This window comes from Candidatus Thermoplasmatota archaeon, assembly GCA_035540375.1.
Lineage (GTDB): Archaea > Thermoplasmatota > SW-10-69-26 > JACQPN01 > JAJPHT01 > DATLGO01.
The window spans coordinates 1-86,306 of the sequence record DATLGO010000101.1 but is presented as its reverse complement, the minus strand read 5'-3'; the positions used below and the strand labels follow the sequence as shown (position 1 = coordinate 86,306).

79 protein-coding genes and 1 tRNA gene are annotated in these 86,306 nt (G+C 70.0%); 28 read left to right on the top strand and 52 right to left on the bottom strand.

Annotated elements, in window-relative coordinates; genetic code table 11:
* Window positions 1–90: 90 nt before the first annotated feature.
* On the top strand, window positions 91–657 hold the full coding sequence (locus VM889_12665) for a hypothetical protein (GenBank protein HVL49405.1): 567 nt from the start codon (window positions 91–93) through the stop codon (window positions 655–657).
* Window positions 642–1,574 carry a hypothetical protein gene (locus VM889_12660; protein HVL49404.1) on the top strand — a complete coding sequence of 311 codons (933 nt, stop codon included), beginning with the start codon at window positions 642–644 and terminating at the stop codon, window positions 1,572–1,574. Before VM889_12665 ends, VM889_12660 begins: the two co-directional genes overlap by 16 nt.
* Here VM889_12660 and VM889_12655 read toward each other — a convergent pair.
* Genes VM889_12655 through VM889_12645 form a run of 3 tightly spaced genes read right to left on the bottom strand, consistent with a single transcriptional unit; the run spans window position 1,558 to window position 3,744 of the window.
* Window positions 1,558–1,965 (bottom strand): hypothetical protein, encoded by a 408-nt coding sequence (locus VM889_12655; protein ID HVL49403.1) that lies wholly within the window; start codon window positions 1,963–1,965, stop codon window positions 1,558–1,560. The two genes, VM889_12660 and VM889_12655, sit on opposite strands and share 17 nt — an antisense overlap.
* Window positions 1,962–2,624, bottom strand: a complete 663-nt coding sequence (locus tag VM889_12650; GenBank protein HVL49402.1) for a pyridoxamine 5'-phosphate oxidase family protein — start codon at window positions 2,622–2,624, stop codon at window positions 1,962–1,964. The genes VM889_12655 and VM889_12650 overlap by 4 nt, the downstream gene beginning before the upstream one ends.
* Before the next feature lie 46 nt (window positions 2,625–2,670).
* The gene (locus tag VM889_12645; protein HVL49401.1) at window positions 2,671–3,744 is read right to left on the bottom strand and encodes a bifunctional phosphoglucose/phosphomannose isomerase; all 1,074 of its coding nucleotides are present in this window, start codon (window positions 3,742–3,744) and stop codon (window positions 2,671–2,673) included.
* 126 nt (window positions 3,745–3,870) lie between these two features.
* Between VM889_12645 and VM889_12640 the strand changes: the two genes are divergently transcribed.
* Window positions 3,871–4,470 (top strand): DUF531 family protein, encoded by a 600-nt coding sequence (locus VM889_12640; protein ID HVL49400.1) that lies wholly within the window; start codon window positions 3,871–3,873, stop codon window positions 4,468–4,470.
* Here VM889_12640 and VM889_12635 read toward each other — a convergent pair.
* From VM889_12635 to VM889_12620, 4 genes are all read right to left on the bottom strand, one after another.
* Window positions 4,462–5,439, bottom strand: coding sequence for a hypothetical protein (locus tag VM889_12635; GenBank protein ID HVL49399.1), 978 nt, complete (start codon window positions 5,437–5,439; stop codon window positions 4,462–4,464). The genes VM889_12640 and VM889_12635 overlap by 9 nt on opposite strands.
* Before the next feature lie 72 nt (window positions 5,440–5,511).
* Window positions 5,512–6,417: a hypothetical protein gene (locus VM889_12630; protein ID HVL49398.1), complete on the bottom strand. Its 906-nt coding sequence runs from the start codon at window positions 6,415–6,417 to the stop codon at window positions 5,512–5,514.
* A 201-nt stretch (window positions 6,418–6,618) separates the two neighbouring features.
* On the bottom strand, window positions 6,619–7,521 hold the full coding sequence (locus VM889_12625; GenBank protein ID HVL49397.1) for a thiamine pyrophosphate-dependent enzyme: 903 nt from the start codon (window positions 7,519–7,521) through the stop codon (window positions 6,619–6,621).
* A complete protein-coding gene (locus tag VM889_12620) occupies window positions 7,521–9,305 on the bottom strand; it encodes a 2-oxoacid:acceptor oxidoreductase subunit alpha (GenBank protein HVL49396.1) in 1,785 nt (594 codons plus the stop codon). The genes VM889_12625 and VM889_12620 overlap by 1 nt, the downstream gene beginning before the upstream one ends.
* 162 nt (window positions 9,306–9,467) lie before the next feature.
* Between VM889_12620 and VM889_12615 the strand changes: the two genes are divergently transcribed.
* Both VM889_12615 and VM889_12610 read left to right on the top strand, forming a co-directional pair.
* Window positions 9,468–9,851, top strand: coding sequence for a hypothetical protein (locus VM889_12615; protein HVL49395.1), 384 nt, complete (start codon window positions 9,468–9,470; stop codon window positions 9,849–9,851).
* Window positions 9,848–10,150, top strand: a complete 303-nt coding sequence (locus VM889_12610) for a hypothetical protein (protein HVL49394.1) — start codon at window positions 9,848–9,850, stop codon at window positions 10,148–10,150. Before VM889_12615 ends, VM889_12610 begins: the two co-directional genes overlap by 4 nt.
* Here VM889_12610 and VM889_12605 read toward each other — a convergent pair.
* The gene (locus VM889_12605) at window positions 10,147–10,938 is read right to left on the bottom strand and encodes a hypothetical protein (GenBank protein ID HVL49393.1); all 792 of its coding nucleotides are present in this window, start codon (window positions 10,936–10,938) and stop codon (window positions 10,147–10,149) included. The genes VM889_12610 and VM889_12605 overlap by 4 nt on opposite strands.
* A gap of 566 nt (window positions 10,939–11,504) precedes the next feature.
* Window positions 11,505–12,299: an enoyl-CoA hydratase-related protein gene (locus VM889_12600; GenBank protein ID HVL49392.1), complete on the bottom strand. Its 795-nt coding sequence runs from the start codon at window positions 12,297–12,299 to the stop codon at window positions 11,505–11,507.
* Between the two features lie 172 nt (window positions 12,300–12,471).
* On the opposite strand from VM889_12600, the gene VM889_12595 reads away from it, so the two are divergent.
* The gene (locus VM889_12595) at window positions 12,472–13,464 is read left to right on the top strand and encodes a hypothetical protein (GenBank protein ID HVL49391.1); all 993 of its coding nucleotides are present in this window, start codon (window positions 12,472–12,474) and stop codon (window positions 13,462–13,464) included.
* Window positions 13,465–13,799: 335 nt separating this feature from the next.
* Here the strand turns inward: VM889_12595 and VM889_12590 are convergent, their stop codons facing one another.
* From VM889_12590 to VM889_12570, 5 genes are all read right to left on the bottom strand, one after another.
* Entirely contained in the window at window positions 13,800–14,249 is a 450-nt protein-coding gene (locus tag VM889_12590) for a hypothetical protein (GenBank protein HVL49390.1), read from the bottom strand.
* A gap of 13 nt (window positions 14,250–14,262) precedes the next feature.
* On the bottom strand, window positions 14,263–15,537 hold the full coding sequence (locus VM889_12585) for a hypothetical protein (protein HVL49389.1): 1,275 nt from the start codon (window positions 15,535–15,537) through the stop codon (window positions 14,263–14,265).
* A gap of 224 nt (window positions 15,538–15,761) precedes the next feature.
* The gene (locus tag VM889_12580) at window positions 15,762–17,180 is read right to left on the bottom strand and encodes a tubulin-like doman-containing protein (GenBank protein HVL49388.1); all 1,419 of its coding nucleotides are present in this window, start codon (window positions 17,178–17,180) and stop codon (window positions 15,762–15,764) included.
* The gene (locus VM889_12575) at window positions 17,177–19,210 is read right to left on the bottom strand and encodes a hypothetical protein (GenBank protein ID HVL49387.1); all 2,034 of its coding nucleotides are present in this window, start codon (window positions 19,208–19,210) and stop codon (window positions 17,177–17,179) included. Before VM889_12575 ends, VM889_12580 begins: the two co-directional genes overlap by 4 nt.
* A complete protein-coding gene (locus VM889_12570; protein ID HVL49386.1) occupies window positions 19,207–19,995 on the bottom strand; it encodes a hypothetical protein in 789 nt (262 codons plus the stop codon). The genes VM889_12575 and VM889_12570 overlap by 4 nt, the downstream gene beginning before the upstream one ends.
* Window positions 19,996–20,231: 236 nt before the next feature.
* Between VM889_12570 and VM889_12565 the strand changes: the two genes are divergently transcribed.
* From VM889_12565 to VM889_12555, 3 genes are read left to right on the top strand one after another with little or no spacing between them, the layout of a single operon-like run.
* Window positions 20,232–21,032: a hypothetical protein gene (locus VM889_12565; protein ID HVL49385.1), complete on the top strand. Its 801-nt coding sequence runs from the start codon at window positions 20,232–20,234 to the stop codon at window positions 21,030–21,032.
* Complete coding sequence (locus tag VM889_12560) at window positions 21,029–21,790, top strand: hypothetical protein (protein ID HVL49384.1); 762 nt, start codon at window positions 21,029–21,031, stop codon at window positions 21,788–21,790. The genes VM889_12565 and VM889_12560 overlap by 4 nt, the downstream gene beginning before the upstream one ends.
* Window positions 21,787–22,962, top strand: a complete 1,176-nt coding sequence (locus tag VM889_12555; protein ID HVL49383.1) for a hypothetical protein — start codon at window positions 21,787–21,789, stop codon at window positions 22,960–22,962. The genes VM889_12560 and VM889_12555 overlap by 4 nt, the downstream gene beginning before the upstream one ends.
* Window positions 22,963–24,594: 1,632 nt before the next feature.
* Here VM889_12555 and VM889_12550 read toward each other — a convergent pair.
* The 4 genes from VM889_12550 to VM889_12535 form a co-directional block, all read right to left on the bottom strand.
* Window positions 24,595–25,572, bottom strand: a complete 978-nt coding sequence (locus tag VM889_12550; GenBank protein ID HVL49382.1) for a 3-hydroxyacyl-CoA dehydrogenase family protein — start codon at window positions 25,570–25,572, stop codon at window positions 24,595–24,597.
* Window positions 25,573–25,642: 70 nt separating this feature from the next.
* On the bottom strand, window positions 25,643–25,846 hold the full coding sequence (locus VM889_12545; GenBank protein HVL49381.1) for a hypothetical protein: 204 nt from the start codon (window positions 25,844–25,846) through the stop codon (window positions 25,643–25,645).
* Between the two features lie 65 nt (window positions 25,847–25,911).
* Window positions 25,912–27,066, bottom strand: coding sequence for a helix-turn-helix domain-containing protein (locus VM889_12540; GenBank protein ID HVL49380.1), 1,155 nt, complete (start codon window positions 27,064–27,066; stop codon window positions 25,912–25,914).
* Window positions 27,063–28,733 carry a helix-turn-helix domain-containing protein gene (locus VM889_12535; protein ID HVL49379.1) on the bottom strand — a complete coding sequence of 557 codons (1,671 nt, stop codon included), beginning with the start codon at window positions 28,731–28,733 and terminating at the stop codon, window positions 27,063–27,065. Before VM889_12535 ends, VM889_12540 begins: the two co-directional genes overlap by 4 nt.
* A 184-nt stretch (window positions 28,734–28,917) precedes the next feature.
* Here VM889_12535 and VM889_12530 point away from each other — a divergent pair, with 184 nt between their 5' ends.
* On the top strand, window positions 28,918–31,884 hold the full coding sequence (locus VM889_12530; protein ID HVL49378.1) for a PKD domain-containing protein: 2,967 nt from the start codon (window positions 28,918–28,920) through the stop codon (window positions 31,882–31,884).
* On the opposite strand, the gene VM889_12525 is transcribed toward VM889_12530, so the two are convergent.
* A complete protein-coding gene (locus VM889_12525; protein HVL49377.1) occupies window positions 31,881–33,152 on the bottom strand; it encodes a PQQ-dependent sugar dehydrogenase in 1,272 nt (423 codons plus the stop codon). The two genes, VM889_12530 and VM889_12525, sit on opposite strands and share 4 nt — an antisense overlap.
* Window positions 33,153–33,402: 250 nt before the next feature.
* Between VM889_12525 and VM889_12520 the strand changes: the two genes are divergently transcribed.
* From VM889_12520 to VM889_12510, 3 genes are read left to right on the top strand one after another with little or no spacing between them, the layout of a single operon-like run.
* Window positions 33,403–35,286: a carbohydrate-binding domain-containing protein gene (locus tag VM889_12520; GenBank protein ID HVL49376.1), complete on the top strand. Its 1,884-nt coding sequence runs from the start codon at window positions 33,403–33,405 to the stop codon at window positions 35,284–35,286.
* A gap of 39 nt (window positions 35,287–35,325) precedes the next feature.
* Window positions 35,326–35,550: a hypothetical protein gene (locus VM889_12515; GenBank protein ID HVL49375.1), complete on the top strand. Its 225-nt coding sequence runs from the start codon at window positions 35,326–35,328 to the stop codon at window positions 35,548–35,550.
* A 40-nt stretch (window positions 35,551–35,590) separates the two neighbouring features.
* Window positions 35,591–37,225, top strand: coding sequence for a thiamine pyrophosphate-binding protein (locus VM889_12510; protein ID HVL49374.1), 1,635 nt, complete (start codon window positions 35,591–35,593; stop codon window positions 37,223–37,225).
* Between the two features lie 309 nt (window positions 37,226–37,534).
* Here the strand turns inward: VM889_12510 and VM889_12505 are convergent, their stop codons facing one another.
* From VM889_12505 to VM889_12490, 4 genes are all read right to left on the bottom strand, one after another.
* On the bottom strand, window positions 37,535–38,074 hold the full coding sequence (locus VM889_12505; GenBank protein HVL49373.1) for an NUDIX hydrolase: 540 nt from the start codon (window positions 38,072–38,074) through the stop codon (window positions 37,535–37,537).
* Between the two features lie 40 nt (window positions 38,075–38,114).
* The gene (locus tag VM889_12500; GenBank protein ID HVL49372.1) at window positions 38,115–38,699 is read right to left on the bottom strand and encodes a 5-formyltetrahydrofolate cyclo-ligase; all 585 of its coding nucleotides are present in this window, start codon (window positions 38,697–38,699) and stop codon (window positions 38,115–38,117) included.
* On the bottom strand, window positions 38,699–40,915 hold the full coding sequence (locus VM889_12495; GenBank protein ID HVL49371.1) for a tetratricopeptide repeat protein: 2,217 nt from the start codon (window positions 40,913–40,915) through the stop codon (window positions 38,699–38,701). Before VM889_12495 ends, VM889_12500 begins: the two co-directional genes overlap by 1 nt.
* A 258-nt stretch (window positions 40,916–41,173) precedes the next feature.
* On the bottom strand, window positions 41,174–41,584 hold the full coding sequence (locus VM889_12490; protein HVL49370.1) for a hotdog domain-containing protein: 411 nt from the start codon (window positions 41,582–41,584) through the stop codon (window positions 41,174–41,176).
* A gap of 218 nt (window positions 41,585–41,802) precedes the next feature.
* Between VM889_12490 and VM889_12485 the strand changes: the two genes are divergently transcribed.
* Both VM889_12485 and VM889_12480 read left to right on the top strand, forming a co-directional pair.
* Window positions 41,803–42,258, top strand: a complete 456-nt coding sequence (locus VM889_12485) for a hypothetical protein (GenBank protein HVL49369.1) — start codon at window positions 41,803–41,805, stop codon at window positions 42,256–42,258.
* Window positions 42,259–42,598: 340 nt separating this feature from the next.
* Window positions 42,599–43,183 carry a SprT-like domain-containing protein gene (locus tag VM889_12480; protein ID HVL49368.1) on the top strand — a complete coding sequence of 195 codons (585 nt, stop codon included), beginning with the start codon at window positions 42,599–42,601 and terminating at the stop codon, window positions 43,181–43,183.
* On the opposite strand, the gene VM889_12475 is transcribed toward VM889_12480, so the two are convergent.
* Window positions 43,143–45,323, bottom strand: a complete 2,181-nt coding sequence (locus tag VM889_12475) for an N-6 DNA methylase (protein ID HVL49367.1) — start codon at window positions 45,321–45,323, stop codon at window positions 43,143–43,145. The genes VM889_12480 and VM889_12475 overlap by 41 nt on opposite strands.
* A 94-nt stretch (window positions 45,324–45,417) precedes the next feature.
* Between VM889_12475 and VM889_12470 the strand changes: the two genes are divergently transcribed.
* On the top strand, window positions 45,418–46,578 hold the full coding sequence (locus VM889_12470; protein HVL49366.1) for a PD-(D/E)XK nuclease family protein: 1,161 nt from the start codon (window positions 45,418–45,420) through the stop codon (window positions 46,576–46,578).
* Here VM889_12470 and VM889_12465 read toward each other — a convergent pair.
* Both VM889_12465 and VM889_12460 read right to left on the bottom strand, forming a co-directional pair.
* Complete coding sequence (locus VM889_12465; protein HVL49365.1) at window positions 46,562–47,113, bottom strand: thioredoxin family protein; 552 nt, start codon at window positions 47,111–47,113, stop codon at window positions 46,562–46,564. The genes VM889_12470 and VM889_12465 overlap by 17 nt on opposite strands.
* A 39-nt stretch (window positions 47,114–47,152) precedes the next feature.
* Window positions 47,153–48,811 (bottom strand): PAS domain-containing sensor histidine kinase, encoded by a 1,659-nt coding sequence (locus tag VM889_12460; protein HVL49364.1) that lies wholly within the window; start codon window positions 48,809–48,811, stop codon window positions 47,153–47,155.
* Window positions 48,812–48,930: 119 nt separating this feature from the next.
* On the opposite strand from VM889_12460, the gene VM889_12455 reads away from it, so the two are divergent.
* The 3 genes from VM889_12455 to VM889_12445 all read left to right on the top strand — a co-directional run bounded on the left by VM889_12455 (window position 48,931) and on the right by VM889_12445 (window position 50,101).
* Window positions 48,931–49,236 (top strand): hypothetical protein, encoded by a 306-nt coding sequence (locus tag VM889_12455; GenBank protein HVL49363.1) that lies wholly within the window; start codon window positions 48,931–48,933, stop codon window positions 49,234–49,236.
* Between the two features lie 145 nt (window positions 49,237–49,381).
* Window positions 49,382–49,678, top strand: coding sequence for a hypothetical protein (locus VM889_12450; protein ID HVL49362.1), 297 nt, complete (start codon window positions 49,382–49,384; stop codon window positions 49,676–49,678).
* A gap of 45 nt (window positions 49,679–49,723) precedes the next feature.
* On the top strand, window positions 49,724–50,101 hold the full coding sequence (locus tag VM889_12445) for a hypothetical protein (protein ID HVL49361.1): 378 nt from the start codon (window positions 49,724–49,726) through the stop codon (window positions 50,099–50,101).
* Between the two features lie 170 nt (window positions 50,102–50,271).
* Here the strand turns inward: VM889_12445 and VM889_12440 are convergent, their stop codons facing one another.
* Window positions 50,272–52,362 carry a phospholipase D-like domain-containing protein gene (locus tag VM889_12440; protein HVL49360.1) on the bottom strand — a complete coding sequence of 697 codons (2,091 nt, stop codon included), beginning with the start codon at window positions 52,360–52,362 and terminating at the stop codon, window positions 50,272–50,274.
* Window positions 52,363–52,404: 42 nt separating this feature from the next.
* Window positions 52,405–53,022 carry a hypothetical protein gene (locus tag VM889_12435; protein ID HVL49359.1) on the bottom strand — a complete coding sequence of 206 codons (618 nt, stop codon included), beginning with the start codon at window positions 53,020–53,022 and terminating at the stop codon, window positions 52,405–52,407.
* A gap of 71 nt (window positions 53,023–53,093) precedes the next feature.
* On the opposite strand from VM889_12435, the gene VM889_12430 reads away from it, so the two are divergent.
* Window positions 53,094–53,717, top strand: a complete 624-nt coding sequence (locus VM889_12430) for a hypothetical protein (GenBank protein ID HVL49358.1) — start codon at window positions 53,094–53,096, stop codon at window positions 53,715–53,717.
* 1 nt (window position 53,718) lies between these two features.
* Here VM889_12430 and trxB read toward each other — a convergent pair whose 3' ends face one another.
* The 8 genes from trxB to pyk all read right to left on the bottom strand — a co-directional run bounded on the left by trxB (window position 53,719) and on the right by pyk (window position 62,738).
* The gene (gene trxB / locus VM889_12425; GenBank protein ID HVL49357.1) at window positions 53,719–54,684 is read right to left on the bottom strand and encodes a thioredoxin-disulfide reductase; all 966 of its coding nucleotides are present in this window, start codon (window positions 54,682–54,684) and stop codon (window positions 53,719–53,721) included.
* A gap of 68 nt (window positions 54,685–54,752) precedes the next feature.
* Window positions 54,753–56,171 (bottom strand): metallophosphoesterase family protein, encoded by a 1,419-nt coding sequence (locus tag VM889_12420; protein ID HVL49356.1) that lies wholly within the window; start codon window positions 56,169–56,171, stop codon window positions 54,753–54,755.
* Window positions 56,168–56,977, bottom strand: coding sequence for a hypothetical protein (locus VM889_12415; protein HVL49355.1), 810 nt, complete (start codon window positions 56,975–56,977; stop codon window positions 56,168–56,170). The genes VM889_12420 and VM889_12415 overlap by 4 nt, the downstream gene beginning before the upstream one ends.
* 63 nt (window positions 56,978–57,040) lie before the next feature.
* Window positions 57,041–57,877, bottom strand: a complete 837-nt coding sequence (locus VM889_12410; protein HVL49354.1) for a hypothetical protein — start codon at window positions 57,875–57,877, stop codon at window positions 57,041–57,043.
* A gap of 56 nt (window positions 57,878–57,933) precedes the next feature.
* Complete coding sequence (locus VM889_12405; GenBank protein ID HVL49353.1) at window positions 57,934–58,227, bottom strand: twin-arginine translocase TatA/TatE family subunit; 294 nt, start codon at window positions 58,225–58,227, stop codon at window positions 57,934–57,936.
* Between the two features lie 43 nt (window positions 58,228–58,270).
* Window positions 58,271–59,650, bottom strand: a complete 1,380-nt coding sequence (locus tag VM889_12400; GenBank protein HVL49352.1) for a hypothetical protein — start codon at window positions 59,648–59,650, stop codon at window positions 58,271–58,273.
* 66 nt (window positions 59,651–59,716) lie between these two features.
* A complete protein-coding gene (locus tag VM889_12395; GenBank protein HVL49351.1) occupies window positions 59,717–61,240 on the bottom strand; it encodes a metallophosphoesterase in 1,524 nt (507 codons plus the stop codon).
* A 58-nt stretch (window positions 61,241–61,298) separates the two neighbouring features.
* Window positions 61,299–62,738: a pyruvate kinase gene (gene pyk / locus VM889_12390; protein ID HVL49350.1), complete on the bottom strand. Its 1,440-nt coding sequence runs from the start codon at window positions 62,736–62,738 to the stop codon at window positions 61,299–61,301.
* Between the two features lie 103 nt (window positions 62,739–62,841).
* On the opposite strand from pyk, the gene VM889_12385 reads away from it, so the two are divergent.
* Window positions 62,842–63,060 carry a hypothetical protein gene (locus VM889_12385; protein ID HVL49349.1) on the top strand — a complete coding sequence of 73 codons (219 nt, stop codon included), beginning with the start codon at window positions 62,842–62,844 and terminating at the stop codon, window positions 63,058–63,060.
* Window positions 63,057–63,479, top strand: coding sequence for a type II toxin-antitoxin system VapC family toxin (locus VM889_12380; GenBank protein HVL49348.1), 423 nt, complete (start codon window positions 63,057–63,059; stop codon window positions 63,477–63,479). Before VM889_12385 ends, VM889_12380 begins: the two co-directional genes overlap by 4 nt.
* 225 nt (window positions 63,480–63,704) lie before the next feature.
* On the opposite strand, the gene VM889_12375 is transcribed toward VM889_12380, so the two are convergent.
* Window positions 63,705–63,777: transfer RNA gene (locus VM889_12375), tRNA-Thr, on the bottom strand.
* 67 nt (window positions 63,778–63,844) lie between these two features.
* Window positions 63,845–64,867 (bottom strand): class I SAM-dependent methyltransferase family protein, encoded by a 1,023-nt coding sequence (locus VM889_12370; GenBank protein ID HVL49347.1) that lies wholly within the window; start codon window positions 64,865–64,867, stop codon window positions 63,845–63,847.
* A 57-nt stretch (window positions 64,868–64,924) separates the two neighbouring features.
* On the opposite strand from VM889_12370, the gene dph5 reads away from it, so the two are divergent.
* Together dph5 and VM889_12360 are read left to right on the top strand one after the other, a co-directional pair.
* Window positions 64,925–65,695, top strand: coding sequence for a diphthine synthase (gene dph5, locus VM889_12365; GenBank protein ID HVL49346.1), 771 nt, complete (start codon window positions 64,925–64,927; stop codon window positions 65,693–65,695).
* Between the two features lie 49 nt (window positions 65,696–65,744).
* Window positions 65,745–66,560, top strand: a complete 816-nt coding sequence (locus tag VM889_12360) for a methyltransferase domain-containing protein (GenBank protein HVL49345.1) — start codon at window positions 65,745–65,747, stop codon at window positions 66,558–66,560.
* Here VM889_12360 and VM889_12355 read toward each other — a convergent pair.
* Entirely contained in the window at window positions 66,553–68,355 is a 1,803-nt protein-coding gene (locus VM889_12355; GenBank protein HVL49344.1) for a cation:proton antiporter, read from the bottom strand. The genes VM889_12360 and VM889_12355 overlap by 8 nt on opposite strands.
* 39 nt (window positions 68,356–68,394) lie before the next feature.
* Window positions 68,395–69,192: a succinate dehydrogenase gene (locus VM889_12350; protein HVL49343.1), complete on the bottom strand. Its 798-nt coding sequence runs from the start codon at window positions 69,190–69,192 to the stop codon at window positions 68,395–68,397.
* A gap of 247 nt (window positions 69,193–69,439) precedes the next feature.
* Here VM889_12350 and VM889_12345 point away from each other — a divergent pair, with 247 nt between their 5' ends.
* The gene (locus VM889_12345; GenBank protein ID HVL49342.1) at window positions 69,440–71,098 is read left to right on the top strand and encodes a DEAD/DEAH box helicase; all 1,659 of its coding nucleotides are present in this window, start codon (window positions 69,440–69,442) and stop codon (window positions 71,096–71,098) included.
* Between the two features lie 52 nt (window positions 71,099–71,150).
* Here VM889_12345 and VM889_12340 read toward each other — a convergent pair whose 3' ends face one another.
* Entirely contained in the window at window positions 71,151–72,416 is a 1,266-nt protein-coding gene (locus tag VM889_12340) for a redox-regulated ATPase YchF (protein HVL49341.1), read from the bottom strand.
* A gap of 68 nt (window positions 72,417–72,484) precedes the next feature.
* Between VM889_12340 and VM889_12335 the strand changes: the two genes are divergently transcribed.
* The gene (locus VM889_12335; protein HVL49340.1) at window positions 72,485–75,607 is read left to right on the top strand and encodes an MMPL family transporter; all 3,123 of its coding nucleotides are present in this window, start codon (window positions 72,485–72,487) and stop codon (window positions 75,605–75,607) included.
* Here the strand turns inward: VM889_12335 and gpmI are convergent.
* From gpmI to VM889_12300, 7 genes are all read right to left on the bottom strand, one after another.
* Window positions 75,604–77,127, bottom strand: a complete 1,524-nt coding sequence (gene gpmI / locus VM889_12330; protein HVL49339.1) for a 2,3-bisphosphoglycerate-independent phosphoglycerate mutase — start codon at window positions 77,125–77,127, stop codon at window positions 75,604–75,606. The two genes, VM889_12335 and gpmI, sit on opposite strands and share 4 nt — an antisense overlap.
* A gap of 43 nt (window positions 77,128–77,170) precedes the next feature.
* On the bottom strand, window positions 77,171–77,968 hold the full coding sequence (locus VM889_12325; protein ID HVL49338.1) for a DUF92 domain-containing protein: 798 nt from the start codon (window positions 77,966–77,968) through the stop codon (window positions 77,171–77,173).
* A gap of 50 nt (window positions 77,969–78,018) precedes the next feature.
* Window positions 78,019–78,807 (bottom strand): 30S ribosomal protein S3ae, encoded by a 789-nt coding sequence (locus VM889_12320; protein HVL49337.1) that lies wholly within the window; start codon window positions 78,805–78,807, stop codon window positions 78,019–78,021.
* A 231-nt stretch (window positions 78,808–79,038) separates the two neighbouring features.
* On the bottom strand, window positions 79,039–79,299 hold the full coding sequence (locus VM889_12315; GenBank protein ID HVL49336.1) for a hypothetical protein: 261 nt from the start codon (window positions 79,297–79,299) through the stop codon (window positions 79,039–79,041).
* A gap of 54 nt (window positions 79,300–79,353) precedes the next feature.
* Window positions 79,354–79,689, bottom strand: coding sequence for an MscL family protein (locus VM889_12310; GenBank protein ID HVL49335.1), 336 nt, complete (start codon window positions 79,687–79,689; stop codon window positions 79,354–79,356).
* A 39-nt stretch (window positions 79,690–79,728) separates the two neighbouring features.
* Complete coding sequence (locus VM889_12305; protein ID HVL49334.1) at window positions 79,729–80,568, bottom strand: mechanosensitive ion channel domain-containing protein; 840 nt, start codon at window positions 80,566–80,568, stop codon at window positions 79,729–79,731.
* A gap of 38 nt (window positions 80,569–80,606) precedes the next feature.
* Window positions 80,607–81,206, bottom strand: coding sequence for a hypothetical protein (locus tag VM889_12300; GenBank protein HVL49333.1), 600 nt, complete (start codon window positions 81,204–81,206; stop codon window positions 80,607–80,609).
* Window positions 81,207–81,259: 53 nt separating this feature from the next.
* On the opposite strand from VM889_12300, the gene VM889_12295 reads away from it, so the two are divergent.
* The gene (locus tag VM889_12295; GenBank protein HVL49332.1) at window positions 81,260–82,108 is read left to right on the top strand and encodes an alpha/beta fold hydrolase; all 849 of its coding nucleotides are present in this window, start codon (window positions 81,260–81,262) and stop codon (window positions 82,106–82,108) included.
* Window positions 82,109–82,257: 149 nt separating this feature from the next.
* Complete coding sequence (locus VM889_12290) at window positions 82,258–82,578, top strand: hypothetical protein (GenBank protein ID HVL49331.1); 321 nt, start codon at window positions 82,258–82,260, stop codon at window positions 82,576–82,578.
* Between the two features lie 45 nt (window positions 82,579–82,623).
* Here the strand turns inward: VM889_12290 and VM889_12285 are convergent, their stop codons facing one another.
* The 4 genes from VM889_12285 to VM889_12270 form a co-directional block, all read right to left on the bottom strand.
* On the bottom strand, window positions 82,624–84,150 hold the full coding sequence (locus VM889_12285) for a serine--tRNA ligase (GenBank protein ID HVL49330.1): 1,527 nt from the start codon (window positions 84,148–84,150) through the stop codon (window positions 82,624–82,626).
* 66 nt (window positions 84,151–84,216) lie between these two features.
* Window positions 84,217–84,450: a KEOPS complex subunit Pcc1 gene (locus VM889_12280; GenBank protein ID HVL49329.1), complete on the bottom strand. Its 234-nt coding sequence runs from the start codon at window positions 84,448–84,450 to the stop codon at window positions 84,217–84,219.
* Window positions 84,447–85,670: a hypothetical protein gene (locus tag VM889_12275; protein HVL49328.1), complete on the bottom strand. Its 1,224-nt coding sequence runs from the start codon at window positions 85,668–85,670 to the stop codon at window positions 84,447–84,449. The genes VM889_12280 and VM889_12275 overlap by 4 nt, the downstream gene beginning before the upstream one ends.
* A 70-nt stretch (window positions 85,671–85,740) precedes the next feature.
* Window positions 85,741–86,196 carry a 30S ribosomal protein S15 gene (locus tag VM889_12270; GenBank protein HVL49327.1) on the bottom strand — a complete coding sequence of 152 codons (456 nt, stop codon included), beginning with the start codon at window positions 86,194–86,196 and terminating at the stop codon, window positions 85,741–85,743.
* Window positions 86,197–86,306: the final 110 nt, after the last annotated feature.

The following is an 86,306-nucleotide window of genomic DNA, read 5'->3' as shown; positions in this document are numbered from 1 at the left end:
GGCGGATGGGGGCGGGGGCGGAAAGGCTCGTCGGCCCCCGAGCGACGGGACATGGAAACGCTGATATGATCAGCAACGTCTACGGGTTCGATGCGACACGTTCTCGTGCTTGCGGTTCTGGGCCTGGTTGTCGCGATCGCCCCCCCCGTAGCGGCTGACGAGACGCTGAGCTGCGGGGAGCCCACGAATCCGTGCGTGGACGTCAATCCCTGGGTGGAGTACGTTCTCATGCAGGAATGGGATCAGTTCGTGAAGCCTGCGTGGACCCTCGTGGATGAGTACCACGACGCGTGCGCGGCGGCAGGCTGTCGTCTCGGGATTCTGCTCGGGGTCAAACAGGTCCCGCGATACGACACGGGCGGCCCGATGTGTGACGAACTGGAGTGCCGTGTTGCGGTCGATGGCATCGGCTGGCTTACGGGCGGAGCCTCACCTTTTACCATCCAGTGCGATCCAGGGAGCATGCGGGCCGGCGTGACAACGGAAATGTGCACCCGCGCGCAGACCGGCCCGAGGACCTACCACATCATTGTGGTGGGGCCTGGCACGTGTGGCCCAGTCACGTATCACCAAGACGTCATCGTCAGTTTCCTTGCCACGGGGGAGACGATCGTCGGTCGGGCGAGCGCGACGGTGAGCGTGTGCAACCCCGGGTGAATACGCTCGTTTGGGCACTTGCCATCCTCTCCGCGTCGGGATTGCCCGCCGTCGAGGGATCCGTCACAGTCGATCACTTCTCCGGCGGAGTTGCCGAACTCGAGCGGATCCGGGTTCACTCCCGAATGGTCGAGCACTCCTTCACCATCGTCCCCGTGGCGGGCGCCCAGGAGGTCGGGATCGCCTTCCTCACGTTCCAAGTACAAGAACTCGGCGGGGTCCCGACGCTCGTCCACCCTGACGGCGCATCTTTCCTGGTCGAACTGAATCACGGGTCGCTGATCGACGGCGGAATCGATCTCGCTGGTGGGGAAGGCGGGATCAATCGTCGAGTGAAGTTGGTCGAGAGGGAGTATTTCTCATTTTGGCTCTCGTGGTCGATGTGGGCTGACCAGCCTCGCTGGTGGGATCTCGTCCACGTTTTGGCGCTTCACAACGCGGAATTAGTGGATCGTGATCGGGTCGTAACACCCGCATCGGCAGTGCACAATCTCTGGAGCGCCAACTCGACGAGCGTACACTTCCTGAATCCGACTCAATTCGCTAAGCCCGCGGCTCAATTGCATCTAGCGAGCGCGGCGGACTGTTGCGGCAAGGCTATTGTCATCGGTGGCGAGCAGAATCTAACGGCGGTTCGGGGAATCTATGGGCGATTCTCGGATGTCACGACCGGTGTGGCTATCCGCGGCGTCGAGGGCAACGGCGACGATCGCTCCGTCGCATGTCCCCTTTATTGGTCCCCATACCTGAGGCCATGTCAGGAATCGGCCACCGACTGGTCGCCCGAAGTTTTTGTGGGTCGATCGGGTGATTACCGTCTCTGGAATTATGCCTCGGTGACATCCGCGAAGTTGACGCAACTCCACGCCTTCTGGGTCGACGCCCCGCTCCCGCCCGGCGTCACGGTCCCGCCGTGACGCGCGCCGCCGCGCGCGCCGCGCGGTCGGCCTCCGCGTTCGCCTCGCGGGCGACGCGCGCGACGGCGACGCGCACGCCGCGCGCGGCGAGGCGCGCGAGCGCCTGCCGGCATCGGGCGCGGATCTCGCCCGCTTCGCCCGAAATTTCGGGCCGGCGCGCGGCGAGGCCCTTCGCGACGAGCGCGCTGTCCGTCTGGAGCGCGAGTTCGCCGGGCGGCGCTTCGGCCTCGGCCCACAGGAGGGCGCGCTCAATCGCGATCCATTCCGCAAGATGGCTCGCGACGCCCGCGAGCGCGCCGCTTTCGACGAGCCTTCCTTCCGGGCGATCGACCACGAAGGCCCACCCGCCGAGGCCGTCGGGGCCGACGTAGCCGTCGGTCGCGATTCTCACGACCGTTCGGGCGTCCTCCGCGGGACGCGCGGAAGCGGCTTCTTCGGCGGAGCCGTCTTCGGGAGGTGCGGCGCGAAGACGGGCGCGCGCTTCCAGCCCGGAACCGGCGGCACGTGGCCCTCCCGCGGCGCGAACGGCGAGGGCTCCTCGAGAGTCATGCGGTGGATGTAGCGCGGGCAGTTCGGGAAGACGCGGTCGACGGCCACCCTCACGATGAGTTGCGCGCCCTCGAACTCGCTCATGAGGGGGTCTTCGTTCGAGAGCGTCGCGCGACCGTGCACGCGGAGCCTCCCGGGGTCGGCGAAGTCGATGAAGAGCATCGCGACCTCGGGATTGACGAGGACATTCCCGAGGGTGCGGAACATGCCATTGCCGTCGTAGCTCGGGAACACGACGGTCTTTGCGTCGAGCGATCGCACGAAGCCGGGAAGCCCCCCTTTATAGGACACATCGGGTCGGCCGTCCGCGTCGGCGGTCGCGAGGAAGAAGAAGGCGCAGGACTCGATGAAGCCCGCGTCGTCCTCCGAGAGGTCGTCGTGGAAGGTGACCTCCTCGAGGCGGTCCGCGATCCTGCGGCTGTCGAAGTGATCCTGCAGCGCCCGCGCGCCCTCGTGGTAGAGCTTGGAGGATGCCGCGTCGCCGTGTCCGTGGTCGTCCATGGTTTCCTGTAGAGGGGATGGGCTGGGGGTTGCTTAGACTCGACGATCACTTCGCGACCGTGTCCACGAAGCCCGTTTCGCCGAGCTTGTTCTTGAGGCGCGTGATGATCTCGACCGGAGAGGGGTCCTTTCCGCGAAGGACCGCGAGGTAGCCGCTCACCATGTCGCCGACGTACGTCGCCGTGAGCATCGCGGTCACGAAGCCCTTGCCCTTCGCCTGGATCTGCACGAGGCGCCCCCCGCGCTCCTGGATGAGGTGGCCCGTGAAGTCGTAGCGTTCCTTGATCTGCGGGTGCTCCTGCTCGCGGCGCAGGAAGATCGCGGTGAATCGATCGAGGTCGTCGTCGCCCGCCCAGCCCACGAGTTCATTGTGGTTCATCTCGGGCATCGCGCCCCAGAAACCGAGGATCTTCGAGTTCTCGTTCAGCTCGTTCGCGAAGCGGCGCGCCGCGGGGACGAGCTCATCGGCGCCGTAGACGATCGGCACCGAGTCCTGGAGCGCGAGCGCGATGCGCTTCGCTTCGTTGCGCGCGGTGCCCGCCTCGGGCGCGAGGTCCGCGGCGAGGGCGCGCAGATCCGGGAGCGCCTCGGTGAGGGCGGCGCGGGCCTTGATCACGCCGTAGGCTTCGAGGACAAGCGCGCTCGTCGCGAGGAGGATCGGGAGCGCGGCGCGGGGCTGATGGCCGCCTTCAATGCGCACGAAGGGCGCGCCGTGCTTCTTCGCGAGAGCTTCGAGCTTATTGCCCGTCGCGATGGCGGCGACCATCGCGCCGCGGCGGTGCGCCTCGGCGAAGGCGGCGAGCGTCTCCTCGGTGTTGCCCGAGTACGAGATGGCGAGGACGAGCGTGTCGGCGTCGACGTAGGCGGGAAGCGCGTACGTGCGGACGACCTCGACCGGCGCCGTGCCTTCGAGCGCGGCCCACGCGGCGAGGTAGTCGCCGCCCATGGCGGAGCCGCCCATGCCCACGATCACGACGCGGCGCACCTTGCGCGCGGGGCGGATGGCCTTGCCGTCGAACGCCGCGAGCGCGCGCTCGAGCATCTCGGGCGAGCCGTGGATGGTGCCCAGCATGTTCGACGCGTCGACGGCGCGGATCTTGTCCTCGGGCAGGTCCAGCATGGCTCTCGCAGGCGGGAACGAGGGAAGTGGTGGATAAGCATTGCCGGTAGGGGCTCTGGAGGCGCGCTCCTCCCGTCCGGGCGAGGGGACCAAACGTTGATGGGACAACGACCGCGTGGCCGGCGCGTGCCGGGCCGCCTCACGATCGGGCTCTACAATTCGTACGACCCCCGGCGGCTCACGGAGGCGCACCGCCGCGCCCTCGCGCGCGCCGCGCCGCTCGCGCTCGCCTTCGACGCGAACCTCGTCGCGTTCGGCTTCCCGTGGGACGCCGCCGCGGGCGACCTCTCGACGGGCCGCGGCGGCGCGAAGGGCGGGCCGCTTGAACTCTCGACGCCGCTCGACATCGCGCGCTTCGTCGCCTCGACGACGAGCGTCGGCGAAGGCGGCGACTATTTCGTCCGCCTCGCGGAGGATGGGCGGTTCCAGACGTTCGACCTCCCGAGGAAGGGCTTCCCGCCCCAGCTCGGCGAGGTCGTGCTCACGACGGAGCACGCGACGGGCCCGAAGTCGACGACGCCGCGCGACGTCGCGGCCGCGCTCGTGGCGGGGCGCAGCCAGCTTCTCGTCTTCGGGCTCGGCCCGCACGGCGTCCCCAAGGACGTGCACGCGATGGCCGCCCGCGAGCTGGACGTGACGGGCCGCAACCTCAGCTTCGAGACGGCGACCGCGCTCGGCGCCGTCGTCGCGGCCATCGACGCGCACCGCGACGCGATGTCAAGGTAGGTGGTCGTAACGGTCGTCCAAGAAATCAGCGAGGGGTCCGGGCGTCGCGACGCCGTTCGAACCTCCGCCGATGGGCATTCCGCCTGCCGCGAGCGCAACCATCAGGACGAGGTCGTCCCCGGAGGCGTTCGTGCACGCTTCGCCGCCGGATGAACTTCCTTCGCAAGATTCGCGCGTCCACGTGTGGCGCCCCGCGGCCACGTTCGCTGCGGTGCCGTCCGCGGCCGTCCCCGTTCCGTCGAGGCCGGCCGATCCCATGACGCCTTCGTAACACGCGTGGGTCGTGTGGCGTGAGGTCGACGACCAGGCGTCACGGCTTTCGAAGGCGGATTGGCCATGAGAACCGCAGCGGTCCTTCGTGATGGCGGCCCTCGCGGGGCTTTCCACGATGATGCCGGACGAGCAGGACGATCCGACTTCCTGGCTCCCTTCGTTTCCGGTGGTGACGCGTCCATCCTCGTCGCGACTCTGGTCGGATGAGGTTTGCCGGTTGTCGTAGGATTCGCATTTCGACGTCGCGACGGTGACGGGGCCCGTGATTCCACTTTCAGCGTGGGCGCCCTGCGTGGTTTGGGCTCGGCTCTCGTACGTCCCTTCCGAACGGTAGGTGTACGGGCAGGGGGGTCGTGGCCATCCGCAATCGCGCCGCGACGCGTTGTACTCGTATTGGTCATTCCCGGCTTCGCGCGACGCTTCCTTGGAACCGAGGTCGGCCGACGCCGTTTCCTCGCCTGCCGTGAAGGTCAGGCCCGCGTCGGAATCCGTCGATTCGCACGTCTGCCCGTATGTGCTGTCGATATTCGTCCACGCGCGACTGTCATCCTCGCCCGAGTCTCTCTCGAACGAATATGATTCGCTGCACGAAGTCCGCTCCTCGTCAATCCGGATTTCGAGCGCGACTCCCGCGCTCGTCGGTGAGAGGAGGACGAGCGCTGCGACGGCTGCGACGAACGGGAGGGATCTTGTCATGGGATGACGGCCATGAGGTCAACGGTGATGACTTAAGGCTTCCGAGGGTCTGCCGGGTTCGCGGCGAGCCGCTCAGGGCAGAACCACATTGACATCGCGGCTCTCGTGGACCATCAGCGTGTCGATGATCCAAATCACGTTGATCCCGTATGACGTTCTTGCGTCGGGGTCATCGCAGCGAGAGCATGATCGGACGATCTCCGCCCACGCGCCCACCGTCGTCTCGTCCTCCGGGACCTCGACGGCGTGGCCTGCCCGGAGGCGGCAGGTCGATTCTCGCGTCTGGGTGTCCCAGGTTTCCCCGGCCTGCCCGCCCACGTGGTCGTTGCGATACGAGCCCGCGGAATGCTCGCGTCGCTCGCGGCATTGTTCCACCTCGCGATGCGCAAGCCCTGGAATCATGACGCCGGTCGAGCACGTAGCGTCCTCGTCGCCCCACGAGGCATTCATGACAAAGTCTTCCCGCGGAGGTCTTCGTTCGTAGGACTCCAACTCGCCTGTGTAGCGGTTGGAGGTGGCCTGGCACCAAGAGGTCAAAACGGAAGCGTCGCCCGCGGCGCTCTCCAGGAAGAGGCCTTCATGGCTCTCGCGGGTCGTGGCGTTGTGGGAATCCTTGGAGCGGATATCGTAGCACGTCGACTCGGGGCCTTCGCACGGCTTGGATTTCTCGTGGATCTCGGTCGTCGAGTTCCGACTGTGGCTCGTGGATCGCTCGCCCTTGGATGCGCTCACGAGCCTTGTCTCGTCTTGGGTGATGTCCACGCGAACGTCGTCGCGGCGCGCGCTGCACTGCGTTTCGACGTCGAGCTCACTGCCCGAGGAAGACCTGCCGTCCCGGGAGTCGTTCCACGAATTCCCGTTCGAGGTCGATGTGCAGGATTCCGACTTTTCGTCGCGCCTCACGTCCACGTCGAACGTCGCCGCAGTGGATGCGGGCAAGGCCGCGAGGAACAGGACAAGGATGGCGAGGGCGCGCATGGGAGATCATCCCTGCAGGCCGTTCCCCGGGATTATCGTTTCCTCACGTGAGCATGTTGTCACCACGGGTTGCACGATCGCGCGGATCGCCTGCCGGGTGTGGCAGAGCGGTTGCCGATCGCCTGCCTCGCCCTCCGCGCTCGTGGGCGTCATGCCGGCTTTCGCTCGGGCGCGGCGGCAGCGGCGCCGACTTCAGTTCCCTCAGAGCAGCTCAGCGAGCATCCTCTCGGCGGCCTCGCGCTTGATCTTGATGTCGCGTTGGAGGGCGGGCGCCTCGAAGCGCGAGAGCGCGGGGTCCTGCTCCTCGTACGTGGGCTTGCCCTCGGCCTTGTAGAAGACCCCGATCGGGACCTTGCCGTGGGGGTCGCGCGTCGGCCACTCGGAGGCGCGGTCCGCCGCGGCGCCGAAGTCGGCCGGGTTGTGCCCGGATTCCTCGAGCTTGTAGACGCGCTCGCGGAACCAGTCGTACGTGTTGAGCTTGTTGTACGTGACGCACGGGCTCTGCACGTCGACGAGCGAGAAGCCCTTGTGCTCGATGCCCTGCTGGATGATGTCCGCGAGGTGCTTCGCGTCGCCCGAGAACGCTCGCGCGACGAACGTCGCGCCCGCGAAGAGCGCGAGGCCGAGCGGGTTCACGGGGTTCTCGATGTTGCCCGTGGGCGTCGATTTCGAGTTCATGCCGACGAGCGACGTGGGCGAGGTCTGGCCCGTCGTGAGGCCGTAGATCTCGTTGTTCATGACCACGTACGTCACGTCGAGGTTGCGGCGCATCGCGTGGATCATGTGCCCGATGCCGATGCCGTAGCCGTCGCCGTCGCCGCCCGTGATCACGACCTTGAGATTCGGGTTCGCGAGCTTGACGCCGGTCGCGACCGGGATCGAGCGGCCGTGGAGCGTGTGCATGCCGTACGCCTTGAGGAAGTGCGGCAGGTTCGACGAGCAGCCGATGCCCGAGACGACGACGAGGTCCTTCGGGTCGGTGCCGGTCGTCGCGCACGCGCGCGTCACGCCCGTGAGCACGGCGTAGTCGCCGCATCCGGGGCACCAGGTGGGCTTCGTGTCGACCTTGTAGGCGGTGACGGGAATCGGATTGATCGCGGCCATCAGTGCATCCCTCCCTTGACGGGGATCTTCTCGTGCGCGACGATCTCCTTGACCTTCGCGACGATGTTCTCGGGCCAGAACGGCTCGCCGTCGTACTTGCGGAGCGACGCGTGGGCGACGATGCCCGTCTCGGTGCGCAGGAGCCGCTCGAACTGGCCCGTGAAGTTGCCTTCGCAGACGAGGATGTGGCGCGCCTTCGAGAGGATCGCCGTGACTTCCTTCGTCTGGAAAGGCCAGACGTTCTTGACTTCGAGGGCGTTCACGTGGATGCCCTCCGCGGCGAGCGTCGCCATCGCCTCGCGCGCCGCGCCCTGGGTCGAGCCCCAGGTGACGAGCGTGACGGGCGCGTCCTTCGGGCCCAAGAGCTCCGGCTTGTCGAAGTCGGCAAGCGCGCCCTCGAGCTTGCGGCCGCGCTTGTCCATCTGCTTGATGCGGACCTCGATCGCGTCCGCGAGGCCGGCGCGCACGTCCGAGACGAGCGTGCCGTCCTCGTCGTGCTCGTCCGAGCCCGCGATGTGCTCCGCGCCGGCCATGCCCGGGATCGCGCGGGGCGAGACGCCGTTCTCCGTGAGTTCGTAGCGGAGGTAGGGCGTCGGGACCGAGCCGTTCGTGATGAGCGCGCCGCGGTCGATCGCGACCGACTCGAGGTCGAGGCCGTCGACCGTCTCGAAGTGCTCCGAGAGGAGGAGGTCCGAGAGGACGAAGACGGGCGTCTGCCAGCGCTCGGCGAGGTTGAAGGCCTCGGCGGTCGCGTGGAACGCCTCCTCGACGTTGCGGGGCGCGAGGATGATGCGGGGCCAGTCGCCCTGGCCCGCGCCCATGATGAGGTTGAGGTCGCCCTGCTCGGTCTTCGTGGGAAGGCCGGTCGAGGGGCCCGAGCGCTGCGAGTTCACGACGACGATCGGCGTCTCCGTGATGCCCGCGAAGCCCGTGGCCTCGACCATGAGCGAGAAGCCGCCGCCCGACGTGCCGCACATCGACCGCGCGCCCGCGTAGGCCGCGCCGATCGTCATGTTGATGACCGCGATCTCGTCCTCGGCCTGCTTCACGACCATCCCGTTGTCGGGGCCGTGGTCCGCGAGGAAGTGGCCGATCGACGACGCGGGCGTCATCGGGTAGAAGGCGTAGAACTTGCAGCCCGCGGCGAGCGCGCCGAGCGCGATCGCCTGGTTGCCGGTCATGAAGAGGCGGCGCTTGTCGCTCCACCCGAGGACGTAGTCGAGGCGACCCCAGTGTTCCTTGGCGTAGTCCCAGCCGGCCTGAGCGGCCTCGAGGTTCTGGGAGATGATCTCCTGCTTCTTGTGGCCGAACTGGTCCTCGATGACGCTCTTGAACTTCGCGATGGGCGCGGCGATGAACTGCATCGCGGCGCCGAGCATCACGGTGTTCGCCATGATCGGGTTCTTCGAGTACTTCGCCGCGATTTCGAGCGCGGGCATCGGGAAGGCGCGCACGCCCTTCGGAAGCTTCGTCTCGTCCGCCTTGACCTTCTTCGGGTCGAAGATGACGCCGCCGCCGGACTCGATCGAGCCGACGTGGGCGTCGTAGGTCTGCTGGTTGAGGGCAATGAGGATGCCGACGTTCTGGCCGACGGAAAGCACGCGATCGGCGCCCGCGCGGATCTGGAACCACACGTGGCCCCCGCGGATGACCGACTGGTAGCTGTTGTACGCGTACACGTGCAGGCCGGAGCGGGCGCACGTCTTGCCGAAGATCTCACCGGTCGACGCGACGCCGTCGCCGGCTGCGCCGCCGATGCGGATGGAGACTTCCTTGCGGGACAAAGTGGAACCTCCGAGAGGCTGGAAAGGGGGCTTTTCCGAACCGGGAACCCGGCCCCACCCTTCATATAACTTTGCCACCCGGGGTCCCCTTCCGACAGGCGGCCGGCCGGCATCGACGACCCGGCGCAAACGTCCTTGTCGGCGGGGACCCGAGCCCCCCGCATGAAGCGCAGCAAGGTCGACCTCCCCCTCGCCGAGCGGACGGGCTACCGCACGCCCTACGTTGCGGGGGGGTCCGGCGGAACGCTGCCCCCCGAGGCCATGCGGGAGCGCGAAGGCGACCCCATCCATTTCGCGGGTTTCGGGGCCGCGGCGCTCGCGTCCGCGTTGCCCGTCGAGGCCTTCCCGCTCACGACAGGCGAGATCCTCGCCCGCTGGGGCGTCGCCCGGCTCGCCTCCCCCGGCGACACGTTCCTCGCCTTCGCCTGGTTCCTGATGCGCATGCCCGACGAGCGGTGGCCCACCAAACGGGCATTCCTCGACGCGTTCCTCCTGGCGTTCCCCGCGATGGCGCCCCGCGTCCCCACGGAAGGGGGTCCGGCATGACCGCGAAGGACGCGCAGGGATTCCCGCTCGAGGCGGCCCCCCTCCCCTGGGGCGACGATGCGGGGGTCGAGGCGATCGCGATCATGTTGCAGGATCTCGAGTTCCCGCGCACGCTCGCGAGCCTCCGCGCGCAGGCGGGGCATTGGCGCGTGCCGGTGCCGGGGGACGCCGCAATCCCGCTCGATGAGGTCCTGAAGCGGCTCCCCGACAAGCTCTACAGGGACTCGAACGACGTCGCCGTCACGGCCGCGAAGAAGCTCCCCGTCCTGAGGTATCCCCACAACGCGCTCGCGGATTAGGTCCAGCAGTCCGCCGCGAGGCCGGCGAGGCTCACGGCCGCGTGGGGGAAGAGCGCGGAGCGGGGCTCGCCGAGGGGGACGACGCGCGCGCGGAACGACCCGAGGTCGGCCCACGGATAGGGGGCCCCGGGCGCGCCCCAGGTGCGCGAAAGGACGAACGCCGAGTAGTCGAGGCCCGCGGCGCCGAGGAGCGCCCGGCGGTTCCCGGCGAGGTCGGACACCGCCGCGTAGGCGAGCTCGCCGAGGGCGACGAGCGTCGTGGGACGCAGCGCCCGGAGGACGCGCGCGAGCTCGGCGAGGCCGGCCTCGTACGCTCGCGGAAGCTCCACGGGGAGCGCGCGCGGCAGCGGCGCGGGCCGACGGTCCGCGCTCGTGAAAGCGTATGGGCAAACGTCAAGCACCTGGGCCGTCGCGAAGAACGGCTCCCACGGCGCCGCAACGCGGGCGCGCACGTCGGTGAGCACGGACCAGAAGCGCTGCGCCGAGACGTCCAGGGTGTCGCCCGACACCTTCGAGAGGTCGAGCACGTCGCGCGCCACGCGCGCGTCGACGAGCGGGAGCCCGGTGGACTCGGCGGCGCGCAGGCCCGGCGTTCCCGCGAGGAACACGACCCCTCCGGGGGACGCGCGCGCGCCGTAGCGGACGAGGAACTCCTCGACGACCGCCTCGTTGGCGGCGGCCGGGCTCCACGCGACGAGGCCGTTTGTGCGCGCCTCCTCGACGACGTCCTCGGGGACGCTCGCGACGCGGCGGAAATGCTCCGCCAGCGTGGACAGTGGTCCGCTCACGCGCCCCTCAACGTCTCTAGAGGTTTTGTACTCTCTCGCTACTTCATATCGTCCGAGCATCGCCCTGTGCGGCCGATGGAACGAGTGCGCCGCGTGACGCGCGCGGCCCCGCGTCCGTGACCCTTCAACCTCGCCCTGGAACAAACGCCGGAGCAGCGCACGCCCGCGGCGCGGCGCGCGCGACGACTGCGATCGCGCGACGCGGCCGTGGTATCAAGGGCGCCTCGTGACATCGGGGCTCGGGTGTCGGGACCGGGTGCGGGACCGCAGCCGGTGATCGCGCCCGGGTTTCACAATTTCACTGTCGCGAGAGGCAGCCCTGAGGGCCCCCGCACCGCACGCGAAGGGCGCGCGTAAGGTAGGTAACGTGGTTCGAGAATCAAACGCGGGTCTGGATGGGGGTCCAGGGGGCGGCAGCCCCCTGGCGCTGGGGGAGGAGTCCAGAGGAGGGGCGCGCGAAGCGCCCCTCCTCTGGCACGGAGTGGCGCGCGCCGAAGGTCCCGCCGCAGCGGGACCTTCGGTGTGAAACGCGCGCCACGGAGTGCACCGCTGTAAGGCCCCGAACTTCACTGCCCCTTGAAGCTCGGCTGGCGCTTCTCCGTGAACGCCTTGATGCCTTCGCGCAGATCCTCGCTCGTCATGACCTCGCCCATCTCCTTCTCGCTCGCGGCGAGGGCGACGTCGATCGTCTCCCCCATGCCCGCGTTGATCGCGCGCTTCGCGGCGGCGACCGCGACCGGGCTCGACTTGACGCTGATGCGCTTCGCGATGTCCATCGCGGCGCGCAGCTCGTCGCCGTCCGGGACGACCTTGTTGAGGATGCCGAGTGTCTTCGCCTCCTGGGCGTTCACGAGCTGGCCGGTGAAGATGAGCTCCTTCGCGCGGCCCACGCCGATGAGGCGCGGAAGGCGCGCGATGCCGCCCCAGGCGGGGATGAGGCCGAGGCTCACTTCGGGGAGGCCGAAGCGCGCGCGGTCGGAGGAGATGCGGACGTCGCATGCGAGCGCGAGCTCAAGGCCGCCGCCGAGCGTCAGGTTGTTGATGGCCGCGATGACGGGGGCGTTGAAGTTCTCGATCTTGTTGAAGACCTCGTTGCCGAGGCCGAGGAACTCGCCGGCCTTCGCGGGGTCCTTCTCGAGCGAGGCCATCTCCTTCACGTCCGCGCCGGCGCAGAAGGCGTTGTTGCCCGCGGCCGTGACGACGACCGCGCGGACCTTGGCCTTCTGGAACTCGTCGAGGGCGGCCTGGATCTCCTTGAGGAGCGTGATCGAGAGCGCATTCACGGGGGGCGCGTTGAGCGTGAGGACGCCGATGGCGTTGTTGTCCTCGAGCTTCGTCTTGATGAGCTTGAAGTCGGCCATGGGGCGGATGAGGCGCCCGCGGGTACATAACCACTTTCGCTTCGGGACGCCTCCCGGGAGTAAAAACCCGGAGCGGTCGCGACGACGGGACGACGAAAACGTCGACGGGTCGCGAAAGACCCTGTCCCGGCAAAGCTCATCCGCGCCCTTCGCCGTGGATGGGCGGGGTTGCATGCTCCGACTCGCCGCGGTCCTCGTGCTCGTCGCGCCCGCCTTCATGCCGGTCGGAGGCGCGAGCCCCGAGACGCTCTCGGTGTGCCGGTTGGACTACGTCGAGGGCGCGAACGGTCCGTTCCTCGGGCTTCCGCCGTCGGACGGCCAGATCTGCGTGGGCGCCTTCGCGGCGACCGCGGTGTCCGTCGGGTCCCACAGCACCTGCGTCCTCCTCGCAAGCGGCGACGTGGACTGCTATGGTTACAGCGCCTATGGGCAGACGCAGGATCGTTCCGAAGGGGATGCCGTCGCCGTGAGCGCGGGCGCGCATTACGCGTGCATCCTGCTTCGAAGCGGCCACGTCGACTGCTTCGGGGCGTGGCGTCAGGGCGCCTCGGAGGATGACGTCGGAGGCGACGCGGTCGCCATCGATGCGGCGAGCAACCACACGTGCGTTCTCACGGATGCGGGCAACGTGCGCTGCTGGGGACACAATCACGATGGCAAGTCCGAACCCTACCAAGGGGGCGACGCGGTCGCCGTGAGCCTCGGCGCGTCGCACACGTGCGCGCTCCTCGCCTCGGGAAACGTCGATTGCTGGGGCTCGAACCGCTGGGGCGAGGGCGACGATTACCTGGGCGGCGACGCCGTGGCCATCAGCGCGGCGAACGCCTACACCTGCATCCTCCTTCGGTCCGGCAACGTCGACTGCCGCGGGTCGGGCCCGTACGGACAGGTCGGGGACTACCTCGGCGGCGATGCGATCGCGGTGAGCGCCGGCGGTCTCCATACGTGCGTGCTCGTCGCCTCCGGCCGGATCCACTGTTATGGCGCCCACGACCCCGCCGAGGACTACGCCGGCTCCGACGCGGTCGCCGTGAGCGCGGGCGGGGGCGGTACGTGCGTTCTCCTGCGATGGGGTTCGGTCGAGTGCACCGGGAACCGCGGCGGCGCATACGGTCAGAGCCAGGATTACGTGGGCGTCGTTCCGGCCTTCGGGAAAACCGGGTAAAGGGTTCAAGGGTCGTGAGATCCGCCTCGGAATCGAGATTCTGCAGCGACACGGCAATCGTACGCGCACCGGAGCCTCGATCGCGCACGAGGCGACCGTCGGCTCGCGCTATCCCGCCCCCGGTGCGAACGTCCGCGTCGATCTTCCGACCCGTCCCGGAGCCATGGGTCCCGCGACGAAATGGCGCGCCGCGTGGGGAGACGGTGAGGCGACGTCCTGGCAGGCCTCGCCCACCTTCGAGCACGTCTATCGCTCGGCGGGCGAGGTGACGGCCACCTTCGAAGCCGGCAACGAGGCGGGTCAGACTTCGATCGCGACCGTGCGCTTCGACGTGGTTAGATCTTCGCTCGGAGCTCAGCCAGCGCCGCTTCGAGCGCCCCGACGCGGGGGGCAAGGGGCGAAATCTCCGCTGGCCGGTCGGGACGTTGATGACGGGCGGCTTCGAGTTCCTTCATGGCCTGTTGGAAGGCGGACAAAGCCTCTTGGACTCGGATCGTCGCTTCCTTCTGCTGTAGTCGGAGGAGTTCCGCGTCAGCCCACACGCGCCGGAACCGATTTGCGAGGTAGTAGAAGCCGATACAGCCGGCGATAAATACGATGATTTCGAAGAACATCAGGAAGCGAAGCGCCGCATTGACGTCCGTGAACCAGTTACCAAAGATATTCGGGATGACGAGGAGGCCAGTCGCCGCGCCGATGAGGAGTACGATCGCGACACCCGCCATGATCAGGACTCCGCGTCCAAGTGTTTTCGATGCGTCTCTTGATGTGTTCTGTGCTGCCATGTCCGTTCCCTCCTTACCCTAGCCCTCGTCGGGCGTATTTCTGGACGCTTGGAAGCGCGAGGAGCGCGAGCTCGACGCGTGCAAGGGCGCCAGCAGTGCGTTGCCCAGCCGCGCTGGTCATTTCGACCTTCTCGATCTCCGCAAGCCACGCGTCAAAGAAGTCTGAAATTCCCGCCATTCGCAGTTCCGTGCACGCACGTTCCACTTCTTTCACGCTGCCCGGCCTGCCCAATGCTGCGACGGCAATAGCATCAGTGGTAAATCCCCATTCCTCGGGGGGGCGGCCGCCCAGAAATTGCGTGCTATCGGCCTCGATGTTCGCGAACTGTGCCGCGGTCGCCCGGACGGTCTCAATTAATGCGGCGTCGTTACTCTTCATTGCTTCATCCAGCAAGAGTAGGAGAACGCGTGCGAATGGAGCGAACAAGGCATACTGGCGCCGGCCATGTTGAACGTCGCGATCGAGCCATAACGAAAGATCCGAGCGTAAGAGCTGAAGGTCCGCGTTGGTGGCGGAGGCGTGAAAGGCGATGAACGGACGGATAGACGCAGCGAGATCCGTTGGCGCCCACCCGCGAGCCTGTCGCGCCTCCGATGCCACGCGCATCAATTCTGCGTTAATCGCCTCGATACCTTGTTCGGCATTCGGAACGCGGATGTTGACTTCCGCGAGTGCACGTGCCGCAGCGCGCGCCGCATCCTCCTTACGACGGAGGTCTTCCTCGAGACGTTGGCGCTTCAGATCCGTTTCCGAAAGGCGGATTCGCGTGCTTTGCAACTCGCTTGTCGTCGTTTCGAGATCGCTGCGCACTTGGCGCGCGGCGTCTGGGAGGTCGTTCGGGTCTTGCCATGGACCGCCCGGAGCAAGGGCTCGAAGCGCATCCGCAGTCACCCTGCACAATGCGTCGTGCTGTGTACGGAGGCTTGCATACAGGTTCTGTACGCGCGCGAGTTCGCTTGTTACAACTGCGTGCGCCTTCTGCGCCCGAACGAGCTCTCCTTCAACTTGTGCACTGCTGGAGCTCGCGCCGGCTCTTGGGCGACTGCGCTCCATTTGGACCTTGGCGCCGATGCTGACGAGTCGTAGTGCGGCGATCGAGGCCCATCGCTTAGGGGAGCCCTTACGATATGCAGCGATCTCCTCCCGAATTGTACTTGAGGTTCGAAACTCCAGATCCGGGGGCAGCGACGTCGGTTCGGCGCCGAGGATGCGGGCGGCGATTTCTATGCCCTGTTTCACAAACTCATTCCGAACGGCGGGCGTGAAGAACTCGAGAGCTCGTTGCACGCGCCTCTTCCTCCGCGCGAAAGGCTGTCGCATTTTCCACTTCGCGCGTCTTCTAAGGGTTACCAATCGGGAGGCAGAGATCGCTTTCGGAGATTGAGATAGGAGGAAATCCCATTGGATCGTGGCGATGTCCCCAATTGACGTATAGGGGGTCGGCAAAGCGAGTGCGCCGATTAGGATTCGTTCGAGCCTAATAGCGTCGAGTGTCCGCTCCGCATCATCGTTTAGCTGCGCCGGCGTCCCAATTCCCCCCTTTGGATAGAGGTTGCGAATCCCTGGAACGTAGTGAGGACGCTATCAAGTTCCTTCCATTCCATAGCGACGGTGACGAGATCGGAGTGGTCGCCGGCAACATACTCCTTCTGGGCTTCCTCGGTGAGCTCGCCGAGAAGGTGACCAATGCTCCGACAATTCGCGGCGAGCCAGAGTTCGCGCGTGGCGCCGGGTGAAGGTTGCACGCAGCCGTTAAAAGGGACCTTCACTTCCTTCCCGACCCCTAAATGCGAGCGCGCGTCTGCAACAACAACTCCCATCTCGTCACGGGTCACATCGCCTCGGGCGCCGACGTACAGACTGTCGACTTCCCCGGGGGATAGAGCACGCCCGGACAGGCTATAGATGGAACTCAGCGCATACTCAACGAGTTCCGTTACCGACGAGTCGTCGGTTTTCTCATACTCGGGGACGATGGGTGCCGCGGCTGCCATGACGAATGGTTGGGGCTTTCGAAGGAGGCACGTCACAATGTCTCCAATATCGCGTTCATCATCGAAACCCGGCGGGCCGGGAAACCTCGCACACGAGGTCACATGCGATGCGTAGCGGCCAATCATCGTATTGAGCTCGCCCAGGTTGTCGGAGACTTTGCGGGTGACCAACGAGTTCACGCCTGCCAAGGCCTCGTTTTGGAACACGAAGATGAGATCAGCCGGCCGCCGCTTCCCGACCTTTGGCAGTTCGACCTGGTCTGCTGCCTTTTTGCTGGTTGTTGCGGTCCTGAGAAAGTCGGGCAGGAACTCGGGTCGCTGGCGCCCTGTCAGGGTTGAGAGGGACAGAATCGTATTGTAATGCGCGAGTGGGGGGGCCCCGTGCACGTCGTCGTATGCTGATGGTAGGACTGAGTAGCACAGAATTCTAGACTCTGGCCGGAGTTCACGGATCTTCTCGGCAACGTACGAGGATGCGCCAGAGCCAGTTCCTCCGCCAGTGCTGTGGAAGATGTGGAAGTTCTGAACGTTCTCCCAACCCGACGGCCCACTTCCGAGGGCGTTCTCGAGCCAGGGGCCGAACTGCAAGGCGGCAATGCGATATCCCAGCCACCACTGGTTTTCGGAACCTCGAGTCAACAGGCCGAGGTCTCTGATGCGGACGTAGGGAATCTGTTGATCCCTGATTTGCTTCTTCAGTTTGACGCGCGTCTGGTGGGAAGCATCGAATACGACCGCTCGGGGGACCACGGTCCCGCCCAGTTCGGCAATGCCTTCGTTTGTAGCTTCTTTCGAATCGAGCTCGTGGAAGAAAGTGTCAACGAACTGGGTTTCGGTCTTCTCAGCGAGCTTGCGTTCCTCGTCGATGATCTTGAGGAACTCAAGGCCTGGGCCAATGCCGCCGTGGCCGATCATGATGACGGCGTTATGCGTCACTTGGGTTCACCTTCGTTGATCCACTCTTGGAGGGCTTCGTAGTCGAGGATGCTAAACTCCTTACGTAGCCGGTTCTTGATCGCGTCGGAGTCAGGCCCGTTCTTTGCGAACTGTGCTCGTGCGCGGCCACGGTGGAAGTAGAACCGATCTCTAAACTGCTCGTAGCCGATGGAATGAGCGCGAATGAGGGTAGCGTCGAACTCCGCCGGGCCGCGAGCGCCGACACATGCCGCGAGAACCTCCCGATCGAAGTAGATCGGGAAGGTTTTCTCTATAAACCGGTCGCGGTCCGAGTCGCGGTTCCGCTTAGGTTGTTCCGGGTCACGCGCTAATACAGGAAGCGTGTTCTCGATCAGAGCGGAAAGGTATCTGTTCTTCCGCTGGGTGGGGCTGAGGTTGGCGCGGACGAGGCCCCGTCGACCTTCCTCTTCGGCGAGCATTTCTGGCGGCGCTTTGGCGAATCGGTCAGCGAGCTTAACCAGAGCTTCTGTTGCAACTCGGATATCCTGGATGTCGATACCTGACAGGATGCCATTTTCGATCTGGATGAAGATGTCATTATTCACGCCGCGCTCAATCGCCGCGAACTTTCGTTTGGCGAGATCCAGTTCAAGCAGAGGTTGAACTCGCTCCTTCATGCGGTTCAAGATGGACCGCGCTTCTCCCACCCGAACGTGTGGAAGGCGCTCAAGCAAGGTGTTCATGCTTTCGAACAGGTTCGGCGCATACTGGCCGACCCCGTGTTCGATGAGGAATGCCTTGCCCTCGCGAGCGCTCGAAATAATCTCCCTGAAAATCGGTTCAATCAACTGGGCATCATCGCTTTTCGTCGCTTCCGGAAATTGGGCCCAAAGACGCACGATTGTCGATTCGACCGCCTTCGCCAACTCGTTCGGCACGGATTCTCTAACAAGGATTGTTTTGAATTGCAGCTCCGCGGCAGAGTTCCGTTGGATGGTCGCTGCCCGGTCCTCGGCTTTGCGGACGGCGTCTTCAATTTCGGCTGGCGGGTGGCGAGAGGCGAGGACGCGCGTCAGGGTACGCCACTCCGGAGACGCTTCGATGCCTGGGACGTTCGCAATGACGCTGATGCGTGGGGCTTGCCGCGCGGCTTCGTCGAGCCACTCCGCGGTCGCGAGGGCGCTCTTCAGTTTGAAACTCTGGAGGTCGAACGCCTTTACTTCCCTCGCGAGCGCGAGGGCAGTCTCGCGCAGGTTGTCGGTGAGCGATCCTGGTAGCGACTCGACCGCAGTGATCGCGTGAGCTGCCGCCGCGTCGGATCGGGTGAGAATCGGCAGGAAATCGGCCTTCACCGTTCGCCAACTGGCTTCGAGTGAAGTCGCGCTCGCACGGAGCTCGTCCGGCGTGGAATCTGCTTGTAGACGCGCGAGCCGCGTGTCGAGGAAGCGTTGACCAGCACCGAGAGGGTCGGGGGTCTTCGCTGCGTCGGAGCGAGTGAGCTCGATTAGTGTGAGGGCGGCATCGAGGCCGGAAACTCCTTCGGTGACTCGGCTTGTGAGGTGCGCCAACTCCCCCACGTCTCCGTGTCCCTCGCGAACGCGGCGTGCAGCGTTCGCGGCGGCCTCGAGCGTTTCCTTTAGTTGCGGGACACAGCGCGAGCCAGGTACGACTTGCTCGGACCGCTCGAGGGTCCGGGCGGCGTTGGCAATCCTGGCTTCAGTCCTTTCCAGATGTCTGCGAATTCCCTTTTGGGCGGCGGCGATTAGTTTCTCACTCTTGATGATCGCTGCGTTCGTGGCCGCGATATTCTCGGCGAGTTCTCGCTCGCGACGTGTTTTTGCCCACGGAAGCCGACTCATTTTCGCGTCTTGGGTAAGCGGATCATTGACTTGGAGGAAGTGCTCGTTTTCATGCGTGGCCTCTCGAAGGGTCCCGGTGAGGGCGAAGTCCTCGGAGTCGGCTGGGAGGCCGTTTGGACGAAGTGCCTCTATAGTCGAAACGAGCCGCCGAAGCTGCTCGGTCAGATCGCGTAGCTTGGCGCAGCGTGCTGCGAACAAGTCTTCGGTCATGGCTCTTTCCTCCAGTTTCGTCGGGTGGACAGCGCCGGCTGTACGGTGCCTGATAGGTTCGCGAGTGCGGTATAGAATGCCTCGAGCTCAGCGACGGCTTCTGGTCGGACGTACCAGAGGCTGTCGCCGGAGCGGCTCGATCGCTCGTCAACCAGTCCGGCCCGCTTTAGCTCCCAAAGCTGCTTGTAACACGCGCCTTCGATTTCCCGCGGGACTCGGCGCAGTACCGCGTTCACGTACTCCGGTTTAGCAGCAAACTTTGGGACTCGCTCATTGGCTCGCTCGTCGGCGGTTTCCTTAATTTGTCGGAGCTTGTCCTTCAGAAGCTGCTTCTTCCGCTCGTCCTTTTCGTTCTCGGGGTCCCCGACCCCGTCGATGCGAACGCGCGCGCGGACGATCGCTTTCGAGACAACGTGCTTCATTTGAGAGGATGTGAGGACTTGGACGAGGCTCTTGTGCAGGTCAGCCTCGTTCGGGATTCTTCCGAAAACACCTGCGCTAAGCGAGGCGATGTCGGCCGCCCAAACGGTTGTGGTGGCGACCTCAAGCTTCTGCAGGCCCGGGAGTTCCGCCTTGCCCAGTAGGAAGGACATGAGCCTTGCCCGGTACGGATCCCCGAGCAATTGGACGAGAGCGAGACGCCGGTCTTCGTCCGGACGAGGGACTGAGGACTTACGGAGTCGAATGGCAAGCTCACGTGCGGCTTCTGGAGCGACGAAGGGAAAGTCGCGGTGCATACGCCGCGCGAGTCCGCGGTCCTCTCCCTGAACCGGTTCGTCTGCCACTTACTGTCTCCCGAACCGATGAGCGGCGTTTGAAGGATAAAACAATTCTCGTAACAGTGATTCTCAATAGGAACAAGCCTACCGACTGGAGAGTGGCGTACGATCAGGGTAGGCACCTACTCAAGGCGGACGTTGCTCTTTTTAGAATAGGTGACTCAGGGCCAAGCAGAAGATGCTCTCGAAGGCAATCTCCCGACCAGCAGCACATGACGACATGAGGCTGCTGAGGAAATACCATGTTGCACAATGTGAAGACGTCGTGGAGCCGCCCGAAGGGTCGCGCCCGCATCATCGCGCTGGCAGTCCTGTTGGTGGCGATCGTCGCGCCCACCACCTATTGGGTCGCTGAGAACTTCGAGAAGCTAACAGCCCCCTTTGTCAGCGTCTACGAGGGGCTCGGCCCGAGCGGCCAGACCTGGGTTACGCTTGCAGCGGAGTGGGGGTCGGCTGCGCTTCTGGGGATCACCATCTGGATCATCTACGACCGCTACCTCACCGGCCAGCCCGCTTCGCGCGGGTTGACCATAGTCGACGGAGGGAACCATCTTCAATGGCTCGAACGGCATCTGCAGGGGATGGGCAAGAAGCTCCGCGGGAAAGTCCAACTTGCGGGCGTCCTCCCCGTCAACGGTGCCCCTGGAAACCGCGCGATCCGCGTTCGCCGCTGGTGGAGCCCTCTCCGACTGGAGCTCTGGGGAGTCCGTCCTGGTGAGAAGCCCGGACCGACGCGCAATCTCCATGAAGGAGCTGCCCGCGATTATCACGAACCGATCGTCAAGTTCGCGGACGCCACTCAGCGCGTCGTCATCCATGCGAGCATCGACGGCCTCACGAACGCGAACGTCGTGAATCAGCTTCACTCCGCGTTCACGAACAAGCAGGTCTTCGGCATCGTCAACGGCCGCGCGCCTACTCAGCTCGTCGAGGCGCTGAATAGCCAGTTCCTCTACCAGGAGGCCCGCGACCGCCTGGCTGCTGCCCGCGATGACCGCGGCGAGAGCTCGGACCCTGCTCCTCTCGTGGCGGTGGTCCCGTGAGCCGTTCCACGTCGAAGGCAAATGACTTCGAAGCCGTTGCTCGGCTCCGCACCGCGCCGAAGCCTCAAGGCCTGCCGCCCGGGACCAAGGCCAACACCCCAATCCCTTCCAAGGGCGATGGGGCAATCGTCACGAGACAGCAGACGACGCAGGATTGCCTGTCCAGCCTTCTCTCGCAGCACCCTCGCGCGATCATCCAGATCGTCGCGAACCCCACTTGGCTTCCGGAGCAGTTGGACGCGGTCGAAGGACCGATCCTTGAGGTGCTCTACGCGGCGATGGCGGACTCGAACGCAGATGGAAGCAAGGGCGCCGCTGAGACGCCGAGCTACCTCGGCCTTAACACGCCGCTCTTCATCGCCTTCCACGAGCGCACGATCTCGGACGTCATGCTTGCGCAGGAGGAGATCCAAGAGCTCGGCCTGAAAAATACGGTCGGGGGATACCTGCCGGTACAGAGCCTCGCGGGGCATGTGATGGCATTTGCGGGCGTCACTGGCCCCGGCGAGGGAGAGCGGATGTTCAACGAGCACGTGCGCTCGATCGTCTCGCTCTACAAGCCGGACAGGTGGGTCACCTGGTGCCACGTCGACGAGTCGAAGCCGTCCGACGCCGGCCCGTCCATCGTTCCGCTCCTGGAATTTCCGCTCCACCTCTTCGTCGACACGTACGAAGGCGTCGCCCGCCGGAAGGAGTTCCGCACGTGGCAGCGCCGCCTAACAGAAGACATCAACAAGCACACGGAGGCAAACGCATGAAGAGCTACATCCCCACTCTTTCGATCCTGCTCATGCTCGCTGCGAGCATGCCCGCACAAGCGCAAACCACCACAGCCGCACCGGTCTACCTCAGCGTCACGTTGAAGGATCTCGTCGTCCTCTCGAACGACTCTGCTACGCCCATCACGCTTACCTTGGAGCGCAACGGCGCTTCCGTCGGAAGCGTCACGCAGAGCGTTACCTCGGACAAGGGCTCCGCCTCGCTGCAAGGGATCACGGCGACCGGAACCCTTCCGGATGATGCTGGTGGGCTGGCGGCCGGCGTTCTGACCGCGATCATCAGCGTTCGCGGAGCGCCCGCGCTGAGCATATCTGGCGCCCCTGAACCCATGCAGGATGGGCGGCTCATTTGGCGCACCATCTCTCTGTCGTGGCCTACCGCGAGTCCGATCCGCCCGAGCGGCCAAGACTTGATGCTCTTCAACCGCGGGTGGAGCTCGGACACCCTGACTCTGCTGTTTTCGCCGGCCCCCGGCGTGAACCTTTCAGGAGCGACCGTGGAGTTGCAGGCTTGGAGCGGGACCCAAGCTGCGAAGGGTGCGCTGCTGAACTCGACCTCCGCCCCCATCCAGTCGGACGCGCCGGGCGTCGCCTACGCCGTCCTGGAGCTTGATCACCTCCCTCCGCAGATCGTGTGGCGAGGCCGGCTCGCCATGCCGAACGGCTCGAATTACGCGTACCAGTGGAGTGAGCTCGATTTTGCAACCGGCAGCAGCCCGAACGGCGGATACACGCGCGGTACGCCGCCGATCATCCAGGCCGCGGCGAGCAAGCACCGCGTCGAGCAGCACACAGAGACCGTCACTGTTCAGGCCGAGGTGCTGACGGGCCAGTACACGCAAGATCTCCAAGATCACAGCGGCGACAAGTACGACCGCATCGAGGGTGAAGACGTCTCTGGATTGCTGCCGTTCTTCACCGGCGAGCGAACGAACGGGCGGGCGCCCGTCACAAACGAGACTGTGACAACTGAGCCCGTGACCAACGCCTTGACGCTCTCCAACACGCAGCCGTGCTCGGGGGGTTGGTGCTGGGGGGACACGGCAATGTCTCCCGAGCACTTCGCGCGCAACCTGATCGTCGTGCTGGTCCTCACGCTCGCTGCGGTGTCGATCATCGCGGTCGCGCGCCACCGCAGGCGTACCGCTTAGGTGAGTCGTATGCGCCGAGAACCCCGCAACGCGAGTGTCGCCACACTCGGGGACCTCGCCTCGATCCATTGGAGTGTCGAAATCTTTGCGAGCCTGGCAGTAGTCCTGACGATGCACGCGCGATTCCGTGCTGCAACCCGCTGGCAAGGGGCGGGGTTGACCGAAGGGCAGATTCGCCAGAAGCTGCTCCACGCTCGCTACTTTCCTGCGCCAGCCGGCGCGTGGCACGCGGTCGTGGACGTCGCTGGGCAGGACGGCGTCTTCGTCGTTGCGATCGATCGAGAGCTCGTGACGGTTATTACGAGCTACCCTCTCGCCGAGGAACGCCGGAGCGCATATCGGGGCCAGGGAAGGCCACTCGCGTCCGTCATGCTCGCTGCAACGTGAGCTGCTTGGGTCGAGGCAACGATGACACCCACGCAAGTTTTCGGACAAGCTTACATATTCAAGGTTCAGTTAGGGGGAGGGGGTGCGTGAGATGGGCAAGTTATGGAACGGCTACAAGTGGTTCTTCGCAGCCATTTCTGCCATCCCCGCCCTCGCGAGTCTCAATTCGAACGTAGTCGCAGGAGCGTTCTTTGGGGCGTTCTTCTACACGTTCTACGTCGGGATCCCTTGGCTCTTCATCAAGCACAAGGGGTACACGTTCCTCCCGGGCGGGGACTCCACTATCCCATCGTACACTACTAAGTCCGTTAACATGGCAGCGGCGGATTCGGTCTGCCCTTACCCCGGGTGCGGCGCAAAATACTCAAGAGAGGTGTGGCGGGATGATCATGCGCGTCAGTGCGGGTTCGGCAGTCCTCAGCCCGAGCGCGAGGCGCGATATGCGCTGCCGGCCGGGGTAAGCTCTTCCCCAGCCGAGGGTGTCGCTGCGGCCAGCCTCCCCGCACTAATACATGATGTCGAGCCGGTCGGGCACATCTGGACAGGCGCAACCGATGCGGAGGGCGCTCGTCAGGTCTCGGGGGTCGTCGAAGCGGAGGTTGATGACGCTCGAGTGCAACCGTGGGATGTTCCCTCGTTTGCATGTGATCTGTGCGGAAAGACGTTCGACTCGGAGGCCGGTCTCCGTGGTCACAACTATTCGAAGCGCCACTACCCGTGCAGTGCGTGCGGGAAAGCGCAGGCTTCGGAGGATACCCTATCGGACCACATTCAAGCGTGCCCCGCAGTGATCTCCGAGCGCGAAGCGCAACGCGCGTACAGGGAGTGGGAGGCAAGCCAGCCGGCGACTTGCGACAGCTGCGGTGAAACATTCGATACCAAACGCGACATGCGTTCGCATTCTTGCCTCGAGTACGAAAGGCCTGTGCGGTCGGTCCCCTCTCGAGGGCGGCGGACTCGCAAGATCAGCGATTCTTCACCTCGCATGCTCGACTACGAGTGCAAGTCGTGCGGGCTTGCATTCAATCACGCCTTCTATCACTTCGTGGAAAAGGCCACCGAGGAACTATATGAACGCTCCTGCCCTGAATGCGGCGGGCTGTCAGAGCTCCAAGGTGGGCTCGAGGACCTGTTCTAGCCGTTCAGAGGCCGCGGGACGGTCGGGGAAACGGCTCAACCACGATCCCTATGTCCACTGGACCTTGTGAGTGCCCGCGCAGTCCTCAACTATGCCCGTTGAGGGACCTACTCGTTCTTGTAATCGTAGAACCCGCGACCCACCTTCTTTCCCCAGCGGCCCGAGTGGTAGAGCTTGCCGATGATCTGGGGCAGGCGCTGCTCGGCGGGCGCGCCCATCTCCTTCATGCTGCGGCCCGCGTGGTAGAGCACGTCGATCCCGACGAGGTCGGCGAGCTCGAGCGGTCCCATCGGCCAACCCGCGCCGGCCTTCATCGCCTTGTCGATGTCGCGCGGGGAGGCGATCCCCTCCTCGTAGACGAGGAACGCCTCGTTGAACGCGCGCCCGAGGATGCGGTTCACGACGAAGCCCGGCGTCTCCTTGACGGCGACCGGAAGCATCGGGAAGCGGTGGTTGCGCAGCTCCTCGAAGAACTGGATGGTCTCCTCGACGACGCCGGGGCTCGTCTCGTGGGCGGGGATGATCTCGACGAGCGGCAGCGTGTAGGGCGGGTTGAAGAAGTGCGCGCCGAGCACCTTCGGACGGCGCTTCGCCGACACCGCGGAAGCGATCTCCGTGATGCTCAGCGTGCTCGTGTTGGTCGCGAGCACGACGTGGCTCTGGGTCGCGGCTTCGAGCTCCTTGAAGACCTGCTGCTTCACGGGCATCTTCTCGACGACGGCCTCGATCACGAAGTCGACGTCCGCGAGGTCGTCGTACGAGGTCGTGCCCTGGATGTTCCTGCGGATCTTGTCGGCGCGGGCGCGGTCGTAGGTCGCCTTGTTCGCCTCGCGGACCTTCGCCTTCTGCTCCTCGGTGAGCGTGATGCCGTTCTTCGATTCGATCCGCTCGATCTCGGCTTCGGCCTTGCCGGCGTGGAAGGTCACGAGATCATCGAGCACCGCATCGATGGTCTTGAGGCCGCGGTCGACGAATTCCTGGGAGACGTCCTTCAGGACGACCTTCTTGCCGTTGAGCGCCATGACCTCGGCGATGGCGGCGCCCATGGCTCCGGCGCCGACGACCGCGACCTTGTCGACGTACACGCGTCTCGCGACGGGGCTCGGCCGGTAAAAACCCTTTTTCCGCCCGGCCGGAAGGTCGCGTGAAAACCGATCAGCCGTACTCCTGCATCTCGGCCTCGCGATCCACCACTTCTTCGCCCTTCACGACGTGCTCGAAGTAGTAGTCGAGCGCCTCCTCCACGGCCTCGCTCATCTTCTTGTTCCGGAGGAGCTTGAGGGCGTGGAGCTTCAGGTGGTAGCTCACGTCGATCTTCACCCGAAGCTCCTTGACTTCTCCGTCCGACAGGCGAGTCACCCTCGTTCTTGTCCCATCGACCGCGGCGCGGGATAACGTTTTCCGTGCAGTCGGCGAAAGATCTCTCACGCGCGGCTCGCGTCGAACCGGTTTGCGACGAGGCGGGCGCGTTCAGGGTCTCGCGCGACGAAGGCGAGGGTCGGCGCGCCCGCCCCGCCGTACCACTCCGCGATGCGCTCCCCGTCCGCGATGACGATGGCGCCTTCGAGGTCCGCGAGCGCCGGCTCGACGAGGCCGAGCAGGTCCGACGGGCCGGCGGTCGCGACGCGCACACGCGCGCCCCGGGCGGAGGCCTCGAGAAGCGCGCGCCGCTCCTCGGAGCCCTCCGCGAAGGACGCGCCGCCGGCGCCGACGAGGACGAGGATCTCGGCGCGCGCGGCTCGGATCTCGCCGGCGAGCAGGCGCGACGCCGCCGCGACCGATCCGGCGAAGGCGAACGCGGGCTCGGCGGGTTCGAGGATGCGCGCCGCCTCGGTCTGCACGTCCGTCGCGAGGGCGGCGGATTCGGCCTCGACGAGGAGGTCGTTGCCGAGGTACACGCGCTCGTCGTCGCGCTCGTGGGCGACGACGGCGACGCGGCCGCCGTCCACCGCGACCCGCGTGACGGCGCCGTCTCCGTGAACGGCGATCTCGGCGTCGGAGGCGAGGATCTCGGCGGCGCGATGCGCGGCTTCCGGCTCGTCGCCCGGAAGCAGCACGAAGCGGACGGCGACGCCGGACGCCTTCGCGGCTTCGTAGGACTCCGAGCCTTCGGGGGTGTCGAGAAAGCGCAGCGTCGCGCGGCCCGTCGCGACGATGAGCGCGCTCTCCTTCGCGGCGCGCAGGAGGCGAGCCCACGCTTCGTGCGCGGCGCGACGACCTTCCGCGACGCGCACGGCGCCGAGTCCGCCCGCGCCCACGACTTCGCGCTCGGGGAAGAGCGCGCGGGCGCGGCCGAGGCGCGCGCGGGCCGTCCGTTCGGCGTCGCGCGCGGCTTCGAGCACGCCCGCGACGTAGCGGTCGAGCGCGACGGCCCGGTAGCGGCGCGTCTCGCCGAGGAGCACCTCGACGAGGCCGCGCTCCTCGAGGCCGCGGAGGACCTCGTAGGCGCGCGACCGGGCGAAGCCCACGCGCGCGGCGATATCGGGGGCCGTGAGCGGGCCCTCGCGCGCGAGCGCGGCCCAGGCGGCGGCTTCGTCGCGGCCGAGGCCGACCCGCTCGAGGTCGTCCGCCTCGGTCACGCGCGCCGCCTCCCGGGGAGGGGTCGCGCGCGGCGCCACGCGAGGTCGAACGCGGCGAGCGCCGCTTCGACCGCCGCGGGATCGTGCGCGCCGAGCCCGACGGGGCGCGCGCGGGCGTCGCCCGCCCACCAGAGGAGACCGGACCAGGCGGACGCGAAGTAGCTCGCGGGCTGACGCGGCGCGATGCGGACGTCGAATCCCGCCGGGAGCGCGACGTCGCGGGGGGCGCGCGCGAGGAGGATGCGCCCCCGCAGGCGAGGTCGCCGCTCGGAAGCCGCGACGAGGTCCGGAAGGAAGGCCGTGACGTCGTCGGTTGCGAGGGCGATCGCGAAGGCGCCGCCGGCGGGCGTCGCTTCGAGGCCCCTTCGGACGCCCGCGACGACGTCCTCGACGCCCCCGAGCCGATGCGGGGCGCGCGTCGGCGCGGCGCCTTCCCCGGGGGCGGCGCGCGACCACAGGGTCTCGAAAAGCGAATGGAGGATGCGACCGCGTCCGGGAACCGCGGTGACGAGCGCGCGGTCTCCGCGCGGCTCGATGGCGAGGACCCCGTCCGCGAGGACGAACGGCGCGCCGACTTCGGCCGCCTCGCGGTGCGCGGCCGAGGGCGGCCACGGGGGTCCCGGGAGGGGAGCGGGGCCGAGGACGCGCACGCGCAGGCCGAGGGCCGCCCGCGCGAGGAGGCGCTGCGCGACCTCGCCTTCGGGGGGCGGGCCGAGCCAGATCACCTCGCGCGTGGCGCGTTCGATCGCGGCGAGGACGGTCTCGCGGGCGTCGCCTCGCTCGATCGGGACCCGCGCGCCCGCGCGGATCGCCGCCGCGACGGCGGCAAGGGGCGCGGCGGCCTCGCGCGCGGCGCGCACGACACGCGCCTCTTCGCGCGCGAAGACCTCGTGCTCGGCGACCAGGACGTCGGCGCCTCCCGAGGCGCGCGGGATGCGGAGGAGCAGCAGGCGGCCGTCGATCACGACACGCTCGACGTCGAGACGGCGCGAGGGACGGCCGGCGATGACCGGGGCGGCTTCGTCCGCCGCGAGCCGCAGCGTCGCCGAGGCCGGGCCGGAGACGACGGCCTGCACCTCGGGGAGCGCAAGGGCGCGTCGAAGGAGCGGCGCGAGCGAGGCGTCGTTGAGCCAGCTCGAGAGCGTCTCGGCGCGAACGTCGCAGGCCATGGACGTCCGCGCCTTTGCGAGCGCCTCGGCGACGGCCTGCGATTCGGCGACGGGTCCTTCGATGAGGCGGAACGGCGCGTCGACGGCGGGCGAGGGCGAAGCGGCCGGCCATTGGGCGACGCGCGTCTCGAGCACGGACACGAGCGCGGCCGCCTCGCGGGCCTCCCGCGCGAGGAAGGATTCGGGGGGGAGCGCGACGAACGCGCGCGGCGGCCCGGCGCGCTCCTCGACGAGGCCGCGCGAGGCGAGGGCCGCGAGAACGTCGTAGACGCGCGTGCGGGGAACGCCCGAGAGCCGCGCGAGGTCCTTCGCGGCGCAGGCGCCCCGGCCGAAGGCCGCAAGATAGATGCGGCACTCGTAGCTCGTGAGCCCGGCTTCCGCGAGGAGCCGGGCGCGCGCGACGTCCGCGTCGGTCCCGGCGGATGCGACCGCGTTCCGGACGGTTTCGCCTCGCTTGCGGCGGTGCGCGGCCGCCGCCGGTTCTTCGTGCGCGCCCATGCAGCCTGCCGGCCTCGGTTCCCCGCCGGCCCCGTCATAGCCCTTGCGGGCTCGGCGGTCTGTCGTCATTCGGGGTGACGGCGCGGGCCCGCCGCGCCCGCCTTCGCCGTGACGCTTTGGGACGGCGCGCCTCCGGCCGACGTGAAAACGCTCCGCCAAATGGCCTCGCCGCGGAGTCCCCCGCATGGCGACCCCGACGTCCCCCGGGAAGTCCCTGGCCACGCTCCTCGGAGCGGCAATGATCCTCACGACTGCTTTCGGCGGCGTCTTCGCAGGCACGGCGTCGGCCGCGCCCGCGGAGGCGATGCGCTTCGGCATGTCGTACGGCTCGATGGACGACCTCATCGACTACGGCATCAAGCCCGACTACGCCACGACGTGGGTCGGGCCCTGGACGAGGGATTCGTGGGGCGGCTTCGAGCGGATGCTCGACCGCACGCGGGCCGCGGGCGTGACGCCGTTCATCCAGTGGTACTACTGGGGCGACGACATCTCGCCCTCGTGCGTGGACAACGGCTGCTGGTCGAGCCTCCACAACACGTGGAAGAGCCGCGCGGAATGGGACGCGATGGTCCACACGCTCGCCTCGAAGATCCGCGACCGCATGGGCGGCGCGGAGGTCCTCGTGAACGTCGAGACGGAATTCAACAAGGGCGGCATCGATTCGACGTCCTATGCGCCCACCTTCGACCGCTATCTCAAGAAGCACATCGACGTGCTGCAAGGCGTCCCCGGCGTGAAGGTCGTCCTCGGGTTCGGCTCGTGGGGCAAGGATCGCTGGGACCGGTTCCCCGCGTCGATCGAGGCTGCGGACCTCATGGGATTCCAGGGCCTCTCGGGGTCGACCCGGCAGGACCTCTCGACGTACATGAGCATCGGCGACCGCAGCGAGAAGGCCGCCCGTGAGATCCGGGACCGCTTCGGCAAACCCTCGATCTTCACGGATCTCGCGGTGTCGTCCTACCCCGAGCCGGACTGGCTCGAGCACCAGGCCGCGGCCATCAGGACGGTCATGGACCGCATCCCCATGCTCGCTTCCCTCGGCGTGCAGGCCGTCATCTACCGCAGCCTGCGCGACCAGCCGATGTCGACCGCGAACTACTACGGCATCGCCGAGAGGCATTGGGGTCTCGAGCGTCCGGACGGCTCGCGCAAACCCGCTTTCGACGTCTGGGTCGAGGCCGTGAACCGCGGGCCCCTCCCGCCTCCGCCGTCGCGCGAAGCCCTCGCGCTCGTCGAGGCCGAGGATCTTCGGGTCCTGCGGACCGGCGCGCTCCAGAAGGCTTCGGGCGCGACGGGCGGCACCGCCTGGAACGTGTGGGCGAACGCCGCCGTCGGCGACGCGTTCGAATTCCCCGCGACGGGGTCCTACGACGTGTCGTTCCGGGCGCGCGGATCGCTCGCGAACGGCGTTGGCGCCATCGCCTCGCTCACGGTCGACGGCCAGAAGGTCGCCGAGCGCGAGTTCCGCGGGGACTGGATCACGCTCACCGCCCGCGTCGAGGTCCAGGCCGGCGTCCGCGAGATCCGCGTGGTCTTCCAGAACGACCTGAGGACCTCGAGCGAGGACCGCAACCTCATCCTCGACTGGATCGAGATCGCGCACCCGCCGCCCCCAAACCGCGCCCCCTCGGCCGCGTTCACCGTCTCGCAGGACGGCCTCCGCGTCGTCGTCGACGGCAGCCCGTCGAGCGATCCTGACGGCCCGGGCCTCGTCCATGCGTGGACGTTCGGCGACGGGACCTCCGCGAAGGGGATCGAGGCCGCGCGCACGTACCTCTCGGCGGGCACCTACCTGATCCGCCTCGAGGTCACCGACCCCGCGGGCGCGACGGCTTCGGCCGAGAAGACCGTGGTCGTGAACCGGGCGCCGACGGCCGTCGCGCGCGTGGTCTCCTCCGCCGGCACGACCTCGACGCTCTCGGCCGAGGATTCCTCGGATCCCGACGGGCACGCCCTCGCCTATGCGTGGTCGCTCGGCGACGGCAGGACCGCGAGCGGGCCTCGCGTGACCCACACCTGGTCCACGCCCGGACCCCACACGGTCGTCCTCACCGTCACCGACGAGCTCGGCGCCTCCGCGAAGGCGACGGTCGAAGTTCGCGCGCAAAGTTCCCCTTCCGCGCGGTTCACGGTTTCGACCTCCGGCCTCGTCGTGACCGCGGACGCGAGCGGATCGTCGGATCCCGACGGGGACCCGCTCGCGTTCGCCTGGGACTTCGGGGACGGCTCGCGGGCCACGGGCCCGAGGGCGAGCCACGCGTACGTCGAGGCGGGAACCTACAGCATCCGCCTCACGGTCACCGACGGGCGCGGCGGCTCGTCCACGGCCGTCGCCGAAGTCACGCTCAAGAAGCCCGCCGAGACGCCGCTCCAGAAGCGCGAGGCCGAAGCCTTCGCATCGAAGCCGGTCGGCGGGCGCATCACGGACGCGGGCGCCTCGGGCGGCGCGGCGTGGAACGTGTGGTCGAACGGGGCCATCGGGGACAAGCTCTCCGCGATGGACGCCGGCGTCTACCGGTTCTCGATCCGCGCGCGCGGCGAACCCGCGGGCGGCGTCTGGCCGATCATGGAGCTCAAGCTCGAAGGCCAGGTCGTGGGACGCTGGACGGTCGATTCGGCGACGTGGCGCGACTACGAGGTGCCCGTCGTCCTCGGACGCTGGTCGACGGCCTTCGAGGTCGCGTTCACGAACGACGGTCGACGGCCCGGAGAGGACCGCAACCTGCACGTGGACAGCGTCTCCCTCCTCGCGCGGCGAGGTCAATGGATCGAAGCGGAGAGCTTCGCCGCGAAGACCGTCGGCGGGAGGATCTCCTCGACCTCGTCGTCGGGCGGGGCGCTCTGGAACCTGTGGGCGAACGGGCACATCGAGACCACGTTCGACGTCGCGGCCGCGGGGTCCTACTCGCTCGTGGCGATGGCCCGCGGCTCGCCCGCCTCCGGCGTCGCGCCGCGGCTTGTCGCCTCGGTGGACGGCGTCGTCGTCGCCGAGTGGGACCTCGACGCCTCCCGGACCACGGCCTTCGAGGCGAAGGTCGATCTCGCGGCCGGGAAGCGGGTCGTGCGCCTCGCGTACGTGAACGACCTCAGGACGTCCACCGAGGACAGGAACGCCATCGTCGACGCGGCCGGGCTGGTGCTGCGCTAACGCCGTCGAGCGAGAAGCGCGGCGACGACGGCGACGGCCGCGACCGCGACGACGGGCGCCGCCGCGATCGGCCGGTCGCCGGTCGTCTCGTCGGGTCCGCCGGGTCCCCCGAGGTCGGGGCCCGTCGGACCCGTGGGGCCGGTGGGTCCCGTGGGCTTCGAGCCGTTTCCGGACCCGTCGTCCGCGAAGTCGAGTCGCCAAAGCTCGCTCCAGCTCGTGAACCAGAGCGATCTGCCGTCGCGGCCCGCCTCGAGGTCGAGCACGCGGGACGGAGCTCCCGAATACGTGTGGGCGATCTCGTCCATCCAGACGCCCGGCGCGGATTCGCGAAGCCGGTGGATGCGGCCCTGGTTGAAGTCCGCGAACCAGAAATGCCCCTGGAAGAACGTCGCGCCCGTCGGCGCGATCGTCCGCTCGTACCAGAAGGCCGGATCGATGAAGCCGTCGCGCTCCGGCGAGCACGGCCCGGCGCAGTCGGGCCATCCGTAGTTCCCGCCGGCCACGATGAGGTTGAGCTCGTCCGCCCGCTCGTTCCCGTTCTCGGTCGCGAGGAGCCGGCGGGTCGTCGGATCGTAGGCGAGCCCGTAGACGTTGCGATGTCCGAGGCTCCACGCGGCCGATCCCCACGGGTTGCCGGGCGCGGGGTGGCCGTCGGGCGTGAGCCGGAGGATCTTCCCCGCGAGCGACTGCGGATCCTGGGCGCGCCGGGCCTTCGCTTCGGACCAGTTGCGGAACGAGGTCGCGTCGCCGGTCGAGACGAAGAGGTGGCCGTCCGCGAAAAGCAGGCGGCCGCCGTTGTGCATCGTGTCTCCGGGCCGTTCGAGGAGCACGCGCTCGACGCCGTCGACGAAGCGCGAGAGGACGTTCACGGTCGTTCCCGGCGCGCTCCCGTTCTTGGAATAGGAAACGTAGACGGCTCCCGTCTGCTCGAAATCCGGGTCGAGCGCGAGGCCGAAGACGCCGCGCTCGCCGCCCGTGTTGAAGCCTTTCACCGTCGCGACCGGCGCGGGGTCGATCGCGCCCGTCGCGGGATCGAGGCGGCGGACGTGGCCGCCGAAGAGCTCGACGTAATAGACCATCCCGTCGGGCCCGAGCGCGATGTCCACGGGCATCTCGAGGTTCTGCGCGACGAGCGTCGCGCCCAAGGGCTTCCAATCCGCCGCCTGAGCGCCCGCGGGGAGGGGCGTCAGGAGCGCGAATACCAGCACGATGGGCGCGAGGACGCGACGCGGGCGGCCGCGCGCGTCGGTTCCGGCCGCGTCACGCATGCGTCGCGAGCGGCCGCGCGCGGCCATCCGCGTTGTGGAACAAGCCCCGGAGGCGCGCCGCCGGACCCATCGGTCATAAAAGTGGCCTTCACGGCCCTTTGCCGAGTTCGCGCCCAATCGCGGTTACTTGACCGACGCCGTCCAGTCGACGACGTCGGACGAAACGACATCGCCGCCGATCGCGGCGGCTTGCGGCGCGCGTCGCCGCCATCCGGACTCTGAGAGGTTGGACGGAGTGAAGATGAATGCATTGAAGAAATCCGCCGGGGCGCTTCTTGCGATCGCTCTCCTTGCCCCGGCCGTGACGGTGCTCCCGACCGCTTCCGCGGCGCCCTCCCCGGCGCTCGGCTTCGGGATGAACATGGATGCGGTGGACAAGCTGTCCTCGCACGGCGCGAGGCCGGACTACGGCCTCTTCTGGGTCGGCGTCTGGACCGCGAAGAGCGGCTGGGACGGCATCGACCGTTGGCTCCGCGCGGCGCGCGACAAGGGCGTGACGCCGGTCATCCAGTGGTGGTACTGGGGCGACGACATCTCCCCGTCGTGCGTCGACAACGGCTGCTGGTCGAAGCTCCACAACGCGCAGAAGTCCCGCGCGCAGTGGAACGACATGACCAGGAAGCTCGCCGAGCGCGTGAACAGCATCATGGGCTCGCGCGGCGCCATCATCGTGCTCGAGACGGAGTTCAACAAGGGCGGCATCACGCAATCGTGGTACGCTCCGAAGTTCGACTCGATGCTCACGGCCCAGGCCGCGGCGATCCGGTCGATCGCCCCGAACGCGAAGATCGTGATCGGCTTCGGCAACTGGGACAAGGCGAGCTGGGATCGCTTCCCGAAGACCATCGCCACGAGCGACTACCTGGGCTTCCAGACGATGCGCGGCTCCACGAAGGACTCGCACAGCACGTACATGAGCGGCGGACAGGCCGCCCTCGACGCGGCGCGCTACCTCCACAACAAGTACAAGAAGCCGACGTTCCTCACGGACCTCGCGCTCTCCTCGTACCCGTCGGACTCGTACGAGAAGCACCAGAACACCGTGCTCAAGTGGTTCTTCGACCACGCGGGCGACTTCAAGGCCGCCGGCGTCAAGGGCATGATCTACCGCGGCTACAAGGACAGCCCCACGTTCAACCTCGCCAACTACTACGGTTGGGCGGAACGGTACTGGGGTCTCACCCGCGCCGACGGGAGCGCGAAGCCCTCGCTCTGGACGTGGGTCAACGGCGTGAAGGCCGTGCGCGGCGGCGCCGTCTCCGCGCCCTCGCCGGACCCCTCGCCGGCTCCGACGCCCACGCTCACGACGAGCATCTCCGGACCCGTGATCGAGGCCGAGGCGATGGCGAAGCGGACGGGGGGCGGCGTCGTCTCGGACGGCGCGGCCTCCGGCGGCCGGACGTGGAAGCAGTGGTCGAACGGCCACGTCGCGCAGGACATGAAGTTCCCCGACGGCGGGTCCCACACGGTCTCGTTCGTCGCGCGCGGACAGTACGCGAACGGCGCGTGGCCGAAGGCCGTGCTGAGCGTCGGCGGACAGGCCGTCGCCACGTTCACCGTCGGCTCCTCGACCTACAAGACCTACGCCGCGACGGTGAGCGTGCCCGCGGGCGCGGTGCGCGAGGTCAAGGTCGCGTTCGTGAACGACTACGCGGGAAGCGCCGGCGACCGCAACCTGTACGTCGACCGCGTCGCCATCGGATCCGGCGGCTCCGCGGCGCCCGCGCCGCAGCCGACGGGCGGCGCGCCCGGCAAGTTCGAGGCCGAATCCTTCGCTTCGCGGCCCGTCGGCGGCCGCTACTCGGACGGATCCGCTTCCGGGGGAGCGGGCTGGAACATCTGGAGCAACGGCGAGATCCGCCAATCGGTCTCCATCCCGGAGTCGGGAACTTACAAGTTCACGATCCGCGCGAAGGGGGACAAGGCGGGCGGCGTCGCCCCGAAGATGAGCCTGAAGATCGACGGCGCGACCAAGGCGACGTGGACGGTCTCGGCGACGAGCCACACGGACCACGTCGCGTACGTGCACGTGCCAGCGGGCGCGCGCACGGTCGCGATCGCGTTCACGAACGACGCCCGGATCGGGTCCGAGGACCGCAACCTGCGCGTCGACTTCGTGGACGTGCGCAGGTAACGGCGAAGGCTTCAAGGGGCCGAGGCGGAATCCTCGCGCGTGGGCGCCGCGCGCGAGAGCTTCCTCCTCGGCCTCAAGACCCTCGCCGTGCTCCTCGGGGCCGTGCTCCTTTTCGCGGGCGCGACCGAGGTCGTCTCGGAATACCTCGCCGGCCGCGGCGTCGCGTGGGGCGGTCTCGGCGCCGCCCTCGCGGGCGTCATCCTCGTCGGCTGGCCCCTCGTCGTCGCCGTGCGCGAGCTCGTCGCGCGCGAGCGCGCCTCCTGAGGCGGCAACGCTTATCCCGCCTCCGGCCGCTCGTCGCGGCATGACCGACGGCGGACGGCTCGTCGCGAAGGCCCTGAAGCGCGAGGGCGTGAAGGTCGCCTTCACGCTCTGCGGCGGCCACATCATGCCCATCTACGAAGGCTGCCTCGACGAGGGCATCCGCGTCGTGGACGTGCGCCACGAGCAGGCCGCCGCGATGGCCGCCGACGGTTGGGCGCGCGCGACGCTCGGCGACCCCGGCGTCGCGCTCGTGACCGCGGGTCCGGGCGTCATGAACGCCGTCACGGGTCTCGCGAACGCTCACCGCTTCGACGCGCCGATGGTCTGCCTCGGCGGCCAGGGCGACTTCGCGCGCTTCGACCAGGGCGCGCTGCAGGAAGGCACCCAGCTTCCCGTCGTCGCGCCCGTCACGAAGTGGGCGCGCGGCGTCTACGAGACGCGCCGGCTCGGCGAATACGTCGCGACGGCCTTCCGGCAGGCGACCGCGCCGCGCACGGGACCCGCCTATCTCGAGGTGCCGTGGGACATCCTCTTCGGCGACGCGGAGGAGCCGCCCGTCGCGCGCGGGGCCACGCGCATCGACGCGCGGCCGCGCGGCGACCCCGAGGCCGTCGAAGCCGCCGCCCGCCTCCTCGCGGCCGCCGAGCGTCCCGTCGTCATCGCCGGCACGAGCGTCGGCTGGTGCCGCGCCGCGGGCGCGCTCGCCGACCTCGCGCAGGTCCTCGGCGCGCCGGTCTTCCTGAACGGCCTCGCGCGCGGCTCGCTCGCGCCAGGCGATCCGCATTTCTTCAACCTCGCGCGCGGGCGCGCGCTCGCGGAGTGCGACGTCCTCCTCGACGTCGGCACCCCGTTCGACTTCCGCCTCAACTACGGCGAGTCCGTGCCGGCCGCTGCGCAGGTGGTCCGCGTCGAGGTCGACGCGCCGCAGATCGCGCTCAACCGCAACGTCGACGTGGGCCTCGTGGGCCACGTGGGCGCCGTCCTCGAAGACCTCGCGCGCGCGCTCAAGGGCCGAGCGACCCCCGACCGCGCGCGCTGGCTCGCGGCGCTCCGCGAGGAGGAGGCCCGCAAGCTCGCGGTCTGGGCCGACGATCTCGCGAGCGGCCAGACGCCGATCCACAGCTACCGTTTCCTCAAAGACCTCGCCTCCGTCGTGGACCGCGACACCGTCGTCGTGGGCGACGGCGGCAACGTCGTCGCGACCGCCGCGAAGGTGATCCCCGTCGCGGGCCCCGGCCGCTGGATGGACCCCGGTCCCCTCGGCTGCCTCGGCGTGGGCGTCCCGTTCGCGATGGCCGCGAAGCTCGCGCACCCCGACCGCAAGGTCGTCGTGCTATCGGGCGACGGATCCTTCGGCCTCAACGGCTTCGAGATCGATTCCTGCGTCCGCCAGGACATCCCCGTCGTGGTCGTCGTCGCGAATGACGGCGCGTGGACGCAGATCCGCGCCCCGCAGGTCGGCCTCTACGGCGAGGAGCGCGCGGTGGCCACGAAGCTCGGCGAGAAGACCCGGTACGACCTCGTCGCGGAAGCGCTCGGGGCGCACGGGGAGCTTGTGACGGAACCCGGCGGGATCATCCCCGCGCTCAAGCGGGCGCAGGCCACGAACCGGCCCGCGGTCGTGAACGTGGTCATCGACCCGGCCACGAACCAGGGAAGCGGGAAGCCGATGTGACGGCGCAGGACTTCGTCCTGCGCTTCCCCGCTCGACGGCGGCGCTCGCTTCGCTCGGCCTCGGGCGGCCTGCGGCCGCCCTCTTCGGGGCGCTCGCGCGCCCATCCCCGCTCTCGTGGTAGAAGGATGGAGACTGCGGGTTAGCTGTGTGAAATCTCGTGGGCTTGGCCTCGCTTCGCTCGGCCTCGGGCGGCGTGCGGCCGCCCTCTTCGGGGCGCTTGCGCGCCCATCCCCGCTTTCGTGGTCGATGGCGCGAAAGCGCTCGCTCCGCTCGCGCTCGTTTCTTGTCTACGCGCCGCGAGGTCGGGGGCTATTTCTTCGCCGCGTACATCGCCCACACGTCCTCGTGCGAGCGCGCCCAGTCGCCGGGCTTGAGCCAGGAGGGGTCGACGAAGGCGAGCTCCCGGTACCAGCTCGGGGGGCCGTGCGGCCACAGGCCCTGCGCGGTCGGGCGCGGGACCTGGGCCTCGAAGAGGAAATTCACATCCCAGTGGTGCGTGCCGGGATAGACGGCGGATTCGTAGGCCTCGCTCGCATAACGGACGAAGCGCGGCTCGACGCGGACGCGGACGAGGTCGTCGGCGATGGACCGGGCCGCGGTCTCGGGGGATTCGCCGAAGCGGAGATGGCGCGCGGGGAGCGTCCAGCCGCCGCTGAATCGCTTGCGGCGCTCCTCGTCCATGCCGGTGAGGCCTTCGAGCTTCGCGTCTTCCGCGTTGTACTTGCCGAGGAGCACACGGCCCTGGTCGTCACGGACGGCGAGGAAGGCCGAGAGGCAGAGGCCGCCGGCGGGAACGTCGCGGGAGCCGAGGGGAGGAGCGCGGGGGCCGAACCAGGCGAAGGTGCCCATGCGCGCGGGAAAGGCCCGGGGTGGCTTGGAACCTTCGGGGTCAGGCGCGCGTCCTGAGCACGCGCTTCTCCGTCACGATGAGGTCCATCGGTTCATCGTGCGGCTCGTCCGGGAGCGCTTCGACGATCTGCGCCTCGAAGGCGAGACCGATGCGGAGACCCGGCCGGTCGCGGAGATACCGGTCGAAATAGCCGCGCCCGGTGCCGAGTCGGTGGCCGCGCGGGTCGAAGGCGACGCCGGGCACCACGATCGCGTCGAGGTTCTCCGGCATGGGCGCCGTGGAGGCGGGTTCCCGGATGCCGAAGGCGCCGGGCCTGAGCGCGGCGGGGTCCGCGACCGCGTGGAACGTGAGCGCGCCCGTCGCGCGGTCCACGCGCGGCAGGGCGACGCGCACGCCGCGCCGGAGGGCGTCGGCGAGGAGGCCGTCGGTCGGCATCTCGGATCCCCGCGCGGCGTAGAATCCGACGGTCGCGCCGGGGCGCATCACGGAGAGGCCGAGGAGGCGCTTCGTGGCCTTCGAGGCGAGCGAGGCGCGCAGGTCGGGCTCGATCGCGTCGCGGCGGGCGAGGGCCTCGCGGCGAAGCGCAGTCTTGAGGTCGGCGGCCGACGCGCGGCGGGGGGCCATCACGCGGCCTTCCGGCGTCCTTCGAGGAGGTCGTCGATGCGGCGCACGGATTCGGCGTCCTTGCGCCCCTCGTAGAGGTCGCGGGCCCGGCGGAGGACGTCGCGTCCGCGGTCGGATTCGCCCGTCTCGAGAAGGAGGCGGCCCTGCGCCCAGAGCACCTCCGGGAGGAATTCGCTCGGTCCCGTCTCGACGCTCGCGAGCGCGGCCTCGAGGTGCTTCTTCGCCTCCGCGTGGCGCCGGAGGTCCATGAGGACCCACGCGAGGTTCAGGTTCAGCGAACCCGCGTAGAGCCGGAGCGCCGCGGCCGTCACGACCTCGACGCCCTTCGTGAGGTGGGGCAGCGCCTCGGCCGGGCGGCCGAGGAGTCGCAGCGTTTCGCCGAGGTTCCCATACGCTTTCGCGAGGAAGGCGGGCTCGGCGCCGTGCTTGAGGGCGTACGCGACGTTGTCCTCGAAGACGCGGCGCGCGCCTTCGCGGTCGCCGCTTTCGAAGACGAGGATCCCGTAGGCGTTCAGGAGGTCGGCGACGTACGGCTCGCCCTCGCGATCCTTCAGGTCCTCGAGGATGCCGTGCACGAGCGCGATGCCCTTCGCGAGGTCGCCGCGGAAGCGGTGCGCCTGCGCGGCCTCGCGTCCGGCGAGGGCGACGAGCTCGGGGTCGCGGATCCCGCGCGCGACCTCGAGGCTGCGCTCGGCCGCCGCGAGCGCCTGCTCGGGCTTGCCGCGGTGGACGAGGATGCGCGCCTCGAGGAGGTGCTTCCAGCCGCGCTGACGGGCGGAGACCCGCGCTTCGCGGAAGGATTCGAGCACCGAGAACAGCTCGGCGTGGTAGCCGCGCGAGACGAGGTTCATGCCGTGCGTCACCGCGAGGGCGGCGGCCTCCTCGTCGCGGTCCGCGGCGCGCAGGTGGTGCATCGATTCGACGAGCGCGCCTTCGCCCGCCACCGTCTGGTAGTGCTGCGCGGCCTCGGCGTGGAGGCGCCGCGCGACGACGGCGGGGAGGCGCCGCAGGTAGTAGTCGCGCAGGAGGTCGTGGAGGCCGATCGCGTCCCCGTCGCGGATGAGCAGTCCCCGCTCGACGAGGATCGTGAGCGGACCCGCCTCGTCCCGGGCGGGCGCGAGGATGGACGGCGAGACGGGGAAGCGGTGGATCGCGGCCCTGAGGAGGATGCGCCGCTCGGCGTCGCCCAGCCCGCGGTCGACCTCCTCCTCGAGCCACGCCTGGACGTCGCGCGAGGCGCCGGGGCGCGTCCCCGGCTGCACGAGGCGCAGGTAGAGGGGGTGGCCGCGGGTCACGCGGACGACCTCGGGAATCTCCCGCTCGGCGAAGCCGCGCTCGGCGAGGAGCGCGTGGCTCTCGTCGTCGCCGAGGACGCCGAGCGTCAGGCGCTCAAACCCCTTGCTCGACCCGAGCCGGTCGGCGACGCGGCCCATCTCCCGCCCGATCACGAGGAGGCGGGGGCCGCCCGAGACCGCGGCCTTCGCGAGGCGCTCGAGGAGCGGCTCGACCTCGGGCATGATCTTCTGGGCGTCGTCGAGGATGATGATCCCACGGGCCGAGGCGAGGCTGTCGGCGAGCGCGCCGCGCGCCTGGTCGAGGCTCGGCGCGGGCTGCGCGGCCATGAACGTCGCGAGCTCGCGACGCCCCTGGAGGGCGAGGAACTCGGAGAGGTGGAGGAGCACGTTGCGGAGGGTCGAGAGGCTGTTGAACGTGTAGACGTGCACGGGGTCGCGCAGTCCCGCGGCCTCGAGCGCGCGGCCCGCGAGGCTCGATTTGCCGATGCCGCCCGGGCCTTCGAGCAGGAACGTGCCGCCGCCCCGCTCGAGCCACAGGCGCAGGCGCGCGAGCTCGGGCCCGCGACCGACGAAGAGCCGCGGCGAAGGGAGGCGCGCCGGCGCGCGGCCCGCGCCCGCGGCCGCCGCCGGGCCGCTCGCGACGGCGCCGGGCGCGCCGCCGAGGGCGCGCGCGGCCTGGCGGCCCCGCTCGGAGAGGAAGAACGCCTGCCGCTTGTGGTTCTGACCCGAGATCGCGCGGCGCTCGCTCGTCACGAGCTGCCGGTCGCGCAGCCGCTGCAGGATCTCGCTCGCCGTGTTGCGGGCGACGCCCACCGCGTCGGCGATGCCTTCCTGGCAGAGCGCGAAGGGAACCGCGTAGGCGTCGCGCTTCACGGCGTCGTGGGCGAGCAGGTGGAGGAGGACGCGGTCCTCGGAGTTCATCCGGCCGACAGCCCTCGGGGGGGTTCTTAAACCCTCTAGTGGGCCCGTATTCCAATTGTCGGGGCTTTGTCAGGCGGTTGTCGCCTCACCCGACAGGGGAAAATGCGGTGAAAACGGGCACCTTCCAGCCCGTGTTCGAAAGAAATGGGCGCTCGGCAAAGTCCAATCTCCACATGGAGGGGTTCGGTTCCGAAGCCAATCGTCACTGCGCCCGCGCCCGCGAAGGCCGATCCCGCGTAAAGCCCTTGGCTTCCCGCGCTACGCCTTCAGGATGGGCGTCTTGCGGCCCCGCTCGTCGATCGCGACGAAGGTGCCGGTGACGGTGAGGACGTCCCACGCCTCGTGGCTCGTGGGGCGGCGCGCCGTGACCTTGAGCTCGATGTGCACCGACGTCGTGCCCCACCGCGCGACGCGTCCGTAGAACTCCACCATGTCGCCGGGGTTCACGGTGCTCGTGAAGTTGATCTCGGTGAAGGCCTTGGTCACCATCGTCGGGTTGCGCGTGACCATCCCGGCGTAGATGGCGCCGGCCTCGTCGACCCAGCCCATCATCGTGCCGCCCCAGAGGGTTCCGCTGTGGCCGGTGTCCTTGATCAGGCAGAGACGGCGCGTCACGAGCTCGTACGGCGTGTCCATCGCGGGCACCGCGACGGCAAGCGCGCGCCCCATCCTAAAGGCGATCGTATGGGGCGGCGGGCCTCGCGCTCCGTCTTCGCGCGCGCCTTGCGCCCTCGGCGCGCGACCGCGTTGATACCAACGCGTCCCGGCCGCGTCCCCGCGTCGCCGCATCGCTTCATTCCCGGCAAACCGCGTTTCCAACGGAAGAAACGCCGATGTTTACCAGTAACCTTATCATGGTACGCCACATTGTTGGTACGGGATGCCACATGGCTTACCAACACGAGGGGTTCACCCTCTACTCGAAGAACGTGACGCTCAAGGGCGGTCGCACGCAGACGATCTACTTCTTCTCGCGCCGCACTCCCAAGAGCGGTGTGCAGGCTGAAATCCCCCCCGGCATGGAGGTCTCGACGGTGGCCCGCACGGGCCTGCCCGTCCTCCGGAAGATCGGGGGCAGCAAGTGGCGCACGCTCCGCGCCCAGCAGAAGAAGAACCGCGCCGCCCGCAAGGAGCGCCGCGAGGCCCGGATCAAGGCCGAGCGCGAGGCCCGCAAGGCCCGTGCCGCCGCCCGCCGCGCCGCGAAGACGAAGAAGGGAACGAAGACCGCGAAGCCCGTGAAGAAGGCGACGAAGGTCAAGGCCAAGCCGAAGGGCAAGGCCAAGAAGGCCACGAAGGTCTCCAAGGCCAAGCCGAAGGGCAAGGCCAAGAAGGGCCGCCGATAGGCCCCGTTCCCGCCGGGCGGTCGTTCCCGCCCGGCGCGACTCCTTTTTTCTCGTCCGGGATCCCAGCGCAGGCTCCCGCGCATGGCCTCGCCGGGCGCCCGCCCGCGTGGAAAGGTCGGCGCTCGGATGCAGTCAGAATGTGCGGTCACAGCCGGGGCTCGTTGACCCTCTTCTCCTCATCGCGCCGCGCGTCCATCCGGGCCGCGGGTGAAGAAGCTTGCCTCCCGCGGCGACGCGGGCGGGGCCGCCGGGGGGCCATGAAGGTTCCCTCGACGGCGTCGGCGCCGTCCGTCGCGGCCTTAAATCCCGGGGGCGCGAGACGGGGGCCCGCGGTTCCGGCATGGAGGCCCTGCTCGCCCTCGAAGAGGTCCTGCGGAAGCGGTGGAACGACGTCGCGCGCGAGCTTCCAGGCCGCACGCCGGCCCACGATCTGCGCTTCTCGGGGCGCGTGACGAACGCATGGGCCCTCATCTACTTCCGCCGCAAGGCGGTCCGCTTCTCCCCCTACCTTTTCCTGCTCGAGCCCCAGCGCCTCCACCACCGGAACTACTGGCGGGAGCTCGACGCGACGCTCAAGCACGAGGTCGTCCACGCGCACCTCTACGCCGCCGCGAACGAGACCTCCCACACCGAGCGGTTCCACGACCTCCTCGAAGGGCTCGGGGTCCGCGCGAACGGCGACCACGACCTGGGTCCGGAGAACGCGACCTTCCGGTACGTCTATCGGTGCGTCACCTGCCGCGCCGCCTGGCGGCGACGCGTTCCCCTGCGCGGGTCGTGGTCCTGCGGCCGGTGCCAGCCGGGTCGATACCACCGGGACTTCGCGATGAAGCTCGAAGAGGTCCTTCCGTCGCCCCTCGAACGTCTCGCGGGGCGCGAGCGCGTCATCTGGGCGACGGTCGACGCGGCGTCCCGTCATATCTGAGAACGGCGCGGAGGTTTCCGAGCTCCGCCTCGAGGCCTGCGTAGATCGCTTCGAGCGTGCCGTCGGGGGCCCTGACCGTCTCGAGGAACGCGCGGTCGAGGTCGACGCGCGGCGCGCGGCGGTCGCGCACGTCCTCCCACAGCGAGCCGAGGGGCGCTTCGCGGGCGCGCTCGTAGAGGTCGAGGAGGCGCCGCCGCGTCGCCGCGTCGAGGGCGCCCGGATCCGGCGCCGGGATGCGGGCCATGAGACCCTTGTCGAGGCGGATCCAGGATCCGCGCGTCTCGGACCGCACGCGGACGAGCGCCAGGGCGAAGCTCGCGGTGTTGAGCCAGAGCGCGAGGATGCGAAGCGCCTCGTCGTCGTCCGCCTCGACGCGCCAGGCGTCGCCCGCGCAAAAGAGGCCCTTCGGGTGATGGACCGCGAGCGCCCGCGTTCCGGGAGCCCCCAGGTCCATCTTGTAGAGGAGCGCGAGGCGGCCCGTGTGGCGCGTCACGGTGGCGCGCCATCGGTCCCATCCGCGCGGAGGGGCCACGCCGTCGAGGGGCGCGAGGGCCACCCAGTCCTCGCGTCCCTCGAGGGCGAGGTGGCTCGACTGGCTGATGCGGCGCAGGCAGGGGGCCGCGGACGCCGGATCGAAGGGCGCGCGCTTTCCGGTCGCGCGGTCGAAGGCAAAACCGTCCTCGAGCACCCAACGATCGACCCGCTTGAGGGCCCGCAGGGGGTCGCTCAGGACGATGAGGTCGAAGGCGCCCTCGCGACCCGGGGCCCGGAGGCTCTCCTCCACCGTCGCGTCGAGGCCCCGAAGGACCTCCGCGAGCGCGGGAAGGCCCGCGAAGGCGACGTCGAGGGCGCTCACGGCGGCGAGGCCGAGGTCCGTCGAGAGGGCGAGGCGCTCGGCGAGCGCGCGCCCGTCGCGGGCAAGCGCAGCCTGGAGCGGCTGACCGGCGCCGGCGGCATCCGCCATGCGACCCGCCCGGTCCCGCGCGACCGCGCTCGTCCATCGCGACGGGTCGTCCGCGAGCGTCGCGAGGCGCACGCGATGGCCCGCGCGCGGCGGACGCTTCTCGGCGACCAGCATGACCTCGCGGAAGTCCGCGTCGTCGCTGAAGGCCGCCCGGCCCGTCGTCGTCACGACGTGCTCGACGGTGTAGTCGGTGAGCAGGCGCTCGACGACGCCCTGGAACGCCTTGCCCGAGAGGGTCGAGGCCGGGAGGACGGCGCCGAGGCGCCCGCCCGGGGCGAGAACGCGGTCGGCGAGGAGGAGGAAGTAACCGTGGAGCGCGAGCTGGCCCGTGATCTCCGGATAGTCCGCGAAGCGCGACCGGAGGGTCGCTTTCAGGGCGGGCGGGAGCCTCTGGAAACGCGTGAACGGGGGGTTCATCAGGACCACGTCGACGGGCGGGTGGCGTCCGCGCGTCGTTCCGTCCGCGAGCGCGATGCGCGGCCCGTCGCCCGCGTGGAGCGCGAGCTGCACGGCCGCGAGGTGCGCGCTCGCCGGCATGACGTCGCGCCCCTCGAGGTCGGAGGGCGCGCCGCCGCCCAGGGCGCGTTTCGCGCGCCAGGCGGCGATGAGCAGGGCGCCGGATCCGCAGGCGGGGTCGAGGACGCGCGCGTCGGCGTGGGTGACGGTGAGCGTCGCAAGAAGGTCCGCGGCCTCCGAGTTCGTGTAGTACGCGGCGACGACCTTCCGCACGGCGCGCGGGATGAGGTTGTGGAACACCTTCCCGAGGACGTCCACCGGGAGGCGCTCGGGGCGGGCCTCGTCGAGCGCGCGGAGGGTCGCGTCCACCGCGCGCGCCGGCACGGCGGGAAGCCGCGGCGCGAACGCCGCGGGCTGGCGTCGCGCGGCCTCGCTTCCGCCGAAGAAGGCGGCGAGCCCCGCGCCGTCGAGGCCGCGCGGAACCGCCGGGAGCGGCCGGTCGCGTCCGAGGATGCGGTACGCGAGGGCCTGTCCCACGAGAAGGAAGGCCGCGGCTTCGCGCTCGGCCTTCGCCTCGACCCGGGGCGCCTCCTCGTCGAGGATGCTGCCGAAGGCGCCCCGGCCCGCGGGGTCGCCGTCGGGAACCGCGCGGGCGACGTGGAGGACGACGCGTCGGAGGCGCTTCGCGAGGTCGACGCTGCGGAGCGTCTCGTCGTCCACGCGCCCGGATGCGCGGCGGGCGTGAAATGCCTTCCGCGTTCGCGCCGCGACTCCGGGGGAAGCCTCAAGCCGCCCCGCATCGTCGACCGCCTGCATGCGGCGCCTGAGCTGGTCGTCGATGTCGACGTACGAGGGGTGCCCGCTGCGGTGGCGATTCCTTTACGTGGACCGGCTTCCCCAGGCGCCGAAGGGCTACTTCTCGTTCGGAAGCGCCCTCCACGAGGCCCTCGAAGCGTGGGCGACGGCCGAGCCCGGGCCGGCGTCCCTCGAGGCGACCCTCGAGGCCTACCGCAAGGCGTGGTCCGACGACGGCTTCCCCGACGCCGCGACCGCCGCGCGCGAGCGCGCCGCGGGAGAGGCCGTCCTCGAGCGGTTCTGGCGCGCGGAGACGCCCCGGTTCGCGCCTCCGGTCGCGGTCGAGCTTCCGTTCACGATCGACGTCGAAGGGGTGCCCGTCACGGGTTTCATCGACCGCGTCGACCGCGAGGGCGGCGGCTTCGCGATCGTCGACTACAAGTCGGGCCGGCGAGCGATGACGCGCCGCGACGCGGCGACGAGCGGTCAGCTCACGCTTTACCAGATGGCGGTCGACGACCTCTTCGGCCGCGTGGAGCGCCTGACGCTCCACAACCTCCGCTCGAACGTCCCCGTGAGCGCGCCCCGGCACGACCGGGCCGCCGTCGCCTCCATCGCGGACCGCGTGGTCGCGACCGCCGAGGCCATCGAGGCCGGTCGCTTCGATCCGAGGCTCAATCGCGAATGCCCGTGCGAATTCGCGAACCGTTGTCCATACTTCGCGGAAACCGCGCCGTCGGCTGAAAAGCGGCTCCCGTTCGCGGGCGGCGGCGTGGGCGACCTCGCGAGGCGCTACGTCGCGCTCAAGGAGACGGCGCGGGCGGCCGAGGCCGAGGCGGCGGGCGTCGCGGACGAGATCCTCGCCTACATGGACGCGCGCGGGGTCCGTCGCGTGGAGGCCGGGGAGGGCCGCCCCGTGACGGTGGTGGAGGCCACGAGCAGGGCCTTCGATCTCGACGAGGCCCGACGCGTCCTCGCGGAGGCGGGGCTTCTCGACCGCGCGCTCGACGTCGACGAGAGGCGCGTGCGCGCCCTCATGGCGGACCCCGAGGCCCCGCGCGAGGTGCGGCGGCGGCTCGCCGCGCTCGAGCGCGTGACGGCGCGATCGCGGTTCCTGCGCATCGGCAAGACGCTCGAGGAATCGGGCGAGCCCGACGAGGGTCTCACGCGTTCCACTTGATGGAGCAGCCGATCGCGCGCGTCACCGGCTTCGCGACCGGGCGTCCCGCGAGAAGGTCTTCGACCGCGTTTTCGAGGTATTTCTCCTTGACCTTCTCCGGGTGGTCCTTCTCGTCGTCGAAACGGCCCTGGTAACGGAGGCGGCGGTCGGCGTCGAAGAGCATGAACTGCGGCGTGCAGACGGCGCCGTAGGCGTGCGCGACCGACTGGTCCTCGTCGCGCAGATAATCGAACGTGTATCCCTTGTCCGCGGCGCGCGAGACCATGTGGGGGAAATCGTCCTCGGGATACCTCGTGGTCTCGTTCGAGTTGATGGCGACCATCGCGACCCCGCGCGGCTCGTACGCGAGCGCGAAGCCGATCATCCGCTCCTCGTAGGCGCGCACGTAAGGGCAATGGTTGCACGAGAAGACCACCACGAGCGCCGGCTTCGACGCGTAGTCCGAGAGCGCGTGGCGGCGGCCGTCGACGCCCGGAAGCGAGAAGTCGGGCGCGCGGTCGCCCGGGTTCAGCTTGTAGAGTCCGGAGGCTTCCACGCGGGACGCACCGTCGCGGAGGCGGATGACGGTTGCGGATCACGCGCCGGCGGGCTCCGAGCGGAGCGTGAAGCGCACGTCGGTCCCCCCTTCGGGCGAGGAGAGGATCCAGATGTTGCCGCCTTCCTGCGTGATCGCGCGCATCGCGACGGTGAGGCCCGCCCCGACCCGGCCGCGCTCGGCGGTGACGTGGCCGCGATGGAAGAGGTGGAACACGCGCTCGCGATGTTCCTCGGGGATTCCGGGCCCGTTGTCGCGGACAGAGACTTCGACGAAGCCGTCGGGGCGAGTTTCGGCCCGGATCCAGACATGGGGCCGCGGATTCGCCACGTTGTGGATGATGGCGTTTTCGACGATATTGTGGAGAGCGACGTACACCCGTTCGCGGTTCGCAGCGACCTGCGGCATCGGCGTCTCGAGGGTCGCCCGAGCGTCGCGCTCGGCGCAAAGCAGCGTCAGATCGTCGATCACCTGCCGGGCGACGTCCGCGAGTTGCCAGCTCGGGGCGGCGGGCAAGCTCCGCGAGACGCGGCTGAGCTCGAGGAGCCGCGAGATCATGGATTTGACGCGCTCGGACGTCTCGGCGATCTGCGCGAGCTCCTCGCGCGCCGCCTGCGATCGCCCCTGCGCGAGATCCTGGCGGGCGAAATCCGCGAGCGTTCCGATGCGCCGCAGCGGTTCCGAGAGATCGTGGCTCGCACGGTAGGCGAACGCCTCGAATTCTTCGGAAAACCGCCGTTCGCTCGCGAGCGCCACCTTGAGACGCTCCTGGGCCAGCATGCGATCCGCGACCGCCCCGACCTCCTGCGCGAGGACCTCGATCCATCGCGCGATCGCGGGATCGTCGAGCGAACCGTCTTCCCTGGTGGGGACTTCGCGCGTGAGGCCCACCACAAGGACGCCAAAGGGCTCGCCGGAGAGCGATTCTAGCGGCACGGCGGTGGAGCAATGCAGACCATGCGCAAGAAGCGACGCGCGGATGCGGTCGTCCATGGGCGCATCGGCGAACCGGAGAACCTGGATCCCGCCGACGCCCGCGAACGCGCGGGTGATGTGATTGTCCTCCACGTCGACCGAGATCGAGTGGTGCTCGACGTATTCGCTGAGCTCGGGCGGGTGGCCGAGGCTCGCGACCATGACGAGGCGGCGCGTTCCAGGCTTGAGCAGGTAGGCCCCGATGGCGCCCGCGAGCTCGATGCGGTCGCGGAAGATCGCGAGGGCCGCCCGGAGGGCGTCGGCCGTCGTGTTCGTCCGCCATACGGCATGCTGGGCGTCGACGATCGCCCCGAGACGCTCGTGGGTCTCGAATATCTCGCTCACGTCGCGCGCGACGAAGAGCACGCGGGCGCCGTCGGGGGTCTCGATGCCATTGGCCGTGGCCTCCATGCGGCGTCGTCGCCCGTCCGCCGCGATGACGCCGAACGTGCCCTCGGCGTAGCCGTCGCCGAGGGCCCTTTCAAGCATCGCGGCCGCAACGTGCGCATCCTCCTTCGCAACGCAATCCAGGATGGTGAGACGGTTCACGACCGCCTCCGGAGGGCGACCGATGAGCTCCGAGCACCGGTTCCCGAGGTGGCAGACGAGCCCCGTCTCATCCGCGACGACAAGAAGCGTGTTCGCGCTCGCAAGCAGCCCCCGGAAGAGAGCGGCGGCTTCTCCGTCGTCCTCGACGCGGGGCGCATCCGCCGGTAGCTGCATCCGGATCGCGTTGGCGGGACGGATGGATAAGCATGACGCCCAAGATGTCCAGGGAGGCTTACCCGTCCTGGGGAACGGCCGGTCGGCTATGTATAGGTGGATGACCAGAGCCTGAAACCGTGCCTGCCCTCAAGATCGCCGCTCCCGCCCCAATGCCGCGCGAAGAGAAGGTGCTCGCCGCAGCGGGGACCTTCACGGGTCTCTGGGCCCTGACGTGGCTCGGCGCGAGCGCGGGGGCCGCGGGGGCCGCCATCCAGGGCGGGTTCGCGGTGGGCGGCGTGATGGCCGCTTCCGGTCTGACGCTCCTCTGGTGGAAGACGCGGGCGATCAAGGAGCTCCACGACGCCGCCCAGGAAGAGGACGCGCACGCCGCGGCCGAGGGCGAAGGGAAGGACCCCGAGTACGAGACGCGCGTGGACGGGTAGTCCGCTCTGTCCGGTCGGACGCGTTCGGGTCGGAGGCCGTCGTTTTGCCGATGGGGCCTGTGTTCCCCCGAACGCCGCGCGAAAATCCTATAACCACTGAAGTCGAAGGCTCCCTTGGCTGGTTGTGTTCTACAAGGTGACTTGATTGGCGAACACGAAGCGATCCAACGAACCGTTCAAGAGGCACCACTGGAAGAGCGCGCGGACGGAGCGGCGAGGCCGCTTCGCGCATGCCGCGAAGCTGTTCCCGACGGTGGCCCACGAGGACATGGATGCGGCCGACCCCTTCTTCGAGGCGGTCGACCAGGACCTGCACTTCCGCCGGCGCGGCGGGTGGATCACCGCGGACAAGAAGCACATCCGCTTCCTGCTCGAGCGCGGCGCCATCCACGAAGCGCGCGCGGAGCTCCTGAAACGGAAGCTCCACCTGCGCGGCGCCTGACGGTCGTCCGTCAGGGCTTTGGGACGGCGCGCGCGTAGCGGCCGCATGGCCTCGCGCCGCGCGCTCGCGCTCGCCGTCCTCCTCGCTTTCCCGCTCATGCCCCCGGGGGGCGCGACCTCGACTGTCTGCGCGACGTGGACGTTCGACCTTTCGGCCGATCGCGCCGTGACCGTCGAATCCCCGCGCGTCGTCCGCGTCGCGCACCTCGATCTCGACCCTTCCGCGACCGCGCTCGGCCGCTTCACGGCGACCCTCACCGACGGCGCCGGCCGCGAGGTCGCGGTCCATCGCGCCCTCTTCGTCACGGGGACGGACCTCGACGCCTGGCGCCGCGAGACGCCGACGGGCGAGCCCGGAACGTGGATCCTGCGCGGCCACGGCGCGGGCGTCGGTCCCGTCCTGGTCCGCGTCTGCTTCGCTTGACGCGGCGGGGAGACCGCCGCCAGGCACCGAATTTATGGTTTCCCAGCGCCCCATGGAGGCCCATGGAGCGCGCACGCGTGCTGCGGGACGCCGGTTGGGTCCTCGTCGCCGCGTCGGCGGCGCTTGCGGCCTCCGCGTTCACCTTCGGCCGCGCGTCGGCCGAGAAGTGGCTACCCTCGGCGGGCATCGATCCCGCGGCCGCGGCGGCCTCGGCGGTCGCGCTCTCGGCCGTCGCGGGCGGTCTCGGCGCCATCCTCATTCTCACCGAGCGCTGGAGCGTCGACCCGCAGCGCGCGCCCCGGTGGTGGGCGTGGCGCCTGGCGCTCGCGGCCGTCGGCGCGTGGTGGGTGTTCCTCATCGCCTACATCGGCCGGCGATCGTTCGAGCCCGCGATCCGCGAAGCCGCGGGCGGCATCCTCGCGAACGTGGGATCCGTCGCCTTCGTCTCGGCGCTCGTGTTCGCGGTCGCGGCGATGGCGCTCTGGTGGCACGGCAAGCCCCAGACCCAGCGCTAGCGCGACGAGCAGCGCCCCGGCACCGGGCATCGGCCTCGGCGCCTCGATGGCCGGAGACGTCGCCCGCCAATCCTCCTCGAAACGGCCGAGCGCGTGCGCCGCGAGCGTCGCGTCCTCGAGCACCAGGTTCACCTCGCGGTTCGCAAGGGCCGATGCGCGGCCCCAATTGAGGCTTCCGACGACCACGACCCGACCGTCCGCGACGACGCCCTTGTTGTGGATCGTCGCGATCCCGGCCGGATTCGCCATCCGCGCTTCGAGCGGGAGGCGCTCGCGCGCGGCGATGGCGTTCAGGCGCGCCGCCGTCGCCGCGTTGTCGGGATCCATGAATCCCGCGTCGAGCATCACCCGGACGGAAACCCCGCGCCGCGCCGCGGCGACGAGCGACTCGACGTAGGGATTCGGCCCGTCGCTCCATCGCGTCTCCGCGCGCAGGAGCTGGACGTCGAGCGACCGCTCGGCCGAGGCGAGGACGCCGAGGAGGCCGTCGGGGGCGAGGCTCGCGTCCGGCGCGACGAGGAGGCGCGCTCGGCGCGGCCCCGCGCTCGTTGCCGCCGCATCCCATGCTTCGTGGGTTTCGGGCGGCGCGGCGAGGCGCGATGGCTCCCCGGGCTCGAGCGGAGCGGCGCGCGCGAAGTCGAGCGCGAAGACGCGCGCGAGATCCGCCGCGAGGCCGGCGTCCTCGACGACGACGCCCCACCCGCGGTTGCCGCGTTCCGATCGCGGAGACGGCGGATACGCCGAGCTGCCCCAGTTCTCGCTCGCGACGAGCGTCGCCCGTTCGTCCGCGACGACGTATTTCGCGTGCATCGCGCCCGCGCCCTCGACGAGGCGCACGGCCACGCCCGCTCGCGCGAGCGCCGCGAGGAGCCCCGACGAGTCGCCGGGAAACCCGCCCGCGGGCGCGCCTTCGACGAGGAGCCGCGTCCGCACGCCGCGTCGCGCCGCGTCGGCGAGGTCGACGGCGAGCGTCGGCGACGAGAGCGTGTAGACGGCGACGTCGAGCGACGCGCGCGCCTCGGCGAGGACGGCGCGCAGCACGGGCGTCCCCTCGCGCGGCGTGGCGAAGAGCGTCGCGCGGCCCGCGACGACGCGCGTCTCGGGTTTCGGGAGCCCGCCCGACGCGAGGCCGAGGTCGAGCGCCGCGCCCGTCGCGGGGTCGCGCGCGGGAAGCGTCGCGGTCTCGGCCGCGAGGAGCAGGACGGGCGTCGCGACGCGGGCCGGGTCGCGCGGGTCAGGGACGGGCCGCGGCGCGAGCGCGAGGAGCGCCCCCGCGGCGTCGCGGACGGCTGCCCCGTTCGGGGCTTCGACGGGCGCGAGCCGTGCGGCGTCGGCGGGCGCGAGCGCGACGCCGAAGGCGGTCTCGGCCACGATGCGGTCGCCCACGCGGACGCGCGCGCCTCCCGGGAGCGTCGAGGCGCCCGCCGGGATCTTCTTCGGATCGAGCGCCAAGGGGACGAGATCGACGTCGCCGGTCGCGCGCGCGGCGTAGCGCGCGCCCGCCACCCACGCGGCGCCGTCCCAGACCCGCGAGGCGGGCGACGCGGCGGACCCGATCCAGACGCGGACCTCGGCCCCTTCGGGCGCGGTCACGAAGACGCCGAACGGGGTTCCGTCGCCGGGGACCCAGCGCGGCGCTTCCACCGCGAGGGTCCCCGGCGAGGCCCCCGCGGGAGGGAGGCTGAGCCCGGGCGCCAGGACGACGAGGACGACGAGGAAGAGGTCGCCCACGCGCGCCCGGCGCATGTCCCCCTGAGGCGCGTTCGGGGCTTGGCGCTTGTCCGGAGGTCACCGATAGGCCTGGTATGCGGCAAGAAGCCCGAGGCCGAGCATCACGCCTCCGGCCACGCCGAAGAGCGTCATGAGGATCATCGACAGGAGCACGTAGAGCGCGACGACCCAGAGGGAGTAGACGAGGCCCGCGGCGAGCGCGGCCCAGAAGGCGGCCCACTGCGCGCCGAGGGCGATCATCATCGCAAAGAGCGCGGCGAGGAAGACGGCGAAGCCCCAGAAGAGGCCCGCGAAGGCCATGTCGAAGCCCCAGTCGCCGGACCAGGCCATGCCGCCCGAGGCGCCGCCGCCCGAGCGGCCTCCGGTCGAGGCGCCGCCCGAGGCTCCGCCGCCGGATGCGCCCGCGCCCTTCGAGCCGCCCGAGGCGCCGCCGGCCGAGGTCGAGGTCGAACCGCCCGAGGACCCGCCCGCGGACGTCGACGTGGACCCGCCGGACGAGCCGCCCGTCGACGTGGTGCCGCCGGTCGAGGTCGACCCGCCCGAACCGCCGCCCGCGCCCGCCTGCTGCGCGACGACGGCGTCCTCCTCGAGCGCGAAGTCGGGCGCGAGGGCGAGCGGCACGGCGAAGGCGCCGAACGCGACGACCGCGAGCGTCCACGTCGAAAGGAGGCGCATGACCCACGGACGCTATCGCGGGGTCATGAAGGCGGCGCAACCTTCAACGGCAGCCGCAGCGATGCGAAGCCGTGGCGCATCGACGCGCGTACGACCTCGCCCCGCTCCTCGTCGCCGCCGCGTTCTTCGCGGCCGTCGCGATCGCGGCATGGTTCGAGGGCAAGCCGCTCTGGACGGCGTACAACCTCGTGGGCGCCGCGCTCGCGCTCCTTCTCGCACTCCTCGTGCGAGGCCTCGACGTGCCGCTTCCGCGCGCGGCCGCCGCGGTGTGCTTCGCGACGGGCGTCCTGCACTACGTCGGCGGGTCGCTCGGCGGACATTTCGGCATCGCGGGCGTGAACGGGCTCTACGCCGTCTTCCCGTGGTGGGACCGCGTGACGCACTTCGCGGGCGCGGCCGGCGTCGCGGCGCTCGCGTTCGCGCTCGCCCGCGCGGTCGCGGCGAAGCGCGCGTGGGTGGTGCCGCGCGGATTCCTCGCGCTCTTCGCGTTCACGACGGCCCTCGCGGTGGGCGTCGGCGTGGAGCTTTTCGAGTTCGCGGCGTGGACCTTCTTCGCGACGATCGATCAGGGGTTCTACTCGAACACCATGATGGATCTCTATGACGACGTCGCGGGCGCGCTCTTCGGGGCGGCGCTTGCGCATGCGCTAGCGCGGGACGCGCCCTTGCCGTCCCAGGCGGCCGCGCCGGAGTGATTCACCAATTCTTCTCGGTCGAAATCTCGTGCGAGGTCGTCGTCTCGAGCCATTTCTCGGCCTCGATCGCGGCTTTGCAGCCGGACCCCGCGGCCGTGACGGCCTGCCGGTAGCGGTGGTCGAAGACGTCGCCCGCGACGAAGACGCCGGGGATCCTGGTGACGGTCTCGTTCGCGGGATTGACCTTGATGTAGCCCGTGGGCTCGAGCTCGAGGACGCCCTTGAAGACGTCCGTGTTGGGCTTGTGCCCGATCGCGAGGAAGAATCCGCCGACGGGAAGCTCGTATACGCGCTTCTCCTTCGTGTTCTCGAGCTTGAGGCCCGACACGCTCTGGTCGCCGAGGACGTCAAGGACCTCGGTGTTCCACACGACCTCGATCTTCGGATGGGAGAGGACGCGGTCCTGCATGATCTTCGAGGCGCGGAACTCGTCGCGGCGGTGGATCACGAAGACCTTGGTCGCGAACTTCGTGAGGAAGAGCGCCTCCTCCATCGCGGTGTCGCCGCCCCCGACGACGCCGACGATCTTCTCCTTGAAGAAGAAGCCGTCGCACGTCGCGCACGCGCTCACGCCCCGACCCCGCAGGCGCTGCTCGTTCTCGAGGCCGAGCCACTTCGCGCTCGCGCCCGTCGCGATGATGACGGCGCGCGCCTCGATGACCTCGTCCTCGACCCAGAGCTTCTTGATCGGTTTCGAGAAGTCGACCTTCGTGACGTCCTTGTCGATGAACTCCGTGCCGAAGCGCTCGGCCTGCTTGCGGAAGCGCTCCATGAGCTCCGGACCCGTGATCGCTTCGGCGAAGCCGGGGTAGTTCTCGACGTCCGACGTGATCATGAGCTGCCCGCCCGCCTCGTAGCCCGCGATGCACAGGGGCTTCAGGTTCGCGCGGGCGGTGTAGATGGCGGCCGTGAGGCCGGCCGGACCGCTCCCGATGATCACGACGTCGCGAGGCTCGGGCCTGGACATGGCTCCGGGGATGGCGGATTTCGATCAAGAACCTTCCCCACGCAGGGTGGGCGATTCCGACCGACCGTTCAACGCCGGCGCAGACCGAGGGCCGCCGCGAGCGCGACGGCCGCAAGCGCCAGGATCTCGACGCCCGGGGTCGCCTTCGGGAGCGAGACCTCCGTGGCCTTGATCGTGAAGGCGTCGATCTCCGCGCCCGTCCTGTCGAGCGTTCGGAGCGTGAGCTTCTCCGCCGAGACCTCGATCACCGAGAGGTGGTGCACCTGCGCGCCCTTCGCGTGCCAGCCCGGCGCGCCGTCGGGGCCCGGGTAGTCGTAGAGCTTGCGGCCGCCCCCGCCGGCGACGACGTACACCGGCGCGAGCCCCTTCGGATACTCGTCCCCGAGCATCGCGGGTTTCAGCTTCGTGACAGGGTACGTGCGACCGTACAGGTGGTCGTGGGCCGTGATCACGAGATCGACCTTGTGCTTCTCGTAGAGCGGCGCCCAGAGGGACTGGATCGCGTAGTCGCTCGAGTGGCGCCCGTGGCTGAAGGCCGGGTGGTGGTGATAGACGACGGTCCACTTCGTGTCGTCCTTCGCCGCGGCCGCAAGGGCCTCGTCGAGCCACAGGAGCAGCGTCGCGTTCGGCTTGACGTCGAGGTCGTCGCCGCAGGGGCGCGGGGGCGACCCGGTCGTCGTGCGGGACGTTCCGCCTTCGCAGACGAAGTTCGAGTTGACGCCGATGAACGTCACGTCGCCGGCCTTGAACGTGTAGTGGTGCTCGTCGCCCGGCAGGACGTACTGCGTGAGGAACTGGTGCCAGCCGACGTTCTTGTCGTACTCGTGGTTGCCCGCGACGGGCATCGTCGGGATGCTCGCCTGCACCGGCTCCATGAAGCGCATGAACGCGTCCCAGCCGGCGCGGCTATTCGAGTAGGCGAGGTCGCCGGGGATGACGACGAGGTCGGGCTGCTCCTTGATCGCGAGCTCGCGGATGTCGAACGCCGGGTGCTCCGTCTCGGTCGGATCCTTGCCGCCGTCGGGGCCCGTCGCGTCGACGCCGATGTCGCCGTAGGTGACGAACTTGATGGGCTCGCCGGGGCCGGGCACCATGCGGATCTCCTTCTGGGGCGAGAAACCGAACTGGGTCGTGCCCACGCGGTAGGATACCTTGACGCCGGGCGCGATCGGGCCGATCGTCTCGCCGTACACGTGGGAGGAGAGGGGCATCGCCTGGTCGACGGGGCTCGATCCCGCGGCCTTGATCTCGCCGAAATGCTTCGCGGGCGTCACCGTCTTCGCGCCGCCCTCGGGCGTCCACTCGATCACGGGGCTCGCGGTCGACGGGTACGCCGTGCCGACGACGGCCCAGTGAACGACGAACGTGCCGGGCTCGGCGCCGAGCGTGACGTGGATCTGCTCGGGCTTCGAAAGCTCGGGCGAGGCCTGCGCGCTTGCGAGGGGAGCGGCGAGGACGAGGAAGGCGAGAACGTAGGGGAGCCTCACGAGATCACGTCCGGAAGGAGGCCGGTCGGACACACGGCGGTGCCGGAGTTCGCGGCGAACGTGAACTTCATGTGCTTGACGCCCCACGTCTCGACGGTCGAGAAGGCGGCCCACCCGTCGCCTTCGATGTGCTTCTTGGCCGGGGTGTACTTGCGCAGCGACCCCTCCTTGGTCTTGGAAACCATGGAGTCCGCGTAGTGGGTCTCCCCCTCGACGTCGAAGCTCCAGACGAGCCAGTCGTGGCCCAGGTAGTCGCCCGCGACGACGGTCGCGTTGGGCTCGGGCCTCCACGTGCCGTCGGGGCCGAGGACGTCGAGCTGCAGGTTGCGGACCGTCGTGTGGAGCTCGGCGGTCGCCGGCGGCTTCTGCGGGAACACGGCGAAGCCCTTCGCGCTCCAGTTGACGACGAGGGCCTGGCCCTTGGTCTCCGATTCGAAGATGTTGGCCACGACAAACGCCTCTCCGGGGTTCTTGAACGGGACCGATTCCCAATAGAGACCTGCGCGACCGTCGCTGTGCACGTAGACCTCGATCGCGCCGAGGTCGTCGTCGCTCTCGGTCCACCGGCTGATGCACGTCCAGCCCGACCCGAGCGCCGGGCGACCGTCGAGGGAAGCGGGCGTGACGCGACTCGTCGCGCAGTCGAAGGTCGTGTTGTCCGGGTAAAGGACATCGCAGGCGCCCGCCGGGCCCGTATCCGAACCACCGTCGGGTCCGCCCACCTGGGCCGCGTTCGGCGTGACACATCCGGCGACGAGGAGGGCGAGGGCCGGGAGCAGGGCAGTGACGATGGCCTTGGCGAGCATCGTATCCGTCGGGCAGAAGCGATGGTCTTCAAAAACTTTGTCCGTGGTCCTCGGTGGCGCCGCTCATGGGACCGTGAATGGCCTCCCGGACGCGGCCTCCGGCCCTTCGGAGCCGAGAGGCGTGAACCCGGGAAGCTGGGAGAGCGAGCATCGCCCGCCCGTCGGGGATGGGTCGAACGCGTACTCCGGCCTCTTGACGCCCCAGGTCTCGACGGTGACGTAAGCCCCCCAGCCTTCGCCTTCGATCAGCCGGTCGTCCGGGGCGAAGACCTTCACGAACCCTTCCTTGGGCTTGGCGATCATCGGGTCGAGGTACCGGGTGGCGCCCCCGGCCTCCACGCCCACGACGAACCACTCGTGGCCGCCATACCGTCCCGCGATCACGTTCGAGGCGGCCGGGGCCCAGTTTCCGTCCGCGTCGCGCACGTCGGCGAAGAGGTTGCGCGTCATGAGGTGCAGCTCGCCCTTGGCGGGCGGCTTCTCGGGGAAGGGCGCGAAGCCCTTCGCGGTCCAGTTCGCGATGAGCGTCTGCCCTTTGCCGTCGGGCTCGAGGACGTTCGCGATGACGAAGGCCGCGCCCGGGTTCTTCCAGGGCCGCGCTTCCCAGTAGAGGCCGGCGCGGCCGTCGTCGTGCAGGTAGATTTCGAACACGGCCCTCGGATCGCCGTCCTCCTCCCACCGCAGCTTGCACGTCCACCCCGAATCGAAGGACGGCCGGGATGCGGACTCGGGTTGGACGGCCTGGGTGGTCGCGCAGTCGAAAGGCGACCCGTCGGGATACGTGACGTCGCACGCGCCCTCCGCATCTTCGCGCGAAGCGCCGGGAAGATCCGCGCCTCCGACGCAGCCGGCGAGGAGGATGGCCGCGGCGAGGACGAGGGTCGCAAGAAGGCGCTGCATCGGAACGGCTCCTGAGGCACGCGAGGTATGAAAAACCAGAACCTGCCCTGTCGGCTTCAGGCGAGGCGCTTGCGGAGGTCGTCGCGGATCTCCGCAAGGGTGCGTCCCTCGGTCGGGATGCCGAGGTCGCGGGCGGCCTTGAGGATCTTCTCGTCCTCGACCGACGTAGGCCTGGCGGTCGGCTCCGCGCCCTCCTTCGACGCCTTCGCGTACTCGGCCTTCGCGCGGCCGAGGGAGCGGGCGAGCTCCGGGATCTTCGCGCCGCCGAAGAGGAGCACGACGATCACGAGGACGGCGAGCCACTCGTTCCCCGAGAGGAACGCGAGGGCGAAGGGGTTCACGGAAGGCACCTGGGGCAGCCTAAGGGAGGCTCCCTCAAAAACGTTTGCAGGGTCAACCGGCGAGGGGCCGGACGGGCCCGACCGCGCTCATCACGTAGCCCGTCCGCGCGTCCACCGTGACCGTGTAGCGCCCGAGCGGCTTTTCGAAGCCGCCGTCGATGAGATAGAAGTAGCCCGTCTGGCCGGGCCGCGCGAAGGATCGCACGAAGATCTCGACGCCCGCGGGCGCGAAACCCTCGCGCACGACCGCGACCGCCGAGGCGATCGTTGTCATCTCCGCGGGCCACGACGCGGGGTCGATCCACCCCTGACCGCCGCGCGGCGGCTCGACGGGGCCCGCCTTCGTGACGCGCGTCGCGACCGCGGCGCCCGTCGCGTTCGCGACGACGCGCTCGACCATCGCCTCGAAGAACGCTTCGTCGCGGCCCACGAATTGCACGAGCCAGGCGTGCGTCGCCATGCCGGGAATCGCCGTGGGCGCGCCCTCCGGGCGCGCGGGAGCGTGATACGTCGCGCGGGCGACGATGGCGTCGGGCCGCGAGGCGAGCCAGGCGCGCGCGCCGTCGTGCGATCTCGCCGCGGCCACCGCGTCGGCGAGCGCGAACGCGACCGCCGGCGGAGCGCCGTCCGGCGGATGGACGCGGTGGTGGGGCGCGAAGACGATGGCGTCGGCGCGCGCGGCCGCCGCGGGGGCCGTCGGGGGCGCCGGCCCGGACCCCGTCGAGGCCGAGGTCCGCGCGGCGGTCATCGCGTGGTCGCCGGGCGAAAGGCGCAGGAATCGCCCGAGATCGCTCTCCGCAGTGACGTTCCATCGCGCTTCGAGCGGGAAGGCGCTCGCCGCGTCGAGGACGAGGGTCGCCGAGAAGCCGTGGCGGTCGTGGTCGAGCGCGACCGTCGCGCGGCCCGCCTCGACGCGCTCGACGCGCCAGGCGAGCGCGAGCGGCGCGGCCTGGCCGCCGAGGTTCTGGAGCGTGAATGGGAAGCGGTCGCCGGGCGCAAGCGCGCGTCCCGCGAGAACGCTCGCGCCGAACGCCCACGGGAACCCGCGCTCCTCGAACGAAAGCGCGTTGTGGCCCTCTTCGGAGAGCGGCAGGAAGGACGCGACGACGCCGTCCGAGTCCACCCACCGCAGATGCGGCTTCGCCGTGCCGAGGCGCGTCTCGACCTCCATCACCGCTCGGCGCGCCAAGGCGCCATCCAGGATGGGCTCGGCGGCGCGCGTCTCGAACGCGAGCGTCGCGGATCCCGTCGGAAGCGGCACGGCGTTCCAGAGACGCGCGGCCTCGAGGTACGTCCCCGTGACGACGTAGGTCGCCGCGTCCCCCGCGCGGAAGGGCGGCACGTCGACCGGCCCCTCCGACGTCGCGCCGAGGCAGCCCGCGAGGGCGGGCAGGACGAGAAGGAGAACGGGGAGGGCTCGAACGGCCGCCACGCGGTTCGATGGCCGCTCCCCGTCAAGAACGTGCCCGTGACGACGCCCCGTCGTCGCGGGGTCCATTCACCCGCGCGGTCCCCGCCGGGCGGCCCAGAGGGCGGCGACGACGGCCATCCCGGCCAGGCCCGCGAGGCCGGGCCCCGCGACCGCGACCCAGGCCGCGGACTGCGTCGTCATGGCCTCCTGCGCGGGGCAGAGGGACGCCGGGTTTTGCGTCCCCGGCGGTCCGCCGCGGCCGGCCCCGCCCTCGACGAGGATGTCGAAGGCGTCGAGGGTCCGCTCGGCTTCCGTCCCCGCGCCGGGGCGGATGGCCCTGAAGTGCAGGCCCGAGGCGTCGATGTCCACGACCGTGATGACGTTTGCCTTCGCGCCGCAGGCATGCCAGGCCGGGAACGGCGGCGGCGCGAAGTTGTAGAGCGGACGGCCCCCGCCGCCCGTGACGACGTAGATCGGAGCGACGCCCTTCGCGTAGACGTTCGTGTCGTTCACCTGCGGGACGCCGCCGATCACGGGATACGTCCGCGCGTAGTGGTGGTCGTGCGCGGTGAACACGACGTCGACGCCGTAACGGGCGTAAAGCGGCTCCCAGAACTTGCGCACGGCCCAGTCGCTCTTGTGCGCGCCGTGGCTGTACGCGGGGTGGTGGTGGTACACGACCGTCCAGGGCGTCTCGTCGGCGGCGGCCGCGGCGAGCGCCGACTCCAGCCATGCGAGCTGCGTCGCGTTCAGCGAGTGACCGGAGGTCACGCAGGGATCAGGATCCGTCGGGCTTCCGTAGCTCGTCCGCTGGGGCCGGTTGCAGATCATGTCCGAGTTGAGCGCGATGAACGTCACCGGCCCGGCCTTGTAGCTGTAGGACTGCTCGTCGCCCGGCAGCACGTAGGCGTTGAGCCACGTGAGGTAACCGCTCATCGAAGGATGATACTCGTGGTTGCCGAGCGCGGGCATCGTCGGATAGCGCGACTGCACGGGCTCCATGAAACGCATCCACTCGTTCACGGTCGCGGCCGCATTGGAATACGCGAGATCGCCCGCGAGGATGACGAGGTCGGGATCGGCCGCAAGAACAAGGGGCCTGACGAGCGTGTGGTTCTGATTCACGTTCGTGCTGTTGTAGCCGATGTCCGCGTACGCCACGAAACGGAACGGTTCTCCGTTCGCGGGCGGCACGTAGGCCTGCCGCTCCGCCGAATAGCCGCCCCACTTCGAGCCCACCTTGTAGCCTACGAGCGTCCCCGGGGGAATGGGCGGAAGGGTGGCCGCGTACACGTTCGTCGAAGCAACGGGGCCGGTCTGATGGTAGTAGTGGCCGGCGTAGAACGCGGTGGTGTTGCGCCACGTCGCGTTCGGCGTGCGCCACAGGACGGACGGCGGGTCCTGCGATTCGAGGTAGAGGCGCTGATTCAGCGCCCACTGCACGACGAGACGTCCGTCCTCTCCCGCAAGCGCGACCCGCAGCTGCTCCGGGGGCCACGGCGAGGCGAGGCCCGCCGCGACGTACGGATTGACCGCCACGGCCTCGGCCGAAGCCGGCGGCGTGACGACGATCGCGAGGAACAGCAGGACGACTGGAACGATGCCTCTCAAGGATCTCCCCGACGAGCGACCGCCGGGGGGTCAATAATAGATGCCGGTCCGCGGTCGATCAAGCGCCCGCGGCCTGCGCGAGCTTGCCCACCTTCGCGACCCGCAGGCTCGACGTCGAGCCCGAGGCTCCGAGGCGTCCCGACGTGACCACGATCGTATCGCCCTTCGCGAGCCCCGCGGCGAGGAGCGCGTCGTCGGCGGACCGGAAGAGCTTCTCCTGCGTCTCGGCGTGCGGGAGATGGAGCGTCTCGACGCCCCAGACGAGCGCGAGCTGCCGCTCCGTGATCGACGACGGCGTCGCGGCGAGGACGCGCGTCTTCGGTCGGTATTTCGCGACGAGGATCGCGGTGCGCCCGCTCTCCGTCAGGACCACGATCGCTTTCGCGCCCGCGTCCTCCGCGGCCCGGACCGTCGCGTGCGCGACGGCGTCCTCCGCGGTGGGCCGCGCGACGGCGCGCCAGCGCGCGTGCAGCTCGGGCTCCGAGAAGAAAGTCTCCTCCGCGCGCCGCGCGACACGCGCCATGACCGACACGGCCTCGACCGGGTGCTTGCCCACGGCCGTCTCGCCGGAAAGCATGACGGCGCCCGACCCGCCAAGGATCGCGTTGTAGACGTCCGTCACCTCGGCCCGCGTGGGCCGCGGCTGCTCGATCATGCTTTCGAGCATCTGCGTCGCGGTGATGACGGGAACCCCGAGCGTGTCGCCCATCTGCAGGATGCGGCGCTGGATTCCCGGCACCTCCTCGGGCGGAAACTCGACGCCGAGGTCGCCGCGCGCGATCATGACCGCGTCGGCCGAGCGGACGATCTCGTCGAGGTTCTCGACGGCCTCGTGGAGCTCGATCTTCGCGATGACGCGCGTGCCGTGCGCGTCGTCGAGGTCCGCCCGCACGCGCGCGACGTCCGCGGCGCTCCGCACGAACGACGCCGCGACCCAGTCGACGCCGAGGTCCTGGCCGACGCGCAGGTCGACCTTGTCCTTCTCCGTGGGGAACTTGATCGAAAGGCGCGCGCCCGGGAAGTTCACGCCCTTCGAAGGCTTGAGGAGGCCGCCCGTCACGACCGTCGCGTGCACCTTCTCGCCTTCGCACGCCTCGACCTTCATCTCGAGGTAGCCGTCGTCGAGGAGGATTTGGCCGCCCGGCTTCACGTCCTTCGCGAGCCACTCGTAGGTGATCGGGATCACGCCGGGCCCCGGCGCCTCCTCGGCGGCCGTGAGCGTGACGCGGTCGCCCGCGGCGAGCTTGATCGGGCCGCCCGGGAGCTTCCCGACGCGGATCTTCGGGCCCTGGATGTCCTGCACGATGGGGATCGCCCTCTTCTTCGCCTGCGCGACCGCGCGCACGCGCGCCACGACCTCCGCGTGGTGCTTCGCCTCGCCGTGGCTGAAGTTCACGCGCACCGCGTCCATGCCCGCGTCGACCAGGCGGGCGAGCATCTCGGGCGAGTCGCTCGCGGGACCCAGGGTCGCGAGGATCTTCGTGCGGCGCGCGGGCATCGCGACTCACACGGGGGCGCGCGGATGATAAGGGTGTTGATGTGGAGGGCGGGGGGCCCTCGGGGCAAGCGCTTTGTACGGGGGCGTTGTATACAATGGTTGTATGGCCGCCTCCGGCGTCGTCCAGTTCCGCGCCCCCGCCGACGTCCTCGCGCACCTCGCGGCGGCGGGCCTCAACCCGAACGAAGTGGGCCGGCAGGCGTTCGAGAAGGAGGCGCGCCGCCTCCTCGCCGACGCGAAGCGCCGCAAACTCGCCGCGCTCGCCGTGCGCCTTCCGCGCCGCGCGGCCGACCTCGTGCGCGACGAGCGTGAGAGCCACTGAGCGCGCGCGTCGTCGTCCTCGACGCGAGCGCGGCTCTCGCGGCGCTCGACCTCAACGACCCGCGCCAGGCGGCCGCGCTCGACGCCCTCGCCGCGGCGCACGAGCGCGGCGCCGTCGTCGCCCCCGCGCTCCTCGTCTGGGAAGTCGGGCAAGTGGTGCACCGGAAGGCCGCGCGCGCCTTCGGCCCCGACGTCGCCGCGCGGCAGGCGCTCATGGACGCGCTCCTCGAAGGCGTCTCGTTCGACGAGGGCGTCGCGCCCGCGGTGCGGCGCCGCGTCGGCGAACTCGCGGAAGCGTGTGGCCTCTCGTACTACGACGCCGCGTACCTCGAACTCGCCGAGCGACGCAAGGCGCGGCTCCTCACGGAGGACGCGCGGCTCGCGGACGCGGCGGCGCGCGTCGGGGTCAGGGTGGGGTGAGGGGCGTTCTCATTCGGCCAAGGAGGATGGTGCCCGCGCCCGGGCGTTCCGTGGGCTCGCGCGGCGGCCGTGGGGGCCTCCGCCCACGGCCGCGCGCTCGGTTGGCCTTCGCTAAGGGGCGAACGGCTCCAGAGACTCTGCTGGAAAATTTGGAATTTTGAGCGGGGGCGGTTGAGGAGGGGGAAGGTTTCGGCCTTCCCCCTCCTCAAACTCCACCCCCTTCCAAGCCACCTCAGGGACTCGAACCCTGGACCTGCTGATTACGAATCAGCTGCTCTACCGACTGAGCTAAGGTGGCAAACGGCACCGCGGAGCATGCCCCGGGGGATGCCCGAAAAGATGGTTCCGCCATTAAAAGGTTCCCATCATCCCGGCCCGACCGAGAGATCGAGCGCGAGATGCCGCTCCTGCGGGCTGTACGTGCGCACCTCACGCGTCGCGGACAGCGCCACGCTGCGGGGCGTCTCCCCCTGAAGCTCCGCGACGAGCGCCTCGACCCGCGCCGGGTCCATGATGGCGTGCAAGTGCACGACGCCGCCCTCCGCCGCGAGCGTCACGAGCGCGTCCGCGAAGAAGGCGCGCGCCGTGTGCGGGAGGTTCATCACGATGCGGTCGTACGCGCCCGGATGCGCGCGCGCGAACGCGCGCGCGTCGTCGCATGCCGCGGTCACGGGCGCCGCGAGCTTGTTGCGCGCGATGTTGCGCTTCAGATACTTCACCGCGTCCGGATTCAAGTCGACCGCGTCCACACGCGCGGGGCGCGCGTGCTTCGCGATCGCGAGCGCGAAGGGGCCGACGCCCGCGAAGAGGTCGAGGACGCGTTCCCCCGGGCGGACGAGGTCCGCGACGCGCTTGCGCTCGGTCGCGAGGCGCGGCGAGAAGTAGCACGTCGCGACGTCCACCGCGAGGCGCAGGCCGTTCTCCACGACCTCGGTCTCGGTGGTCGGCTCGCCCGCGAGCACCTCGACGTCGCGCACGCGGAACGCGCCCTTGACGCCGCGGTCGAGGAGCGCCGTCTTCGCGGGCTTGATCGACGCGACAAGCGCCTCGCCGATCGCGCGCCTGTGCGAAAGGAGATCCTCGGGGATCTTCACGAGGACGATCGAGCCCACGACGTCGTAGCTCGACGGCAGGCGCGCGCGGACGTCGTCCGGCACGCGCGCGACCTCCGCGTACGGGGGCGGGGGCTGCTTCTGCGGCTCGAACGGCGCGCGGACGACGGGCCACGCGAGACCGGCGGCGCTCTCGACGGGAATGAGGAGGTCGTCGCCCTCGCCGCGGATGCGCAAATCCGTCCGGAGGCGACCCTCCTCGAGGAGGCGCGCGCGCACCGCCTCGCCCTCGCGGCGGGGCACGCGCACGGCGTCGGACTCGCGCTCGTCGGGCACGGCGCGGCGAGGCGCGTCCCTCCACAAGGATTTTGGCCCGCGGCCCGATGAAGGCGTGTGCTGACCCTCGTCGGGCTCGGGCTCTGGGGCGCGAAGGACGTGTCGGTCGCGGGCCTCGAAGCCATCCGCGCCGCGAACCGCGTCTTCGCGGAGTGGTACACGGCGCGGCTCAGCGGCGCGACGATGGAGGACCTCGAAGCGCTCTACGGGCGCAGGGTCGAGGTCCTCCCGCGCGAGGCCGTCGAGGACGGCGGCGTCATCCTCGACGCGGCTGCCGCGGGCCACGCGGTGCTCATCGCGGCCGGCGACGCGCTCACCGCGACGACGCACCAGGACCTGCGGCTGCGCGCCCGCGAGCGCGGCATCGAGACGCGCGTCGTGCACGGCGCGAGCATCGTCGCGGCGGCGGGCGCGCTCCTCGGGCTCCAGAACTACAAGTTCGGGCGCACGACGACGCTCGTCTTCCCGGAGCCCAACTACTTCCCGACGAGTCCGTACGATGTGGTCAAGGAGAACCTCGCGCGCGGCCTCCACACGCTCGTCCTTCTCGATATCCGCGCGCACGAGACGCGCTACATGAGCGCCTCGGAAGGGGCTTCGCTCCTGCTCCGCATGGAGCGCGAGCGCGGCGAGGGCGCCCTCGCGCCCGCGACGCTCGCGTGCGCCGTGGCGCGCGCGGGAAGCGAGGCGCCGGAGGTCGTCGCGGGACCGCTCGAGGCCCTGGCCCGGACGGACCTCGGCGCGCCGCTCCACACGCTCGTCGTCCCGGGCAGGCTCCACTTCGCCGAGGAGGAGGCCCTCGCGGCCTTCGCGCGCCGCGTCGGTTGACCGACGCGCGCGGGAAACGTTCATGCCGTCCCTCGGATCCGCCACCGCGATGGAACCTCGCGCATCCGCGCTCACCGTCGATGGCTGGGACGACGCAGCGGCCGGTTACGACGACCTCATGGCGCCGGTCACCACGCCCTTCTGCGAGGAGGCGCTCCGCGTCGCCGGCCTGAAGGCGGGCGAGCGCGTCCTCGACGTCGCCGCGGGAACGGGCGCGCTCGCGCTCGAGGCCGCCCGCTCGGGGGCGCGCGTGGTCGCCACGGACTTCGCCCCGATGATGGTCGAGCGCCTGCGGGCGAAGGCGCGCGCCGCGAAGCTCGCGAACGTCGAGGCCATCGTCATGGACGGCGAGGACCTGAAATTCAGCGACGACGCGTTCGACGCGGCCTTCAGCGTGTTCGGTCTCATCTTCTTCGCCGACCGCGCCGCGGGCTTCGCCGAGATGCGGCGCACGCTCAAGCACGGCGGCCGCGCCGTCGTCGTCGGCTGGTCGGCGCCCGAGCGCGTGGGCCACGTCGCGCCCGTGGCCGAGACGCTCGCCGAGATGGTTCCCGACGCGCCCGACGAGGCGACTTCCCCCGCGCATTGCTTCGCCGATCCCGCGACGCTCGCCCGGGAGATGCGCGAGGCGGGCTTCCGCGACGTCCGCGTCTCGACGGCGCGCCGCACCCTCGTCTTCCCGTCGGCCGCATGGTTCGCGGACAAGGGGCAGCGCGCGGTCCCGAGCGGTCTTCTCGTCGAGCGCGCGCCGCCCGCGTTCCGGGACGCGTTCCGCGCCCGCCTGGTCGAGCGCGTCCGCGCGCGCTTCGGCGACGGGCCCGTCGCCTTTGAGAGCGAGGCGCACGTCGGGTTCGGGATCAAGTAGGCTTCTCGGCCTCGCCGCCGAGATACGTCAGCCGCGAGCCCGGCTTGAGCGCGGCGTCGTCCGCGGCCGTCGCGAGGACGAGGCGACCTTCGTCCGTGACGAAAAGAGGCGTCGGCGCCTTGCCGCTCGGGCCCGCTCGCGCGGCGACGGTCCCGTCCGGCGCGACCACAGCCGTGTGGACGCGATCGCCTGCGTCGAGGCGCGCCTCGAGCGACGCGAGGGTCTCCTCGTCGCCGAAGAGAACGCGTCCGTGAAGATGGCCGACGGCGCTTGTCGCCGCCCCCTCCCGGGCCATCGCCGCGGTCGCGGTCTGGTAAACCTCGTTCCGCCCGAAGCGGCCGGCGTACGCGAGCGAGGCGAGGCTGTTCACCTCGTCGTTCGGCGTCATCGCCGCGAGGCGACCGAGGTCGTCGCGGTCGAGGTCCTCCCGGAAGGTCTCGGCGAGCGCGTCCGACGGCGTCGCGTCGAGTCCCGCCGCGCGGGCGGCCTCGACGTTCTTCAGGTTCGTGTCGACGAGGAGGACGCCGTGCCCCTCGGCGCGAAGCGCCGAGGCGAAGGCCCGGGCGAACGAACCCGCTCCGACGACGAGCGCGCCCTGGGGCCGCGGCCCGGAGAGCCCGAGGGCGCGGGCGACGGGACCGGAGGTGAGGCCGTACACGGCCACGGTGGCCACGATGGCGGTGAACACGAGGGGGACGAGTCGGCCCGCTTCCGGATGGCCCGCGGCCTCGAGCCGCAGCGCGAAGATGGAGGCGACGGCCGCCGCGACGATGCCGCGCGGCGCAAGCCACGCCACGAAGGCGCGCTCGCGCCATGCGAGGCTCGTGCCGACGGTGCTCGCGAGCACGCTCGCGGGACGGACGACGAAGAGAAGCGCCGTCACGAACAGGATGCCGCCGACGCCGACGGCGGCGAGGTCCTCCAGGCGGACCCGCGCGGCGAGCGCGATGAAGAGGACGGCGATGAGGAGGACGCGCAGGTTCTCCTTGAACTCGACGATGCGGTGGACGTGCACGCGCGATTGGTTCGCGAGCGCGACACCCATGAGCGTCGTCGCGAGGAGGCCGGATTCGCTCGCAAGGAGGTCGCTTGCGACGAACACGGCGACGACGGACGAGAGCACGATGGGGCTTTCGAGGTGGTCGGGGAGCCACCGTCGCGAGAGCATGACGTAGAGGGCGCCCGCCCCGAGCGCGCCCATGAAGACGCCCGTCGCGACCGAGCGCACGACGCCCGTCCCGACGAGGCCGGTGACCTCCGCGAGCGAAGCCGCGAAGGTGGCCTTGAAGACGATGACCGCGAGGAGCGCCCCGACGGGGTCGATGAGGATGCCTTCCCACTTCACGACCGCGCCCACGGGACCCCGCGGGCGGACGTGCCTGAGGAGCGGCCCGACCACGGTGGGTCCGGTGACCACGAGGATCGCGCCGACCAGAAGCGCGATGGGCCACGAGAGGCCCGCAAGCAGGTGAGCCGCCGCGGCGCCCGCGAGCCACGCGACGAGCGCGCCTACCGTGATGAGCCGCGTGACCGCGGGTCCGTGGCCGCGGATCTCCTTGAGGCTCAGCGACAAACCGCCCTCGAACAGGATGATGCCGACCGCCACCGCGACGCCTGGAAAGAGAAGGTCGCCGAAAAGCGCGTCCGGATCGAGCCATCCCGTGACGGATCCCGCGAGGAAGCCGGCGACGAGGAGGACGAGGATGGACGGCAGGCGCACGCGCCACGCGAACCACTGCGAGGCCACCCCGAGCGCGAGGATCGCCCCGAGGCCGAGGAGGATGTCGCCTGCCACGGGCCCATGACGGGCGCCGTCGCCATAACGGTTTCCGGATCAAGCCGGGAGGCCGAGGAAGGTCGCGTCCCCCGAGAGCGCCAGATGGCGGATGTACACGTCCGCGACGAGGACCCACGCGAGGCTCACCCACGCCCAGAGGGGATGACGCGCGTTGAGCGCCGTGACGCCCGCGGTGAGGCGCCGCCGCGTCCGGCCCGCGAGGTCGCAGTCGTAGGCGTCGAGGCCGCCTCCGAGGAGGTGGCGCAGGCTGTGGCAGCCGAGGAGATAGAACGCGAGGAAGGCCACCTTGAGCGCGAGGACGACGGTCCCGACGCCGAGATAGAAGCCGTGCGGCGTCGCGAACGCGAGGACGGCGTCCTGCAGGTTGAACGCGAGGGCGACGAGGGCGACGTAGAGCGCGAAACGGTGCAGGTTGTTGATCGCGAAGAGGCCCGTTTCGCCCTTGTAGCCGCGGCCCCGACGCGCGGGGACCGCGCACGAGCCCGGTCGCGCGAAGAAGCCTCGGTGGTAGATCTTCCGATAATAGTAGCAGCTCGCCCGCAGCGCGAACGGGACGGGCAGGAGGAAGGTCCCGGGCGAGGCGAGCGCCGCGCCGAGGATCGGGAGGCCGCGCAGGAGGTCGGGCGCGAGATACGTGAGGTCCGGGTGGCCGAAGGGCGAGGCGTAGTGGTAGCGTCCGTTGTCGGCGAGATAGTGCGTCGCCTCGGCCGCGCGGAAGACGGCGTAGCCGCCGAAGGCGACGATGAGGAGCATCGCCGCGACGGGCCAGACCCAGGCCGCGTCGGATCGAAGCGTACGGGCGGGGCCGGGGGGCGCGTCGCGGGCGAGGTGCATCGTGTCGCTTCTGCGAGGGCGCGGCCCGGCGTGGTCGCTTCGTGCGAGCAATCGCGACCGGTCGCTGCTGTATAGACTCTCCCCCGGGCGGCCGGGGAGCGTGTCCGGTCGCGCGGGACAAGGTCGGCTTCAAATAGCAGGACCGACTTCAGCGGCCTGACCCTTCGTCCTGACCGGCCCTCTTCGGTGTGACCGCGGTCGTGTTGTGTGCGGGCCAATCCCGGGCGCTCGGTCAGAACGTGATAGCATGGTCCAGTTCGATTCGTTTCCCCTGCCCGAGAGCGTCCTCGCCGCCTTGTCCGCGATGGGCTTCGTCGAAGCCTCGCCGATCCAGGCCGCCGCCATCCCGAAGCTCCTCGAAGGTCGCGACCTCATCGGCCAGGCGCAGACCGGCACCGGCAAGACGGCCGCCTTCGGCATCCCGCTCGTCGTCGCGGCGCTCGACGGCCGTCCCGGTCTCGTCCTCGTCCCCACGCGCGAGCTTGCGCAGCAGGTGACGGCCGAGATCGACCGCATCGGCGCCAAGGCCGGCGTCCGCGCGCTCGCGCTCTACGGCGGCTCGGCGTTCGGCCCGCAGGCCCGCGCCCTCGCGGCCGGCGAGGCCTCCGTGATCGTCGCCACCCCGGGGCGCCTGCGCGACCACATCGAGCGCGGCACGCTCGATGCGGCGTCGGCCCGGCTCGTCGTCCTCGACGAGGCGGACGAGATGCTCAAAATGGGATTCGTCGAGGAGGTCGAGGCCATCCTCGACGCCGTCGGGCCCGAGCGCCAGACGCTCCTCTTCAGCGCGACGATGCCTCCGGCCGTCGCCGACCTCGCGCGACGCTATCTCCGCGCGCCCGAGCACATCGTCGCCGAGGCGCCGAACGCCTCGGTCGCGAACGCCAACACGGAGCAGTTCGCGGTCGCCGTGGACCACGTCGAGAAGACGGACGCGCTCGTCCGCATCCTCGCGGCGGAACGTCCGACGGGGACGCTCGTCTTCCGCCACACGCGCGAAAGCGTCGACGTCCTCGTCGACGAGCTGCGCGCGAAGGGCGTCGCCTCCGAGGCGCTCCACGGCGGAATGCCCCAGGAGTCGCGCGAGCGCGTTCTCGCGCAGCTGAGGCAGGGCCGCGGCCTCGTGGTCGTCGCGACCAACGTGGCGGCGCGCGGTCTCGACGTGGACTGCATCTCGCACGTCGTCGTCTACGACGCTCCGCGCGAAACAGAGACGTACGTCCACCGCATCGGCCGCACGGGCCGCGCGGGCCGCGACGGCAAGAGTTACCTGTTCGTGACGCCCGCCGACCGCGGACGCCTGCGCGGCGTGGAGCGCACGGTCGGCCACCGCCTCCCCTGGGCCGAGGTGCCGACGGACGACGAGGTGCGCGCCGCCCTCGCGCGTCACGCGGGCGCCTGGCTCGCGGAGCGCGTCGAGACCCCCGCGGAGGACCACCTCGCGGCCGTGGACGCGGCCGTCGCGGCGGGCCGCGACCTCCGCGCGCTCGCCGCCGTCCTGCTCGGACGGCTCGCGCCGCTCGAAGGCTTCCGCATGCCGCCGCTCGAGCCGCGCCGCGCCCGCGCCCACCCGCGCCACGAGCGCCCCGCGCCCCGCGGCGGTCCCGCGCGCCGCGAGCGAGGCGGGCCCATGGTCGCGCTGACGCTCAGCGTCGGCCGCGACGACGGCGCGCGCCCCGGCGACATCGTGGGGGCGCTCACGAACGAGGGCGGCCTCACGGGCGCCGACGTCGGACGGATCGACATCCTCCCGCGCATGAGCGTCGCGGAGGTTCCCGAGGACCGCGTGCAGGACGTGATGGACGCGATGCAGCGCGCGACGCTGCGCGGCCGCCGCGTCCAGCTGCGCGTCGCGGACCGCTGGGAGTTCCGCGGGCCCTCCCGGGCTGCGGCCCGCGGGCGCTGAGCGTCGGCGACCGGGCCGGCCAGGCCGCGTCAAGCCCTCGCCGTCGGCGGGGTCAACGTCCCGCGACGATGCGGACGACGTCGCCCGCCTCGAGGACGTGGTCCGCGCCGATCACGCGCTTCGTCTTCGCGTTCACCGCGCGGATGAAATGCTCCCCGAGCTCCGTGTGGACCTTGAACGCGAGATCCTTCGCGTTCGCGCCCCGCTTGAGCAGGTGCGCGTCCGGGAGCACGCGCCCCTCCTTGTCGGTGAAGTGCGTGTCGTCCTCGACAGGGAACACGGGGACGAGGTCGAGGAGCTCGTAGGTCGCGGTCTCGAGGAGCTTCTGCACGCCGGTGCCGCCGAATCGCGCGAGGACGTGCTTCTCGATGTAGTCGAGCGCGGCCTTCTGCTTCGCGGTGAGCTTCGTGGGCTCCTTCACGCGGAACGTCGCGTCGCCCGGAAGGTACTCGATCACGCCCGCTTCCGCCGCGCGGCGGAGGGCGAGTTCGCTCTCTGCGCTCGTCGGGACCACGGTGACGCCGGTGAGGGCGGTCGCTTTCGCGACCTCGTCGTCGCCGAGGAGGTCCGCCTTGTTCGCCGCGACAACCATCGGCTTCGACATCTCGCGGACGCGCCGCGCGAGGTCGAGCAGGGTCGCCTCGTCCCACTTCGTCGGGTCGCCGCCGGCGATCGACCTCTGGAGCGCGAGGCCCACCTTGTGCTCGTCGATACCGAGGCCCGCGAGCCGCTCCGCGAGGACGCGCTCGAGCTTCTCGCCTTTCATCACGATCGCCTTCGCGGCGCGGTCGAAGCCTTTCGAGACGATGCCGGCGATCCAGTGCGCGATCTCGTCCTCGAGGAAGGCGATGTCCTCCCTGGGATCGTGGCTCCCCTTCGGGACGGGGTTGCCCTCGATGGAGGTCGAGCCCGTGACATCGACGACGTGGATGAGCGCGGAGGCCTGTCGCAGATCGTCGAGGAACTTGTTGCCGAGGCCCTTCCCGGCGTGCGCACCCGGCACGAGGCCCGCGACGTCGAGGAGCTCCACCGGGACGAGTCGGACGCCGTTGCGGCAGAGGCCCGTCCTCGGCGTGCAGGCCGCAAGACCGACGGCGACGTGTGGACACGGCGCGACGCGCACGAAACCCATGCCGCGGTTCGGCTCGATCGTGGTGAAGGGATAGTTCGCGATCTCTGCGGGCGCGAGCGTGGCCGCCGCGAAGAGGGTGGATTTGCCGACGTTGGGCTTGCCGACGAGACCGACGAGCATGACGCTTGCGGCCGCGTAGGGCCTCGCGCCATTTGAGCCTTCGCGGTCGAAGGCGAGCGCGGTCACCACGCGGGCGATTGCGCGTCGACCATAACCTTATTGGCGTCGCGCACGGATCGAGGCGGGATCGCACGATGGGGCAACCGAAACCGGTCTGGCTCGTCGCCCTCGCGCTCGCGGCGTTCGGCGCCCTGCTCGGGCACGTCGGCGGCTCGCTTGCGGGCGAGCTGACCCAGACGGGCTTCACGGCGGACTGGTACGTGCAGGGTCCATCGCCCGTCGTGCCTGCGTCGAAAGCCGTGCCGCTCGCCGGGACCTTCGCCGTCTTCCTCGCGGGCCTCCTCGCGCCGGTGGGCGTGCTCCTCGCGCTCTCCGGCCGCGACATCCCGAAAGGTGCCCGCGGCGGCTCGACGGCGACGGACGCCTACGTCCTGCGCGTCACGCTCGGCGCCGTCGCGCTTCTCGGCGCCGCCGCCGTCCTCGCGACCGCCGCGAGCGTCCCCTTTCCCGCCTCCGCCCACATCGCGCATCTCGCCTGGCTCGCGGCCTCGATCGGCGCGCTCGCGGGCGCCGCGCCGGCGCTCCTCGCCGCGCGCGCGGCCCGGCTCGGGCGCCTCCACCGCGCGGAGTCTAACCTCATCGGGCGCGCCGCGGCCGCCGCTTCGCGATCGCCCCTGGTCGTTCTCGCCGTCTTCGCGCTCCTCACGGTCGGCGCGGCGGGCGGCCTCGCGAAGGTGCACACGGACGTCGACGTCGCGGACGTGCTGCCCCGCGGCGACCACAACTCGACCGCGGCGCACAACCTGACGGACAAGTTCAAGAGCGCCTTCACGCAGCAGGTCACGCTCCAGTTCACGGTTCCCGGCGAGGAGGCGTGGGCCCGCGACAACGCGAAGTTGCCCAACCGGCGAACGAACCCGCAGCACGCGAACATCTCGGACGAGGTGTACGTCCGCGCGCTCGACGAGTTCCTCGAGTTCGTGCGCGCGCAACCCGGCACGCCCTACACCGGCTCGGTCGCGATCCCGGACTTCTACCGCATCATCAACTGGACGATCGCGGGCGGCATCCGAGCCCCCGACGCGTCCTATGCGCTGCCCGGCACGGACGCGTACGGCGAGCTCCAGTACGCGAGCGTGGACCGGGGCGTCTGGGCCGCGATCCCGGGCACAGTCACGGCCGTCATGTCGCCCGACCGGAAGACGTCGGCCGTCCTCCTCATCCCCTCGCCCGACACGCCCCTCACGAGCAAGGAGCTCGGGCGGGAGGCGATCCGCCTGCGCGACGCCTACGTCGATTGGGCCGAGAGCGACCCGAAGGCGTACAAGGTGTTCACCGGGGACAACCCTCCGCTCGTGACGGCCGACCTCGTCGTCTCCGCGGCGCACGCCTCCGATCTCACGTCGAAGGACTTCGCCTTCCTCATGCCCATCGTGGGCGCCTTCATCGTCGGGTCGCTCTTCTTCGCGTTCCGCTCCGTCAAGCTCATCCTCGTCGCCTTCGCGGCGCTCGTGCTCGCCGTCGCGTGGACTTTCGGCGTCATGGGCCACATGGGCATCGCGCTCAACACGCTGAACCTCACCATCGTCCCGCTCATCCTGGGCGTCGGAATCGACTATTCGATCCACATGGTGAACGAATTCCAGCTGAACCGCGCCCGCGGCTCGAGCCCTTCCGAGGCCTGGGCGAAGGCTGGAAGCCACGGCGCGCTCGCGCTCTTCGTCGCGACGCTCACCACCATCTCAGGCCTCATCGTCATGATCGCCTCGCCGAGTCTCCTCATCGCGCAGCTCGGCGTCCTCGCTTCCATCGCGATGCTCAGCATGTACCTGCTGAGCGTCCTGTTCATCCCGGCCGCGGTGACGATCCTGAACCCGCGCGTGCGCGAGCGATCGTACAAACCCGCGGCGACCATGGGCGCCATCGCGGTCGGCGTGAGCCGCGCGCGCATTCTCGTCGTCATCGTGCTCCTCGGCGTCCTTGCGGGCGCCTACGCCTCGTCGCAACGGCTCGGGACCGAGAACTTCGGGGATCCGCCGCGCAACTGGCTCCCCGACGACCCGTTCCGCAAGGAGCACGAGGAGGGTCTCCGTCGTTTCTACAACGTCGACACGCCCGAGGAGAAGGCGAACGTCCTCGTGTTCGAAGGCGACATCACGGATCCGCGCTCGCACATGTACATGGAGGCGATCGAGGCCTCGTTGCGCGAGGAGGAGCGCGTCGTCACGCAGACCCTCCGCACGCTTCCGTTCCTCATGCGGACGTACCTCACCGTGCGCGAGGGCGTCCCCGGCGCGGCCCAGTTCCTTCTCCTCGAGAACCTCGGCAAGCGTCCGAACGCGCCGGTGGACCGGCCCTACCCCGCGACCCGCGAAGAGGTCGACGCCCTCCTCGACGAGATCCAGACGACGCCCCTCTTCGAGTTCGCGAATCTCTTCTACAACCACCCCAAGAAGGACACCGCCATCATGGTGTTCTCGCTTCGCGCGGCGACCTTCGAGGACGCCTCGGAGGCGTGGACGCAGGTCTGGCGGGCGGTCGACGAGAACGAGCGCCTCCGGCCTCCCGGCATGAAGGTCGCTCTCGCCGGCAACACCGCGACCAACTACCTCTTCGTCGCGAAGGAGGTGCCGTGGCTCACGTACATGAGCGTCGCGGTGAACATCACCGTCGTCATCATCGTGCTCCTCGTCGCGCGCAACCTGCGCACCGCCGCGACCGTCGGCGTCGCGAACTTCGCGACCGCGCTCGTGTGGCTCGGGGCGCTTCCGTTCCTCGGCATCGGGATGGCGATCACCCTCGCCCTCCCGCTCATCTTCATCTTCGCGATGGGGTCCGACTATTCCCTTCATCTCGCCATGGCGGCGCAGAAGGGCGACGACACCGAGGAGGTCTTCCAGACGACCGGGAAGGCCATCCTGTTCTCCTTTGTGACGACTGCGGGGTCCTTCGCGATCTTCACCCAGATGAGCGACCTCGCCGTCCGCAAGACGATGGTCGGGACGACCGTGGCCATCTTCCTCATCTTCCTCCTGACGGTGCTCATCGTTCCGACGTTCTTCCCCGCCCGCCGCGCCGCGCGCCCGCGCCGGGTGGAGGTCAAGGCGCCTCCGGCGCCCCCCGTCGTCGAGGCCGCCGCGCCGACGCCGTTTTCCGCGCCCGCCGAGCCGGCTCCCGCAGTCGGTGGCGAGGAACCGGCGTCCCGACCGCGCGTCCCCCGACGCCTCTCGACGGGCGTCGTGAAGGACGAGGATTAGGCCGCGAGGTCCCGGCCCGTCATCGCCCGCGGTCTCGGAAGCCCCATCGCGGCGAGCATCGTGGGCGCGACGTCCGCGAGGATGCCCCGCGCGAGTTTCTCGCCCGGTCCTGCGCCCGCGGCGTGGATGAGGGGAACGGGCAGCGTGGTGTGCGCCGTCTGCGGGGATCCGTCGGGGTTCGCCATCTCCTCGGCGTTCCCGTGATCCGCCGTGACGAAGACGTGCCACCCCTTCGCGCGGGCGACGGGAAGGATCCGTCCGAGGGCGCGATCGACCGTCTCGACCGCCTTGACCGTCGCGTCGAAGCGACCGGAATGGCCGACCATGTCGCAGTTCGCGAAGTTCGCGACGATGAGGGAGAGATCCCCGGCTTCGAGCCCCGCGAGGATGGCGTCCGCGACGCCCGACGCGCTCATCTCGGGCTTGAGATCGTACGTCGCGACCTTCGGGGACGGCACGAGGACGCGTCGCTCGCCCGGGAACTCCTTCTCCTCCCCGCCGTTGAAGAAATACGTGACGTGGGCGTACTTCTCGGTCTCCGCAACGCGCAGCTGCCTGAGGCCCGCCCGCGCGACGATCTCGCCGAGCGTCTCCGTCGGACGCTCGTCGCCGAAGGCGAAAGGCAGGCGGAACGTCTCGTCGTAGCGCGTCATCGTCGCGAAGTGGACGCGCGGGCGTCGCCCGGCATCGAACCCCGCGAAGCCCTCCTCGGCGAAGGCGCGCGTGAGCTGTCGAGCGCGATCCGGCCTGAAATTGAAGTACACGACCGCGTCCCCGTCCGCGACCGGGGCGCCGCCCGAGACGACGGCGGCGTCGACGAACTCGTCCGTGACCCCTTTCGCGTACGAGGCCTCGACGTGCGCGACGGCGGAGGCCGCGGAGGCGCCCTCGCGCCGCACGATGGCGTCCCACGCGCGCTTCGTCCGGTCCCAGCGCTGGTCGCGGTCCATCGCGTGGTACCGGCCGCCGACGGTGGCGATGCGGCCGACGCCGCGTTCGCGCATCGCTTTCTCGAGGGCCTGGAGGAACCCGACGCCCGTCGTGGGTCCCGTGTCGCGCCCGTCCGTGAAGGCGTGGACCTGCACCCGGTCGCCCGAAAGGCCGCGGCGCTTCGCGAGGTCGAGGAGCGCGACGAGATGCTCCTGCGAGGCATGGACGCCACCGTCCGAGACGAGGCCGAGGAGGTGCAGGCGACCTCCGTTCGACTTCACGGCCTCGACGGCGGCGACGAGCGTCGGATTCTCGAAGAAGTCCCCGTCGCGGATCGACTTGTCGATGCGCGAGAGCATCTGGTAGATGACGCGACCCGCGCCGAGGTTCATGTGGCCGACCTCGCTGTTGCCCATCTGGCCCGGCGGGAGCCCGACGTCCTCGCCGGAGGTCGCGAGCTCCGTCCACGGGCACTCCGCGAAGAGCGCGTCGAGGGTCGGCTTCTTCGCCGCGCGGATGGCGTTCGCCTCGTCGGCGTCGCGGCAGCCGAAGCCGTCGAGCACGATCAGGAGCGCGGGTCGGACCCTCATCGCGGCCGCGAACCGGCTCGCGCGGGAAAAAGCCTGCGACGCCTCACACGAGGAGGGCGAGCGCGAACCCGAGGCCCGCGCCCGCGGTGATCGAGAGCAGGTTGACCTCCTCCTTGTTCAGGAGGCCGTCGACCTCGAGCGTCGCGCCGAGGACGGAGTCCACCTGGCACCCGATGAAACCGACGAGGGTCGGGATGAGGACGAGCCAGACCGTCAAGGGCGCCGCGGGCGGAAAGGGGGCAAGGGCGCCCGCCGCGAGCGGAACCACCGCGACCATCACGGCTCCGATGAGCGCCATGATGAACGCGCCCGCGAGGGCAGCGGTCTGGCCGATCGCGGAAACGCCGCCGTCCACGCCGGGCGGCACGCGCTTGAACGTCGTGATCATGTACACGCGCTTCGCGAGGCTCCCGAACTCGGAGGCGAGCGTGTCGGAGGCCGCGACGGAGACGGCGCTCACGTACGCGATCGCCGCCGGGCCGACGCCCCACTGGGATACGATGGCGGGCGTGAGGAGCGCAATCACGGTCGGCGTGAGGCCGTTCGCGACGACGTTGCGCGTCGCGCGGCGGCCGCCGCCCTTCTCCGCGACCTTGCGCTTCTCCTTCTCCTTGAAATGGAAGCGCGTCGCGACGGAGGCGAGGCCGAGGAGCGAGAAGAGGAGGAAAAGCCAGAGGACGTTCGTGAACACGACGATGGTCGCGCCCATCGCGAACGCGGTGAACGCGCCCATCGCGTTCAGCATGTCCTTCCGGTAGGTGTAGACGCCGATGGCGCCGACGACCGCGACCTGCGCGAGCGTGAGCGCGAAGGCGAGCGAGCCGATCTCCGGAAGGGACATGGAAAGTGTCCCCGGCGCGCTGAGGCGCGCCGGGAACGGGGATCAGCGCGTCACTGGACGCGCTCTTCCTCGGTGAGCTCCTCTTCGGCCTTGACCTCGACGCCCTCCTCGAGGGACGCGCTGATGTCCTCGACGACTTCCTCGTCGGCGGGGGCGGCGTCGCCGTTCGTGGGCGCGGGGGCCGCGAAGACCTCGACGTCCTCGACGTAGCCCTCGGGCTCGCGGCGGACCTCGCTCTTGCGGATCTCGACGCGCTTCAGCGGGTAGACTTTGCGGGCCTCCTTGAAGATGGCCTGGCCGAGCTCGCCGTTCACGACGTCGCGGACGAACTCGGGCATGGAGCGGCCCTGCGCCGAGTCCTGGACGATCTTCGTCGCGATGCGGCGGATGTCCTGCTCCTGCGTGGTCTTCGCGCGCTTCTCGGTGACCGCGAAGGGCTTCACGCGGATCGTGAAGCCGTCCTTCGTCGTCGCGTCGACGACGTGGTCGATCTTCGAGTGCTTGCGGCGCGTGAGGCGGCGCACGTAGTCGCTCGTGAGCTCGTGGCCCACGAACTTCGTGCCGCAGTCCGTGCCGGCGACGCCGTTGACCTTGAAGTAGACCTTGATGTGCATCTTCGAGAAGTCGCCCGTGAGGTCCTGGAGCGTCGCCTCCGCGACGCGGCCGAGGAGCTTCGGCGTGTCGTCCGCGAGCGTCTCCGCGATCGCGACCGCGTTGAACATCTTGGGCGCCTTGATCGTGTACCACTGCTTGGACTTCCACTTGTCCTTGACCTTGCGCGTGGACGATCGCTGGACTGCCTTCTTCTTGCCCTTCTCTTCACCCTTGTCCTGGGCCATCGCAATGCACCTGAGGTCCTTCCGCGGTCGAAGCGTGGCGGAAGCCCATCAGGTCCGACGCGCGCGGCGCGGAGAGCGGGCTCATCCACACCACGGTCTGCGGGTCGCGCCCCCGAAGGGGCCGGCTTGAGCCGAGGGACCCTCGCGCGGAAGGTGAGCCGACGACGGCGGAGGGGGTATATGAGGGTTTGGGGGTGGGGCGAGCCTCGGGACGAGGACTTCGGGTCCGCTTCAGGCCTTCGCCTGCGATTCGCGCCAGGCCGCCTTGCAGGCTTCCTCGCCCTTCTCGGCGACGCAGGCTTCCCACTTGGCCTCCATCGCGGCGTGGCGGTCCCACGCGGCGCGGCAGGCTTGTTTGCCCTTCTCGGCGACGCAGGCGCGCCACTTCGCGCCCTCCGTCGCGGGGAACGCGGGGCCCGAGGCGAGAACGGTTCCGGCGGCGAGGGCCGCGACGATGAGGAGGGACATCGCGAGCTTCATGGGCGTGCGCATGGAAACATCAGGACCCGCGGATGCGTCCCGCCTCCTGAAGGATTGCGATCCGCCTCACTTCTTCCCCACCTTCGCCTCCCCGAGCACCGCCTTCGCGACGAGGAACACGAACGCGGCGATGATGAGGAAGTTCAGCGTCTCCCCGAGGATGCGTCCCACCTGGAACGGATCGAAGGGACCGACCTGCCACGTGGCCTCGCGCCACGACCCGCCCGGGAGGAGCGCTCCGACGATGGGCATGAGGAGGCCCTCCACGACGGCCTTCACGAGCGAGGTGAGGGCGGCGCCGATCACGAACGCGATCGCGAGGCCGATGACGCCGTAGTTTTCGAGGAACGCGCGGAACTGCGAGGCGATGCCCGCGTCCTTCGCGGGCGAGGCTTCCGTCATGCGGCCGCGAAGCGCCGCGCGACGGATAGCGGCATCGCTTCACGCCGGCCGGCTCGCCTCGGCGACGGCGCGCACGAGCTTGTCGAGGACGTGCTCGCGGCCGCCAATCGGGGCCTCGACGGAGGCGACGGCGCCGACGCCCGCCGCCTGAACGGAGGTGAGGCGCACGGTCGGGGCCGGGATCCCGTGGCGCCGGGCGGCGGCCGCGAGGCGCGCCTCGAAGGCCGCGGGATCCGCGACGGGCGGAACCGGGATCTCGATGCGGCTGCCGAGCGCGCGCGAGGAGGCGCGGCGCGCGAAGGCGCCGCCCGTCACGAGCGCGCCGTTCGGGATCACCGCGACCTCGCCGTGGTCCGTCGCGACGGAGGTGTAGAGCAGCCCGGTCTCCGAGACGACGCCGCGCACCGTCTGGTTCGCCACGGTGACGACCATGTCGTCGCCCACGCGGATCGGATAGCTCGTCACGAGCAGGATGCCCGAGAGGACGTTCGTGATGAACGTCGAGGCCGCGAAGCCGATCGCGACCGCGGCCACGCCCGACGCGAGGAGGATCGTCGAGGGATCGACGCCGAAGGCGCGAAGGGCGAGCACGAGGCCGCCGAGGAGCGCGGCGACCTCGAGCGCGAACGAGGCGAACGCGGTGGGAGCCTCGCCGGCGAGGGTCCGCATGCGCGGGCGGAAGAAGCGCCGGATGAGCGTCATCGCGACGATGACCCCCGCGACGATGAGCGCGACGCGCAGGGCCTGGCGCGCGCGCGGCTCGAGGTCGAGCGTGGGGACGGCCGCGCCGTCGAGGACGAGGACGAGGACGAAGATCGCGGCGCCCACGAGGAGCGCGCGGGCGGCGAGGGCGCGCAGGGCTGGACCGTCGAGGCGCATGGGCGGCCAAGGTCGCAATCCGCGAAATAGGCGTCGGCTCAGATCGCGCCGAGGGCGCGCACTTCGAGCGCCCCGGCGAGAAGCAGGCTCGCGGAGGCGAGCGCGAAGACGGGCACGAGGCGTCGCGTCGGGACGACGAGGCTCCAGCCGATCGCGGGCGTCGGAACGAAATCGCGGTACGCGAGGAAGCCCGCGAGCGCGAGGCCGAGGACGGCCCCGACCTCGAGGACGATCACGGGGAGCATGGAGGGGCCCTTGTAGAGCCCGGCGTCGAAGAGGTAGTGCACGCCCGAGACGACGGAGAGCGCGACCGCGAAGAAGAGGATCCACGGGATCGCGCGGCGCAGGTCGCGATCCTTCTCCTTCGCCATCGCGAGGAATGCGATGCCGGGAACGACGCATGCGAGACCGAGGTTGTGGACGACGATGTGCGCGAGAAGGTAGCCGGGGCCGAAGGCCTCCGTGAGCGCGAAGAGGAGCGAGAAGGGGGCCCCTCCCGTGAGGAAGGGGATCGCGACGTCGACGATGCCCGTGAGGAGGCCGAGCACCGCGAGGACGAGCATGGCGGCGTGGAAGGCGACCGGGAGCCGGGGTCGCTTCCGGGGCGCGGGGGGCCCGTTCCGTCGCGGGTGACGCACGTCCGGTCCTTCGCCTGGGGGATTAAATCCTTTCCTGTGCATGGGTTCCCCCCATGGACGTGACCCTCGTCTCGATCCCGCACGGCCCCGAGACCCTCGCGGGAACGCTCGCCACGCCCGAAGGCAAGCCCCTCGGCTGCCTCGTCCTGGTGCACGGTTTCCTCTCCTCGCGCTTCGAGGTCGCGGAGGCGGCCGAACGCCTCGCGGAACGCGGGTGGGTCGCGCTCGCGATCGACTTCACCGGACACGGCGGGTCCACCGGCCCGCGCGGGCGCACCGGGCGCGCCTGGATGGTCGCGGACGCGCGCCGCGCGGGCGCCTTCCTGCGCGAGCAGGGCTTCGAGGCGCCGCTCGGCATCGTGGGACACTCGACCGGGGGTCCGATGGCGCTCGCCGTGCTCGCGGAGGCGGAGGAGTTCAAGGCCGGCGCCGTCGTCGCGCCCCTCCGGACGCTCCGGCACGAGATGACGTCGCTCGAGCGCGGCGCCGTGCCCCTCCTCGGGCGGGTCTCGAAAGCCGCGACGCGGCTCGGCCTTCCCCCCATCCAGTTCCCTTACCGGTACGCGAAGGCCTACGATCGCCTCTTCGACGACCAGGCCGCGGCGGCGCGGGCGCGCGAGCGCGGGTTCCTGCAGAAGACTGCGAGCCTCGCCTGGGTCGACGAAGGGCTATCGGTGGACGGCGAGGCTTGGGCCCGCACCGTCGCGAAGCCCGTGCTCGTCATCGTCGCGACGCACGACCGCGTCGTCGCGCCGGAAAACAGCCGCGCCGTGTACAAGGCGCTCGCGGGCGACAAGCGCCTCGTGGAGCTCCCCACGGGCCACTCCGTCTTCGGCGACACGAGGGGCGCGGAAGCCGTGGCGGCCGTCGACCGGTGGTTCCGTGAAAAGCTGCATCCTTGACGCAACATCGTCCGGGCCGTGAGCACGCAATTTTCCTCATTCTCGGTTCCGAGGCCGGGCTTTTTCAGCGTAAACTGGACAGGTTCGAACTCGATGCCAAAGTCGAGGCGACCCGAAACCGACAAATATTATCCCCTCTTTGGGCCACCGTGCAGCGCCGAATCCGCAAGGTCACCTCGTACGTGTGTACGGGCTGCTACCGCACGTTCCCGACGAGCAAGGACGCCAAGACCCACGCGGCGTCGGCCCACCCGCCGAAGGCCGAGGGCCCGAAGGGGAAGCCCGGCCGCCGGCCCAAGCAGACGACGGCGATCATCGAGGCCATCAAGGGCGGCGCGCACTCCGCGGCCGACATCCAGGCCAAGACGAAGATCCCGCTCGGCCGCATCCACAGCCTCCTGTCCTACCTGCGGCGCAAGGGCGTCGTGAAGGGCTTCAAGGACAAGATCAAGCTCGGCAAGGCCGCCTGAAGCGGCCCGCGCGCGGGCGTCGCGCGTCGCGACGCCCGGTCGCGCTCAGAGGAACTGCGTCTCCTTCGGCAGCTCGGGCAGGAACTTGCGGAATCCGGCCGGCCAGTCCGCCGGGTCGATGCCCTTCTGCGCGAGGAACGCGACGGCCCAGCGCTCGAGACCGATGCCCGAGCAGCCGCTCCAGAGGTCCGCGCGCTGCGCCTTGATGTTGAACGCATCGGTGTATTTCTTGCCGACGATGCTCAGATTCTGGAACTCGAGCCACTCGCTCTCCTCGCGGGAGCCGCGGTAGGGCATCCACGCCTCGAAGTCGATGGTGCCGACCTCGAGCTTGTCCGTCTCGACGACCTCCTTGTCGTGGCCTTCCTGCGCGAGGAAGAACGGCGTGACCCAGGCCATGCGCCACTCGAGGTCGAGGATCTCGTTGAACACGTGCTTGTAGCGCGCGACGAGCTTCTCGCGCACGTCGAGGAGCTGTTCGCGCGTTCCGATGTACACGGGCTCGATGCGGTGGAACTCGTCCACGCGCTCCATGCCGTGGCGGCCGCCCGACTCGTAGCGGTTGCTCACGGCCGCGCGGTCGAACACCTGGACGGGAAGCGACGCGTCGGCGATGGTGCGCTGCTGGAAGCTCCAGTAGATGTTGCCGCATTGCGCGTAGCAGATGCCCGCGTTCGGCGGAGAGAGGTTGGCGAGGAGCTTGTCCGTGGGGACCTTGCGCGTGATCTTGACGAGGTCGATGAATTCCTGCCACTCCGCGACGTCGCGCGTCCGCGGCTCGCTCACGTAGTAGATCTCGTTCGGGACGCCGTGCATGTGGCCGGACTTGAGCCACACGTCGAACGGGACGTGGTGCGGGATCATGATCTCCTGGAAGCCCGCGGGCTTCAGGACCTCCTCGACCGCGATGCGCTCCATCGCGCGGATGATCGCCGCGATCTGGGGGCGGAAGACCCACTTGCCCTTCGTCGGGCCCTGCTTCAGCCAGTCGCGCTCCACCATGGCCTCGGTCGGGTTGCGGTCCCAGCGCGGCTCCTTCGAGGGCGACGACCACATCGTGCGGTGGTACTCTCCCTTGCCCTCGTAGTGCTGGAGGTTGACCTTCTCGCGCACGAGGTTGATCATGCGATCGATGTAGTTGTTCTCCAGGAACTCGGCGTCCACGTTCGCGAGCTCGAGCGTCGCGGTCCGGTCCTCGACGCGCACGGCCTTCGCGAAGGGCACCATGACGGGATGCTTCACGGGCTTCTCGAGCTCGAAGGTGACCTCGTAGGCGTCGATGATCACGTCGCGCACGCCGAGGCGGTGCGCCTTCCCGAGCTTCTCGCCCATGGCCTTGCGCAGGCGCAGGAGCGCGTCGTGCGCGCGCAGGCGGCCCTTCGATTCGACCTTGACGTGGATGGTGGAGCCCTCCACCCGGACGTCGTGCACGCGCGCCTCGTCGGTGCCGGGCTCGGCGCCCTTGCGCTTGAGGATCGTGGCGTTCGCCTCCTCGAAGAACGCCCGGATGGCGGCTTCGGCGGCCTTCGCGTCCGCGCTCAGGACGAAGCGTCCCGCGAGGTCGAACTGCATGGTCACGAACGCGGGAACGGTCGCCCCGGCGTTAAATCCTTGCGGGCTCCGGGCGGGACACGCGGCTCACGGACCCTTGCCGGCGCGCGCGGCCTTCTCCGCGAGGGCTGCGGAAGCGAGCCAGTCGTCGAGGGTGCGCAGGAGCGAGAGCGGGTCGGCCGCCTCGGCCTGAGCGACGAGCATCGCGCCCTCGGCGCGCGAGGCGATGAATCCGCCGTCGTCCGGCGCGAGGGACGCGCGGACGGCCTCGGCCGTCGCGGCGTCGTCGAACGCGAGGGACACGCGGGCGCGGCACTTCACGCGGATGCGCCCCCGAGCCGCTTCGCGACCTCGCCCGCGAACGCGTGCGCCGCGTCCTCCGGCACGAACGCGTGCGCCGCGCCGCGCCGGCCGCCGCCCGCGCCGCCGAGCGCCTTCGCGGCCGCCGCGAAGGCCGCGCCGAGGTCGTCGTCGGGCGCGGCGCGCGCCGTCGCGCGGCCGACGAACGCGGCGCCGCCGTCGGCGCGGACGCGCACGAGCGCCGCGCGGGCCCCGGGCGGCGCGAGGTGCGACGCGGCGACGCCCGCAAGGGACGTCGCGAGGTCCCCCTCGGCGACCGCGAGCGTCGCGACGGCGCCCTCGAGGAGGAGGCCGTCGCGCTCCGCGCGGAGGGCCTGCGCGAGCACGCGCTCCCGGAGGGCGGCGCCCGCGGCGAGGAGGCCCGCGGCGTCGCCGAAGGCGAGCGCGGGGCGGCCGGCAAGCGCGGCCGCTTCGAGCCCCCACGCCGCCGCGTCGGGGGCGACCCCGTCGGCGCCGCGGTGCCGCGTCGCGACGAGGTCGTCGGGCGCGAGCCCGGCCTCGAGGCGTCGGAGCGCGAGGAGCGAGACGAGGCGCTCCTGCGCGGCGACGTCCAGCGCGCGCGGCGAGGCGTCGGGCGCGATCCCGGCCTCGTCGAGGAGCTTCTTCGCCGCGCGGGCGCGGCCCGTGAGGCCGGGGAGGAACGGGTCGAGCGAGCCCGCGAGGGCGTCGAGCATCGTGCCGCCGTCGAGCGCCATCTCGCGCGTCGCGCGGAGCGCGCCCGTCTCGACGGCTTCGCTCGCGAGCTCGCCGTTGAGGCCGCGCAGCGGCCGCTGCCGATCCGCGAGCGCGCCCGCGACCGCGAGCGGCGCGAGGTCGAGGTGCCGCGCCGCGAGCGAGCGCGCAAGGAGGAGCGCGAGGAAGGAAAGCGACGCCTCGGAGGACGCGTCGTAGCGTCCCGCGTGCGCCGTGAGCCGCGCCGCGATCACGGGGTCCTCGGGTCCGTGCGCGCCGTCGACGAGCACGACGCCCGCGGCGAGCGGCGCGAGCCGGTCCGCGGACGCGTCGCCGAGGCCGATCGCGACGGCGACCGCGTGCTTGCCGGCGGCGATGCGATCGGCAAGCTCGGGGGTGAGGGAATCCGCGAGCGTCAGCTGGAACCCGACGCCCTCGCGCTCGAGGGCGCGGGCGAGGATGGCGCTTGCGGCGAGGGCGTCGCCGGAGCGCGCGGCGACGAGACGCACCGTCTCCTCCGAGCGGAGGAGGTCGGCCGCCCTGCGCGCCTCTCCGGCGAGAGCCGTGGGGTTCGCCCCCTTACTCGACGACGAGCTCCGCCGTCTCGGCCGAGTAGCGCCAGTCGGCCGGGAGGCGGCCCTGGATCTTGTAGTACTTCGCGAGGCGGCGGATCTTGCTCTCGATGAGCGAGAGACCGCGCGCGTTGGAGTGGTCCTTCGCGTGCTCCTTCACGTGGCCGCGCAGGTGCACGGCGCGCTTCATGAGGTTCTGGAGGTCCTCGGGGATCTTCGGCGCGAGGCCCTGCTCCTCGAGGATGGCCTGGAGCTTCTTGCCCGTCGCGAGCCGCACGTTGGGGACGCTGTACTGGTCGCGCAGGACGAGGCCGATCTGCGCCTGCGTCTTGCCTTCCTTCGCGAGCTTGACGATCGTCTCGACGACCTCGGCCTTGTCGAGGCCCTGCCAGTCGGGGATCTTTTCGCGGGTGGGGCGGACGGACGACGAGCTGCCCTTGCGGCGGGCGTGCATGCGTGCCATGTGGAACACTCCTTTTCGGCGATCCGTGGAAGCCTTCGTCCACCGAGGGACGGGGCCGCGACGGTCGACCCGACAGACTGGGGCTGGGAGATAAGGGTTTCGCATAGGGG

Bases quoted from the DNA above. Each gene is read 5' to 3' on its own strand.
- VM889_12650 (HVL49402.1), bottom strand. From the start codon at position 2,624: ATGGACGACCACGGACACGGCGACGCGGCATCCTCCAAGCTCTACCAC.
- VM889_12440 (HVL49360.1), bottom strand. From the start codon at position 52,362: ATGCGCCGGGCGCGCGTGGGCGACCTCTTCCTCGTCGTCCTCGTCGTC.
- VM889_12565 (HVL49385.1), top strand. From the start codon at position 20,232: ATGTTGCACAATGTGAAGACGTCGTGGAGCCGCCCGAAGGGTCGCGCC.
- VM889_12530 (HVL49378.1), top strand. From the start codon at position 28,918: ATGGCGACCCCGACGTCCCCCGGGAAGTCCCTGGCCACGCTCCTCGGA.
- VM889_12555 (HVL49383.1), top strand. From the start codon at position 21,787: ATGAAGAGCTACATCCCCACTCTTTCGATCCTGCTCATGCTCGCTGCG.
- VM889_12495 (HVL49371.1), bottom strand. From the start codon at position 40,915: ATGAACTCCGAGGACCGCGTCCTCCTCCACCTGCTCGCCCACGACGCC.
- VM889_12480 (HVL49368.1), top strand. From the start codon at position 42,599: ATGGAGGCCCTGCTCGCCCTCGAAGAGGTCCTGCGGAAGCGGTGGAAC.
- VM889_12615 (HVL49395.1), top strand. From the start codon at position 9,468: ATGAAGCGCAGCAAGGTCGACCTCCCCCTCGCCGAGCGGACGGGCTAC.
- VM889_12665 (HVL49405.1), top strand. From the start codon at position 91: ATGCGACACGTTCTCGTGCTTGCGGTTCTGGGCCTGGTTGTCGCGATC.
- VM889_12590 (HVL49390.1), bottom strand. From the start codon at position 14,249: ATGGCAGCACAGAACACATCAAGAGACGCATCGAAAACACTTGGACGC.
- VM889_12625 (HVL49397.1), bottom strand. From the start codon at position 7,521: ATGGCCGCGATCAATCCGATTCCCGTCACCGCCTACAAGGTCGACACG.
- VM889_12295 (HVL49332.1), top strand. From the start codon at position 81,260: ATGGACGTGACCCTCGTCTCGATCCCGCACGGCCCCGAGACCCTCGCG.
- VM889_12610 (HVL49394.1), top strand. From the start codon at position 9,848: ATGACCGCGAAGGACGCGCAGGGATTCCCGCTCGAGGCGGCCCCCCTC.
- VM889_12460 (HVL49364.1), bottom strand. From the start codon at position 48,811: ATGCAGCTACCGGCGGATGCGCCCCGCGTCGAGGACGACGGAGAAGCC.
- VM889_12635 (HVL49399.1), bottom strand. From the start codon at position 5,439: ATGACAAGATCCCTCCCGTTCGTCGCAGCCGTCGCAGCGCTCGTCCTC.
- VM889_12575 (HVL49387.1), bottom strand. From the start codon at position 19,210: ATGACCGAAGACTTGTTCGCAGCACGCTGCGCCAAGCTACGCGATCTG.
- VM889_12485 (HVL49369.1), top strand. From the start codon at position 41,803: ATGGCTTACCAACACGAGGGGTTCACCCTCTACTCGAAGAACGTGACG.
- VM889_12510 (HVL49374.1), top strand. From the start codon at position 35,591: ATGACCGACGGCGGACGGCTCGTCGCGAAGGCCCTGAAGCGCGAGGGC.
- VM889_12595 (HVL49391.1), top strand. From the start codon at position 12,472: ATGCTCCGACTCGCCGCGGTCCTCGTGCTCGTCGCGCCCGCCTTCATG.
- VM889_12490 (HVL49370.1), bottom strand. From the start codon at position 41,584: ATGGGGCGCGCGCTTGCCGTCGCGGTGCCCGCGATGGACACGCCGTAC.
- VM889_12525 (HVL49377.1), bottom strand. From the start codon at position 33,152: ATGCGTGACGCGGCCGGAACCGACGCGCGCGGCCGCCCGCGTCGCGTC.
- VM889_12645 (HVL49401.1), bottom strand. From the start codon at position 3,744: ATGCTGGACCTGCCCGAGGACAAGATCCGCGCCGTCGACGCGTCGAAC.
- VM889_12360 (HVL49345.1), top strand. From the start codon at position 65,745: ATGGAACCTCGCGCATCCGCGCTCACCGTCGATGGCTGGGACGACGCA.
- VM889_12500 (HVL49372.1), bottom strand. From the start codon at position 38,699: ATGGCCCCCCGCCGCGCGTCGGCCGCCGACCTCAAGACTGCGCTTCGC.
- VM889_12415 (HVL49355.1), bottom strand. From the start codon at position 56,977: ATGCTCGCCAAGGCCATCGTCACTGCCCTGCTCCCGGCCCTCGCCCTC.
- gpmI (HVL49339.1), bottom strand. From the start codon at position 77,127: ATGAGGGTCCGACCCGCGCTCCTGATCGTGCTCGACGGCTTCGGCTGC.
- VM889_12435 (HVL49359.1), bottom strand. From the start codon at position 53,022: ATGCGCCTCCTTTCGACGTGGACGCTCGCGGTCGTCGCGTTCGGCGCC.
- VM889_12410 (HVL49354.1), bottom strand. From the start codon at position 57,877: ATGCAGCGCCTTCTTGCGACCCTCGTCCTCGCCGCGGCCATCCTCCTC.
- pyk (HVL49350.1), bottom strand. From the start codon at position 62,738: ATGCCCGCGCGCCGCACGAAGATCCTCGCGACCCTGGGTCCCGCGAGC.
- VM889_12535 (HVL49379.1), bottom strand. From the start codon at position 28,733: ATGGGCGCGCACGAAGAACCGGCGGCGGCCGCGCACCGCCGCAAGCGA.
- VM889_12345 (HVL49342.1), top strand. From the start codon at position 69,440: ATGGTCCAGTTCGATTCGTTTCCCCTGCCCGAGAGCGTCCTCGCCGCC.
- VM889_12285 (HVL49330.1), bottom strand. From the start codon at position 84,150: ATGCAGTTCGACCTCGCGGGACGCTTCGTCCTGAGCGCGGACGCGAAG.
- VM889_12325 (HVL49338.1), bottom strand. From the start codon at position 77,968: ATGTCCCTTCCGGAGATCGGCTCGCTCGCCTTCGCGCTCACGCTCGCG.
- VM889_12350 (HVL49343.1), bottom strand. From the start codon at position 69,192: ATGCACCTCGCCCGCGACGCGCCCCCCGGCCCCGCCCGTACGCTTCGA.
- VM889_12270 (HVL49327.1), bottom strand. From the start codon at position 86,196: ATGGCACGCATGCACGCCCGCCGCAAGGGCAGCTCGTCGTCCGTCCGC.
- VM889_12445 (HVL49361.1), top strand. From the start codon at position 49,724: ATGGCCTCGCGCCGCGCGCTCGCGCTCGCCGTCCTCCTCGCTTTCCCG.
- VM889_12600 (HVL49392.1), bottom strand. From the start codon at position 12,299: ATGGCCGACTTCAAGCTCATCAAGACGAAGCTCGAGGACAACAACGCC.
- VM889_12310 (HVL49335.1), bottom strand. From the start codon at position 79,689: ATGACGGAAGCCTCGCCCGCGAAGGACGCGGGCATCGCCTCGCAGTTC.
- VM889_12505 (HVL49373.1), bottom strand. From the start codon at position 38,074: ATGGGCACCTTCGCCTGGTTCGGCCCCCGCGCTCCTCCCCTCGGCTCC.
- trxB (HVL49357.1), bottom strand. From the start codon at position 54,684: ATGTCCAGGCCCGAGCCTCGCGACGTCGTGATCATCGGGAGCGGTCCG.
- VM889_12385 (HVL49349.1), top strand. From the start codon at position 62,842: ATGGCCGCCTCCGGCGTCGTCCAGTTCCGCGCCCCCGCCGACGTCCTC.
- VM889_12335 (HVL49340.1), top strand. From the start codon at position 72,485: ATGGGGCAACCGAAACCGGTCTGGCTCGTCGCCCTCGCGCTCGCGGCG.
- VM889_12470 (HVL49366.1), top strand. From the start codon at position 45,418: ATGCGGCGCCTGAGCTGGTCGTCGATGTCGACGTACGAGGGGTGCCCG.
- VM889_12630 (HVL49398.1), bottom strand. From the start codon at position 6,417: ATGCGCGCCCTCGCCATCCTTGTCCTGTTCCTCGCGGCCTTGCCCGCA.
- VM889_12315 (HVL49336.1), bottom strand. From the start codon at position 79,299: ATGCGCACGCCCATGAAGCTCGCGATGTCCCTCCTCATCGTCGCGGCC.
- VM889_12320 (HVL49337.1), bottom strand. From the start codon at position 78,807: ATGGCCCAGGACAAGGGTGAAGAGAAGGGCAAGAAGAAGGCAGTCCAG.
- VM889_12305 (HVL49334.1), bottom strand. From the start codon at position 80,568: ATGCGCCTCGACGGTCCAGCCCTGCGCGCCCTCGCCGCCCGCGCGCTC.